Origin of the sequence: Streptomyces sp. NPDC087270, assembly GCF_044744625.1 — a bacterium.
GTDB lineage: Bacteria > Actinomycetota > Actinomycetes > Streptomycetales > Streptomycetaceae > Actinacidiphila.
The window spans coordinates 332,215-424,277 of sequence record NZ_JBIUYR010000004.1; the positions used below are offsets into that span (position 1 = coordinate 332,215).

The 92,063-nt window shown below is 72.6% G+C and carries 84 protein-coding genes and 1 pseudogene (1 of these 85 running past the window's edge); 39 read left to right on the plus strand and 46 right to left on the minus strand.

Going from position 1 to position 92,063, the window contains the following annotated elements; translation table 11 throughout:
- The 4 genes from ACIPAE_RS10560 to ACIPAE_RS10575 all read right to left on the minus strand — a co-directional run.
- A protein-coding gene (locus tag ACIPAE_RS10560) for a carbohydrate ABC transporter permease (protein ID WP_328466165.1) crosses the window boundary here: on the minus strand, window positions 1–541 show its 5' portion. The gene continues 296 nt to the left of window position 1, outside the view; only the first 541 of its 837 coding nucleotides appear in the window; its start codon is at window positions 539–541; the stop codon falls past the left edge of the window.
- Window positions 538–1,425 carry a carbohydrate ABC transporter permease gene (locus tag ACIPAE_RS10565; protein WP_402444500.1) on the minus strand — a complete coding sequence of 296 codons (888 nt, stop codon included), beginning with the start codon at window positions 1,423–1,425 and terminating at the stop codon, window positions 538–540. The genes ACIPAE_RS10560 and ACIPAE_RS10565 overlap by 4 nt, the downstream gene beginning before the upstream one ends.
- Before the next feature lie 141 nt (window positions 1,426–1,566).
- Window positions 1,567–2,952: an extracellular solute-binding protein gene (locus tag ACIPAE_RS10570; protein ID WP_329367409.1), complete on the minus strand. Its 1,386-nt coding sequence runs from the start codon at window positions 2,950–2,952 to the stop codon at window positions 1,567–1,569.
- A 418-nt stretch (window positions 2,953–3,370) separates the two neighbouring features.
- Window positions 3,371–4,585, minus strand: coding sequence for an ROK family transcriptional regulator (locus ACIPAE_RS10575; protein WP_329367410.1), 1,215 nt, complete (start codon window positions 4,583–4,585; stop codon window positions 3,371–3,373).
- 230 nt (window positions 4,586–4,815) lie between these two features.
- Here ACIPAE_RS10575 and ACIPAE_RS10580 point away from each other — a divergent pair, with 230 nt between their 5' ends.
- The 3 genes from ACIPAE_RS10580 to ACIPAE_RS10590 all read left to right on the plus strand — a co-directional run bounded on the left by ACIPAE_RS10580 (window position 4,816) and on the right by ACIPAE_RS10590 (window position 8,054).
- Window positions 4,816–5,916 carry a Gfo/Idh/MocA family oxidoreductase gene (locus ACIPAE_RS10580; RefSeq protein WP_329367412.1) on the plus strand — a complete coding sequence of 367 codons (1,101 nt, stop codon included), beginning with the start codon at window positions 4,816–4,818 and terminating at the stop codon, window positions 5,914–5,916.
- A gap of 179 nt (window positions 5,917–6,095) precedes the next feature.
- Complete coding sequence (locus ACIPAE_RS10585; protein WP_402444276.1) at window positions 6,096–7,094, plus strand: Gfo/Idh/MocA family protein; 999 nt, start codon at window positions 6,096–6,098, stop codon at window positions 7,092–7,094.
- Window positions 7,095–7,154: 60 nt separating this feature from the next.
- Window positions 7,155–8,054, plus strand: a complete 900-nt coding sequence (locus ACIPAE_RS10590; protein WP_329367416.1) for an ATPase — start codon at window positions 7,155–7,157, stop codon at window positions 8,052–8,054.
- A gap of 125 nt (window positions 8,055–8,179) precedes the next feature.
- On the opposite strand, the gene ACIPAE_RS10595 is transcribed toward ACIPAE_RS10590, so the two are convergent.
- Window positions 8,180–8,704 carry a flavoprotein gene (locus ACIPAE_RS10595; RefSeq protein WP_329367418.1) on the minus strand — a complete coding sequence of 175 codons (525 nt, stop codon included), beginning with the start codon at window positions 8,702–8,704 and terminating at the stop codon, window positions 8,180–8,182.
- Window positions 8,701–9,906 carry a helix-turn-helix domain-containing protein gene (locus tag ACIPAE_RS10600; protein WP_402444278.1) on the minus strand — a complete coding sequence of 402 codons (1,206 nt, stop codon included), beginning with the start codon at window positions 9,904–9,906 and terminating at the stop codon, window positions 8,701–8,703. The genes ACIPAE_RS10595 and ACIPAE_RS10600 overlap by 4 nt, the downstream gene beginning before the upstream one ends.
- A gap of 650 nt (window positions 9,907–10,556) precedes the next feature.
- Between ACIPAE_RS10600 and ACIPAE_RS10605 the strand changes: the two genes are divergently transcribed.
- From ACIPAE_RS10605 to ACIPAE_RS10615, 3 genes are read left to right on the plus strand one after another with little or no spacing between them, the layout of a single operon-like run.
- The gene (locus ACIPAE_RS10605; protein WP_328466147.1) at window positions 10,557–11,000 is read left to right on the plus strand and encodes a DUF6907 domain-containing protein; all 444 of its coding nucleotides are present in this window, start codon (window positions 10,557–10,559) and stop codon (window positions 10,998–11,000) included.
- The gene (locus ACIPAE_RS10610; protein ID WP_328466145.1) at window positions 10,997–11,908 is read left to right on the plus strand and encodes a helix-turn-helix transcriptional regulator; all 912 of its coding nucleotides are present in this window, start codon (window positions 10,997–10,999) and stop codon (window positions 11,906–11,908) included. The genes ACIPAE_RS10605 and ACIPAE_RS10610 overlap by 4 nt, the downstream gene beginning before the upstream one ends.
- Entirely contained in the window at window positions 11,905–12,030 is a 126-nt protein-coding gene (locus tag ACIPAE_RS10615) for a hypothetical protein (RefSeq protein WP_328474902.1), read from the plus strand. The genes ACIPAE_RS10610 and ACIPAE_RS10615 overlap by 4 nt, the downstream gene beginning before the upstream one ends.
- A 235-nt stretch (window positions 12,031–12,265) precedes the next feature.
- Here the strand turns inward: ACIPAE_RS10615 and ACIPAE_RS10620 are convergent, their stop codons facing one another.
- Window positions 12,266–12,997: a DUF4232 domain-containing protein gene (locus tag ACIPAE_RS10620; protein WP_402444281.1), complete on the minus strand. Its 732-nt coding sequence runs from the start codon at window positions 12,995–12,997 to the stop codon at window positions 12,266–12,268.
- Between the two features lie 189 nt (window positions 12,998–13,186).
- Complete coding sequence (locus tag ACIPAE_RS10625; RefSeq protein WP_402444283.1) at window positions 13,187–14,701, minus strand: hypothetical protein; 1,515 nt, start codon at window positions 14,699–14,701, stop codon at window positions 13,187–13,189.
- Between the two features lie 219 nt (window positions 14,702–14,920).
- Here ACIPAE_RS10625 and ACIPAE_RS10630 point away from each other — a divergent pair, with 219 nt between their 5' ends.
- The 3 genes from ACIPAE_RS10630 to ACIPAE_RS10640 all read left to right on the plus strand — a co-directional run bounded on the left by ACIPAE_RS10630 (window position 14,921) and on the right by ACIPAE_RS10640 (window position 17,087).
- Entirely contained in the window at window positions 14,921–15,511 is a 591-nt protein-coding gene (locus ACIPAE_RS10630; RefSeq protein WP_402444285.1) for a snapalysin family zinc-dependent metalloprotease, read from the plus strand.
- A gap of 581 nt (window positions 15,512–16,092) precedes the next feature.
- Window positions 16,093–16,368: a hypothetical protein gene (locus ACIPAE_RS10635; protein ID WP_402444287.1), complete on the plus strand. Its 276-nt coding sequence runs from the start codon at window positions 16,093–16,095 to the stop codon at window positions 16,366–16,368.
- Complete coding sequence (locus tag ACIPAE_RS10640) at window positions 16,365–17,087, plus strand: alpha/beta fold hydrolase (protein ID WP_402444289.1); 723 nt, start codon at window positions 16,365–16,367, stop codon at window positions 17,085–17,087. The genes ACIPAE_RS10635 and ACIPAE_RS10640 overlap by 4 nt, the downstream gene beginning before the upstream one ends.
- A gap of 29 nt (window positions 17,088–17,116) precedes the next feature.
- Here the strand turns inward: ACIPAE_RS10640 and ACIPAE_RS10645 are convergent, their stop codons facing one another.
- Window positions 17,117–17,629: an HAD domain-containing protein gene (locus tag ACIPAE_RS10645; RefSeq protein WP_402444291.1), complete on the minus strand. Its 513-nt coding sequence runs from the start codon at window positions 17,627–17,629 to the stop codon at window positions 17,117–17,119.
- Between the two features lie 126 nt (window positions 17,630–17,755).
- On the opposite strand from ACIPAE_RS10645, the pseudogene ACIPAE_RS10650 reads away from it, so the two are divergent.
- The 3 genes and pseudogenes from ACIPAE_RS10650 to ACIPAE_RS10660 all read left to right on the plus strand — a co-directional run.
- Window positions 17,756–18,298: pseudogene (locus ACIPAE_RS10650) on the plus strand (SigE family RNA polymerase sigma factor); the annotation flags it as partial.
- Between the two features lie 314 nt (window positions 18,299–18,612).
- A complete protein-coding gene (locus tag ACIPAE_RS10655) occupies window positions 18,613–19,869 on the plus strand; it encodes a hypothetical protein (RefSeq protein WP_402444292.1) in 1,257 nt (418 codons plus the stop codon).
- 83 nt (window positions 19,870–19,952) lie between these two features.
- Window positions 19,953–20,579, plus strand: coding sequence for a hypothetical protein (locus ACIPAE_RS10660; protein ID WP_402444294.1), 627 nt, complete (start codon window positions 19,953–19,955; stop codon window positions 20,577–20,579).
- Between the two features lie 36 nt (window positions 20,580–20,615).
- Here the strand turns inward: ACIPAE_RS10660 and ACIPAE_RS10665 are convergent, their stop codons facing one another.
- Together ACIPAE_RS10665 and ACIPAE_RS10670 are read right to left on the minus strand one after the other, a co-directional pair.
- Window positions 20,616–21,764, minus strand: coding sequence for a metallophosphoesterase (locus tag ACIPAE_RS10665; RefSeq protein ID WP_329374160.1), 1,149 nt, complete (start codon window positions 21,762–21,764; stop codon window positions 20,616–20,618).
- Between the two features lie 343 nt (window positions 21,765–22,107).
- Window positions 22,108–22,566, minus strand: coding sequence for an ACT domain-containing protein (locus tag ACIPAE_RS10670; RefSeq protein WP_366414495.1), 459 nt, complete (start codon window positions 22,564–22,566; stop codon window positions 22,108–22,110).
- Between the two features lie 728 nt (window positions 22,567–23,294).
- On the opposite strand from ACIPAE_RS10670, the gene ACIPAE_RS10675 reads away from it, so the two are divergent.
- From ACIPAE_RS10675 to ACIPAE_RS10690, 4 genes are all read left to right on the plus strand, one after another.
- Window positions 23,295–23,663 carry a hypothetical protein gene (locus ACIPAE_RS10675; RefSeq protein WP_366414494.1) on the plus strand — a complete coding sequence of 123 codons (369 nt, stop codon included), beginning with the start codon at window positions 23,295–23,297 and terminating at the stop codon, window positions 23,661–23,663.
- A 176-nt stretch (window positions 23,664–23,839) separates the two neighbouring features.
- Window positions 23,840–25,237, plus strand: a complete 1,398-nt coding sequence (locus tag ACIPAE_RS10680; protein ID WP_329367441.1) for a DUF4331 domain-containing protein — start codon at window positions 23,840–23,842, stop codon at window positions 25,235–25,237.
- A gap of 64 nt (window positions 25,238–25,301) precedes the next feature.
- Window positions 25,302–25,619 (plus strand): hypothetical protein, encoded by a 318-nt coding sequence (locus ACIPAE_RS10685; protein WP_329367442.1) that lies wholly within the window; start codon window positions 25,302–25,304, stop codon window positions 25,617–25,619.
- Between the two features lie 169 nt (window positions 25,620–25,788).
- Entirely contained in the window at window positions 25,789–27,063 is a 1,275-nt protein-coding gene (locus tag ACIPAE_RS10690) for a chitinase (protein WP_402444298.1), read from the plus strand.
- 133 nt (window positions 27,064–27,196) lie between these two features.
- Here ACIPAE_RS10690 and ACIPAE_RS10695 read toward each other — a convergent pair whose 3' ends face one another.
- The 10 genes from ACIPAE_RS10695 to ACIPAE_RS10740 all read right to left on the minus strand — a co-directional run bounded on the left by ACIPAE_RS10695 (window position 27,197) and on the right by ACIPAE_RS10740 (window position 34,415).
- Window positions 27,197–27,742, minus strand: a complete 546-nt coding sequence (locus ACIPAE_RS10695; RefSeq protein WP_402444300.1) for a hypothetical protein — start codon at window positions 27,740–27,742, stop codon at window positions 27,197–27,199.
- Window positions 27,726–28,217 carry an RNA polymerase sigma factor gene (locus ACIPAE_RS10700; protein ID WP_328466113.1) on the minus strand — a complete coding sequence of 164 codons (492 nt, stop codon included), beginning with the start codon at window positions 28,215–28,217 and terminating at the stop codon, window positions 27,726–27,728. Before ACIPAE_RS10700 ends, ACIPAE_RS10695 begins: the two co-directional genes overlap by 17 nt.
- 110 nt (window positions 28,218–28,327) lie before the next feature.
- Entirely contained in the window at window positions 28,328–28,957 is a 630-nt protein-coding gene (locus tag ACIPAE_RS10705) for a class F sortase (protein WP_329367447.1), read from the minus strand.
- On the minus strand, window positions 28,954–29,304 hold the full coding sequence (locus ACIPAE_RS10710; RefSeq protein WP_329367449.1) for a sortase-dependent protein: 351 nt from the start codon (window positions 29,302–29,304) through the stop codon (window positions 28,954–28,956). The genes ACIPAE_RS10705 and ACIPAE_RS10710 overlap by 4 nt, the downstream gene beginning before the upstream one ends.
- Window positions 29,305–29,487: 183 nt before the next feature.
- Entirely contained in the window at window positions 29,488–30,672 is a 1,185-nt protein-coding gene (locus ACIPAE_RS10715; RefSeq protein WP_402444303.1) for a PQQ-binding-like beta-propeller repeat protein, read from the minus strand.
- Window positions 30,673–30,908: 236 nt separating this feature from the next.
- Window positions 30,909–31,571, minus strand: a complete 663-nt coding sequence (locus ACIPAE_RS10720; protein WP_402444305.1) for a hypothetical protein — start codon at window positions 31,569–31,571, stop codon at window positions 30,909–30,911.
- On the minus strand, window positions 31,568–32,146 hold the full coding sequence (locus ACIPAE_RS10725) for an RNA polymerase sigma factor (RefSeq protein WP_329367454.1): 579 nt from the start codon (window positions 32,144–32,146) through the stop codon (window positions 31,568–31,570). The genes ACIPAE_RS10720 and ACIPAE_RS10725 overlap by 4 nt, the downstream gene beginning before the upstream one ends.
- A gap of 197 nt (window positions 32,147–32,343) precedes the next feature.
- Window positions 32,344–33,237 (minus strand): phosphorothioated DNA-binding restriction endonuclease, encoded by an 894-nt coding sequence (locus ACIPAE_RS10730; RefSeq protein ID WP_402444307.1) that lies wholly within the window; start codon window positions 33,235–33,237, stop codon window positions 32,344–32,346.
- Between the two features lie 85 nt (window positions 33,238–33,322).
- The gene (locus ACIPAE_RS10735; protein ID WP_402444309.1) at window positions 33,323–33,928 is read right to left on the minus strand and encodes a hypothetical protein; all 606 of its coding nucleotides are present in this window, start codon (window positions 33,926–33,928) and stop codon (window positions 33,323–33,325) included.
- Window positions 33,921–34,415, minus strand: coding sequence for a SigE family RNA polymerase sigma factor (locus ACIPAE_RS10740; RefSeq protein ID WP_366414353.1), 495 nt, complete (start codon window positions 34,413–34,415; stop codon window positions 33,921–33,923). The genes ACIPAE_RS10735 and ACIPAE_RS10740 overlap by 8 nt, the downstream gene beginning before the upstream one ends.
- A gap of 211 nt (window positions 34,416–34,626) precedes the next feature.
- Between ACIPAE_RS10740 and ACIPAE_RS10745 the strand changes: the two genes are divergently transcribed.
- Window positions 34,627–34,920 carry a hypothetical protein gene (locus ACIPAE_RS10745; protein WP_402444311.1) on the plus strand — a complete coding sequence of 98 codons (294 nt, stop codon included), beginning with the start codon at window positions 34,627–34,629 and terminating at the stop codon, window positions 34,918–34,920.
- A gap of 71 nt (window positions 34,921–34,991) precedes the next feature.
- Here ACIPAE_RS10745 and ACIPAE_RS10750 read toward each other — a convergent pair whose 3' ends face one another.
- Window positions 34,992–35,879: an MBL fold metallo-hydrolase gene (locus ACIPAE_RS10750; protein WP_402444313.1), complete on the minus strand. Its 888-nt coding sequence runs from the start codon at window positions 35,877–35,879 to the stop codon at window positions 34,992–34,994.
- 289 nt (window positions 35,880–36,168) lie between these two features.
- Here ACIPAE_RS10750 and ACIPAE_RS10755 point away from each other — a divergent pair, with 289 nt between their 5' ends.
- Together ACIPAE_RS10755 and ACIPAE_RS10760 are read left to right on the plus strand one after the other, a co-directional pair.
- Window positions 36,169–37,449, plus strand: a complete 1,281-nt coding sequence (locus tag ACIPAE_RS10755) for an AAA family ATPase (RefSeq protein WP_402444315.1) — start codon at window positions 36,169–36,171, stop codon at window positions 37,447–37,449.
- The gene (locus ACIPAE_RS10760) at window positions 37,449–39,320 is read left to right on the plus strand and encodes a tetratricopeptide repeat protein (protein ID WP_402444317.1); all 1,872 of its coding nucleotides are present in this window, start codon (window positions 37,449–37,451) and stop codon (window positions 39,318–39,320) included. Before ACIPAE_RS10755 ends, ACIPAE_RS10760 begins: the two co-directional genes overlap by 1 nt.
- 162 nt (window positions 39,321–39,482) lie before the next feature.
- Here the strand turns inward: ACIPAE_RS10760 and ACIPAE_RS10765 are convergent, their stop codons facing one another.
- From ACIPAE_RS10765 to ACIPAE_RS10795, 7 genes are all read right to left on the minus strand, one after another.
- Window positions 39,483–39,692 carry a hypothetical protein gene (locus tag ACIPAE_RS10765; protein ID WP_402444319.1) on the minus strand — a complete coding sequence of 70 codons (210 nt, stop codon included), beginning with the start codon at window positions 39,690–39,692 and terminating at the stop codon, window positions 39,483–39,485.
- Window positions 39,693–39,775: 83 nt separating this feature from the next.
- The gene (locus tag ACIPAE_RS10770; RefSeq protein WP_328466086.1) at window positions 39,776–39,997 is read right to left on the minus strand and encodes a hypothetical protein; all 222 of its coding nucleotides are present in this window, start codon (window positions 39,995–39,997) and stop codon (window positions 39,776–39,778) included.
- Window positions 39,998–40,118: 121 nt separating this feature from the next.
- Complete coding sequence (efeB, locus tag ACIPAE_RS10775) at window positions 40,119–41,366, minus strand: iron uptake transporter deferrochelatase/peroxidase subunit (protein ID WP_402444321.1); 1,248 nt, start codon at window positions 41,364–41,366, stop codon at window positions 40,119–40,121.
- On the minus strand, window positions 41,363–42,544 hold the full coding sequence (locus ACIPAE_RS10780) for an imelysin family protein (RefSeq protein ID WP_402444323.1): 1,182 nt from the start codon (window positions 42,542–42,544) through the stop codon (window positions 41,363–41,365). The genes efeB (ACIPAE_RS10775) and ACIPAE_RS10780 overlap by 4 nt, the downstream gene beginning before the upstream one ends.
- Window positions 42,545–42,684: 140 nt before the next feature.
- Entirely contained in the window at window positions 42,685–43,560 is an 876-nt protein-coding gene (locus ACIPAE_RS10785; RefSeq protein ID WP_366414360.1) for an alkaline phosphatase family protein, read from the minus strand.
- 237 nt (window positions 43,561–43,797) lie between these two features.
- Complete coding sequence (locus ACIPAE_RS10790; RefSeq protein ID WP_402444325.1) at window positions 43,798–44,730, minus strand: CU044_5270 family protein; 933 nt, start codon at window positions 44,728–44,730, stop codon at window positions 43,798–43,800.
- Window positions 44,727–45,332 (minus strand): RNA polymerase sigma factor, encoded by a 606-nt coding sequence (locus ACIPAE_RS10795; protein WP_329367478.1) that lies wholly within the window; start codon window positions 45,330–45,332, stop codon window positions 44,727–44,729. The genes ACIPAE_RS10790 and ACIPAE_RS10795 overlap by 4 nt, the downstream gene beginning before the upstream one ends.
- A 579-nt stretch (window positions 45,333–45,911) precedes the next feature.
- Here ACIPAE_RS10795 and ACIPAE_RS10800 point away from each other — a divergent pair.
- From ACIPAE_RS10800 to ACIPAE_RS10820, 5 genes are all read left to right on the plus strand, one after another.
- Entirely contained in the window at window positions 45,912–49,046 is a 3,135-nt protein-coding gene (locus ACIPAE_RS10800) for an AAA family ATPase (protein WP_402444328.1), read from the plus strand.
- A gap of 377 nt (window positions 49,047–49,423) precedes the next feature.
- Window positions 49,424–49,642: a type A2 lantipeptide gene (locus ACIPAE_RS10805; RefSeq protein ID WP_328466072.1), complete on the plus strand. Its 219-nt coding sequence runs from the start codon at window positions 49,424–49,426 to the stop codon at window positions 49,640–49,642.
- A gap of 148 nt (window positions 49,643–49,790) precedes the next feature.
- A complete protein-coding gene (locus tag ACIPAE_RS10810) occupies window positions 49,791–50,597 on the plus strand; it encodes an HlyD family efflux transporter periplasmic adaptor subunit (protein ID WP_402444330.1) in 807 nt (268 codons plus the stop codon).
- Between the two features lie 167 nt (window positions 50,598–50,764).
- Window positions 50,765–52,882, plus strand: a complete 2,118-nt coding sequence (locus ACIPAE_RS10815) for an NHLP family bacteriocin export ABC transporter peptidase/permease/ATPase subunit (protein ID WP_329374162.1) — start codon at window positions 50,765–50,767, stop codon at window positions 52,880–52,882.
- Window position 52,883: 1 nt separating this feature from the next.
- Window positions 52,884–56,000, plus strand: a complete 3,117-nt coding sequence (locus ACIPAE_RS10820; RefSeq protein ID WP_402444332.1) for an NHLP bacteriocin export ABC transporter permease/ATPase subunit — start codon at window positions 52,884–52,886, stop codon at window positions 55,998–56,000.
- Window positions 56,001–56,078: 78 nt separating this feature from the next.
- Here the strand turns inward: ACIPAE_RS10820 and ACIPAE_RS10825 are convergent, their stop codons facing one another.
- Window positions 56,079–56,378 (minus strand): putative quinol monooxygenase, encoded by a 300-nt coding sequence (locus ACIPAE_RS10825; RefSeq protein WP_402444334.1) that lies wholly within the window; start codon window positions 56,376–56,378, stop codon window positions 56,079–56,081.
- A gap of 113 nt (window positions 56,379–56,491) precedes the next feature.
- On the opposite strand from ACIPAE_RS10825, the gene ACIPAE_RS10830 reads away from it, so the two are divergent.
- Entirely contained in the window at window positions 56,492–57,451 is a 960-nt protein-coding gene (locus ACIPAE_RS10830; RefSeq protein WP_402444336.1) for a GlxA family transcriptional regulator, read from the plus strand.
- 275 nt (window positions 57,452–57,726) lie between these two features.
- Window positions 57,727–59,676: a YncE family protein gene (locus ACIPAE_RS10835; RefSeq protein ID WP_402444338.1), complete on the plus strand. Its 1,950-nt coding sequence runs from the start codon at window positions 57,727–57,729 to the stop codon at window positions 59,674–59,676.
- A 186-nt stretch (window positions 59,677–59,862) separates the two neighbouring features.
- On the opposite strand, the gene ACIPAE_RS10840 is transcribed toward ACIPAE_RS10835, so the two are convergent.
- Window positions 59,863–60,318: a DUF5990 family protein gene (locus tag ACIPAE_RS10840; protein WP_402444340.1), complete on the minus strand. Its 456-nt coding sequence runs from the start codon at window positions 60,316–60,318 to the stop codon at window positions 59,863–59,865.
- Between the two features lie 164 nt (window positions 60,319–60,482).
- Between ACIPAE_RS10840 and ACIPAE_RS10845 the strand changes: the two genes are divergently transcribed.
- Both ACIPAE_RS10845 and ACIPAE_RS10850 read left to right on the plus strand, forming a co-directional pair.
- On the plus strand, window positions 60,483–61,028 hold the full coding sequence (locus ACIPAE_RS10845) for an AAA family ATPase (protein WP_402444342.1): 546 nt from the start codon (window positions 60,483–60,485) through the stop codon (window positions 61,026–61,028).
- Window positions 61,029–61,245: 217 nt separating this feature from the next.
- The gene (locus ACIPAE_RS10850) at window positions 61,246–61,779 is read left to right on the plus strand and encodes a DUF2231 domain-containing protein (protein ID WP_328466053.1); all 534 of its coding nucleotides are present in this window, start codon (window positions 61,246–61,248) and stop codon (window positions 61,777–61,779) included.
- A gap of 96 nt (window positions 61,780–61,875) precedes the next feature.
- On the opposite strand, the gene ACIPAE_RS10855 is transcribed toward ACIPAE_RS10850, so the two are convergent.
- Together ACIPAE_RS10855 and ACIPAE_RS10860 are read right to left on the minus strand one after the other, a co-directional pair.
- Window positions 61,876–63,330 carry a sensor histidine kinase gene (locus ACIPAE_RS10855; protein WP_402444344.1) on the minus strand — a complete coding sequence of 485 codons (1,455 nt, stop codon included), beginning with the start codon at window positions 63,328–63,330 and terminating at the stop codon, window positions 61,876–61,878.
- On the minus strand, window positions 63,327–64,070 hold the full coding sequence (locus ACIPAE_RS10860; RefSeq protein WP_328466049.1) for a response regulator transcription factor: 744 nt from the start codon (window positions 64,068–64,070) through the stop codon (window positions 63,327–63,329). Before ACIPAE_RS10860 ends, ACIPAE_RS10855 begins: the two co-directional genes overlap by 4 nt.
- 171 nt (window positions 64,071–64,241) lie before the next feature.
- Here ACIPAE_RS10860 and ACIPAE_RS10865 point away from each other — a divergent pair, with 171 nt between their 5' ends.
- From ACIPAE_RS10865 to ACIPAE_RS10875, 3 genes are read left to right on the plus strand one after another with little or no spacing between them, the layout of a single operon-like run.
- The gene (locus ACIPAE_RS10865) at window positions 64,242–65,609 is read left to right on the plus strand and encodes a ferric reductase-like transmembrane domain-containing protein (RefSeq protein ID WP_402444346.1); all 1,368 of its coding nucleotides are present in this window, start codon (window positions 64,242–64,244) and stop codon (window positions 65,607–65,609) included.
- A gap of 7 nt (window positions 65,610–65,616) precedes the next feature.
- Window positions 65,617–66,123: an FMN-binding protein gene (locus ACIPAE_RS10870; RefSeq protein ID WP_402444348.1), complete on the plus strand. Its 507-nt coding sequence runs from the start codon at window positions 65,617–65,619 to the stop codon at window positions 66,121–66,123.
- Between the two features lie 2 nt (window positions 66,124–66,125).
- On the plus strand, window positions 66,126–66,869 hold the full coding sequence (locus tag ACIPAE_RS10875) for an FAD:protein FMN transferase (protein WP_329367497.1): 744 nt from the start codon (window positions 66,126–66,128) through the stop codon (window positions 66,867–66,869).
- Window positions 66,870–67,122: 253 nt separating this feature from the next.
- Here the strand turns inward: ACIPAE_RS10875 and ACIPAE_RS10880 are convergent, their stop codons facing one another.
- Window positions 67,123–67,548, minus strand: coding sequence for an arsenate reductase ArsC (locus tag ACIPAE_RS10880; protein ID WP_329367499.1), 426 nt, complete (start codon window positions 67,546–67,548; stop codon window positions 67,123–67,125).
- Window positions 67,549–67,653: 105 nt separating this feature from the next.
- Between ACIPAE_RS10880 and ACIPAE_RS10885 the strand changes: the two genes are divergently transcribed.
- Window positions 67,654–67,962, plus strand: coding sequence for a metalloregulator ArsR/SmtB family transcription factor (locus tag ACIPAE_RS10885; protein WP_329367501.1), 309 nt, complete (start codon window positions 67,654–67,656; stop codon window positions 67,960–67,962).
- Entirely contained in the window at window positions 67,959–69,083 is a 1,125-nt protein-coding gene (gene arsB / locus ACIPAE_RS10890) for an ACR3 family arsenite efflux transporter (RefSeq protein ID WP_402444351.1), read from the plus strand. The genes ACIPAE_RS10885 and arsB overlap by 4 nt, the downstream gene beginning before the upstream one ends.
- A 66-nt stretch (window positions 69,084–69,149) precedes the next feature.
- Here arsB and ACIPAE_RS10895 read toward each other — a convergent pair whose 3' ends face one another.
- Complete coding sequence (locus ACIPAE_RS10895) at window positions 69,150–69,515, minus strand: metalloregulator ArsR/SmtB family transcription factor (protein WP_329367503.1); 366 nt, start codon at window positions 69,513–69,515, stop codon at window positions 69,150–69,152.
- A 111-nt stretch (window positions 69,516–69,626) separates the two neighbouring features.
- On the opposite strand from ACIPAE_RS10895, the gene ACIPAE_RS10900 reads away from it, so the two are divergent.
- Window positions 69,627–71,048 (plus strand): NAD(P)-binding domain-containing protein, encoded by a 1,422-nt coding sequence (locus ACIPAE_RS10900; RefSeq protein WP_402444353.1) that lies wholly within the window; start codon window positions 69,627–69,629, stop codon window positions 71,046–71,048.
- Window positions 71,049–71,155: 107 nt separating this feature from the next.
- On the opposite strand, the gene ACIPAE_RS10905 is transcribed toward ACIPAE_RS10900, so the two are convergent.
- From ACIPAE_RS10905 to ACIPAE_RS10915, 3 genes are all read right to left on the minus strand, one after another.
- Window positions 71,156–73,042 carry a phospholipase C gene (locus tag ACIPAE_RS10905; RefSeq protein ID WP_402444355.1) on the minus strand — a complete coding sequence of 629 codons (1,887 nt, stop codon included), beginning with the start codon at window positions 73,040–73,042 and terminating at the stop codon, window positions 71,156–71,158.
- A gap of 148 nt (window positions 73,043–73,190) precedes the next feature.
- Window positions 73,191–74,483, minus strand: coding sequence for an iron uptake transporter deferrochelatase/peroxidase subunit (efeB, locus tag ACIPAE_RS10910; protein WP_402444356.1), 1,293 nt, complete (start codon window positions 74,481–74,483; stop codon window positions 73,191–73,193).
- On the minus strand, window positions 74,480–75,802 hold the full coding sequence (locus ACIPAE_RS10915) for an imelysin family protein (RefSeq protein WP_402444358.1): 1,323 nt from the start codon (window positions 75,800–75,802) through the stop codon (window positions 74,480–74,482). Before ACIPAE_RS10915 ends, efeB (ACIPAE_RS10910) begins: the two co-directional genes overlap by 4 nt.
- A gap of 568 nt (window positions 75,803–76,370) precedes the next feature.
- Here ACIPAE_RS10915 and ACIPAE_RS10920 point away from each other — a divergent pair.
- The gene (locus tag ACIPAE_RS10920) at window positions 76,371–76,949 is read left to right on the plus strand and encodes a restriction endonuclease (protein ID WP_402444502.1); all 579 of its coding nucleotides are present in this window, start codon (window positions 76,371–76,373) and stop codon (window positions 76,947–76,949) included.
- Window positions 76,950–77,039: 90 nt separating this feature from the next.
- Here ACIPAE_RS10920 and ACIPAE_RS10925 read toward each other — a convergent pair whose 3' ends face one another.
- From ACIPAE_RS10925 to ACIPAE_RS10940, 4 genes are all read right to left on the minus strand, one after another.
- Window positions 77,040–78,239, minus strand: a complete 1,200-nt coding sequence (locus tag ACIPAE_RS10925; protein WP_402444360.1) for an alpha/beta hydrolase family protein — start codon at window positions 78,237–78,239, stop codon at window positions 77,040–77,042.
- 90 nt (window positions 78,240–78,329) lie between these two features.
- Window positions 78,330–79,016 (minus strand): response regulator transcription factor, encoded by a 687-nt coding sequence (locus ACIPAE_RS10930; protein ID WP_329367515.1) that lies wholly within the window; start codon window positions 79,014–79,016, stop codon window positions 78,330–78,332.
- Window positions 79,007–80,479 (minus strand): sensor histidine kinase, encoded by a 1,473-nt coding sequence (locus ACIPAE_RS10935; protein ID WP_402444361.1) that lies wholly within the window; start codon window positions 80,477–80,479, stop codon window positions 79,007–79,009. The genes ACIPAE_RS10930 and ACIPAE_RS10935 overlap by 10 nt, the downstream gene beginning before the upstream one ends.
- A gap of 486 nt (window positions 80,480–80,965) precedes the next feature.
- Window positions 80,966–81,358 (minus strand): nuclear transport factor 2 family protein, encoded by a 393-nt coding sequence (locus tag ACIPAE_RS10940; protein ID WP_402444363.1) that lies wholly within the window; start codon window positions 81,356–81,358, stop codon window positions 80,966–80,968.
- Between the two features lie 353 nt (window positions 81,359–81,711).
- Between ACIPAE_RS10940 and ACIPAE_RS10945 the strand changes: the two genes are divergently transcribed.
- Window positions 81,712–83,535, plus strand: a complete 1,824-nt coding sequence (locus ACIPAE_RS10945; RefSeq protein ID WP_402444365.1) for a hypothetical protein — start codon at window positions 81,712–81,714, stop codon at window positions 83,533–83,535.
- A gap of 75 nt (window positions 83,536–83,610) precedes the next feature.
- Here ACIPAE_RS10945 and ACIPAE_RS10950 read toward each other — a convergent pair whose 3' ends face one another.
- The 3 genes from ACIPAE_RS10950 to ACIPAE_RS10960 form a co-directional block, all read right to left on the minus strand.
- The gene (locus tag ACIPAE_RS10950; protein ID WP_402444367.1) at window positions 83,611–84,294 is read right to left on the minus strand and encodes a response regulator; all 684 of its coding nucleotides are present in this window, start codon (window positions 84,292–84,294) and stop codon (window positions 83,611–83,613) included.
- A gap of 161 nt (window positions 84,295–84,455) precedes the next feature.
- Complete coding sequence (locus tag ACIPAE_RS10955) at window positions 84,456–85,682, minus strand: histidine kinase (protein ID WP_329367525.1); 1,227 nt, start codon at window positions 85,680–85,682, stop codon at window positions 84,456–84,458.
- Between the two features lie 118 nt (window positions 85,683–85,800).
- Window positions 85,801–86,325: a hypothetical protein gene (locus ACIPAE_RS10960; RefSeq protein WP_329367527.1), complete on the minus strand. Its 525-nt coding sequence runs from the start codon at window positions 86,323–86,325 to the stop codon at window positions 85,801–85,803.
- Window positions 86,326–87,291: 966 nt separating this feature from the next.
- On the opposite strand from ACIPAE_RS10960, the gene ACIPAE_RS10965 reads away from it, so the two are divergent.
- Together ACIPAE_RS10965 and ACIPAE_RS10970 are read left to right on the plus strand one after the other, a co-directional pair.
- A complete protein-coding gene (locus ACIPAE_RS10965) occupies window positions 87,292–87,720 on the plus strand; it encodes a hypothetical protein (protein ID WP_329367529.1) in 429 nt (142 codons plus the stop codon).
- A gap of 193 nt (window positions 87,721–87,913) precedes the next feature.
- Window positions 87,914–88,186: a hypothetical protein gene (locus tag ACIPAE_RS10970; protein WP_402444370.1), complete on the plus strand. Its 273-nt coding sequence runs from the start codon at window positions 87,914–87,916 to the stop codon at window positions 88,184–88,186.
- A 200-nt stretch (window positions 88,187–88,386) separates the two neighbouring features.
- Here ACIPAE_RS10970 and ACIPAE_RS10975 read toward each other — a convergent pair whose 3' ends face one another.
- Window positions 88,387–88,650 carry a hypothetical protein gene (locus ACIPAE_RS10975; protein WP_402444372.1) on the minus strand — a complete coding sequence of 88 codons (264 nt, stop codon included), beginning with the start codon at window positions 88,648–88,650 and terminating at the stop codon, window positions 88,387–88,389.
- Between the two features lie 182 nt (window positions 88,651–88,832).
- On the opposite strand from ACIPAE_RS10975, the gene ACIPAE_RS10980 reads away from it, so the two are divergent.
- Entirely contained in the window at window positions 88,833–91,607 is a 2,775-nt protein-coding gene (locus ACIPAE_RS10980; protein ID WP_402444374.1) for a PKD domain-containing protein, read from the plus strand.
- Window positions 91,608–92,063: the final 456 nt, after the last annotated feature.

Consider the following 92,063-nt stretch of genomic DNA (forward strand, 5'->3'; position numbering starts at 1 on the left):
ACTCGCCGTTGCCGTCCATCCGCGCCGCGTCGATGTACTCGGTCGGGATGGACAGGAAGAACTGGCGCAGCAGGAAGATGGAGAAGGCGTTGCCGAACAGGTGCGGCAGGATCAGCGGCCACATGGTGCCCACCACCCGGAACTGCGCCCACATCACGTAGATCGGCACCTGGGTGACCTGCGGCGGCAGCAGCATCGCGATGATCACCGCGAAGAAGATCGCCCCGGCGAAGCGGATGCGCACCTTGGCCAGCACGTAGGCCATCGGCACCGACGAGATCAGCATGAAGAGCGTCGAGGCGCCCGCGTAGAGCAGGGAGTTGCCGAACCAGCGCAGCAGGGGCGCGGTGTGGAACGCGGTGGAGTAGTTGGACCACTGCCAGGGGTGGGGCCACAGCGCGCCGGTCAGGGTCTGGTGTCCGCCCATGAAGGAGGTGAGGACCACGAAGGCGACCGGGACGAGGAAGATCAGGCCGAGCGCGATGAGCAGCGCGTGCTCGGCGACGTACGCGAGTGTTCTTCTGACGGGCACGGTGCTCATACCCCCTTCCGCCGGAAGAGTCCGGCCTTGCGCAGGAGGACCGCCATCACGGCCGCCGCCACGACGAACAGCACGACGGCCATGGCGGCCGCGTAGCCGAGTTGGAAGCTGCTGAAGCCCTGCACGTACATCCACTGGGTGTAGGTGAGCAGCGAGTCGTTCGGATAGCCGAGGAGCTGGTCGGCGCCCGCGTCGATGCCGGTCTTGCCGTTGGCGACGCTGGAGGCGACGGCGGCCTCGGTGAAGTACTGGAGCGCGGCGATCACGCCGGTGACGGCCGAGAACAGCAGCACCGGGGAGATGTTGGGCAGGGTGATGTACCAGAGCTTCTGCCGGCCGCCGGCGCCGTCCAGCTCCGCCGCCTCGTACTGGTCCTTCGGTACGTCGAGCAGCGCGGCGAGGAAGATCACCATGACGTCGCCCATCATCCAGACGCCGAGCAGCAGCAGTGACGGCTTGGACAGGGACGGGTCGTTGAACCAGAGCGGTCCCTTGATCCCGAAGGTCTTCAGCAGCGTGTTCACCGGCCCGGTACCGGGGTTGAAGAGGAACACGAAGCCGACGACGGACGCGACCGGCGGCACCAGCGCCGGCACGTAGAACAGGGTGCGCCAGAAGCCGGAGGCGCGCTTGCGCCGGGTCAGCAGCAGGGCGATGCCGAGCGAGCAGACCATCCGCACCGGCACGAGGATGACCACGAACCAGAGGGTGTTGCGGGCGGCGTGCCACACCCGCGGGTCCTGGGTGAACAGGTAGGTGTAGTTGCGCAGCCCGATCCACTTGGGGGAGCTGGCCAGGTCGTAGTTGGTGAAGGACAGGTAGACGTTGGCGCAGAGCGGATAGAGGAAGAAGACCAGCAGCCCGATGGTGGCCAGCGCCATCATCGACCAGATGGCCATCCTGCCGCGCAGCGCGCGGTACCGCCGGGCGCGCGCGGCGCCGGTTCCGTACCCGCTGTCGGGGGTGCCCGCACCGGCCGGCCGCGGGTGGGCGGCGGTGCCGAGGGCTTTCACATCACTCATGGGTCACTTCGCCCGTCGCAAGCTGAGCGCGTTGTTGATGTCGCGGTCGACCTTCTTGAGGCCGCCGGTGAGGTCGCCGCCGGAGCCCTCCTGGTAGGTGGTCCAGAAGTTGTCCATCGTGGCGGTGAGGGTGGAGCCGATCTCGGTGACCGGACTGGTGGCACTGGCCGGGCTGCCGGACGCGTCGATGAACGTCTGGTACTGGACCGGGGCCTGGAGCTTCGGAGAGGCGGCGGCGCTCTTCAGGGTCGGGATGTTCTTCACGCCGTTGGCGAGCTTCACGGCCGCGTCGGTGTCGGCGGCGATGTACTTCACCAGCGCCCACGCGGCCTCCTTGTGCCGCGAGCGCTTGTCGATGCCGATGTCGGCGGCCGAGACGAAGCCGCCGCCGTACTTCTGGCCGCTGCCGTCGAGGACCGGGAACGGCGCGGTGCCGTACCGCAGCTTCTTGGCCTGGTCCTGGATGAAGGCGACCCGCCACTCGCCGTCGAGTGCCATGGCGATCCGGCCGGTCTGGAAGGCGTTGTTCGCGGACCACTCGTCGCCGAGCCCCGCGGTGAACGTCTTGAGCTTCCCGTAGCCGATCTTCTTGACGAACGCGCGCTGCCAGGCGATGAGCCGGCGCCACTGCGGCGAGGAGGCGACGGCCGAGTCGCCGTCCTTCATCCAGGTCACCCCGGCGGTGCCGCCGAAGGTGGCGGAGGTGTTCTGCTGGAACCCCACCAGCGGGTTGAAGCCGAGGGTCCTGATCGAGCCGTCGCTGTTGTACGTGGTGAGCTTCAGCGCCATGTCCTCCAACTGCTCCAGAGTGCGCGGCGGCTGGGTGTAGCCGGCCTTGGCGAGCAGCGCGGTGTTGAAGTACAGCCCGTACACGTCGGAGGTGGTCGGCAGCGAGCAGCGGCGCCCGTCGAACGCGGTGGCCTGGGCGAAGATGCCCTGGAAGTCGGCGGTGCTGACGCCGTCGCGCCGCATGTACGGCGTGAGGTCCGCCATGGTCTTGCAGGCCGTGCCGAGCGTGGCGTTGACGTTGGTGATCATCGCGTCGACGTCGCCGCCGGACGAGACCACCTGGGTGATCTTGGTGTCCTGCTGCCCGCTGTGGACGTGCACCTTGACGTCCGGGTACTTCTTCTCGAAGTCGTCCACCACGGACTGGATCACCTCGGCCTCGCGGCCCGAGTAGTGGTGCCACAGCTGCACGGTGCCGGACAGATGGGCGGGCGGGGTGGACGCGACGGGGCCGTCCCCGCCGCCGACCGCGCAGCCGGTCAGGCTGAGGGCCGCGGTGGCCGACAGCGCGGCGAGCGCGGTGCCGAGGCGTCGTGGCCGCCCTGGCCGGTGCGGCCGCGGTGGCCGCCGTACGGGGCGGGGTGATATCGCCGATTTCATCGCAGAGCCTTCCTGCCGAAGTGCGCGACGTGTCGTCGAGTGCGCTCCTCCGATACGGGCGCGGGTCACGGGCGTGGGCGCCGGACGTTGACACGGGAACGGGTCGGGCACGGGATACGGGTTGCGGGCATGGGGACAGGGACAACGGGGGTACGGGGCGGGGCCGGGCGCGGGTCCGAGCGCGGGTCCGGTGCGTCGGGGACGACGCGGCCGGGGAGGTGGACACGGACGCGGGCACGGGTGGGAACGGGGCGGCGGGGCCGGCCCGGTGACGAGTCGCGGGGTGCGGATGCCGGCGGTGTCCGGCGGTGTGGAGAGGTGGTGAGGTGGAGACGCGGAGGAGGGGCGGTGGGGCGGTGGGTGCCTTACGGGTGGTGGTGGGGCGCGGGCCGCCGGCGGATGGTTCCCGGGCCGGCGGTCAGCTGATGTCGCGGAGCTTGGCCGCGATGATCCGCGACCTGTCCTGCTCGGAGGCGGCGCCGCCCGCGCGGGCGATGAGCGCCTCGCGCAACCGCTCGCCGAGTACGGCCCGCGCGCCGCCGAGCACGGCGTCGTCCTCGACCTGGGTCACCTGTACCGCCGGGTCCCAGCGGGTGTGGTTGCGGATGGCCGTACGGGTCAGTTCGGCCAGTCGCGCGCCGCCCGACCGCCCCACCGGGCCGCCGAGCACGACGAGTTCGGGATCGAGCACCCCGAGCACCGGGATGACGCCCAGCGCCAGCCGGGGCGCGTACACCTCCAGCACCGGTCCCGGCAGCGGCGCGCCGCCGAGCACCTGCTCGAAGACGTGGTCCGAGCAGCCGGTCTCGCGGCCGACCCGGTCCAGTCCGGCGGCCCCGAGCAGGGTTTCGAGGTCCACCGCGTCGGTGTCCGGGTCGAGCACGCCGCGCGGCACCGGCAGGTTGCCGATCTCGCCGGCGCCGCCGGACGCGCCGTGCAGGACCCGGCCCGCGACGTCGACCGCGAGGCCGATGCCGTAGCCGACCCACAACAGCGCGACGGTGGCGTCCGGTTCGAAGGCGGCGGCCCGGCGTTCGGCCACCGCCGCGAGGTTCACGTCGTTGTCGACCTGCACCTCGCAGCCGAGCGCCGCCTCCAGCTGGTGCCGGATGCTCTTGCGCGACCACCCCGGCAGCGCCTGCACGGAGCTGAGTTCGTCCGAGCGGGGATCGACGCTGCTGGGTACGCCGACGCAGACGTGCCGGATGGCGGCGAGGTCGACGCCGGCCGACTCGCAGGCGCTGAGCACCGCGCCCGCCACGTCGCGGGCCGCGCTGCGGTCGGCGGACATGCCGGCGGCGGCCTCGCTGGCGACCGGATGGTCCGAGCCCTTCAGGTCGACGAGCGTCGAACGCACGCCGTCCTGGTCGACGTTGACCGCGACACCGTAGGCGAGGTCGTTCTGCACGCCGTAGAGCGCGGCGCTCGGGCCCCGGCCGATCGACTCCTCGCCGACGACCTCGATGAGGCCCTTCTCCTCCAGCCGGGCGATCATCTGGGCCGCGGTCGGCTTGGACAGTCCACTGCGCTCCCCGATGCCGTTCCGGCTGAGGGGGCCGTGGTCGAGCAGCAGGCGCATGGCCGTCGCGGCGTTCTGGTCCCCGAGCCAGGACGGGGTTCCTCTGACGGCCATGAGTGCTCTCTCTCGCCCTGCGGTGTGGTTGCCAGGAACGTATCAGAAACCTTCTTTATAGAAAGGGGTCGCGCGGCCTGTGATCGTTTCGTTATGGGAGGCGCCGATCCTTGGGTGACCAATCGTGCATTGAGGGAAATTGGGGCAATCGACACCACCCCCTGGTGCGAGCGGGGATGGCATGCCTAGTATCCGAAAACAAAGTTGTCAGTAACGGAGATGAGGGTGAGATGACGGACGTCCTGCGCGTCGGTGTCCTCGGCAGCGGCGGCATAGCCACCGCGCCGTACGGAGTACTGCCGAACCTCCACCACTACGCGGGGCGCGTCGAGGTCACGGCGATCGCCGACACCGCCCACGACCAGGCCCGCGCGGTCGCCGACCGGTTCGCGATCCCGGCCGCCTACGACTCGCTCGACGCGATGCTCGACGGTGCCGAACTCGACGCGGTCGTGAACCTCACCCCGATCCCGGTGCACGCCGAGACCTCCCGCCGCATCCTGGAGAGCGGGAAGCACCTGGCGAGCGAGAAGCCGCTCGCCGCGACCCTCGCGGAGGCCGACGAGCTGATCGAGCTGGCCCGCGCGCGCGACCGCGTCATCGTGTGCGCACCGCCCGACCTGCTCTACGAGCCGTACGAGCGCGCGGCCCGGCTGGTCGGCGAGGGCGCCCTGGGCAAGGTCGCCTTCGCCCGGGTGCGCAGCTCGCACGCCGGCCCCGGCGGCGGGCCGGACGGGTGGCCGTCCGACCCCAGCTGGTTCTACCGGGCGGGTTCGGGCCCGCTGCTCGACATGGGCGTGTACGGCATCCACGAGATCACCGGCATCCTCGGCCCGGCCCGGCGGGTCGTCGCGTTCGCCGGGATCACCGAGCCGGTCCGCACCGTGCGCGGCGGCCCGTTCCGCGGCCTGGAGATGCCGGTGACCGCGCCGGACAACTGCCTGTTCATGCTGGACTTCGGCGAATCCACGTACGCCGTGGTCGACGGCACCTTCAACGTCCACGCCGCAAAGAGCCCCAAGGTGGAGATCTTCGGCCGCCGGGGAGTGCTCAACATCCTCCGCCCGGACGGCCCCGACCTGGAGTTCTACCGGACCGACATCGCGGACGGCGTGGACGGCTGGGTGGAGCCGACGGCGCCGCTCGCCCGCAACGACCGCCGCGCCACGTACGGCAGGGCGCTGCTGGTCGGCCACCTCGCCGACGTGGTGCTCGACGGCGCCACCCCCGTCCTGACCGCGGAGCACGCCCGGCACGCGCTGGAGATCATGATCGGCGTCGAGGTGTCCGCCCGCGAGCAGCGCTTCGTGGACCTGACGACGACGTTCTGACGGCAGCACGTCCGCGGTGTCCGTCCTGACGGGGACGTGCGCTGCGGCGTGTGACCGACCCGTCCAGACGGGGACGCCCGCTATGGCGTGTGCCCGATCCGTCCTGACCGCGACGCCCGTTGACGTCCGTACGACGCTCCGCCCCCCCAACTCCCTACCGAACCAGGGGAACCAGCAGCATGACCACGCCCATCCGCATCGGCATCATCGGCTTCGACCACTGGTACGCGGGCATCCCCTTCGCCCGCAAGGTCGCCGCAGAACCGACCGTCTCCCTGCACGCCCTCGTGGACCGTGACCCGGCCCGCGTGGCCCATGTGGCCGAACTCACCGGCTGCGCCCGCACGTCGACCGACCCGGCCTTCGTCCTCGACGACCCCGACGTGGACGCGATCGCCTGCTTCACCAGCGTCGACCAGAGCCCCGAGCTGTGCGTGGCGGCGGCCCGCGCGGGCAAGCACATCGTCTCGGTGAAGCCGCTGGCCATGACGCTGCCGGAGGCGGACCGGGTGGTCGAGGCGGTCGAGGCGGCGGGCGTCGTGTTCGTGCCGAGCGAGTCGCGCCACACCTCGCCGCTGGCCAGGCGGCTGTCCGAACTCGTCGGATCGGGGCGGCTCGGGGAACTGCGTGCCGGCACCTTCGCCATGGACAGCGGCCTGCCCACCGCGTGGCCCGGCTCCACCGCCGGCCCCGGCTGGTGGGCCGACCCCGCGAGGACCGCGGGCGGCGGATGGATCGACCACGCCGTCTACCAACTGGACCGTATGCAGGCGCTGTTCGGCTCACCCGTCGCCGAGGTCCGCGGGACCGTCGCGAACATCGCGCACCCGGACCTCCCCGTGGAGGACTACGGGCACGCCGTGTTCACCCTGGACAGCGGCGCGGTGGTGACCGTGGAGGACACCTGGATCGCGCCGGCCGGCGCGTCCAGCACGCGCGCGCACCTCGTCGGATCGCGGGGCGCCGTCTTCCACGACACGGCGACGGGCACCTTCGGCTTCGCCGAGCAGGGCGGCGAGTGGACGTTCGCCAAGCTGCCCGCGGACACCTTCGACACCCTGGAGGTGCTCCTCGCGGCGGTCCGCGACGGCGTGCCGCCCCAGTCCACGGTGCGCACCGCCCGCGCCACCCTCGCCACCTGCCTCGACTTCTACGAGGCGGCGCGGCGCGGCCGTTGACGGGCGCGGCGGCGAACAGGGTCGGCGGACAACGGACGTTACGGAAAGCTCCGGGCACACGTGGAAACCAAGTACATCGTCGGCGTGGACGCGGGCGGGTCGAAGACCCGGCTGCGCTTCGCGGCAACGGACGGCGGCACCGTCAAGGACGTCACGCACCCCGCGGGCGACTGGACCAACGAGGACGCGCGCGGCAAGGCGCTGCTGATCGCGGCGCGGATCAGGGAGGTGACGGGCCTGCCCCCGGCCGCCGTGGGCATCGGGGCGCACGGCTGCGACTCGGACGCGGAGTGCGCCGAGCTGCGGGCCGCCACCGAGGCCGAACTCGGCGTGCCGGTAAGGGTGGTGAACGACGCGTTCCTGCTCGCGGAGGCCGTTCCCGACGGCGGGCCGTGCGCGGCCCTCGTCGTCGGCACCGGGTCGATCGCGGTGGCCCGGCACGCGGCCGGCGGACACTCGCTGTACGCGGGCGGCTGGGGGTGGTTGATCGGTGACCCCGGCTCGGCCTGGGGCACCGTGCGCTGCGCCGTGCGGGCGCTGTCCGAGACGGAGAACCGTACCGGCTCGACGGGCGGGGACCCGCTGCTGCCCGCGCTGCTCGCCGCGTCCGGCGCCCGCTCGCTGCGCGAGGTGGTCGGGCTGATGCAGCGAACTCCCGGGCGGCACTGGGCCGGTTGGGCACCCACGGTCTTCGACGCCGCCGAGGCCGGGTCCCCGGCGGCGCTCGCGGCCCTCCGCCAGGGCGCGGCCGATCTCGTCTCCCTGGTGGGCGACCTGCTCGCGCGGGGCGCCGACGCGCGGCGCGTGGTGGCGGGCGGCAGCGTGATCGCGGGCCGGCCGTCACTCGCGACGCGGGTGGCCTCGGGACTGCTGGCCCGGCACGGCCTGCCCCTGACGGTGTTCGCCGGGGAACCGGTGGCGGGAGCGGTGCTGCTGGCCCGCAGAACCGCCGCGCCCTGACCGACCGATCCGCCGCCCACCGGTCCGCGCCCGCCGGAAGCCCCCCGGCCGGGCCGGCCCGGTACGGCCTGGCCGGGCCCCGGTGAGCGGGCGGTCGCGACCAGGACCGCGGCCGCCCGGCGACGTCATCCGAGCGCCGCTACCGCTCGCTCCCACGGGAACGCCTTCGGGTTTCCCTGCTTCGGCGGGTGCGACTCGTACCCTTCCGAGCCGTCCAGGTACACCACACCCTGCCCGCGGAGACGGGCGATGCTCTCCGCCACCGCCGGCTGCGCGCCCTGCGCCTGGTTGAAGTACGGCATCGCGAACACCGGTACGCCCATGTGAACGCCTTCCGACGGAAGGCCGATCGCCAGGGTGTCGCTGATGCCCTGCCCCCACTTGTTCAGCGTCGTGCACGAGATCGGTGCCACCAGCATGCTGTCTGCTTTCGGCAGAGCGTCCCGCTCCCACGGCAGCTTGTACCGGCTGCGCACCGGATGCCCGGTCAGCTCGACCAGCTCCGCCATCCGCGGCTCCCACCACCGCGCGGCCGACGGAGTCAGCACCAGGCACACATCCCACCCCGCGCCCCGCGCCACCCGGACCCCCTCGTCCACGTACTGGGCGGGGCCGGCGGCACACGCGATCAGGTAGAGCACACGGGTCATGCCCGGATTCCACACCGAGCCGCGAGCCCCCGCAACTCCCCGGACGGCACGGGGCTCGCACCCACCAGATCTTCAACCAGCGCCCGTGTCGACCGACGCCCCCGGACCTCCTCCGGCGCCAGACGCTCGGCCTCCAACAGCGCTTGCGCGGCAGGTTCCTTGTGGCGTGTCAGGAGCTGAGCGTGTGCCATCGTGATGAGGTGCTGGGCGCGCCGTTCACGTGCGATGTCGGCGAGCGCCCTCGCGTCCAGGTCTTCGGCGACCTCGATTGCCGACCACCCGTCCTCGAACCGGGCGAGGACGTCGATCCGATGCATCAGCACGTTCGTCGGGCCGAACGCGGTCCAGTCCTCGTTGAGGTCTGCGCCCTGCCGGTCCGCAACCTCGGCAGCTTCGTCCACGTGTCCCGTCGCAGCACGCACCGCATCCGTGGATCGCTCTTCCGCAGCCGCGGCAATGGCGGCGTTCAGATGCAACATCCCCAACGTGGAAAGACCCGCCGGCCCCGCAGCCACCAGCTCGTCGTGCAGCGTGCGTGCCGCGTCCACCGCGAAAGCAACAGCTGCGGCGGGACGCCCCTGGTACGCGAGGGATTTGGTGACCCGCCGCGAGGCAGCGCCGATTGCGACCGGGTCCCCGGAGCACTGCGCTGCAGCGAGCGACCGGTCAGCAACGACCGCAGCCTGCACGGCGGTCGCCGGTCCGTACTTGTGGAGGAATGACGCGGCCAGTTGGAGCACACGGGAGTTCAACACGTGCATCTCTGCACCGCTCGTGCTCGTAGCGGCCTGCTGCGCGGCGACCACCAGCCCGGGTAGATCCCGGCCGAGCGACGTGTAATGGCACGCTTGGAATGCCTCGCAGCAATACGTCAACCGGCGCCGCAGCTCTCCGATCGGTGGCGGCTCAGCATCGGCGGTACCGCGGTACAGCACATCGATCACGGTGAGCGCCTCGGTGGGAGGCGAGGTGGCAGGCGGCGATGCCGCGGGCCCGTCGGTCAACAGGGTCTCCAGGGGGATGCGCAGTACCTCGGCCGCGCGCACCAGCACCGACAGGCGCGGGTCCTGTTGCCGCTGTCCCCCCTCCAGCGACTGCACCCACCGCCTCGTCTGGCCCATGAGCCGCCCGAAGTCGTCCTGGGTGAAAGCCCTGCGCTCCCGCCAGTAGGCGATGCGTCGGCCGATGCGAGCAGTCTCCATGCAGACCCTCCGGAACAAGGCACACACACTGTGTGCCCCTTCTCGTTGTACCGCGCCCTACCGTGCATTTGCTGTCGAGCAGCGCAGGACAAACCTGGAGGAGTGGCAATGGACAGATCCGCATCCAGTCACCCGGCGCCACCCGCCTGGGACCTGACAGATGCACAGGCAGCATGCCTGCAGGTCAGGGACGCACTTCGGAGCCTCGGCGCGCAGCCTGATCTTGTGCGTGGCGTTGTCCCGCGCAGCGATCTCGGTGACCGCGGGTACGTCCACGTGCCTTCGTTGCCCGTCGAACTGGCTCTCCATGTCGCGGCCGTGCTGATGTCCGCTGTTCGCGGGCAATACGGTGCCCGGCGGTGAGCGCGTGGTGTACGCCTGGCCGGCACAGCGTGTCGGACCGTGACGCGCAGCAGATCCGCACGGACACGCTGCCGGACGGCACGGAATTACCGGTGTATGCCTGCCGGGCCGATGTGCAGCGACTCGGCCTGGTGCCGCGGTTGCCGTCGGGCGCCAGGTTCGTCGGCAGCCCGGATGCACCGCCGATTCCACCGACCCGTCACGAACAGGAACCCCACACCATGAAAGCGGTCCCCGAGCCCTCCGCCTTACCCGCCTCCACACACTTGCAGAAGGCACGGCGGTGGGTGATCACCACGACCACCGGTGAGACGGCCACCGGCCACCTCCCCTCTTGGGCTGAAGTCGACCCCAGCGAACAGGAGGTGCCCCCAGAGGAGTTGGCCGTACGCCTGGCCGACATCAACCACTCCCTCAAGCTCCCCGGGCAGGTCCTGCGCGCGTACTCGCCGGCCAACCCCACCGGGCGCCCGACGCCGGTGGAGGTTCTGCACGGCAGTATCGACTGCACCCCGTACGCGACGGCCCCCGAACTCACCACTCCGGTGGTCAACCTTCTCCTGGCCGGCGAGCACTGGCTCACCGACCTCGGCCCCACGGACCTGACCCAGCTCGCGGGCGGACTGCGCGCGCTGGCCGCCCGCCTCGAAGACGACGTCGTCCCCGCCCTGATCGAGGCCCGCACGGAGTGGACCACTTACCACCCCCACACCGCAGGCGTCCGCCAGTGAAGGCGCCCGCGACCAAGCCGAGCGAGCCCACGGCGCCGATGCAGACGTTCCTCAGCGGCGAGGTGACCGCTCGCGCCCTGTACGCCCACCACCTCGCCGAACTGCGCAGGAAGGCCGGACTCACCCTCGTCGAACTGTCCGACCGATGCCACTACGAGCAGTCGTACCTGCACCGGTTGGAGACTGGAGGCCGACTCGGCACCCTGGAGGTCGCCACCGCCCTGGACCGCATTTACGCCACCGACGGCCTCCTGGTCCAGCTATGGCATCTGGCCAAACGCGAAGGCAGTCAACTCACAGCCGGCGGCATCGCCGCACTGGAAACCACTGCGGCCGGCATCCAGGAATACGCCCTCAGCACCGTGCCCGACCTCCTCCAGACCCCCGCCTACGCCGAGGAGCGGCTCACCACCACCGGCCCCCGACCGCCCAATGCCCTGACCGCGCAGATCGAAGCACTCCGACGACGGCAAACCCGCCTGACCAACCACCACACACCCCCCACCCACTACCGCGCCATCCTCGATGAGGTCGTCCTCCACCGCGCCGCCCGCAGCCCCGCCACCTGGCTCGACCAGCTCGACCACCTGATCGACGCCGCCCACCACCCCGCCATCGCCGTACAGATCCTGCCCCTGCACACCGGTCCCCACCTCCTGCACGGCCCGCTCCAGGTCCTCACCTATCGCGACGGCCGCACCCTCGCCTACGCCCACAGCACCACCAGCGGCCACTTCATCGATGACCCAGACGACATCCAGCAACTCCGCCACACCTACGACGCCCTCCGCGACCTCGCCCTCACCCCCACCCAATCCCTCTCCCATCTCCAAGCCCTGCGCACCGCCTATGACCCGAACGACCGCGCGAGGAGCGACACCGATGTGAATGCGGGGGATGTCCCGTGATCCGCCGCTGGAAGATCGCCCTCATCGCCGGCTGGACCGGAATCGTGCTGATCGCACTCCTGGCCCTGGGCTGCGGCCTCGCGATCGGCCTGGTTATCGCCAGCGAGCCCCCTGTTCCGTAGCGCGATGGGCACCCCAAGGCACCCGAGCCGCACCGAAGCCGTTCGCTCCGCCTTCCACGACGCAGCGGGCAAGAAGCAGACGACCGGTCTCGGTCAGTGGTGCATTACGGTGTGGCGTGTGGGTCTTTCGGGCCGGTGGGACGTCGCAATCCACACCGAACCCGGCGGGCCCACACTTGTTCAAGATCCCCACACAGTGATCATGGCCACTGTCCACAACCCCCGGACAGAACACCTAGCCGATCGGGCCGACGTACGTGCCGGGGTGCGTGGCGCCGTCCTGGAGGAGGACCGGGCCCCACGGCCACGCGAGGGTCACGCTGGTGGTCTCGTTGGGGGGCGTGACGGTCACCGACTTCGGGGTCCACTTGCCCTTGAGCTCGGGGAGGAAGGTGATCTGGAAGTCGGTGTTGTCGCCGGGGGCGAGCGTGATCGCGCTGTAGTGCTTGCTCTGGCGGGACAGCGACCAGTGCGTGGAGCCGCCGTTGAGGTCCAGGCCAGGGAAGCCGCCGACCTGGCAGGCGTGGCTGCTGCGGTTGTGCACCGATATCCCGGCGGTCTGCTGGGCGTCCGAGGTCGTGTCGGGCGCCGCGTCCCCGCCCGTCTCGAACGAGAGCGTCAGGTCCGAGGTGTGGCACCGGGGTGTCCCCGACGACTTGCCGGCGGGCGCGCCCGCGGGCGCCGTGGTGGCCGTCCCCGGTGCCGTGGTGGCTGCCGCCGGGTCCTGGGTGGCACCGCTGCCGTCGTTGCCGGAAGGCGAGAGGGTGGTTCCGTCGTCGGGTGCGCCCTGCTGGCTCGCGGAGTTCGACGCCGAGGCGTTCGACGTTCCGTCGGACGACCCGCACGCGGAGAGCGTGAGGGCGCAGGCCGCGGCGAGGACGGCGGCGGCGACGGCGGAACGTCGGGGGCTGATCGGCATGGGGACCTCAAGTCGCTTGCGCTGCTGGGTGTATCGGGCAAGCACCATCCTTCCGGCGGAGTTTCACCGAACGGTGACAGGAACTTCCCGGCCAGGCGACAGGTTCCCCGGCGGTCGGGGCCGCCCTGCCCTGCGCCTGACCGGTGAGAACGTGGGCGGGGCACGGCGTGGACGGCCGTGCCCCGCCGGCGCGAACCGCATGCGCGCCGCGCCCGCGGCCGGTCGCCGCGGCGAACGTCAGCTCACCGTGTACGCGTTGACGACGGTGGTGGTCGTCGAATCGCCGTGGCTGTCGTCCACCGTCGAACGCAGCGAGACCGTACCGGACTTGGGGTCGTGGACGGTCGTGGTCCATGTGCCGCCCGGGTGCTTGACGGTCTGTGCGTGCCAGGTCCTGCCGCCGTCGAAGGAGGCCCAGACCCGTACCTTCTTCGCCGTATCGGAGAGTTGGCGCACCTCGGGGTCGGCCGACCTGTTCCGCAGCATCCCCAGGTCGACGGTGGTGGTGGCGCCCGGCCGGGCCCGGTCGGACGAGTCGAGGGCCACCGGCGTGAACCGGGTCAGATAGCCCCGCACCTGCTCGGTCGCCTTGGGGTCGGCGTAGAAGTGCATGCTCACCGTCGCCTTGCTGGACGAGGCGTCGGCCGCGAGCTTGTGGAGGGGGTGCCGGGTGGCCGACTCGGTCAGCGTGTACCAGCCGGCGCCCTTGATCACCGGCTGGTGCGACTTCGTGGACAGGGACTTGCCGGCCTTGGTGAGCTTGTAGGTCGTCGTGGCCGTGCCGGGGGTCCCGAGCACCGGGTCCGTGAACATCCCGATGTCCCCGAAGTACAGCCGGTGTCCGGAGCCCCACGTGTACGGCAGGCCGCCGCTCGGGCCCCACACCGCGCGGTTGAGCGTGATGCCGTAGCTCTTGCCGGCGCTGTACTGGTGCGTCGGGCCGTAGACGAAGTCGTCGGCGGTCTCGGAGACCTGCCAGGACCCGCCGGTCAGGTGCGCGGTGAAGCCGTACGGCAGCGTGGCGGTGGCGTCCACCCGCGCGGAGGACGCCTGGCAGGTGTCGCTGCTGTTCCGGGTGATCTCGACGTTCGAGCGGCCGGTCTCCGGGCCGCGGCGGGCGGTCACCTTGAGCGAGGCCAGCGAGGACTGGTGGAAGGTGGTGGAAAGCCCGCTCGGCAGGCCCTTCTTGTGCACACCCGCGCCCACGTAGACGGGACTGCGGCCGTCGCCGCTCTCGGGCGTCCAGGTCGAGCCGTAGGCCAACTCGACCGTGGACAGCGACGACGGGATCACGAACAGGGTGCCCGTGCCCGCCCAGGCACCGACGTCGCCGGAGCCTTCCGTGGTGCACAGGTCGACGGTGAACAGCTGGTCGTAGCCGCTGGGCGCGGCCGGGCTCAGCGCGGCCTTCACGGCGTGGCCCTGCCGGGCGTCGATGGTCGTCTTCGAACCGCCCGACACCGTCACCCGCTTGGCGCCGAGCGTGTCGGTGCCGTCCCGGGTGTTGAAGACGTCCACGATCACGTCGTAACTGCCCTTGGGCAGCTTCGCCGCCTTGCCGCTGGTCAGGTAGTACAGGTCGTGGGTCTTGACGTTGACCGCCTGCGGGCGGCTGGACACGGACCTGCCGTCCCGGCCGATGGTGCTGACGGTCAGTGAACTGCTCGCCGCGGCGGACGCGGAGCCGGCGTTCATCAGGAGGAGCGGCGTCAGCACGGCAGCGGTGCCGGCGAACGCGGTGATGCGTCGCATTTCAAGAACCCCCCAGTCATTGAAGAAAAGCAGGTGAATCTAGCACGGGCGCGGAGCCTGCCCCGGCGCCGGGGAGGCGCGGTGCCGTGGGCCGCCGACCCGCCCGGATCGGGCGGGGGTTCGGGAACTGCCGGGTGCCGGGTACTTGTGGAGGTTGTCGTGCTCATGATGCTCTGGTGACTTCTGGTGCAACTGATGCCAAGGAGGCGCACGAGTCTCATGATCAAGCGAACAGTCGCCATGGCGGCGCTCATCCCGGCCATGTTGGGCACGACGTGCGGGGTCGCCTCGGCGCACTCCGCGCCGAAGGCGACCACGGCGGTGGTCACGCTGACATACGACGCCAGCCAGGCGGGGCAGTGGGCGAGCGCGATCACGCAGGGCGTGCAGAACTGGAACGACGCGGTGCACAACGTGCGGCTGGTGCCGGCGAGTTCGCCCGGCTCGGCCGACTACGTCTACGTGGCGACGGACGGCTGGCCCGAGACCACGCTGGGGCCGATCTTCCCGGGCGGCAGCGGTGAGGTGGAGCTGGGCCAGGAAGCGGTGGACGAGGGCTACGACGTGACCCGGATCGCGGCGCACGAGACCGGCCACATCCTCGGACTGCTCGACGACTACAGCGGCCCCTGCTCGGAGCTCATGTCCGGTCACGGCCCCGGCACTTCGTGCACCGACGCCACGCCGGACGCGGCCGAGGCGGCACAGGTCGACCAGAACTACGCCGACGGCGCGGCGGCGGCGCGCCCGCACCACCGGCAGGTCGTGGTCGACGTCTGGTCGGCGCCCGCGCTCGCGGGCGCACGCTGACCGTTCGCCACACCGTCCTACGGTCGAAGGGTCCCGCCGCGGTGGGCGGGGCCCTTCGCACGTGCTGTCCTCAGGGGAGTTGGCCGGGGAGGGCGTGAACTCGACCGTTCTGCACGGCTCTTGTGGCCCGTGGCGCACCCTCGGAGGTCCGCTCCGCCCGGCTACGGTCGCCCGGCGCAGGTCCTCAAGTGGCCTGACACGGGGACGCGTTGGCACCCCGGCACGGTGCAGAATCGGCCATCCCGGCATCCCGCGCGGGAGGGGACCCGAAGCACCGGGCGAACCCCTCCGCGACCAGCGGACGTTGGCGAATCCGGCCCGGGAAACGTCCGCCCGAAGGACCCGCCGCCCGGGTGTCCGCGGCGCGCCCGCGTGCGCCGGAGCCGTCGCGGAGGGCGCGGCCCAAGGGCTGGGACGCATAGCTCCGTTCCCACGCCTTCCGTAGACTGCCCGTGTCCCGGGCCGCCTCGCCGAAGCGCCCGGCGCGGACCACGGTCACCAGGCTTGCTGCCAGGCGCCGTTGCGGAATCCCCGATCAGCCCGACGCGTTCGATGCGAGCCCGATGAGGAAAGGCCCCGCCATGAACGTGGAGCCCGGCGCGACCACCCGGCGAGCCGCCGCACCGGCGGAGGTGGCGGAGGGCGCCGATCGAGAGAGAGTGCCGGGGCGCGTGCCGGCCGGCGCGGTGGTCTTCTCGCCGGCCTTCCCGGTCACCGGCTGGGCCCTGGAGGGCGTGGGCCTGTGGACGGTGACCACCGTGCGCGCCGTAGTGGCCGTACCGGCCGCGGTGATCGCGGGTGTCGCGGCGGTCGTGGCGCTGGTGTGCGGCGCCGTCACCCAGCGGGCCGGCCGATGAGCGAAGAACCCGGGCTGCTCATGACCCTGGGCCGGCGCAGCGGTCCACTGGACACCGTGCTGATCCACCCCGCGGGCGGCGGGCTCGGCCAGTACGTCGGCCTCACGCTCCAACTGGCCCGGCACGGCACGGTCTACGGCATCCGCGCCGCGGGCCTGCTGCCCGGCGAGCGCCCGGAGCGGAGCGTCCCACGGATGGCGGCCGCCTACCGGGAACTCCTCGACGCGCTGCCCCGACCGCCCGCCCTGCTCGCCGGCTGGTCGCTGGGCGGCATCCTCGCCTGGGAGCTGGCCGCCCAGGCCGCTGCCGCGGGGAACGCCGGGGATACTCCGCCGCCCGCCGTGGTCATGATCGACAGCCACCCCGAACTGGAACCGGACAACGCGCTGCTTCGCTCCCATCCGCTCGACAGCATCGAACACTCCGCCGGCGGGCTGTCCTCGGGCTTCGAGCCGGCGCTGCTGCGCTCCACCGCCGCTGCCCATCTCACCGCCGCACGAGCCCATCGCGTCCGACAGCCCGGCGACACCCCCACACTCCTGCTCGCCTGCGCGAGCCCCGACCGCGAGGCGCAGATCGCCCGCTGGCGCTCGCTCGCCACCCGCCTCACCGTCCGGGACCTGGACTGCGGCCACTTCGACGTCTTCACCCCACCCCACCACAGACAACTGCTGGGCCACATCAAGGAGTTCGTCGACGGTCTCGCCGTGACGGCCTGAACGCCCCCCGGCGCCCCGCGGGCCTGACGTCAACGCGCCGCGCGCAGCCACGCGTCAACGGTGGCGAGGTCGGCGGCGGTGAGGCCGTGGCGGGGGTCGACCCGGTGCAGGAGGGCCGGGGCGGGGTGGTGCGCCCGCACCCAGGCGCGGTCGGCCTCGGTGATCTCGTCGTCGAGCCAGGCGAACGGCCGGCCGGCCGCCCAGTCCCGCAGGGGGCGGGTCTTCCAGTGCAGACCATGGAGTTCGCCCCGTTCGGAGGGCTCCGGCCAGGCGACCACGGGAAGTCGCGGCAGACCCAGGAGCGGCGCGAGGCACTCGTTGGCCTCGTCCTCCCACGTGGTGGCCCACACCAGGTCGCACGGCAGCGCCGACAGCCGGGGCCCGAGTCCGGGATCGACCCTGGCGAGCAGCGGATGCGAGCCGCTGTCCTGCGCGGTGTATGTGGGATAGCCGTTCGGGTACTCCTCCCGGGTCGCCCCGAAGGGAATGAGCGGTCCGTCGACGTCCAGGAAGAGCAGGGGCCGTGCCGATGAACCGATCACGGCCGCAGGATAACGGGCGTACCGCGTGCGGTTCGGCGGGTGCACAGGGGAGGCATAGCCGGAGGCACCCGCGCGCGTCAGTAGCGGCAGGAGGGGGCAATCGGCCGCCGGAGAGCGAAGGTGACCATGGATGCGGAAGACCAGGACAGTTTCCAGGAGTTCGTGGCGAACCGATCCACCGCGCTGCTGAGAACCGCCGTGCTGCTCAGCGGGGGCGACCGGCACGCGGCCGAGGACCTGCTGCAGAACGCGCTGGTCAAAGTGGCCAACCGGTGGCGCCGGATCGACGAGCCGGAGGCGTACGTCCGGCAGGTCCTGTACCGGCAGCAGATCAGCCGGTGGCGGCTCAAGGGGCGCCGCAAGGAGGTGTCCGTCGCCGAGCCGCCGGACGGCGCGGCCGGGGGCGACGGCACCGGCGCCGCCGACCTGCGCCTGCTGATGCGCGGCGCCCTTGCCCGGCTGACCACCCGTCAGCGCACCGTTCTCGTGCTGCGCTACTTCGAGGACCTGCCCGAGGCCGAGGTCGCCCGCGCGCTCGGCTGCTCGGTCGGCACGGTGCGCTCCACCACCCACCGCTCGCTCGCCCGGCTGCGCGCGCTGGCACCCGAACTCGGTGACCTCGACGGGTCCGCGGAACCGCGGCCGCCGCGGAGCGCCGCCCCGCGCGAGCCCGGCCACGGGCAGGCGCCGTACAGCGGCCCGGTCAGCGGCTCGGCCGGCGCTCCCGCGCCGTCCGACGGGTCCGACGAGTCCGAAGGGTCCACCGGCACGGAGGCCGCGCGGGCGACGGACGCGAAGGACACCGCAGGCCCGGCGAGCGCGGCGGACGCCGGGGACGCCGTGTCCCGCACCGCACCACCCGATCCGGCGCGGTCCCGGCGCCCCGCAGGTCGGGGCAGGCCCGCCGCTCCCACCCGCCTGCCCGACGATCCCCGGGGCGCCGCCCGCCCGGCGTCCCCCGGCACCCCTCTGGAGGTACGACCGTGACCTTCGACGAACTCGTCCGCGACACGCTCCGCGAGCAAGCGGAGTCCGTCCGGCCCGCGCCCGCCGACCTGGCCGGTCGGGTCCTCGCACGGCGCGCCCGGCACAGGACGCGCGGCCTCACGGCGGCGACCGTCGTGACCGTGGTCGCCGTCGCCGCCGCGGTGGCCACGCCCACCATGCTGGACTCGGGCCACGGGCCGGACCGGCACGCCCGGCACGACGGTTCGGCGGACATCCCCGCCGTCACCGGCGTCGAGAGCCATCCGTCGCAGTCCCCGCCCCGCGACCGTATCTCCGCGGGGGACCAGGTACTGGCCGCCTACTACTCCACCCGCGACGTCCGCCAGCCCGACCACGACGTGGTCCAGACCCGCACCTACAGCCTGCTCGACCCGGACACCGGCCGCTACGCGACGGACACGCGCTGGTCCGACGTGGTCGTCGCCCCCGGTCTGCGTACCGCGGCCGTGCTGGAACAGGCGCTCCCGGCCCGCCGGGTGGGCATCCTCGACCTCGGCACGGGCCGGGTGACCCACTGGATTCCCGTGCCGCAGGGCGCGGCCGCCCTGGACCTCTCGCCGGACGGCAGCAAGCTGGTGGTCACCACCTACGACCAGAACCCGAACCGCCTCTTCTGGGCCAAGCGGATGTCCGTCACCGACGCGAAGGGGACGTCGTACCAGCCGCAGCCGGAGTACTCCCGTACCGGTTTCTCCGTCATCGACCTGCCGTCCGGGGCGGCGCGGTGGCACGCGCTGGCGCCCGACACGTCGATGCCCCAGGGCCTCCCCGTCGGTTCCGGTGCCGCCTTGCAGTTCAACGACGACGGGACGCTCCTGACCGAGCTGCGGATGGCCGAGCCCCACCTCGTCTTCCTCAGCCTCGACGGGACCACGGTGCCCGCACCGGCGAAGGAGAAGCACGAGGACCCCGAACTCGCCCCGGCCGGGCTCTCACCCGACGGCAAACTGATGGCGGGGGACTTCGCCGGCGAGGGGTCGAAGACCGCCACCGAACTGCTCGACCCGGTCACGGGCAAGCGGGCCGCGCTGCTGCGCGGGCAGAAGCTGCTGGCCTGGGTCGACGACCGCCACCTCATCGCCTGGGACATCGCGCCCGGCGGCAACGAGTTCGGCACCCGCCTGGTGATGGTCACGGTCGGGAGCAGCAAAGAGGTCCCGCTCTCCGGAGCGCGGCACACGAAGCAGGAGGAGTCGCCGGCGCGCTGGGAAGCCGTCTTCGCCCATCGCTGACCCCGCGCGGTGCGGCTCCCGCTCTGGGAGGATGCGGTGCGGCGCACCGGGGGAACGGGGGAACGGGGCAACGGGGGAATCGCATGGGACTCGACTACAGCTACGAGATCTTCGTCCCCGCCCGGAACGTCGCCAGGACGCTGGCCGCGCTCGCGGAACTGGCGCCACGAACCGGCAGGGTGCCGCCACTTGAGGTCACCCTGCCGGGCGGCGTGCCGCTCGTCGTCCCGTTCACCTCGAACTTCGCGAGCGAGCCGGTCGACTGCTCGGCGGGCGGCACGCTGGACCTCGACACCACGATCATGTTCGGCGTCGACGACGCGGTGCGCGCGTACGTGGAGGGCGGTGGCCGCGCACCGGGACCCGGACCCGGACCCGGACCCGGACCCGACGGGCTCGGGAGGGCCGGGATCGGGTACATCTACCTCACGGTCCGGTTCGCGTCCGCGCCGCACCCTCGCTACGCGGCGCTGGAGTTCACCGCGGCCACGTCGCGGATGAGCGTGATGTTCGAGCGGTCCGCGAGCGTCAGAACGGTGTTCACCGGCCTGGCCGCCGCCGGCGGCGGCGCGTGCTGCGTACTCGACACCGAGAGCGACGCCCTCCAGGTCTGCTGGCTGAACGGCCGCACCCTCCGGGAGACGGTGCCCGGCCCCCGCTTCCCGAGCCTGGACGACCTCGCGGCGACCTGGCCCGACCAGGACCCGTGAGGCCGGCCGGCCCGGCTCGTCCGCCTGCCCGGCCGGTCAGCCGGCGTCGCCGGCCGGCCGCAGGGTGAGCAACGTGATCTCGCTCGGTGCGAAGACCCGGAAGGGCGGGCCCCAGAAGCCGCTGCCCCGGCTGGTGTAGAGCTGCGTCCGCTCGCCGTGCCGGCTCAGGCCGTGCACCACCGGCTGGTCGATCCGGACCAGGAAGTTGAACGGCCAGATCTGCCCGCCGTGGGTGTGTCCCGACACCTGCAGGTCGATGCCCGCGGCGGCGGCCTGCTCCACGTACTTGGGCTGGTGGGCGACGAGCAGGACCGGCCGGTCCGGGTCCGCTCCGGCCAGCGCGCCGGCCAGGTTCGCGCGGTGCCCGGCCAGGCCGGATGACTCCGCGGTCACGTCGTCCACGCCCGCGAGCACCAGGTGGTCCCCGCCGCGCTCCACCACGACATGGCGGTTGTGCAGCGGCTCCCAGCCGAGTTCCGCCATCCGGTCCAGCCAGCCCTGGGCCTCCCCGAAGTACTCGTGGTTCCCCGTGACGTAGACCTTCGCCAGCCGGGCGCGGATCGTGCCGAGCGGCGCGGACTGCTCCCGGCGCTGGACGGGGGTGCCGTCGGCGATGTCGCCGGCGTGGACCACGACGTCGGCGTCGAGCGCGTTGGCCGCCTCGGCGACCCGGGCCGACCAGCCGGCCCGGTCGATCGGCCCGTAGTGGGTGTCGGCCAGCACCACGACCCGGGTCCCGTCCAGGCCGTCGCCGAGCCGCGGGACCCGCACGTCCAGCCGCTTCACCCGGGGTACGCGCATGGCCTCGTAATGCCCCCAGGCCAGCAGGACGGCGGAGACCGCGGCGACGGCCACGGCGACGACCCTGGCCCGGTCGGCGCCGCCGGTGCCGAGCCCCATCAGCACGAGGTGCACCAGACCGCCCAGCACCGACCAGGTGAACAGCACCCAGACCACACCGAGGGTGCTGTCCGCGACCCGGGCCGCCCGGTCGGCCCGCCGGCGCCCGTGGCCCGCGACCATCAGGAAGGGGAACGCGACCAGCCCGCACGCGAAGACGACCGTGCCGGCCACGAAGACCGGGACCGGCCAGCCGGCGCCGGAGCCGAACAGCGTCCACCAGGGCAGGACGAACAGCAGCGCGAGGACGAGGAACACCACGCTCCCGCCCAGCCGCCGGCGCAGGGACCGCCGCGGACCCGCACCCCCGTCCCCGGCCTCGGCCTTGCTCCCGTTCTCGGCTCCGTCCCCGGCCTTGCTCCCGGCCTCGGCCCCGTCCTCGGTCCCGGCACCCGCCACGGGCGCGGGACCGGCCTCGTCCTCGGGCCGGGTGACGGCCACGACGCTCTCCGGCCGCTCACCGGCCGCCCGAACGTCCGCCCGAACGTCCGGCCCGGACCGGGTGGATTCACCGTCTGCCATTGCGCCGCCCTTCACACCCGCCGCCCCCACCGTCAGCCCCCATCATCCGGCACCCGGCGCCGAGTCCGAAGGCCCCCACCAGTGGCCGCACGCGACAGCGTGGGGATCAGCGCCGCCGCCACGCCCTGATGACCTCGCGGCACGCGGCGAGGTGCCGGTCCGCCACCAGGAGGACGAGATTGCCGGCGTGATCGCTGTACTGGGCCTCGACGTTGACCTCGGCGTCGCCGAGCAGGCGGGCGAGCGCGCCGAGTTGCCCCGGTGTCCCCTGGTCCAGGCGGGCCATGACGACGTCGCGGGCGAGGGCGGGGCCGAGCCCCGCGGCGGCGACGGCGGCCAGGGCGGCGGGACCGTCGTCGACGAGGTAGTGCGCGACGGCCTGTCCGTCGCGGGTGAAGACGCCCCCGCCCTCCAGGCTCACCCCGCGCTCACCCAGCGCCTGTCCGAGGTCGGCCAGCGCGCCGGGGCGGTCGGGCAGCCGGACCTCCAGGTCCTGCGGGTGGGCTGTCGCGACGTCATCGCCGGTGGTTCGCGCCCGCACCGGCCGTTCTGTGGGTGTGTCCATGGCCGAACCCTGCGCGCGCGACACTTCGGCACCGACCGAAGCGTCCCCGCCGTACCGTCGCTCCCTCGCGCACCGCCCTCTTGGCGCACCGCCCCTGCCCCTTCCCCTGGCGGGTGCGGGCGTTGACGTACGGAACGCCGGGGGCCGGTGTCGGGGATCAGAGGATTTCCGGAACTCCCGTGACGGCGCGGGGTATTTCGTGGCCAGGGAAAAGAGCGCACGGGAGAGAAGCGCCCACGGGGGAATCGAGAGCGCCTGAAGCACGCGGGTGCACGTTTTCCGTGACGGGACGAGTGGTCCGATCCACCTCCTGAAGACGGCCTGCCGTATTCCCTTCGGTGCCGCGGGTGGCGCGGATTGGGCTGACGGCGCCTTGCCCGCGAGATTCACTCCGAAGCATCAACGGCCCGGTCCCGGCCTGCGGGAACGTCCGGTTCGCGCTTCGCGGCGGTGGCGTCGGGCGGCGGACTGGATCTTGACGGGAGGGCACCTGGCCGCTTCACTCCGAAACGGTCGCGACTTTCCCTGCCGAGGATCGCGGTTCCCGATATCCGTCACCGTGCCACCGAGTCCTTCTCCCCGCCGCGGAATCCGGGAGATCCGGTTCCTGACGACCTCACGACCGGCCTTTTCCCGGGTCCCGCATTCGGTGGCGCCGAGCTGTTCCGGTGTCGCACGACCCGAACCGCGAAGGCCGTCGCGCTTTTCCACCGAGCCAAGGAGCGAGCATGTCCGCACAGCACCCGCAGCATCCGCAACCCCCGCAGCACCCGCGGGAAGAGAGCCCGTCCGGGCCGGGCGTCGACCGGCGGGGCCTGATGAGGAACGCCGGGATGATCGGCGCCGCCGGGCTCGCCGCCGGAGTGGTCCTCGGCGCCGGTACGGCCGGAGCGACCGCGGCCGCGGCCGCCGAGCCCGCCGCGGCGAAGGCCGCGCCCGAGCCGGCGGTCGCCGAGGAGCCCGAGCTGTCCCAGGAGCCGTTGATGGTCCGGGTCGGTGACGCGGCCCGCGGCGAGCTGGACTTCTTCCACGGCGAGCAGCACCACCGGGTCGTCGACCCGGACCTGACCCGCGCCCTGTTGCGGCACGCCCGCTGACGGCAGGGCCCCCGTGCGGTCCGACTCCCTTCTCCGCCAAGGGAGTCCGCACCCCGATCCGCCCGCCCGGGTTCCCGCCCGCCCGTGTCCCCCGCACCCGCGTCCCCCGCACCCGCGTCCCCCGCACCCGCCCCGCGTTCCCGTATCCGTACCCCCGAACCAGTGAGGCCCGCTGAATGTCCTCCCACCGCGAAGCCCCGGAGATCTCCAAGGACCCCGTGGCCGACAGCACGGACGTGTACGCGTTCGTCAGCCCGGACCGCCCCGACGCGGTCACCCTGATCGCCAACTACATCCCGCTGCAGAACCCGGCCGGCGGCCCGAACTTCTACGAGTTCGGCGACGACGTGCTCTACGAGATCCACGTCGACAACGACGGCGACGGCCGCGCCGACGTCACGTACCAGTTCCGCTTCACCACCAGGATGCGTACGCCGGGCAGCTTCCTGTACAACACCGGCCCGATCCTGACGCTGGACTCGCCGAACTGGAACCGCTTCCAGACCTACACGCTGACCCGCGTGGACGGTCAGGGCCGCAGCACCGTGCTGGGCCGCGACCTGACCTGCCCGCCGTGCAACATCGGCCCGCTGTCGACGCCGGACTACGCCAAGCTGGCGCAAGCCGCGGTGCACACCATCGGCAAGACCTGCAAGGTCTTCGCCGGGCAGCGCGCCGAGGGCTTCTACGTGGACCTCGGGTCGATCTTCGACCTGGGCAACCTGCGCCCGTTCCAGGAACTGCACAACCAGTACGGCATGAGCGTGTTCACCCAGCCCGCCCCGGGCGTGAACACCACCAAGGAGCTGAACGTCCACAGCCTCGCCGTGCAGGTGCCGATCGCGGACCTGACCCGGGACGGCTGGCACGGCAAGGACGCCTCCGACCCGCGCGCCACCATCGGCGTATGGACCTCGGCGAGCCGCCGCCAGGCGCGCGTGATCGAGGAGGGCCGCGGCCAGGAGCAGGAGTCCGGGCCGTTCGTGCAGGTCTCGCGACTGGGCAACCCGCTCTTCAACGAGGTGCTGGTGGCGCTCGGCGAGAAGGACGAGTGGAACGCGCTGCCGCCCAGCGACGACAAGCGCTTCGCCCACTACGTCGCCCACCCGGAGCTGGCGAAGCTGCTGCCCGGCCTCTACCCGGGGGTGTTCCCGAACCTCGACGCCTACAACAAGTCGGGCAAGTCCCGCGCCGACCTGCTGGCGATCCTGCTGACCGGCATCCCCGAGGGCGTGGTGCCCGGGTTCGAGAACTTCACCGGCACCACCCAGGCCGACATGCTCCGCCTGAACACCTCGGTCCCGCCCGCCGCCCACCCCGACATCCTCGGTCTGGTCGCGGGCGACGCCGCCGGATTCCCCAACGGCCGCCGGGTCTTCGACGACGTGGTCACCGTGGAACTGCGCGCCATCGCCGGCGCCACGCTCCCGCTGGTCGACAAGTCGTACACGCCTGACGCCGCGGCCGGCCAGATCACCGACGGGCTCACCCCGGCCGACGTGACCAACCCGTACCTGGACCACTTCCCCTACCTGGGCGTGCCGTACGACGGCTACCACCACCCGGCGTCCTGACCCCACCGCGTCATCCACCCGGCGGCGGGGCGACGCCCCGCCGCCGGACCCGAGGAGCCCCGCCATGCACGATCACCACCACACCGCCGCGCCCTCCTTGGCGGGCAGCGTCGTCCTGGACATCGGCGAGCGGACCGGTGCGGTCGTCATCCACACCGGCCCCGACGAGGAGGGCCTGGAGATCGAGGTCAGCCCGACCACCGATCCCACCCGCCGTACCCATGCCGCGGTCCGCCCGCGCCACCTGCCGGATCGCACTCTGCACTGCCTGGTCCTCTCGTCCCTGGAGGAGGGCGAGTACACCGTCTGGAGAAGCCCCGGCATCCCGCACGGCACCGTCACCGTCTCCGGCGGCGCGGTCAGCGAGTACCACTGGCGGTGAAAGAGGTGCGGGGGACAGGAGGGGGAACGGGAAAGGGCCGCGGAAAGTTGGTCTAGTCCTCTTGACGCGGCGGGCGTCCGCGCGGTTTGGTACGTACCAATCAGGCTTGAGACGCACGCTCCCCCCAACCCGCAGGCTCCCCCCACCACTTCACGCTTGAGGTGCTTCCATGCGCTTTGCGAAATGGGCGGCTTCCGCCGCCGCGCTCTCGCTCGCGACCGCCGGCGCGGTCATGGCCCTGGCCCCCGCGGGCAACGCCGCGGTGGCGCCGGCCGCCGACACCTACTCCGTGGCTCCCTACGTCGACATGTCGAACAGCCAGGAGGGCATGCTCGACACCGCCATCACCGGACACGGACTCAAGGCGTACACCGCGGCCTTCGTGCTCGGCAGCGGCTGCAACCAGATCTGGGGCGACACCCTTCCGATCGGTGCCGACTCCTTCACCGACCCGCTGATCGCCAAGGCGAAGTCCGAGGGCGCCTCCGTCATCATCTCGTCCGGCGGGGCCAGCGGCCTGCCGCTCGCCTGGACCTGCTCCACGCAGAGCTCCATCGACGCCGGCTACCAGGCCCTCATCAACGACTACGGCGTCACCCAGCTGGACTTCGACATCGAAGGCGCGGCGATCGCCGACACCGCCTCGGTGGCACGGCAGATGCAGGCGATGAAGGACCTCAAGGCGTCCAACCCCAGCCTCAAGTTCTCCGTCACGCTGCCGGTCCTGGCCAGCGGGCTGACCGGCGACGGCGTGAACATCATCAAGGCCGCCAAGAACGCGGGCGTCAAGATCGACGTGGTCAACATCATGACCATGGACTTCTACTCGGGCACCGGCACCGAGATGGGCCAGGGCTCGGTCTCCGCCGCCGAGGCCACGCTGGCCCAGATGCAGTCCGTCGACTCCAGCTACGGCTACGGCAATCTGGGCATCACCCCGATGATCGGCAAGAACGACGACGGGTCCACGTTCACCCTCGCGGACGCCCAGACCGTGGAGAGCTTCGCCGCGCAACACGGCGTCGCCCGGCTGGCGTTCTGGTCGATCAACCGCGACCAGCCGTGCAGCGGCAGCGCCAACTCCCTTCCCACCTGCACCGAGATCAGCCAGAGCAGCCTGGCGTTCACCGACGCGTTCCTGCCGTTCGCGGGCAACTCGGGCGGGACCACGACCGGTGGCACGACGACCGGCGGGACCACCACCGGCGGGACCACGACCGGCGGCAGCACCACGGGCGGGACGACGACCGGCGGGACCACCACCGGCGGGAGCACCGGAGGCGCGACCTGCACCGCGGCCTCCTGGAGCTCCTCGCAGGTCTACACCGGCGGTGAGACGGTCGCGTGGAACGGCCACACCTGGCAGGCGAAGTGGTGGACGCAGGGGGAAGAGCCCGGCACCACCGGCGAATGGGGTGTCTGGCAGGACCTCGGCGCCTGCTGAGCCGCTGAGTTGCTGAGCCGCTGAGCCGGTCGCTGAGCCACTGGTCCAGGAACTCTCCAATGCACCATCCAGGAACCCGCGACGGCCTGGCCCCGGTTCGGGGCCGGGCCGTCCGCCGTCCGACTCCCCCGGCTCAGCGGCGCAGTTCCGTCGGGAGGGGCGACGGCTGATCGCCGGACTGCCGGGGAGAGGTGCCGGTGGGGCCGGATGCCGGCGGCGCCGCGGACGTGCTCGGGGTGGCCGGTACGGCCTGGGTGGCGGAGGCGTTGGCGCCGGACGGGACCTGCTTCGTGGACGGGACCTGCTTCGTGGGCGGGGCCTTCGCGGTGGGCGGGCCGCTGGTGGGGACGTTCGTGGGCGGTCTGGTGGCGGGCGACGGCGCCGGTGGCGAGGTGGGCCCGGCCGAAGGACTGCTCGCGGGCGGCGGGCCGAGCGGGACTCTCGGGGCGGCGGGCTCGACGGGCCCCGTCATGCGCAGCGGCACCACGACGAGGGCGGCGACGGCGCCGGACAGGCCGACCCCGACGGCGATCCGCAGCATCCGGCGGCGGGCCGCACCGCGGCGGATCTTCTCGTACCGGCCCGGGGGCAGGCCGAGCGGGGCGGGGGTGGGGCGCAGGATGACGGTGAGCGGGTCGTCGGGGTCGAAGTCCTGACCGTCGTCAGACTGTGTGATCAAGGCTTCTCCTCAGATGGGCGCGGAGCAGTTCCCTGGCCGTGTGGAGGTCGGACATGACGGTCCCCTCCTTCCGGCCGGTGAGCAGGGATATCTCCCGGATCGGGAGGTCGGCGTAGTAGTGCAGCAGGATCGGCACCCGCAGCCGTTCCGGCAGCGACTGCACGAGCAGGCGCAACGACGGGTCGGCCGCTTCGGTCGGCGGCCGGACGGCGGCCTCCGCGGTGGCCCGGCGGACGGCCCGGCGTTCGCGCTCCAGTTTGCGCCAGTGGTCCCGGACGAGGTTGGTCGCGGTGACGTAGAGGAATCCGCGCGGCTCCGCCACGGCCGTCCAGCGGGCCCACAGCCGGGTGAACGCCTCCGAGGCGATCTCGTGGGCCGTCTCGTCGTCGTCGACCAGCCGGCGGCACCAGCCGGCGAGGCGCGGGTAGAAGGCGGCGAAAAGCTCGGACGCTGCCTTCTCGCGGGACCGTTTCAACGCTCTCCATGTCGTGGTGGCACTGGTCGGACACGTGGGGCCCTCTCGGGAGGACGGTCCCGGGCCGCCGGTGTACGGAACGGCGGCGGCCCGGGACCCGTTGCGGCGCGTCAGGAGCCCGTCGAGGTCAGCGCGGCGAAGACGATCACGTTGTCGAGGTAGCCGTCACCGCTGCGCGGGCCGCCGCACGTGATCAGCCGCAACTCGGGCCGGTCCACGTTCCCGTAGACCGCGCTCGTCGGAAAATCCGACTTGGCGACCGTACGGACGTCGGTGACGGTGAACCGCGGTGCCGTGCCGTCCTTCCGGCGCGTCACGATCCGGTCGCCCGGGCGCAGCCGCGCGAGGTGGCGGAAGACCCCGTCCCCGTAGGCGCCGACCGTGACATGGGCCAGGATCACCGACGGACCGGTCTGCCCGGGCGTCGGCGAGTTCCGGTACCAGCCGGCCCGGTCGTGCGCCGTGATCGGCGGGACCTGCACGCTGCCGTCCGCGGCCAACCCCAGCTGCATGAGCGGGGTGTCGACGCCGATGGCGGGGACCTCCAGCCGGACCGGGACCGAACGCCCCAGCGCACGTACCGACTTCGCGGCGGGCCGCGCGGACGGCGGCGTGCTCGGGGGACGGGTGCCCGGTGGGCGGGTGGTCGCGGCGGCGCCGCCCACCTGGTGGCCGCCGCAGCCCGTGAGCAGCGACGCCGTCACCGCGGTGGCGAACGCGCGCCTGGAGAGCGAGGTCACGCCCCGGTCGCCCGCCGGCGCCGCACGAGGAAGAAGGCCCCGCCGCCGAGGGCCAGCGCCGCGGCGGCGCCCCCGCCGATCAGCCCGCCGTCGGCTCCGGAGTGCGACGCCACCGGCGCCACACCGGTGTCCGGTGCTCCCTTCGGCACGGCGGCGACCTGGCTCGGCTGCGCCACCTTGGTCGGTGCGGGCGAGGCGGCCGGCGGCGCGGTCGAGGGCCTGGCCGACGGGGACTGCGCGGAGGTCGGGCTCGGGGACGGTGTGGCCCCATCGGCGAACGCGGGCACGGTGCTCGCCAGGACGGCGGTGCACGCGAGGGCCACGGCGCTCAGGACGGTTCGGCGCATGGAATCGCTCTCTTTCGTCGGTCCGCCCGCGCTGTCACGCGGCGGGCTGTGTTGCGGATCGACTGAAAAGACGAGGCGGCGCTGGAGCCGATTGTAAAGACCCGGCAAAGTCGCCGGGGCTGGTCGTACGAGGAGGGGCAGGGACCAGGGGTGGCCGCCGGAACCGGCGACCACCCCTGCCGCTCACTGCCCGTACGCCACCAGCAGGTTGGTGGCCGGAACCACCACGAGCCCGTCGCCCGCGCCGAGCCCGGTCAGCGGCTGGGACACGTTCTGCTCGTCGGGGCCGTTGATCGGCGCGCCGACGTCGGTGGACCAGACCGACTGGCCGGTCGCGCCGTTGACCGCCCACAACTGGCCGCTCAGGGAGCCGACGTAGACATAGCCGTTGACGACGATCGGCGCCGTGCTGATCCGGCCGTCGCCCTGGAACGTCCAGCGCGTGTCCAGGGTGGGGGTGTACCGCTCCTGGAGGACGCCGCCGTCCACGAAGTAGCCCTGGTGGCCGTCGATGGCCGGTGCCGGCGAGGTTCCGGCGGCGTCGTACGTGCTGCTGACCTCCCCGGTGCCGGCGTCGAGGACCGAGGTGGCCATCCCGTTGTCCCGGACCCAGACTCCGCCGTCGGCGAGGACCGGCGTGCGGCCGCCGCCACCGGAGCAGCCCGTCTGGTGGTGCCAGATCGGGCTGCCGGACTTGGGGTCGAAGGCGTACGCCTGCTCGCAGGCGTAGGAGACGTAGACCCCCGCGGCATCGACGGCGGGCGAGCTGTCGTCCCCGTTGGCGACCGGCTGGCTCCAGAGCAGCGAGCCGCTGGCGGCGTCCACCGCGTACAGGGTGCCGCCCGAGCCGGCCCCGCCCGTGTACACCACACCGTTGGCGAACGTGGGCGGCGAGGTGAACGAGTACTGCCCGGGCAGCGTGACGGTCCAGAGCTTCGCCCCGGTGGCCGGGTTGAACGCGGTCAGCACGCCGTCGTAGTTCTGGGCGTAGAGCCGGCCGCCCCCGTAGGCGAGCGCGGACCACCAGTAGGTGCCGCCGAGGTCGACCGGCGCCCAGGCGTTCTCGCCGGTGGCCGCGTCGATGGCGTAGAGCGTGGTGCCGTACCCCGTCGGCGAGGCGGCGGTGGCGAAGACCCGCCCGCCGGCCACGACGGGGTAGGAGACGCTCCCGCCCAGGTCGCGCGACCACTTCTGGCTGAGCGGCGGAGCGCCGACGCCGGAGTCGACGACGGTGCCGTTGTGCCGCGCGTTGACCTGGTAGGTGGTCGAGACTCCGGTCTGCGCCGGCTGCGCGCCGGCCGGTGTGACGAGCGCGACGATCGACAGTGCCGCGCCTAACAGGACGGCGACAGCTCTTCGGGTCTTCACTCAGGTACCCCCTCGTTCGGCATCGCCCTGGCGATGCGCGCGGAGCGGACCCGCCCCTGGTGCGGCGGCCCGCCTTCCACGTTCCATGGTCGTTGATGGCCGTCCCGACCGGCGGGTTTTTTCGAACGGTTGAACAACATTCACCGCCGCGTTCCGTCATGGCAACGGGCCGCACCAGCCGGTCGGCGGGTACGGCCTGTTGGGTTCCGTTCCTCAGGCGCGCGGGCCCCGCGGGGCTAGTTCGCCGGGACGCAGGTGGGGAGTTGACGCACCAGGGTGATGGCCAGCGAGGTCACCGGGCCGCTCTTCGAGGCCGGCACGAACAGCAGGTGGTCGCCCGGGACGATGGCACCGGGATTGATGTCGCGGACCCCGTTGCTGTGGAAGCCGGACGGCGGCGCCACCTTGAGGAGGCTGCCGTGCGGGCTGTCGTGGGTGTGGCCGGTGGCGGAGCAGGAGGCCGAGGGCGCCATCACCTTCGCGGGGATGCCGGCCTTGTCCAGGGTGGCCTGCAGGCCGGGGACGCCTTTCAGGTCGAACAGCTGGACGGAGACCATGCCGCCCGGCTTGGACCGCACGGAGTAGTTGGCGTTGACGATGTTCAGGCCGCTGGTGCCCGAGCTGACCGAGGCGCCCGAAGTGCCGGAGCTGCCGGAGCTGCCCGGGGCGCTCTGCCGGGCGGGCGCGGCCTGCTGGTCGCTGTGCGACGCGGACGTCGACGGCAGGGCGACCGCCACAGCGGCGGCGGCCGCCGCGGCCACGCCGACCACGAGGGCGACCCGGCGGCGCGGCGCGTGGAGCCGCAGCAGGGACCGGTGGCCGGCCGGGGCGGACAGGGCCGCCGCGTGGGCGTTCAACTCGTCGGCGAGCTGCTGCTTGAAGTGCGCGGGGACGTTCACTGGGCGGCCTCCAGAAGGGTTTCGTAACCGGCGATGTGGGTCTGGCCCGCGCTGCGCAGGGCCTTGCGGGCGCGGTGCAGCCGGACCCGGGCGGTGGGCGAGCTGACGCCCAGCGCCTGCGCCGCCTCGCGGACCGTGAGCCCGTCGAGGTCGACCAGGTCGAGCACCTGGCGCAGCGGGTCGGAGAGCGCGGCGTGGGCGGCGGCGAGTTGCCGGACGGCGCGGTCGGCGTCGATCCGCGCCTCGATGGCGCTGACGTCCTGGTCGTCCAGCAGCCGCCGCCCGCTGATCCGGGCGACCGCCATCCGCTCGCGGGCGGTGCCGTGGAAGTGGGCGTGGATGACGTTGCGGGATATGCCGTAGAGCCAGGCGACGGGTGCGCCGCGCCGCGCGTCGTAGGTGTGCGCGCCCTCCAGGGCGGCCACGAAGATGTCCGCGGTCAGGTCGGCGGCCAGGTGCGCGTCGTCGACGCGCCGGGTGACGAAACCGAGCACGGTGTCGAAGTGCTGCTCGTAGAACGCGGCGAACCCGGCCGGGTCCCGCGCGGGTGGTGCTTTCGGATGCTCCGCTGGCACGGACGGCTCCTCAGGGCAGGTCAAAGGTGCGATGCCTTACACCCGGTACTAGTCCGCGGCACCCGAAAGCGTTACATCCGCGGTCCCCGTCCCTGTCCGCGGGTGGGCGCGGCCCCCAACGACACCCCGCCCGCGCCGGCCCGTCACGCCGCTCGCCCGCTCAGCCCGCGGGTTGCCTGGGCGACGTGCCCCGGCGGTCACGCCGTGGCGGCCGGGCGCGGCTCACCGTGGAAGACCTGCCGGGCGTGCCACGCCCGGTGGGAAGCGGCGATCGCGGGCGTGCCGGGCTGCGGCCCGAGCAGCGCGCGGCCCGCGAGGGCGACCACATGCTCGCGGGCGGACGCGCTCCGCCCGACGAAATCCCGGGACACCAGGATCAGATGGCCGTCGCCGACACCGAGGACCCCCTTGTCGAAGAGCTTGTGATGGAGCGCGCACAGGCACACTCCGTTGTCGACCTCGTCCGGACCGTCGAACGCCCACCAGCGCACGTGCGCGGCCTCCAACCCGACCGGCACCGCGCCGATCATGCCGTCGTAGCCGCAGAAGGCGCACCGGTACTCGTACGCGGTGAGCACCGACTCCCGCATCCGCCGGTCCCGCCGGCGCCGCACCGCCGTGAGCGTCCCCGTCTCCGCCAGCTCCAGCTCCAGGCCGACCGCCTCGCACAGTTCGCCGTGCAGGGACGGCGGGAAGTGCAGATCGAGCAGCACCCGCGCCATCCGTCCGAGCAACGACGGCTCGCGCCGCAGCGCCGTCCTCAGCTCCGGCACGAGCCTGCCCGCCGCACCGGAGGCCCGCAGTTCGAGCACGCGGCTGCCGGGACTGCCGTCGCCGCGGTCGGTGCGCACCTCCCACACCCCGTCGCTGACCAGGTGATGGAACGGGTACGCGGGCGTGGTCCGATGGGCCGGGCCGTACTCGGCCAGCAGCCGCCCCAGATCCGCCTCCACCGCGCTGTACCGCAGCTCCGCCTCGGCGTCCTCCTGGAACCGGCCCAGGGCGTACAGGAACAGCAGCGGCTTGTGCGGAGCCCGCGTCCCGTTGCCGGTCCACTGCCTCAGCTTCGCGGCGCGCTCGAGCCAGTCCATGACCGGCGATCATAAAGCGGCGCGGCCCACCGCGGGCGGCGCGCTGCCCACGCCCCTGCCTGCCCACGCCCCTGCCTGACCCCGCTCAGCCGCAGGTCCAGCCACTGATGCGCCCCGAGTCCAGCTCGACGGTGATGACCGTGCGGTCCGAGGCGCCCGACACGACGGCGCCGGCCCGGTGGGCGCCGGTCCTGGTGAGTGGACCGACCCGCAGCGCGGCGGTCCGGGTCCCGCAGACGGCCGGGAGGGTGTCCGCGGGTCGGGCGAGGCCCACGGACAGGGACGCTGCCTCGGCCCGAGCGGTGGCGGTGAGGTGCTGCTCCGCGAGGGCCGCCACCTCGGCCTCGGCGGTGGTGCTCGTGGTGTCCGGCGGGAGCCGGCGGTAGTAGTCCGCCACCGCGGCTCGGGCGGCGTCGAGTTGGGCCCGGCCGGCCGTGGGCCAGGCGGTGCCCGAGGACGGGGCGGCGGACCGGCCGGCCTGCCGGTCCGCGCCGGTCCCCCAGCCGAGCCCCGCGACCAGCGTGAGACCGCCCGCCGCCAGCGCCAGGCCGCCCCCGGTGAGGGCCAGTTGCCGGCGCCGCCTGCGTGCCGTGCCGCGCAGCCTGACCTGGTGGGCGGTCAAAGGAGTGCGGGCCGGCTGGAGGGTGCCTTCGAGCAGCGCCGCACGGATTCGGTCGTCCAGGTCAGACATTGCTGGATTGCCTCTCTTCCGTGGCGAGCGACTGGGCGAGCGCCTTGCGGCCACGGGCCAGCCAGCTCTTGATCGTGCCCGCGGGAGTCCCGGTCTCGGCAGCTATCTGCTCGACGCTGAGATCGCACAGGTAGTGCAGGACGAGCGCCCGCCGCTGATTCACCGGCACGGTGGCGAGCGCCCGCTCCACCAGGAGCCGGTCGGGCGACGGCTCGGCGACGCTGGTCGGCCGGTGGTGGCGCAGCGTCAACTCCCAGCCGCGCCTCATGCGACGGAACCGGGAGGCGGCCAGCCGCCAGGCCGTGGTCCGTACCCACGCCTCCGGCACCTCCACCGCGCGCAGGGTGCCACGCCGGGACCAGGCACGGACGAACGCCTCCTGCACCGCGTCCTGAGCGGCCTCCGCGTCCCCGGTCACCAGCGTCAGCTGGCGCACCAGCCTCGGGAACGCCGCAGCGTAGAGGGCGTCGAACTCCCTGTCCTGCATCGGGCTGCACTCCTTCCCCAGGGGCCGGGGCGCGATCGGGAACGGTACTGGACCGCTGAGGAAGTACGCCTGCCGAGCGGGCGACGGTGGCAGTCGATCGCGGTGATGTGGCTCACAGCGCTCGGCTGCCACTTTCGGCCGCCCGGCAGGCGTATGTCCCGCATCGCTGTCCGGATGCCACCGGACGCCAGCCACGAGAGAGGACAGCCCCATGTCCCACCGCGCACCCCGAACCGGACGCCGGCTGCTGAGCCGCCCCGCCGTCGCCGGCGCCCTTCTCCTGACCGGACTGGTCGGCGCCGTCACCGCGCAGGCCGAGGCCGCGCCGCCCCCGGCGAACGCCCACACCGCCACCGACTCCGGCATGACGCGCGATCAGGCCCGTGCGGCGGCCGCGGCCAGTGCGAAGGCGGCGGGCTCGCACGAGCACGGGAGTATGACGCGCGATCAGGCCCGTGCGGCGGCCGCGGCCAGCGCGAAGGCGGCGGCCGCGCAGGGGCATTAGGTTCTGCCCTGCCGGGTGGCCCCGGCCCGGTGGTCTGCGCGGCGGCCGATCAGACCGTGCGGGTAAGGCCGTTACCAGCGCATCGCGCTGAAATCGATGGGGCGGGGCCGCAGTTCGCCGGTGCGCGCCGCCAGCTGCCGGAGCCGCTGGGCCATGGCGTCGGCGGGAAGGTGCCGGCGGTCGCCGTGGCCGGGCAGCAGCCACTCGAAGCGCAGCCGATCGGCGGCCCGGGCCAAGGACGCGGCGAGTTCCCTGATCGAGTACCAGGTGACGCTGTCGGCCACCTCGATGTCCGCTGTGCCGCGTGACCAGTAGAAGCTGTCGCCGCTGAAGCAGTACCGCTCGTCCGCGAGGAACAGCACGCTGCCGCGGGTGTGCCCGGGGAGGGGGAAGGCGACCACCCCCTCGGCGATCTGCGCCGGGTCGGTGCCGCGCAGCACCCGGTCGGCGTCCGGGGCGGCGTCGAGGTCGCCCTCGTGGACCCACAGCCGGGCGCCGAAGCGGCCGGCGTAGCGGCGGCCGTGCGCGGCGTGGTCGCGGTGGGTGAGCAGGACGTCCGTGACAGGGCCCAGCTCCTCGAAGCGCGTGGCCAGCGACGCGCTCCACCGTGGTGTGTCCACCATCATGACGGTGCCGCCGGGGCGGCGCAGCAGGTAGGAGTTGGCCCCCGCGGTGTGCGTGGAGTTGTGCCCGCACAGGTACACGGCGTCGTCCAAGGCCAGGGGGAAGGGGTCGAGTTCCGCCGCCAGCCGCCCGGACGGGGGACGGATCGACCGGGAGGGGCAGGCGTACGCCGCGGCGTTCAGCTGCCGTACCTCGGTTCGTTCGCGCGGCTGGCGCAGCACGACCGAGCGGCCGTCGACCTCGCCGATCAGGCCGGGGGCGAGCTGCCGGGCGACATCGCAGTTCACGCACCGCTCGTCCACCCGCCAGCCCGCCGCGAACCGTTCCTCACCCATGGCCCCGCTCCTTCCGCACCGCACCGCGCCGCACCGCGCCCGCCGACCGGCCGTTCGTAGCCCAAGGGATATCCCGGGCCCTACGGACAAAGGAAGGGGGATCGGACCTTGTACTTACGGCGTCGGGCCGCTCTCGCCCGGCCGGTTCGGCCCGGGAGGCACCCGGTTCGGCCCGGCGGTCGGGGGCAAGCCGGCAGCCGGGCGTACGGCGTTGCCCTCGTGGCCGGCGGGCCCGCCGCGGGGCGGCACGTACGGGCTATGCTCGCGGTGAATTCGCCCAGGGGGGACCATGGCTGACCCGGAAAGCCCGCTGCTCCACGCGCTGCGCCAGGCGGTGCGTTCCGCGCCGGAACAGGCCGAGTTCCGTGTCGCGCTCGCCGAAGCGCTCATCAACGCCGGTGATGCGGACGGCGCGATCGTCGAACTCGGCGAGGCGCTGCGCCTGGCGCCGGATTCCGTTCCGGCCAGGCAGCTGATGCTCAGGGCGCTGAGCGGTGGGACACCGGCGGAGAGCGTGCCCGCGGAGAAGCCCGACGCCGGCTTCGACTGGCCGACGGCGGAGGCCGAACTGCGGGACGTGGCCCCGCCGCCGCGCTTCACCCCCGCGCCCGCCCCGCCGCCGGCCGTGCCCGCCCCGCCGCCTGCCGCCGACGACGCGCGCGAGGACCCGCGGGGCGCCCCCGCCCACGAGGTCGAGCGGCCGGCCCTGACCCTCGCCGACGTCGGCGGGCTGTCCGACGTCAAGGACCGTTTGCAGGCCGCGTTCCTCGCGCCGTTGCGCAACCCGGAACTGCGCAGGCTCTACGGCAAGTCGCTGCGCGGCGGCCTGCTGCTGTACGGCCCGCCCGGCTGCGGCAAGACCTTCGTCGCGCGCGCCGTCGCCGGCGAACTCGGCGCGTCGTTCGTCTCCGTGGGCATCGCCGATGTGCTCGACATGTGGATCGGCTCCTCGGAGCGGAACCTGAGCGAGCTGTTCCAGCTGGCGCGGCGTCAGGCACCGTGCGTGCTGTTCTTCGACGAGGTGGACGCGCTCGGCCAGCGGCGCAGCCAGACCCGTAACTCCACGATGCGCACGACCGTCAACCAGTTCCTCGCGGAGCTGGACTCGGTGGGATCGGACAACGAGGGGGTGTTCGTCCTCGGCGCGACGAACGCACCGTGGGACGTCGACCCGGCGCTGCGCCGCCCCGGCCGCTTCGACCGGACCGTCCTGGTCCTGCCGCCGGACGCCGAGGCCCGCGCGGAGATCCTCCGCTACCACCTGCGGGACCGGCCGATCGCGGGAGTCGACCTGGCGTCCCTGGTCGAGCGCACCGACGGCTTCTCGGGCGCGGACGTGGCGCACCTGTGCGAGTCGGCCGCGGAGATCGCGCTGATGGACGCGGTGCGCAGCGGCGAGGCGCGGCTGATGGGCATGCCCGACTTCGATGCCGCGCTTGAGGACGCGCGCCCGTCGACCGGACCGTGGTTCGACGCCGCGCGCTCGGTCGCGCTGTTCGCCAACGAGGGCGGCGCCTACGACGACCTTGCCGCCTACTTCAAGTCCCACAAGGGCACGAAGGGCCGTTGATGGCGGACGAGGCAGACGAGGGACCGGCCGGCCGCGAACCGTCGCAGGCCGCCGTCGAGCGCGCCGTCGCCCTGGCCCGCCTCGACCGCTACGCCGAGGCCGAGCCGATCCTGCGCAGGGTGCTGGCGGCCGACCCCGAGCACTACGGCGCGCTGGCGAACCTGGCCTGGCTGCTCGATCTGGCCGACCGCCGGGAGGAGGCCGTGGCGACCGCCCGCCTGGTGATCGCGCGCTGGCCCCAGGACACCGAGGGCTTCTACCGGGCGGCGTCGTGCCTCATGAGGGACAAGAACGTCGCCGAGGCGCTGCCGCTGGTCCGGCGGGCCATGGAGATCGCGCCGGACGAGGGCCGCGTGCTGCGGCTGTACGCGCGGGTGCTCGCCGACATCCCCGAGCGGCTCCCGGAGGCGCTGCCGATGGCCGACCGGGCCGTCGAGGTCGACCCGTTGAACGGCGAGAGCTTCCAGACCCGGGCGGTCGTCCTGGTGAGCCTGCGCCGCTGGCGGGACGCGGACGCCGCCCTGGCGCAGGCCCTCCAGCGGGAACCGACCGACACCGCCTACCTCATCCAGGCCGGCATCGTGAAGCTCCGGCTGGGGATGATCGCCCCGGCTCGTGACGCGTTCACCGCGGCCCTGCGGTTGAAGCCCAGGCCGCACCGGGTCCGGGAGGTGCTCGACACCCTGGAGACGCAGGGGCTGCCCGCGCCGCTGCTCGACGTCTACACCCTCGGCTGCGAGGCCCTGGACATTCCCGACCTCGGCTCGCCCGGCACCGCGGGCACCGACCGGGAACTGCTGCGCGAGCAGGCGCGGATCGCCACGTCCATGTGGAAGGCCGCGACGTACAACCACGCCTGGTCCAAGGACTCCCGCGACCGCTGCCGCACCCTGGTGGCGGCGATGCTGGCGGCGGACGCGACGCTGGTCCCCGCGCGCCTGCTGGCCGCCGAGATCGCCGGCGACGACGCGAGGTACGAGGACCTGGTCGCCCTCGCGGAGCCGCTGATCGCCGAGGGCGAGGCGACCGGTCAGCTGTACCGGGACACCGTCCTCGGCCTCGAACACCTGGACCGCCTGGACGACGCCGTCGCACTCGCCGCCGACGCGCGCCGCCGCTTCCCGCGGTCGAGCCGGGCCGCGAGCCTGCACGGCCGGATGCTGGCCGAAGCGGGCCGCCGCGACGAGGCGGTGGCCGCCGCCGATGCCGCGGCCGAGCTGGCCGACGGCGATCCCCAGGCGCTGACCTCCGTGGCGGGCGTCCACCGGCGGCTGGGCCGGAAGGACGAGGCCAAGGCGGCGTACAAGGCGATCCTGCGGGAGGCCCCGAACGAGACGACGGCGCTGTTCGAACTCGGCTCGCTGTACATGCTCGGCTACCAGGACAACCGGGCGGCCGAGCGGCTGATCGAGCGCATCGAGCTTCCGGACGTCGGCGGCGACCGCACGGCCGTCCTCGGCCAGATCCGCTTCCAGCTCGGCAAGTGGGACCAGGCGGCGGCCGACTTCGAAGCCGCGATCGCCACGCCGATGCGCGCCCCGAGCACCGTCCCGGGCATCATCATCGGCTTGCAGCTGTTCGGCCCGCCCCGGCGTTTCCAGCCGCTGCTCGACCGGTGCGTGGAGATCCGCGGCGACGGCGTGCCGGCCGAACCGGTGACGATCGAGAAGCTGCGGCTGGCCGCGTTCACGACGCTCAAGTACGGCGCCCTGCCGCAGGCACAGGAGGTGCTGCGGCAGATCCTGGAGATGGACCCGGACCACCACGAGGCCACGGTGATGGCCACGGTCGTGGCCGATCCCGACGTGCCCGAGCACGCCGAGGCGCTCGCCGTGGTGTTCGCGCCGGACACCCACGACGACGAGCTCTGACGACGGGCTCTGACGACGGGCTCTGACGACGGGCTCTGACGACGAGCTCTGACGTCGGCTTCGCGCGGTCCGCCGAGGGGAGGGCCCGGCACGCGGGTGCGGCCGGGCGACGGCGGACGGGGACGAACCCGACACCGACCGGGGCCGGGGCGGTCGCGCCCCTCACCGGAGCGCCGGCGCCGGCCCTGGCTCCTGGCGGACGCCCGAGGCGGACTCCGGCGCGTCCTCGCCTTCGTCCCCGTCCTCGTCGTCGTACCGGCAGGACCCGTCGTCCTCGAAGTCCGGAGCGTGGAAGGGGTCCGTCTTCGGGGGCGGCGAGGACAGCGCGGAGCGGCGGGGTTGCTCTTCCGGTGCGGAGAACAGCGAGGTCACGTCAATGAGAGGTCCGTCTTTCGTCGCGGGCCCCTGAAGGGGCCGGGTGTGCCGGGTCCGGAGCGGGATCTGCCGGACCGGGACTAGAGCTTGATCATCTTGGTGTAGGGGCTCAGAATCCGCATCCGCGCGGACCCGAAGTCCACGAGCGCGGCGACTCCCTCCTCGGTATCGGTCACCCGACCGAGGCCGTACATGTCGTGGGCGACCTGGTCGCCGACGGCGAAGTGCTTGGGAGCAGGGGTGACCGGAGCCGTGAAGGGGCTCGTGGGCAGATGGCGCTTAGGTGCATGAGGCTTTGTCATTGCCCCTAGTGTGCGCCCGCCGGCGTCCTCTTCGCTCCGGTTGTCCACGTCGGATGCGCGGACATCGGCGTATCGCGGGTCGAAATCCCCGCTGTTCCGGTCGTGCCGCCGCTCGCGGGCCTCAGGCGAGCAGGCCGGAGCCCAGCCGGTCGGAGGCGTCCCGTACCCCCGGCAGCGCGAAGAAGTACCCGCCGCCGGTCGGTTGCACGTAGTCCACCAGCGGCTCCCCGGCCAGCCGCTCCTGGACCGTCTGGAACTGCCGCCGCACGTCCTGCTGGTAGCAGCAGAAGACGAGCCCGACGTCCAGGTCCCCGACCGGGTCCAGGCCGCGGTCGTAGTTGTAGCCGCGCCGCAGGAACCGCTGGTCCGCGGTGGCCCGGTCGCGGGGGTTGGCGAGCCGGATGTGCGCGTCGAGCGGGATCACGTGGCCCTGCGGGTCGGAGCCGTAGTCGGGGGTGTCCGATTCGCGGCTCCCGTCGAGCGGGGCGCCCGAGTCGCGCCGCCGCCCGATCATCGTCTCCTGCTCCCGCAGCGAGACCCGGTCCCAGAACTCGACCAGCATGCGGATGATCCTGATCACCTGGTACGAGCCGCCTGCCGTCCAGGCCGGCTCGCCGTCCGCGGCGCCGCGGGTCCACACCAGCGCGTCGGCGACGGCCGCGTCGGCGACCGCCGGGTTGCCGGTGCCGTCCATGAAGCCGAGCTGGTTGCGGGCGGTGCCGGCCGGCCGCGGGTCGGCGTGGAAGCCGTCCGCCTTCCACAGCGGGCGCAGCCCGGCGCGGGTGTGCCGGGTGAGGTCGCGCAGCGCGTGCATCACGGTGTCCCGCGAGTCCGCGCAGATCTGCACCGACAGGTCGCCGTGCAACTCCGTGGAGCCCGCCACGTGGTCGTCGGGGAAGACCGGCATCCGGGTGAGCCGGGCGGGGCGGCGGGCGGCTAGGCCGTAGCGGTCGTCGAAGAGCGACGCGCCCACGCCCACGGTGATCGTGAGCCCGTCGGAGGGCAGCGCCGGGCCCAGCGTCCCGCTGTCGGACGGTACGGAGGCGACGTCGGCGGCCGGGACCGGGCCGCCTGAGGTCAGCAGCCGTATCCGATCGGTCAGCGTGCCGAACAGCTCCCGCAGGGCCGCCCGGTCCGGCGCGACGATCTCGAACGACACGAACGTCGCGGCGGCCTGCTGCGGGGTGACGATCCCGGCCTGGTGGACGCCCTCGAAGGGGATGTCGCGGCCCGACGCGGAACCGTGCCGGTCGTCCGCGTCCGCCAGCGTGACGCCGCCGAGCGTCGCTCCGCCCAGCGCGGCGGTGGCCGCCACCCCGACCGTCGTGCCGCGCAGGAACGCGCGGCGCCCGAGCGGTCCGGCGCTCACGCCGACGTCCGCGGCGCGAGCAGGCCGGGCAGCGAGGAGAGCGACTCCAGCAGGGCGCCGAGGTCGCCCTCGACCCGCAGCGTCCGGAGGGAGCCGGAGCCGGGTTCGGAGCCGGAGCCGGTGTCGGCGGGGCCGTTGCGGTCGGTGGTGCGGCCGGCCGGAGTGGCGCCCGGGTGCGGCTGGCGCAGGTCCGCGGTCACCTGGGCCAGCCCGCTCCGGATCGCGCGCAGCAGCGCCGGGTCGCGCGGCGCGATCAGCGGCGCGAGGACGGAGACCACCTCGGAGGTCCCCTCGACGTTGGCGCCGAGCGTGGCCAGGGTGGTGCCGCTGCCGTAGTCCGCGGCGCCGGTCAGCTGGAACTGCAACGCGTTCTCCAGGATCTCGTGGGCCCGCAGCGGAAGGTCGCCCGGGTCGACCTCCTCGCTGGGGAAGTCCGCGGTCAGCCGGCGGACCTCGGCGACCAGCCCGCGCGTCAGCGGCCGGAGCGCGGACGCCGGACGGCCGTGCCACAGCCCGTACTCGACGGCGTGGAACCCGGTCCAGCCCGGGTCGCGCACCCCGCCGGGCAGGCCGTCCGCGGTGCCGTCGATGGCGGCGTCGAAGTCGCCGAAGGAGTTGTAGGCCGCGCCGAGGCGCTCGTAGTCCAGGTGCGCGGGCAGCCAGTCGCGGCGGGCGGCGGTCAGGTCGCCGCGGGCGACGTCGGCGTCGAGGGTGCGGGAAGCCGCCAGCAGCGGGGGCAGCGCGGCCTTCAGCCAGGCCCGGTAGGCGGTGACCGGCGCGGTCATCGCGAGGTCGGGCAGCGGACGGTACCCGGCGACGGCGCCCGCCGCGCGTCCCGACAGCGCCATGGGACGCGAGTCGCGCACCGTGCCGTCGGAGAAGACGCAGCGCAGCGTGTAGCGGCCGGCCGCGAGCGTGGTGGACAGCCGCTGGGTCGCCGCCGGCACGAGCCAGGGGATCTCGGCGTAGACCTTCGCGCCGCCCGGGTCGGTCAGGTAGACGGCGACGAACAGCTGGGAACGGTCGGTCACGTCGAAGGTCACCGGTCCGGCGGCGCGGTGCGCGGGCAGGTCGCCACAGCCGGCGGCACCGACGGTGACCGGCCTGGCGGAGGCGCTGTCCCCGGCCGCGGCCGGCCCGCTGCCGGCCGCCGCGGCCGCCAGCACCAGCGCGAGCACCGCCGTACGCGCACGGTGTCGCGTACGGGGCTGCGCCCGCGGTCGGAGCCGGGGGCGGCGGGGGCCGGGGCGGCGAGGGGCGGGCGGGTCCGCCGCCGCGGCGGACGGCGGACTCGGCTCGGCTTCGCCCATGGTGCGCGTCAGTTCCAGATGTCCGTGACCGGGGCCGCGCTCGCGCTGGAGCCGACCTTCCCCAGCCCGTAGAACTGCTCCAGCGTGGCGAGCACGTTGTAGTGGTTGACGTTCTCGCTGTAGTGGCCGGCCGCCACGTTCGCGCCCACGAACAGGGTGGGGATCTGGTTGTTCTCGGTGTAGTCGTCCTCGTCCCACGTCACGATCAGCAGGCTGTTGTTGGCCTTCGCCCAGGTCGCGTACGCGGACATCTTGTTCTTCAGCCAGGTGTCGGCCTGCGTGATGGTCCCGTCGTGCATGTCGTCGTCGAGGTTCGGGATGACGAACGAGACGGTCGGCAGGGAGCTGTAGTCCGACGGGAAGGAGCTGAACGGCAGTGAGTCGGAGGTGGGGACGTTGCTGAAGTTGATCCACGGCGAGTGCTTGCGGGCGTAGGCGCCGGAGCTGCACGTGGTCGAGCCGGTGCTCGGCAGTCCCTCCGAGTAGCCCTTGAACGTCTTGCCCGCGGCGAGGAGTTCGGAGCCGAGGTTGGCGGCCGTCCCCTCGTTGACCGGGCAGGTGTCGGCGCTGAGCCCGTAGGTGCTGCCGGCGAACAGCGCCATGTAGTTCGGCTCGCTGGGGTGGGTCACCCCGAACGAACCCGTCAACACGGCACCCTGGGAGGCGAGTTGGTTCATGTACGGCGCGCTGGAGGTGTTGCCGATGATGTCGGCGTAGGAGTGGTTCTCCTCCATCACGATCACGACGTGCGAGGGAGCCGGCACCGAACTGGCGACCGGTTGGAGCGACTTGTCGGCGCTGTGCGGGTACAGCGTGGCAGCGGCCACGCCGGCGGCGGCGAGGGCGATGGCGGACGGCAGGGCGAAACGCGGCCTGAGGCGCATCGGTTCTCCATGGGCGCGAGGGGGGATGAGAGGCGCTCTCCCATGGAATCCAAGTTTGATGCTGTACGGTCAAAGTTGCAATGGCGCTCCGGTGAACAGGTTTCCACCGGTGGGCGGGCGCCGGGGCGCCGAGGGCCTGAGGCCACGGCGGCCACGGCGCAGCGCCCTGGTCCGGGCGGTGCGCCGTGGTCCGGGCGGTGCGCCGTGGCCGCGTCGTCGGCCGGCAGATCCGTTCGGTCAGCCGATCGTGTCGGTCAGGCCGGTGGACAGGTAGGTCGCCTGGCGCTGGTCCTTCTCGCTGCGCCAGGGCTCGTTGAGTTCCAGCAGCTTGCTGGTCCTCGGGTCGATGATCACCTCGGTGGTGCCGACGCCCCCGCGGAAGGACAGCTCCGTTCCGCTGCGCCCGGCGCTGTCCTTGACGGTGCCGGCCACGCGCACGCCCTTCAGCTGGGCCAGCGCCCTGAAGAGCGCGCTGCGCAGTTCGGGACTGGCCGGGGCGTTGGCGAGCAGGGTGCTCGCCTGCACGAACCCGAGCGTGGCCGCGTCCTCGTCCTCGTCGGCGGAGTCCTTCGTGGTGTGCTCGATCTGCCGGAGCAGCAGCGCGGGGTCGGTGGTCAGGCGGTCGAGGGCGTTCCAGTCGAAGCGCCTCGAGCCGAGCCTCCAGCCGGGGTCGTGCGACGTGCGGACGGCCTTGCCGTCGACGACGTAGGTGAATTCCATCGACCGGGAGGTGTACGTGTCCCCGGTCTTGAAGTGGGTCTTCCAGTACGTGCCCGAACCGGTCGACTGGGTGGCGGCGACCTCGGCGACGTCGTTCAGGAAGGCCGACGCGGACTGCGCCCGCGGCCCCTGCCGCGTACCCGCGGGCCCTGCCGCCATGTTCGCGGACGCCACCGCGACGCCGGCCGCGACCGCGGCGACCGCGAGGAGGGCGACGGCGCGGCGGCGCTTCCAGAACGGCCGCACCACGGCGCCCTTCCCCGCGTCCTCCCGCGGAGCCTGGACCGAGGCCTCCCGCACGGCTTCCTCGACCGCCGCCAGCGCCTGGGCCAGCGCCTTCGCCGGCGCGGGCTCGACCCGACCCGCCGCCCGCAGAGCCTCGGCGCCCGGGAAGTCCATCACTGCCTGCCGCTCGGTCATGCCCGTCTCCTCCATGTCGTACGTACTCATGCCAGGTCTCCCGTCGCGGCCAGGCTCTGTCCCGCGGGGCGGTTCCCCGCGGGACGGTCCGGCGCGATCCGCTCGCGCAATCTGCCCCGGGCCCGGTACAGCCGCGAACGGGCCGTTCCGAACGGGATGCCCATGGCGGTGGCCGCCTCGGCCGGGGTCAGTTGCTCCCAGCAGACGAGGAGCATCACCTCCCGCTCCTCGGACGGCAGTTCGGCCAGCGCGCTGCGCAGTGCGGGCGCCAGCGCCGCGGCGTCCAGCCGCTGGTCCACGGCCTGCCACGGGTCGCTGACCTCCACCTGCGCGGGGGCCTCCGCCCGCGCGGCCCGCCGCACATGACCCGCCAGGACGTTGCGGGCCACTCCGAACAGCCAGCCCCGGGCGGTTCCGCGCGAGGCGTCGAACGTTCGCCGCGCGGCGAACGCCTGCAGCCACGCCTCGGCCAGCAGGTCGTCCGCCGCGCCCGGCATCCGCCGCGCGAAGTAGCCGTGCAGGGCCGCCGAGTACTTCTCGACCAGCGGCGTGAACGCCGCCGGATCGTCGGCGGCCCTGGACAGTTGGGCGTCACCGTCGCGGTCGCCGCGTTCGTCGTGTTCCGATGTCACGGAATCTCCGTCTCCGACCGTCGGGTGACAGTCTCACCCTGTACTTGTCTCGCCGCGCCCCTTGCGTTCGCCCCCTTGCGTGGACGGCGGCCGGCGCGCGCAGGTGCCGTCGTCGTGCCGGGTGTCACGACCCAGGCCGGCAGTGACGAGCAGAGCATCCCGCGCGCGTTCCGCCGGCCGACCGGGACCGGGCTCCCTCCCGACCAGCCGGGTCAGCGCGGAAACGCTATGGTTGCGGCTGGCTCAGCCCCGCCCCACCGGCCCACTGATCTGCGGTGCAAGTGAACCTGGCACGACCCGGCAGCTCACGCCCGCCCGCCCGCGGAACGCAGGCGGTGCGGCGGGAGCGTGCCGCCACCGCGGTCGCCGGCCGTGCCGCCGCACCGCCCGCCCATGGTTTCCGAAGACCGGGCAAGGAACTCCGCACCAGCTCGTCCCTCGATCAATCGGGGCCGGAGCGACGGTGCGCGTGCCGGGATACGTCCGGGGCGGGTGTGTGATCACGGCCCGCCGCTCCCCTTGACCGCTGCCCGGCCGGCACGCGCCGTCATGCCGTCCGGCCACGGGAATGGGTAACACATGCAGACGGCGCAGTCAGAACTGGTCGGCCGCGACCGGGAGATCGGCGAGGTCGAGGCGATGCTCGCCGCCGCGGCGGAGGGCGCCGGACGGGTGGTGGTGGTCAGCGCGGGCGCGGGCACGGGCAAGTCGGCGCTGCTCGACGCGGCACTCGACCGGGCTCGGCGCGAGGGCTTCATGGTGCTGTCGGCCCGAGGGATATCGTCCGAGCGCGACCTGCCGTTCGGGCTGGTGAGCAGGCTGTTCGAGCCGGTGGCCGGCGAACTGGCGCACGTCGGGGGACCGTTCGCGGATCTGGGTTCGGACGGCTCCAACTCCCCTTCCGGAACGACCGGTTCGGCCGGGGCGCCGGTGCCCACCGCGTCAACGACCACGCCCGGGCCGGTCCTCTCCGCCGAACTCCACTCCTTCCACCGGGCGTTGGCCCGGCTGTCCACCCGAGCCCCCGTGCTCGTCGCCGTGGACGACCTCCAGTACCTCGACCGCGAGTCGCTGCGCTGGCTGAGCGCCCTGCCACAACGGGTCGACCGGGCGCGGATCGCCGTGATGCTCACCGTGTGTCCGGGTGAGCCGTGTGCCGACCCGGCGGTCCTCGACGAGTTGCTGGCCGTGAGCGCGGTGGAACTGCACCCCGCGGACCTGAGCGCTCCGGCGACGTCGGCGGTGATCGAACGCGCGCTGGCCGCCGCACCGGACGGGCAGTTCGTCGCCGCCGTGATGCGGGAGGCGGGCGGAAACCCCTTGTCCGTCACCGAGTTGACCTCGGCGCTGCGGGACCAGGCGGTCAGCCCCACCTCGGATTCGGCGGACGTGCTGGGCGGCATCGCCGTTCCCCGGCTCGCCGCCCGGCTGCGCGCCCGGCTGCGACGGATATCGCCGTACGCCCTCGACATCGCCCGGGCCGCCGCCGTCCTGGGAGCCGAGGCGGATCTCGCCCGGGTGGCCCGCCTCTGCGGCGCCGAACCCGCGGTGGTCATGGAGGTCATGACCGCCCTCGACCGGGCCGGCCTGATGGGGGTGGCGGGCGAGTCGATGACGTTCGCGCAGCCCCTCATGCGCAACACGGTGCTCCAGGACGTCCCGCTCGCGGACCTCCACGCGCTGCACACCAAGGCCGCCGGGATACTCCGGGCGACCGGTGCGCCCGGCGACCGGGCGGCGGAACAGCTCATGTCCTCCTCCGCGCCCGCCGAACCCTGGGCCGCCGGCCTGCTGCGCGACGCCGCCGCGACCGCGCTCCGCCGCGGCGAACCCGAACGGGCCTGCGCCTACCTGGCCAGGGCCCTGCGCGAGCCGCTTCCCGACCCCACCCGTATCGCGCTGCTCGCGGAACTCGGCCACGCCGAGGGGTACACGGACCTCGACGCGGCGATCGACCGCCTGACGGAGGTCTCCCGCGCTGCGGCCGAGCCGGGCCGGACGACGACTCCGGTCGAACAGGCCGTAGAGGACCCGGGCGTACGCGATCAGGCGGGCGGCGACCCGGAGCGGGACCCGGGCGAAGGGGAGGCAGGGGAACGGGGCCAGCGCGAACCGGCCCACCGTGAACGGGCCCTGCGCGAAGGGGACCTGCGCGAAGGGGACCTGCGTGAACGGGCCCTTCGCGAGCTGGCCGAGCACCTCATCATGACCGGCCGCTCCCGCGAGGCGGACCGACTCCTCGACGCGTTCCCGGAGCCCATCCCCGGTGATCCCACCCCCGGTGAGCCCACTCCCGGTGCGCCCACTCCGGGTGAGCGCACCCTGTGGTCCGCGGACGTTCGGTGCGACGGTGAAGCGGAAGCCGAGGCGGCAGGCGGGTCGCTGTCCCGCCTGCGCCGGCCGGCCCGGTCCGGCGCGGTGGACGAGGGACGCTACCTGAGCCTTGTCGCCACGCGCACCGCACGGGCCGGCAGGTTCCGGTCCCGGTCCGCCGCACGCGCCGAACAGGCGCTGGCGGTCCTCCCGGTCACCCCGGAGGCCCTGCGGCCGAGCCTGCGCGCCGTGCTCGTGCTCGCGCAGGCGGGCCGGGCCGAGGACGCGTTCGAGCGCTGCGACGCGCTCGCCGGGCAGGCGGCGCGGTGGGGGCACCGGCCGGGCCTGGCCGGCGCCCGGTCGCTGCGCGGGGTGATCGCGCAGCAGTTGGGCCGGCTGCCGGCCGCGGCCGAGGACGCCGGGGCCGCGCTGGAACTCCTCGTCGGGTGCGGTGCCCCGCGGCACAGCGGCGCGGCGGTGGAACTGCTCGCCCGGCTGGTGCGGATACACCTCGACCTGGGCGAGTCCGACGAGGCGGCGGCACTGGTCGAGCAGGCGGAACCGCGCGCCGACGCATGGCGGACCTGGGGCGGTACGGCGCTGCTGCTCGCCCGGGGCCGGCTGCGGGTGGCCACAGGGCGCCCTGCCGACGGGCTGCGGGACCTGCTGGCGGCCGGCGGCCGGCTGCCGGCCTGGAAGGTGGAGAACCCGGCGGTCGCGCCGTGGCGTTCGGACGCGGCCCGGGCGCTGCTCGCGCTCGGCGAGCCGGCCGAGGCCCGCCGGTACGCCGCGGACGAGGTGGAGCAGGCGCGCCGCTGGGGCACGCCCGGCCCGCTCGCCGCCGCCCTGCGCACGATGGGCGCGGTCCTCGGCGGGGCCGAGGGGCTGGCGGTGCTGGAGAAGTCGGTCTCGGTGGCCGAGCGTTCGGACGGCCGGCTCGACCTGGCCCGGTCGCTGGCCGACCACGGTTCCGCGCTCAGCCGGGCCAACCGCCGGATACCGGCCAGGCGGGCGCTGCGTACGGCGCTGGCCCTCGCGGAGGAGTGCGGCTGCGCGGACCTGGCCGGGCGGGCGCGGATCGAGCTGTCCGCCTGCGGCGGCCGCCCGCCGAAGTCCTCCGAGACGGCGGGGGTCGCGTCCCTCACCGCGGCCGAGCTGCGGACCGCCACGCTCGCCGCGGAGGGCCGGACGAACCGGGAACTCGCGGAGATCCTCCTGGTGGGACTGCGGACGGTCGAGGTGCACCTCACCCACGCCTACCGCAAGCTCGGCATCGACGGCCGCGAGCAGCTTCCCGCGGTGCTGCTCGGGCGGGTGGACACCCACGCGGACTCCCGTACGGACTCCCGCGGGGACTCCCGATCGGACATCCGTACGGACTTCCGCGCCGGCTCCCGCTGAGCGCGCGGCAATCCTGCACACGGTGACCGCATGAGGCGCACAGCACCCTGACGCGATCTCCCGCGCCCGGTGCCCGGAAATCGTAAGTCGCAGGTATGTCCGCATCGTGATCAACGGCGGTTCCGGCGGAGAGGAATAGCCGTTCGAAAATGTGTGAAGAAAACGTCGCCATCCGGTGGCCGGCCGGGCACGAACTCTGCTTGCGGTACCGAAATGCTGACCGAAACATCGAGGTGTACGGGGTGGCCGGGCGGCCGGAACGCGTACTAGCGTCCTGCGTCGAACGGGAGTTGCGAATTGTGTTCGGTATTGGCTCGAACATCCGCCCCCCGTCTCACTCATCGGAATTCCGCAGAGTCATGAAGGGAACGCAATTCATGCGTAACACCGCTTCTCAGGTCGAGACCCGCGAGCTTGCCGACGGCGACCTGGACAACATCTCCGGTGGCGTCGGCGTCGCCCTGGGCATCGACGGCCTGGGCCTCGGCGACCTCGTCGCGCCGGTCACCGACGCGCTGCCGGTCGGCCAGGTCACCGGCCTGGTGGGTGGCGCCACCAACACGCTGTCCGGCATCACCGGTCTCGCGGGTCTCTGACCGCGAGACGTCCGACCATGGCCCCGGAACCGCCTGTTCCGGGGCCTGGCCGTGCCCGGCCGCACCCCGCGGCGCCCTGCGGCACCCCGCGCGACTCGCCCTGTCCGGACCGCCCGGCCGAGACCAACGCCGTTGAAGGAGTGGCCCCGTGCAGTTCCGGCAGAAGGCGCTCGCCAAGCTCGAAGCACCCGAAGAACTCGACATGCCGGTCCGCTTCGCCCGGCCGCAGGGCCGGCTGGCGCTCGCCGTCACGGCCGTCGTCATGGCCGCCGCCGCCTTCTGGGCGGTGACCGGCACGGTCTCCGCCAAGCTGACCGCCCCCGGCATCCTGACCCGGGCGCAGGGCAGTTACGTCCTACAGAGCCCGGTCGCCGGCCAGGTCACCGCGGTGTACGCCAAGGAAGGCGACACCGTCCCCAGCGGCGCGCGGCTGCTGAGCGTGCGCACGGACCGGGCGGTCGAGACGGTCCGCGCGGTGGCCGCGGGGCGGGTGACGGCGCTGGCCGCCAAGATCGGCGCGGTGGTCGCCACCGGAGCGGACCTCGCGACGCTGGAACACGCCGACGGCCCCGCCGACCCGCTGGTGGCGGTGTTGTACGCGCAGGGCGGCAGCGCGTCGTCGATCCTCCCGGGAGCCGCGGTCGACCTGACCCTCCAGACCGTGCCGACGCGGGACTACGGCGTGCTGCGCGGCCGGGTGCTCGCGGTGGGACGGGTACCGGAGACGCGGGAGCAGATCACCAGCTTCCTCGGCGACGCCCAGTTGGGCGACCAGTTCTCCGCGAAGGGCCAACCCGTCGCGGTGGTGGTCCAGTTGGACCGAGCCGCAGGCACGAAGTCCGGTTACCGGTGGTCGTCGACGGGCGGTCCGCCGTACGCGATCGACTCACGGACGCTGCTCAGCGGCGCCGTCCACCTGGCCGCGCAGCATCCGATCGACTGGGTGAAGCCGTGACCGCGCAGCACTCCCCGGCGGGCACCGGCCGCCGCACCGACCGCGCCGACCGCGCCGACCGCGCCGCCGGGCGCCGTGCCCCCGAACGCCGCGCCGCCGACCGGCGGAAGCCCAAGGAGCGCCGGCCGAAGCGGCAGAAGACCGTCCGCACCCCCAGCGTGTTGCAGATGGAGGCCGTGGAGTGCGGCGCCGCCGCGCTCGCCATGGTGCTCGGCCACTACGGCCGCCATGTCCCCCTGGAGGAACTGCGGATCGCCTGCGGCGTCTCACGCGACGGCTCGCGGGCGAGCAACGTGCTGAAGGCCGCCCGCGGTTACCGCCTGGAAGCCAAGGGCATGCAGATGGAGTCGGCGGCGCTGGCGCAGGTCCGGACACCGGCCGTGCTGTTCTGGGAGTTCAACCACTTCGTCGTGTACGAGGGGACGGTGCGGCGCTTCGGCCGCCGTGGCGTGCGCCTCAACGACCCGGCCCGGGGACGCAGGTTCGTCCCCGACGAGGAGTTCGACGCGGGCTTCACCGGCGTCGTGCTGACCTTCGAGCCCGGCGTCAGGTTCCGTCCCGGCGGCCGCAGACCGGGAATCGCCGGCGCGCTGCCGGCCCGGCTGCGCGGCACCCGGGGCACCACGCTCGCCGCGCTGGCCGCCAGCTTCCTGCTGGTCGCCGTGGGGGTGGCGGTTCCCGCGCTGAGCCGCGCGTACATCGACACGTTCCTGTTCGGCGGCCGGACGTCGCTGCTCCCGGTGGTCTTCTCGTCGATGGCCGCGCTGGTCGTGCTGACCGCCGTGCTCACCGGCGTGCAGCAGGCCAACCTGCTGCGCGGGCGCGTCATCTCCTCCACGCTCGGCAGCGCCCGGTTCCTGCGCCACCTGCTCAGGCTGCCCGTCACGTTCTTCGCCCAGCGCAGCCCCGCCGACCTCGTGCAGCGCCTGCAGTCCAACGACTCGGTGGCCGAGACCCTGGCCCGGGACCTCGCCTCGGCCGGCGTGGACGCGGTGGTGGTGCTCCTCTACGCGGTCCTGCTGTGGACGTACGACCCCCAACTGACCCTGATCGGGGTGACACTGGCCCTTCTGAACATCGTCGCGCTGCGCCTGGTGGCACGGATCAGAAGCACCCGGGTGCACAAACTCCGCGCCGACCAGGCCCGGTTGACCAACACCGCATACAGCGGACTGCAGTTGATCGAGACGATGAAGGCCACCGGCGGCGAGAACGGGTTCTTCCGCCGCTGGGCCGGCCAGCACGCCACGACGCTCGACGGCCAGCAGCGGCTGGGCGTGCCGAGCGCGGCGCTCGCCGTTGTCGCGCCCACCCTCGCCGCGCTCAACAGCGCGCTGATCCTGCTGGTCGGCGGGGTCCGGGCGGTGGAGGGCCAGATCTCCATCGGGCTGCTCGTCGCCTTCCAGACCCTGGTCACCAGCTTCACCGCGCCGGTCAGCCGGCTCAGCGCGGTGGCCGGCCGGGTGCAGGACTTCACCGCCGACGTGACCCGGCTCAAGGACGTCGAGCGCTTCCCGGCCGACCCGCTCTTCGCCCGCGACCGGCCGGCCGCGAGCACCCGCAGGCTCAGCGGCCACGTGACCCTTGAGGGAATCACCTTCGGCTACAGCCCGCTCGACGAGCCGTTGCTCACCGACTTCTCGCTGTCGGTCGGCCCCGGCCGGCAGGTCGCGCTCGTCGGCGGGTCGGGCAGCGGCAAGTCCACGGTGTCCCGGCTGATCTCGGGCCTGTACCAGCCGTGGGAGGGCGAGATCCGGATCGACGGGCAGCTGCTCTCCGACCTCTCGCGCGGCTCGCTGTCCGCGTCGGTGTCCTTCGTCGACCAGGACGTCTTCCTCTTCGAGGGCACCGTCCGCGACAACGTCGCGCTGTGGGACCCGTCGATCCCCGACGAGGCCGTCGTCTCCGCGCTCCAGGACGCGGCCGTGTACGACGCGGTCGCCCGGCGCCCCGGCGGCATCCACGCCCGGGTGGAGCAGGACGGCCGCAACTTCTCCGGCGGCCAGCGGCAGCGCCTGGAGATCGCCCGGGCGCTGGTCCGCGGACCCAGCGTGCTGGTCCTCGACGAGGTGACCAGCGCCCTGGACGCGGAGACCGAGCAGGTGATCATCGACAACCTGCGGCGGCGCGGCTGCGCCTGCGTCGTGATCGCGCACCGGCTCAGCACGGTCCGCGACAGCGACGAGATCGTCGTCCTGGACCGTGGCCGGGTCGTGGAGCGGGGCCGCCACGAGGACCTGGTCGCCGCCGGCGGGCCGTACGCCGACCTGGTCAGGGAGCGCTGAGGTGACCTCCGTGCACCCGCCGCTGACCGGCGGCGCGGGTCCCGGTGACCCGGTACTGGACGCCATGGGCGGGCTGGGCCGGCCGGTCCCCCCGGCCGGCCGGCGCAGCCTGTCGCTGGAGGGCCCGCACGTGCTGTGGCTGGTCGCGCGCGGGGCGATGGACCTGTTCGCGGTCGACGCGGCGCGGCAGGGCCGCTGGCACTTCCTCGGCCGGCTCCGCACCGGGACCCTGCTGCTCGGCCCGGCCGACGGCCCGCAACACACCCTCGTGGCAAGGCCGTTGGAGGACTGCGTTCTGCACCGCATCTCGCTGCGCGAACTGTTCGGCACCGGCTACGGCGATCAGCCCGCGCAGGGCGGCGGTTACGGCGACGGCTCGGCATACGGTTCGGCGTACGGTTCGGCGTACGGCGACGGCTCGGCGTACGGCGACGGCTCGGCGTACGGCGACGGGTGGGCCGAGAGCAGCCAGGCGTGGGGCGGCGGCCCGCTGGAGAACGCGTTCGCCCGCGGCATCGGGCGCGGCCTGAGCGTCCTGTTCGACGCACCCGTGGAAGGCCGCCCGGCCCCGGGCAGCGCACCTGGCGCGGGCCGGCCCGGTGACCGGGCCGAGGAGAGCGGCTCGCCCGACGACGGCATCCTGTGGATGCCGGTGGCCCCGGGCAGCGTCCAGTACGCCTACGGGGACGGGTACGGGCAGGGGCACGCCGACGCCTACGGGACCGCGAACGGCGGACCGTACGCGACCGCGAACGGCGCACCGTACCAAGGCGGTTACGGCGGGGAGCCGGGCGGGGACCTGCTCGTCGACGGCGGGATGTGGCGGCGGATGGTCGAGCAGCAGACCCGGTTGCTGTTCGCCCTCGACCGCTGGATCGAGCAGTCGGAGCAGGCGCACGAGGACCGGGCGGCGGCCGGGATCAAGGCCGGCGAGGAGGTGCGCGAGCAGGCGGACCACACCCTGCTCGCGTCGATCGGCAAGCCCGGTGCCGGCAGGTCGGGTCCCGGCCGGGCGGCCGGAAGCCGCGGACCCGCGGGCGACGACGGCACCCTCGCCGCCTGCCGCCTGGTCGCCGACGCGGCCGGGATCGACCTCGGGCCGGCCGTGGACGGCGGCCCGGGACCGGAGGGCGCGGACGCCGCCGACCGGATGAGCGCGGTCGAGCGGATCGCGGTGCGCGCCCGGCTGCGCACCCGTCCCGTACAGCTCAACGGCCGCTGGTGGCGGGAGAACTCCGGTCCCCTGGTGGGACATCGGGCCGCCAGCGGCGCCCCGGTCGCCCTGCTTTGGCGGCGCGGCGGCTACGAGGCGGTGACCCCGGCCACCGGGCGCCGCGCGAGGATCGGCAGCGCCAACGCGGCCGAATTCGCCCCCCGGGCCGTCATGTTCTACCGGCCGTTGCCCGAAGAGCCGCTGTCCGCACGCCGGTTGCTCGGCTTCTGCCTGCGCGGCACCGGCGCGGACCTGCGCGCCCTGCTGCTGGGCGGGCTGGTCGCGGTCGGCCTCGGCGCGCTGGTGCCGATCGCGACCGGCCGGGTGCTCGGCGAGTACGTCCCGAACGCCGAGAACAGCCTGATCGTCCAGACCGCGCTGGCGATCGTGGCCACCACCGTGGTCTCCACCGCGTTCATGCTGATGCAGAACACCGCCATCCTGCGGGTCGAGGGCCGGGTCGAGGCCACCCTGCAACCCGCGGTCTGGGACCGGTTGCTGAGGCTGCCGACCCGGTTCTTCGCCGAACGCTCCACCGGGGAACTGGCGAGCGCGGCCATGGGCATCAGCGCGATCCGCCGGGTGCTGTCGGGCATCAGCTCCGTGATCGTGCAGGCCGGCACGGTCGGTGCGGTCAACCTCGTCCTGCTGCTGTGGTACAGCGTGCCGCTGACGCTGGTGGCCGTCGCCCTGCTGCTCGTGGTCGGCGCGGTGTTCCTCGGCCTGGGGCTGGCCCAACTGCGCTGGCAGCGCAAGCTGGTCGTGCTCACCAACAAGCTCAACAACCTGGCCTTCCAGACGCTGCGCGGCCTGCCGAAACTGCGGGTCTCGGCGGCGGAGAGCTTCGCCTACGGCGCCTGGGCAGGGGAGTTCGCCCACAGCCGGGAGCTGCAACAGCGGGTCGGCCGGACGAAGAACCTCATCACCGTCTTCAACTCGGTGTGCCTGCCGTTCTGCACGCTCACCATGTTCATGCTGCTCGCGGGCCCGGCCCGCGGTGCCCTGTCGGCCGGCGCCTTCCTCACCTTCAACACCGCGGTGACGATGATGCTGACCTCCGTGACGCAGCTGACCGGCGCACTGCTGTCCGCCGCCGCCGTGCTGCCGCTCTTCGAGCAGGTCAAGCCGATCCTCGAAGCGGCTCCCGAAGTACGCGGCGGCAGCACGCAGCCCGGCGCGCTGTCCGGCGCGATCGAGGCGCGGAACCTCACCTTCCGGTACGCCGACGACGCGCCGCTGGTCCTGGACGATGTGTCCTTCCGGGTCAGGCCGGGCGAGTTCACCGCGATCGTGGGGGCCAGCGGCTGCGGCAAGTCGACGCTGCTGCGGCTGCTCATCGGCTTCGACCGGCCGGTCTCCGGCGGCGTGCACTACGACGGGCAGGACCTCGCCGCCCTCGACCAGTCGGCGCTGCGCCGGCAGTGCGGGGTGGTCCTGCAGAACGCGCAGCCGTTCACCGGCTCGATCCTCGACTGCATCCGCGGCGCCGGGGCGTACACCCTCGAAGAGGCGTGGCAGGCTGCCCGACTCGCCGGGCTGGCCGAGGACATCAAGCGGATGCCGATGGGGATGCACACCGTGCTCTCGGACGGCGGCGGCGCCGTCTCGGGCGGGCAGCGGCAGCGGCTGATGATCGCCCAGGCGCTGATCCGCCGGCCCCGCATCCTCTTCTTCGACGAGGCCACCAGCGCGCTCGACAACGAGACCCAGGGCGTCGTGATGGAGAGCACCCGCGCGCTGCGGGCCACCCGGGTCGTGATCGCCCACCGGCTGTCCACGATCATGGACGCCGACCGGGTGATCGTGATGGCCGACGGCCGCGTGGCCCAGCAGGGACCGCCGGCCGAACTGCTCGCCGACACCGGCGGCCTGTTCCACCGGCTGGTCCGCCGCCAGCTGCACTGAGCGCGCGACCGCGTCCCGAGATCCGGGCGGCGCCGTGCCAGGCGAACCGTCGGCACGTTGCGCGCCCCCGGCGGCGGTTCAGGGGAGCTTGACCGCCAGCAGGTCCGTCCGGTGGACCTCCGGGGCGGCCGCGAACATCCTCGGGCCGATCTCCTTCAGGACGTCGGCGATCTTTCCGTCGAAGTGCGCGGCGCGGCCCTCCTCGTCGTCGAAGGTGTCGAAGATCCCGAACACGGTCGGGCCCTCCTTGAAGGCGAACCAGGTGACCGTGCCCTGCTCGGCGCGGGCCAGCTCCAGGGCGTCCCGGAGCGCGGCCTCCACCTCGGCGGCGCGGTCGGGCCTGGCCTCGATCCGGAGCCGGAATCCCACCTGCGACATGTGCTGCTCCCACCTCGTCGAATCCGGTCGGCGACCGCCGGCCACCACGACGCTAGGCGCCGCGCCCACGGGCCGGCAGTGGCGGACGCGGCACATTCGCTACCGTTTCCGTCATGCGCGTCGCCGTGCTCGTCCTCGACGGGGTCTTCGACTCGGGCCTGGCCGCCCTCCTCGACATCGTGCACTGCGCCAATACGCTGCGGACCCGGCTGCCCCAGCCGCCGCCCACCTGGCAGCTGACCACGGTCGGCTTCACCCGCACCGTACGCACGGGCGCGGGACACCGCGTCACCGCGGCGCCCGTCGCGCAGGCCGAGGAGTGCGACCTGCTGCTGATCCCCGGCGTGGCCGAGCGGCGCCCCGACGAGCTGGTGGCCCACCTGTCCGGCCCGCGTACGGCCCCCGCGCGGGAGCTGATCGTCCGGGCCCGCGCCCGGCGCACCCCGATCGCCACCGCCTGCGCCGGAAGCTTCCTCCTCGCCGAGGCGGGCGTCCTGGACGGCCTGCGCGCCACCACCACCTGGTGGCTCGCGCCGCTGTTCCGCCGCCGATACCCGCGGGTGACGCTCGACCAGCGGCAGATGGTGACCAGTTGCGACGGCATCACGACCGCCGGCGCGGCCTTCGGCCACATCGACCTGGGGCTGACCCTGATCCGCCGGCGCAGTCCCGCGCTCAGCGACCTGGTCGCCAACTACCTCGTCATCGACGAACGGCCCTCCCAGGCCGCCCACACCATGCCGGGCACCCTCGCCGCGTGCGACCCCACCGTCGCCGCGTTCGAGCACTGGGCCCGCGCCCACCTCGACCAGCCGCTCAGCGTCAAGGACGCCGCCGCCGCGATCGGGGTCAGCGAACGCACCCTGCAACGCACCACCCGGGCCGTCCTCGGCCTCTCACCCGTCCGCTTCGTCCAGGACCTTCGCGTCGAACAGGCCACCCACCTCCTCCGCACCACCGACCAGACGATCGAGACCATCGCCCGCCGCGTCGGCTACGAGAGCGCCAACACCCTCCGCGTGCTGCTCCGCGACCGCACCGGCAAATCCGCCACCCAGCACCGCCCCAGCTGACCCCACCTCCCCCCTGCCACCCGCGAACAACCCGGAACACCCACCAAGCGGTAGGGCCGTCGCAGGTGAGCGGGCGGCGTCGTACCTGATCGGTGGCGGCCGCTCCGCGTGGAGAGGGGAAATCCGGAGCTGGCTGTCGTCACCGTGACGTAGTATCCGGGCCTCAGCCCGAGCTGCGCGGTGGCTGCCGAGGGGGCGGGAGCATCCGCGCCCCACCGCCCTACCGCGCCGGGCTCCACCTGCTTTTTTGCTGTCCACCCTGGGGGGCCACACCTGTGCGTACGCGCAGTTCATCCATAGCGACTGCCACCGCGGTCCTGCTCGGTTCGGTGGTGCTCGGCTTCGGTGCCGCGGCACCCGTGTCGGCGACGTCGGCTCCCGCCGTCACCGTCACCTCGGACGGCGGCATCGCAGCCGACGGCCCGCTGAACCGGGTCTTCGTCGCAGACCACACCGCCGGCACCGTCTACGCCGCCGACCCGAACGGGACGAAACTCGGTTCGCTCACCGGCATCCCCGGCGTCTCCGGCCTGGCCGTCTCCACCGACGGCTCGACCCTGTACGCCGCAGCGTCCGCCTCACACGAGATCGTGGCCATCGACGCGGCCACGCTCGCCGTCGAGGCCCGCTATCCGGTCGACACCAACAAGGGGCCGACGTACGTGGCCTTCGCCGGGGACAAGCTCTGGTTCAGCTACGGCGACCAGTGGGCCGCCGGCCTGGGCTCCGTCGACCCTTCCGGCACCGTGACGGTGGGGCAGACCCCGCAGAACCTGCTGTGGAATCCGGAGGCGCTGAGCGCAAGCCCGACTGATCCGAACCTGCTGACTGCCCTCACCGAGGGCTTGTCGCCGTGCACGGTGACCGTGTTCGACGTCTCCAGCGGGACGCCGCAGACTGTGGCTGATGTGACCCCCCACGGCGGGCCCGTGGAGATCGCCGAGGACGTCGATCTCATCCCCGGCGGCGGGCTGTTGCTCAACGGCACCTACCGCATGAGCTATACCCAGAGCAACTGGACCCAGACCGGCGCGTACCCCAACACCGCCGCGGAGAGCGGCGACATCTCTCCCCACGGCATGGTCGCCCAGGTCGAGGGCGGCACGGTGCGGATCTACCGGCCCGAGGGCACCCAGCCGATCCACACCTATGCCACCAACGCCCAGACGGTCGACGCGGTCTGGGCACCGGACGAGTCGCGCGTCTACGCCCTGGAGGGCGCCTACAGCAGCAACAGCGGCTCGCCGACCAGCTACACCCTCAAGATTCTCACCGACCCGACACGCAACGTGCCGACCGTGTCGGTGAAGGCCCCCACCAGTGCGCCACGTGCCAAAAAGCTCACCGTCACCGGCAAGATCAGCGCGACGGTGCCGCTCACGGCCGGCGTCAAACTGCGGGTGACCCGCACCGACCTGGACAGCCCGAAGGGCAAGGCGCTGCCCTCGGTCACCACCGGCTCCGGCGGCACGTTCAGCTTCACCGACACCCCGCCGGCCGGCGGCACGGTGACCTACACGGTCGCGTACGCGGGTGACGTCACGCACACCGCCGTCAGCACCTCGGCCAAGGTCGCGGTCTCCCGCACCACGCCCAAGCTGACCGTCAGCAACAACGGCAAGCACTACAACTATGGCAAGAAGGTCAGTTACACGGTCCACCTCGGCTCGGAGTACAAGAACCGCACGGTGGCGGTCTACGGCGACCCGTACGGCGCCGACGAGGGCAAGCGGCTACTGAAGAGCGGCAAGGTCAGCTCCGCCGGCAACCTTTCGGTATCGGTGACCATGAACCGCAACTGGACCCTCAGTGCCGTCTACGCGGGCGACGACCGCACCGCCTCGAAGACGGTCACCACCCACGTGTACGCCTATGCTCGCGTCTCGACGGCGCTCTCGAAGCAGTACCAGACCGCGAAGATCGGGTCCACCACCTACGCGTACTACCACAAGAAGACCGCGCCGGTGCTCACCACCAGCATGAACTACCACAAGGGCCGCAAGGTGCGGCTCGACCTGCAGCTCTACTACGGCGGCGCCTGGTACACCTCCGACTCCGAGTACTTCGCGCTCGCCTCCAACGGCAAGGTGGCGGTGAACCTGGGTGCCCCGGGCAAGTCCGGTCTCCGAGCCCGAATCCGGGCGGTCTACGTGGAGAACGGCTCCGGCGACAACGTGAACGCCACCACGTACGGCAGCTGGAAGTACATGGACTTCACCAGCTGACCTCCCACCAGAGGGGAGCGGCCCCCGCGCGGCACGTCACCACCACGCCCGGGGGCCGCTCCAAGTACGTGACGGACCATCAAGCGCGGTGTCGAGGAAGCCGGCGGCTCCAGGGGGCGCGTTCCTCCTCGACGAGCGCGCTCAACTCATCGTGCGCGGAGCCGATTTCGTCTCCGATCGGCGCGGTCAGGGAGCCGACCACTCGATCAAGGGCGGCCCGACAGCGGCGCACAACGGGTTGCCCCGTACGTCGGTGAGCCCCAGCCTCCCGACCAGCGCGCCCCGCGCGACGGCCGATTCGAGGACCTCGCGATCCACGCCGTTGAACAGCAGCTTCGCCCGCCGGAACATCGCGAAGCCGCGGGCCGGCTCGACCGTCCCCCAGGACAGGTAGACGAATCGGCCCCCGGGCCGGCCCTGCACATACGGCCCGCGCAGGTCCCATCCACCCGCGACCGCCGTGGCCGTGACCTCCAACTCCCACACCACCGACGGCGCGTCCCCCGACACCAGGCCGAGCAGCTCACCCGGGTGCCCCCGGCGCTGCACACCGACATGAACGTTCTGGTACCCCGACGGAGCATCCGGCGACGGCCCGCACTCCCGCCCCGGCAGTTCCCGCCCCTCGATCCGCACCAGCATCACCCCATCATCCGCCTCCCGACACCTCGCCGGCCGGGAAGACCGTCACGCGTCGTCCGTGCCGGGCTGTCCGTCGGCGTGCGACCCCCGCCGGTGAACTCGCGCACCTGGTGATGCTCGGGGGCTTCGCCCGGCCACGGGCGGTGTCGGTGCAGGCCGTTAGCGTGGCGGGGGTGAGGACGGGGAGCGTGGATACGGTTCTGGTCGTGGTGCGGGGCAACAGCGCGTCGGGGAAGTCGTCGGTCGCGGCGGGGCTGCGAGCGGGGTTCGGGCGGGGGCTGGCGATCGTCGGGCAGGACAACCTGCGGCGTACGGTGCTGCGGGAGTGGGACCGGCCGGGTGCGTCGAACGTCGGCCTGATCGGCGTGGTGGCGCGTTACGCGCTGGACCACGGCTTTCACGTGGTCGTGGAGGGCATCCTGTACGCCGAGCACTACGGCGCGATGCTGGCCGAGTTGATGTCCGACCACCGCGGCGCGACCCACGCGTACTACCTGGACGTGCCGTTCGAGGAGACGCTGCGCCGGCACGCGACGAAGCCGCAGGAGGGGGAGTACGGCGAGGCGGAGATGCGCGGCTGGTACCGCGCGGCCGACCTGCTGCCCGGCGGCGTCGAAACGGTCATCGGCGCGGACAGCGCTCTGACGGCGAGCGTCGAACGGATTCTGCGCGAGACGGGCCTGGGCAGGTGGGCGGCCGGGGAACGGTGAGGGCGGCCGCCCCGACAGCGGCTGCCGGATGTACGAGTCCGCCAACCGCCCCGTCCTCGACGGGTCGCGTCACGCGTCGCGCTCGGTATCGCCTCTCGGTCCGTGGTTCAGAAGGAGCTGAGAAGTTGGCGTGGAAGGCTGCGATCTCCTTCCGAGCGACGTGGGCCGGCGACTGCCGCTGCTCGCCGCGCTCGTCACCTTCCGTGGAGAAACGCCCATGAGCCTGACGCACATAGACGGACTGCCGGCGCACATCCTGTTCGTGCACTTCGTGGTGGTGCTGGTGCCGTTGACGGCGCTGGCCGCGGTGGTGTGCGCGGTGCAGCCCAGGTACGCCCGGCGCTTGGGGCTGGTGCTTCCGCTGCTGGGGCTGGTGACGTTGGGGCTCGTGCCGGTCACCACGCACGCGGGTGAGTGGTTGCAGTCCCGGGTGGGCAACGACCCGCTCATCCGCAAGCACACGGAGTTGGGCGACGGTCTGCTGCCCTGGGCGATCGGTCTGTTCCTGGTGACGCTCGGGGTGTGGTGGCTGGGGCGGCGCCTTGCGCGGCCCGTGGAGGCGGCGGCGGACGGCCCCGCGGCCGGTGGCGCGCGGTGGAGGTCGCCGGCGTCGCTGCGTACGGTGGCCGCGGTGCTGGCCGTCGTCGTGTCCGCCGGTGCCGTCGTGGACGTCTACCGGATCGGGGAGTCCGGCGCGAAGGCGGCCTGGCACGACAACTACGACAAGTCCGCCGGTGGCCAGCACGGCTGACGGTATGTCAGAGCGGGCGTTGGTGCCGGACGACGGTGCCGCGCCACCGGACTTCCCGGTATCACCCGGCACCCCGGCGTCCCAGGCACCCCGCCGTCACCCGGCACCCGCGCGGCGCCCGGGCAGAGAGACGGTGAACGAGGTTCGGCCCGGCCGGCTGCGTACCTCCGCGGTGCCCCCATGCGCGGTGGCGACCGCCTGCACGATCGCCAGGCCGAGACCGGCTCCGTGGCCCTGGGCCCCGGGGCGGGTGTGGTCGGCGCGGGCGAAGCGCTCGAAGACCGTGTCGAGGATGTCCGCGGGGATGCCGGGACCGTCGTCCTCGACCACGAGGCGGGTGCTCGCCCGGTCCTGGCGGAGCCGGACGGTGACGCGGGTGCCGGCGGGCGTGTGCTGGTGGGCGTTGGCCAGCAGGTTTCCGGTGATCTGCTGGAGCCGCAGCGGGTCCCCGGTGGTCGTGATCGGGGCCTCCGGCAGGTCGAGGACCCAGCGGTGGTCGGGCCCCGTGGCGCGCGCGTCGTCGACGGCGTCCAGGACGAGCCGGGTGAGGTCGACCGGGTCGCGGGCCAGTGGCCGGCCGGCGTCGAGGCGGGCGAGCAGCAGCAGGTCGTCGACCATGCCACCCATCCGGACCGACTCGGCGGTGATCCGTTCCAGCGCGCGCGCCACCCCGGGCGGGACGGGTTCCGGGTGGAGGCGGGCCAGTTCGGCGTGGCCGCGGATGGCGGCGACGGGAGTGCGCAGCTCGTGGCTGGCGTCGGCGGCGAACCGGCGCAGCCGCTCCTCGCTGGCGTGCCGCCTGCCCAGCGCGTTCTCGACATGGCCGAGCATCCGGTTGAGCGCGATGCCGACCTGCCCGACCTCGGTACGCGGGTCGGTGTCCGGTACCCGGTCGGGCAGGGCCACCTCGCCGCTGGCCAGCGGCAGCGCGGTCACCGAGGCCGCGGTGGCGGCGACCCGGCGCAGCGGCCGCAGGGACCAGCGCACCCAGAACGCCCCGGCCGCGCCCGCGACCAGCAGCGCGCCGCCGAAGACGGCGCCCTCCACCGCCACCAGGCGCGTCACCGCGTCCTCCACCCCGCTGAGCGGCAGCCCGGTCACCAGGACGTCCCCGTCGTCGCCGTCGACGGCCTTCACCAGGTAGTCGTCCAGGGCCGACAGCTCCAGCCGGTGGCTGCGGCCGTCGACCGGGACCGCGGCGATGGCCGCCTTGTCGCCGGCCGTCAGGGTCACGGACGTGTCGGCCCCCGACCGTACGATGCCGGCCGCGGTGACCTTTCCGTGCAGGAGCCGGGCGCCGAACGTACCGGGTGCCTGGCGGCGGGTGTCCACGTGCGCGTTGTCGGCGTCCGGCTCGCCCGGCCCGCGGTGTTCGAGGCTGGCCGGGAACGTCCCGCCGGCCTGGGTGAGCTGCTGGTCCAGCCGGTCGGTGAGGAAGGAGCGCAGCGTGAGGACGGCCGCGATCCCCACCGCGGCGCAGCTCACCGCGAGGAGCACCACCAGGCCGCAGATGAGCCGGGCCCGCAGCGTGCGCGGCAGCAGCCGCCTCACTGCGGCGCGGCTTTCAGCACGTAGCCCGCTCCCCGCACGGTGTGGATCATCGGCTCCCGGCCGGCATCGATCTTCCGGCGCAGGTAGCTGATGTAGAGCTCCACCACGTGGGCCTGGCCGCCGAAGTCGTACGACCACACCTGGTCGAGGATCTGCGGCTTGCTCAGCACCCGGCGCGGGTTGCGCATGAGGTACCGCAGGAGCTCGAACTCCGTCGGCGACAGGTCGATCGCCTCCCCGCCGCGGGTGACCTCCCGCGCGTCCTCGTCGATCGTGAGGTCGCCGACCACCAGCAGCGCCGCGTCGTCGCGCTCCCGGGTCATCCCGGCGCGGCGCAGCAGGCCGCGCAGCCGGGCGAGGACCTCCTCCAGGCTGAACGGCTTGGTGACGTAGTCGTCGCCGCCGGCGGTGATGCCCGCGATCCGGTCCTCGACGGAGTCCCGCGCGGTGAGGAAGAGCACGCACACGTCGGGACGGGCCGCCCGCAGGCCACGCAGCGCGGTCAGCCCGTTGCCGTCGGGCAGCATGATGTCGAGGACGACCGCGTCGGGCTGGAAGTCCCTGCCCTCGGCGAGGGCGGTCGCGAGGTCGCCCGCGGTACGCACCTGCCAGCCCTCGTAGCGCAGCACACCGGCCAGCACCTCGGTGAGGTCGGGCTCGTCGTCGACCACGAGCACCCGGACCGGTGAGCCGTCGGGCCTGGTGAGGGGCGCGGGCTGAACGCGCGGGGCGAATTCCATGGTCCGTCCAGCATCCCCCGGCGCGGCGGTGGCGTGGCGCACCACTTCCTCTGAATCGGCTCTGAACCTTCTCAATCCGCTGTGACTCCCGCCCCGGAACGCGGTCTCAGAGCTGGTTGAGAGGTTTCCCCCGCACAGTGGCCGTGCAGGGCGAAGGAAAGGACATTCCGTATGACCACCACCTACGGTCCGCGCCAGGCGCGGCACGCGGTGGCACCGCCAGGGCGGCGGCGCTCCCCGGCGGGACCGGTGCTCGCCCTCGGCTGGGCGGGCGCGGCCGCGGTCCTGGCGCTGTGGTGGCAGGACACCGGCGCCGTCGTCGGCACCGCGGACTGGCTGATCGGCGCGGGCCGGATCGCCGGACTGCTCTGCGGCTACACCTGCGTGCTGCTGGTCGGCCTGATGGCGCGGGTCCCCGTACTGGAACAGGGCGTGGGCAGCGACCGGGTGGCCCGCTGGCATGCCGCGCTGGGCCGCTACACGGTGTGCCTGCTGCTCGCGCACGTCACCTTGATCCTGTGGGGCTACGCGGTGCAGGCCCACACCGGCGTGGTCGGCGAGACCACGACGGTCGTCCTGACCTATCCCGACATGCTCAAGGGCACCATCGGCGGGGCGCTGCTGATCGCCGTCGGCGTGGTCTCCGCCCGGGCGGTACGCCGCAGGGTCCGCTACGAGACCTGGTACTACCTGCACCTGCTGACCTACCTGGCGGTCTTCCTCGCCTTCTGGCACCAGCTCGCCCTCGGCGCGGACTTCTCCTCCCACCCCCTGGCCCGCGGCTTCTGGTACGCGCTGTACGGGGCGGCCGGCGCGGCCGTGCTCTGGTACCGGGTCGCGGCGCCGCTGCGGCTGAACCTGCGGCACCGGCTCCGGGTGGCACAGGTGGTCCAGGAGACGCCGGAGGTGGTGTCGGTGATCGTGCGCGGCGAGCGGCTGCCGCAACTGGCCGCCCGGCCGGGGCAGTTCCTGCGCTGGCGCTTCCTGGCCCCCGGGCTGTGGTGGACCGCCAGCCCCTACTCGCTGTCCACGGCGCCGCGGCCGGACCTGCTGCGTATCACCGTCAAGGCGGTGGGCGACCACAGCGCGGCACTCGCCCGGCTGCGGCCCGGTACCCGGATCTGGGCCGAAGGGCCGTACGGCGCGCTGACCGCGGACCGCAGGACCCGGCAGAAGGTGCTGCTGCTCGCCGGCGGGGTCGGGGTGACGCCGCTGCGGGCCCTGTTCGAGTCGCTGCCCGCGCGGCCCGGCGACCTGACCCTGATCTACCGGGCCCGCACGGCCGGGGACCTGGCGCTGCGCGGCGAGCTGGAGGCGATAGCCCGTTCCCGCGGTGCCCGCCTGCACTACCTGCTCAACGAAGCCGACGGCCGCAGCCCGCGGCTGACCGCCGACTTCCTGGGCGCCGCCGTCCCCGACGTCGCCGAGCACGACGTCTACCTGTGCGGACCGCCCGGCATGGCCCGCGCGTCGTACGAGGCGCTGCGCACCGCCGGGGTACCGGCCCGCCACATCCACCACGAGTCGTTCGAACTGTGAGGCGCCCGTGAACAGCCTCGCCGGCCGCCCGTCGCGGCGGGTCCTGCTCAGCACGCTGGTGACCGTCAGCGGTGTGCTGCTCCTGCTCGGTCTCAAGCCGCACACGACAGCGGGGGCGGCCGCTGCGGCCGGAGCACCCGGTGCGGCCGGTGCGGGCGGGGCGGCCACCCCACCCGCCGTCCCCGCCCCGTCCGCCTCCGCGACCGCGCCCTCCGCGGGCTCGGGCGGCACGACGGGGACCCGCACCGTGCAGGGCGACACGATCCAGACCCGTTACGGGCCCGTACAGCTCCGGGTCACCCTGAACGCCGGCAGGATCACCGCCGTGTCCGCCGTCCAGGTGCCGGACAGCGGGCCCCGGGACCAGGAGATCACCGGCTTCGCCGTACCCCAGCTCACGCGGGAGGCGATCGCCGCGCAGAGCGCGCACATCGACACCGTCTCGGGGGCGACCTACACCAGCGAGGGCTACATCCAGTCCCTGCAAAGCGCCCTGGACAAGGCGGGGAGCTGACGATGGCGGACGACGGCGCCCGGCTGCGCAGGGTCGAGCACACCATGGGCACGGTCTTCTCCTTCGACGTCCGCGGCGCGGGACCGCGCGCCGCCGCGGCCCTCGAAGCCGCGGTGGCGTGGCTGCACCACGTGGACGAGACGTTCTCGACGTACCGGCCCGCGAGCCAGATCAGCCGGCTGGCGGCCGGGACGCTGGCGCTGTCGGCCTGTTCGCCCGAGGTGTGGGAAGTGCTCCGGCTCTGCGAGGCCGCCGAACGCCGCAGCGACGGCTGGTTCAGCGCGCGGTACGCGGGCGACTTCGACCCCACCGGACTGGTCAAGGGATGGGCGGTGGAACGGGCCGCCGCGATGGTCTCCTCCGCCGGCGCCGACGCGGTGTGCGTCAACGGCGGCGGCGACGTGCAGGTGCACGGCGGCCCCTGGCGGATCGGGGTGAGCGACCCGCTGCGCAGGGGCGCACTGGCCACCGTCGTGCACGCCGACGGCGAACTCGCCGTCGCCACCTCCGGCCCCGCCGAACGCGGCTGCCACATCGTCGACCCGGCGACCGGCCGCCCGCCGGCCGCCGCGCTCGCCTCGCTGACCGTGGTCTGCCGCGGCCTGACCGACGCCGACACGTACGCCACGGCCGGCTACGCCATGGGCGAGAGCGCCCGCGCCTGGCTGGGGTCCCTGCCCGACACCCGGTCCTTCGCGGTCACCGCGGACGGCAGCACGTGGAGCACCGGCGGGTCCGGCGACTGATCCCCCACCCGCGCGTCCCGTTCCCCCACCCGCGCATTCCGCCGGCAGCCCGCCGCACCGCGGACGGCAGCACGTGGAGCACCGTCGGGTCCGGCGACTGATCCTGCACCCGCGCTTCCCGTTCCCCCACCCGCGCTTCACCGCTCCCCACCCGCGCATTCCGCCGGCAGCCCGCCGCACCGCCGCCGGCAGCCCGCCGCACCGTCGACGGGAAGGCGCCGCAGGCCGTCCCGCTTCGGCGGTCAGCCGGTGATCATGCGGCCGCTTCCGGGGCGATCTCCTCGATCAACCCCTCGACCAGGGTCCTGATCTCGTCGCGGATCGGACGGACGGCCTCGACGCCCTGCCCGGCCGGGTCCGCCAACTTCCAGTCGAGGTAGCGCTTGCCGGGGAAGACCGGGCAGGTGTCGCCGCAGCCCATGGTGACGCACACGTCCGACTCCCGTACCGCGTCGCTGGTGAGGATCTTGGGGGTCGCGCCGGAGATGTCGATGCCGACTTCCTTCATGGCCTCGACGGCGGCGGGGTTGACCGCGTCGCCGGGCGCGGAGCCGGCGGAGCGGACCTCGACGCGGTCGCCGGCCAGGTGGGCCAGCCAGGCGGCGGCCATCTGGGAGCGGCCGGCGTTGTGGACGCAGACGAACAGCACGGACGGCTTGGGGCCGGGCGTCTCGGTCATGGAAGGCTCCTTCGTCTCGTGGGCGGCACCGCGGCACCGCTGCACCGCCGCACCGACATCAGCGACCGCTGGTATCAGCAAGCAATGATGTGAAAGTATCAGTGCATGCTGACTTCAGTCGATGCTGATGTGATCCGGGTGCTGGGCGATCCGCTCCGCCTGCGGATCGTGACCCTCCTGGCGCGCGAGACGCTGTGCACGACGCACCTGGTCGAGGAGACCGGGGCCAAACAGACCAACCTGTCCAACCACATGAAGGTGCTGCGCGAGGCCGGTCTGGTGGAGACCGAGCCCTGCGGCCGGTTCACCTACTACAAGCTCAAGCCCGAGGTCCTGGCCGGACTGTCGGAGCAGTTCGCGCGGCTCGCCGCGTCCGCCGTCGCCGCCGGGCAGAACAAGAGGTCCTGCCCGTGACCACCGCGGAACCCGCCACGCCCGCCGCCGACGGCGGTGCTCCGGTGGCCGCCGGGACCGGCTCCGTGGTGAGGAGGCTCTCCGCCCTGGACCGCTACCTGGCGGTGTGGATCGTGATCGCCATGGCCGTCGGCATCGGCTTGGGCCGGGCGATCCCCGGCCTGAACAGCGCCCTGGCCAAGGTGGAGATCGGCGGGGTGTCCCTGCCGATCGCGATCGGGCTGCTGGTCATGATGTACCCGGTGCTGGCGAAGGTCCGCTACGACCGCCTCGACCGGGTCACCGGCGACCGCAAGCTCATGGCGTCCTCCCTGGTCGTCAACTGGATCGTCGGACCCGCGGTGATGTTCGCCCTCGCGTGGTCGTGCCTGCCGGACCTGCCCGCCTACCGCACCGGCCTGATCATCGTCGGCCTGGCCCGCTGCATCGCCATGGTCGTCATCTGGAACGACCTCGCCTGCGGCGACCGCGAAGCCGCCGCCGTGCTGGTCGCGCTCAACTCCGTCTTCCAGGTCGTCGCCTTCAGTCTGCTGGGCTGGCTCTACCTCGACGCGCTGCCCCGGTGGCTCGGCCTGGGCGACGGCCAGGGCCTGGACGTACCGGTGTGGAAGATCGCGGTCAACGTCGCGGTCTTCCTCGGGGTGCCGCTGCTGGCCGGGTTCCTCACCCGCCGCGTCGGCGAGCGGAGGATGGGCCGCGACGCCTACGAGGCCGGGTTCCTGCCGAGGATCGGGCCGTGGGCGCTGTACGGGCTGCTGTTCACGATCGTCATCCTCTTCGCCCTCCAGGGCAGGACGATCACCCGCGAGCCCGGCGACGTGGCCCGCATCGCGCTGCCGCTGCTCGCCTACTTCGCCGTCATGTTCTTCGGCACGTTCGCGCTCGGCAAGAGCCTCGGGCTGCCCTACGACCGCACCGCCACGCTGGCGTTCACCGCGGCCGGCAACAACTTCGAACTGGCCATCGCGGTCGCCATCGCGACCTTCGGCGTCACCTCCGGCCAGGCCCTGTCCGGCGTCGTCGGCCCGCTTATCGAGGTCCCGGTCCTCATCGGACTGGTCCATGTCGCTCTCGCCCGGCGGGAGAAGTTCGGAGCCGGGGAGACGGCGACCGCGCCGTGACCCGCGGGCCTCTTGACCGGGCCTCTTGACCCGCGGGCCCCTCGGCCCCCACGGGGCGGCTCCGCGTCAGGAACGCAGATCGAGCAACGCGGACATGCCCGCCACCACCGACGGCTCGACGGTGTAGTACACCCACGTGCCGCGTCGCTCCGAAGTGAGAAGTCCGGCCTCGCGGAGCTTCTTCAGGTGGTGGGAGACGGTCGGCTGGGAGACCCCGACGTCCTGGATGTCGCACACGCACGCCTCGCCACCCGGGTGCGACGCGATCTTCGAGAACAGCCGCAGCCGTACGGGGTCGGACAGCGCCTTGAACATCGCGGCCATCTTCTCCGCATCGGCGGCCGACAGCTCGCCCGCGGTGATCGGCGGGCAGCACGGCACCGCCGGGGCGTCCTGGAGGACCGGCAGCTCGACCATCCCAGAGTTCGACATGTGTCTATGTTGACACCCATCAATAAGAGAGGCAACCTTCGGTATATCGACGGACATCGAAACAGCGGCTCCGGTCTCCGCACCGGGTCGCGCTGGAAGAAGGGCACAGTCATGCCAGCACCCGCCACCACCGAGCTGCCGGTCGTCGTCATCGGCGCCGGCCCCATCGGGCTCGCCGCGGCCGCCCACCTGGTCGACCGCGGCCTGACCCCGCTGGTCCTGGAGCGCGGCCCGGCCGCCGCGGACGCGGTACGCGGCTGGTCCCACGTGCGGCTGTTCTCCACCTGGGCCGAGCTGACCGACCCCGCGGCCGAGAAGCTGCTCACCCCCGCCGGCTGGGCGAAGCCGGACCCGGGCACGTATCCGACCGGCGGAGACTGGACCGGGCGCTACCTGCAACCGCTCGCCGATCTCCTCGGCGACGCGGTGCGCTACGGCGCGACCGTCACCGGCGTCTCCCGCCTCGGCCGGGACCGGATCGTGGACGCCGACCGTGACAGCCGGCCCTTCACCGTCCACTACGCCCTCGCCGACGGAACGGAGGAGCGGGTGCTCGCCCGCGCGGTGATCGACGCCTCCGGCACCTGGTCCCTCCCCTCGCCCGCGGGTGCCAACGGCCTGCCGGCCCTCGGCGAGCACGCGGCGGCCGACCGCATCTCCTACCGCGTCCCCGACCTCGGCGACCCGGCCGTCCGGGCCCGGTACGCGGGCAGGCGCACCGCGGTCATCGGCTCCGGCGCCTCCGCCTTCACCGCCCTGGCCTCGCTCGCCGATCTGGCGAAGGCCGGCGACGGGCCGGGCACGCACGCGGTGTGGGTGCTCCGCCGCGGCATCTCCGGCTCGACCTTCGGCGGCGGCAGCGCCGACCAGCTCCCCGCCCGCGGCGCTCTCGGCCTCGCCGCCAAGGCCGCGGTCGACCACGGCCACGCGGACGCCGTCACCGGATTCCGCACCGAAGCGATCGAACGCGACGCCGACGGCAGGCTGGTCGTGATCGGCGACGACGGGCAGCGCCTGGAGCCGGTGGACGAGGCGATCGTCCTGACCGGCCTGCGGCCGGACCTGGGCTTCCTGTCCGAACTGCGCCTCGGCCTGGACGAACGCCTCCAGGCCCCGCTCGCGCTCGCGCCCCTCATCGACCCCAACCAGCACTCCTGCGGGACCGTCTACCCCCACGGCCACCGCGAACTGTCCCACCCCGAGACCGGCGTCTACCTGGTCGGCATGAAGTCCTACGGCCGCGCCCCGACGTTCCTGGCGATGACCGGCTACGAGCAGGTCCGCTCGGTCGTCGCCGCCCTCGCCGGCGACCTCGAATCCGCCGATCGGGTCGAACTCACCCTCCCCGAAACCGGGGTGTGCGGCGGCGCCGGCCTCTTCGACGACCCCGCCGCCGAGCAGGGCGGCGGATGCTGCGTGCCCGCGCCCGTCGCACAGTTGGTGCAGATCGGCGCCTCCGCCCCGGCGTCCGCCGAGGGCGAGGAGGGGCCGGCGGCCGGCTGCTGCGGCTCACGGCTCACGGTTGGCGGCTGACGGCTGACGGCTGACGGCTGACGGTTGAGCACCGACGCCTCGCTGACGACGCGGAAGGGCCGCCCCGGCGGTGCGCCGGGGCGGCCCTTGGGTGACGGTGCCTCGGATCAGGACGTGGTGCGCGCGTGACGGTGGCGCAGGGCGAGGTACAGCCCGCCGCCGCCGACCAGCAGCACACCGGCGGTGATCCCGAGCGGCAGGGCAGCCGAGCCGCTCCCGGGCCCCGCGAAGTCCTGGGTGGCGGCCGAGCCGCCGCCGGTTCCGGCCGACGCGGAGTTCGCGGCAGCCTCCACCGCGGCCGAGCGGTGCAGGTGCCGGACGGACTTCACCGAGCCGTCGCTGTTGAGCAGCACCTGGCGGTCGTTCGGGTGCTTGAAGTCGAATGCGCCGGTGAGGTTGCCCGCGCGGGTGTCGAAGGACGCGTCGCCGATCCGGCCCGCGTGCCAGTTGTCCTCGATGAAGCGGGTGATCGAGGCCTGCTCGGTGCGGGTGTGGTCGACCGCGTCGACCTTGCTGTAGGGGGAGACGACCAGCAGCGGCTGGCGGGTGCCGGGGCCGCAGCGGTCGGCGTAGCCGCCCATGGCGGCCGGACCCCCCTGGCATGCCGGGCTGTCCAGGGACTTGCCGTTGGAGCCGGCCGTGGTGTCCTTCGAGCCGTTGGCCACCTTGGCGTAGGCGTGGTCGTACCAGCCGTCGGAGTCGTCGTAGGCGATGACGACCGCGGTGTCCTGCCACTGCGGGGAGGACTGGATGGCGTTGATCTCACTGACCAGGAAGTGCTGCTCGTCGATCGGGTCGGAGTAGCCCGCGTGGCCGTCCTGGTAGGAGGCGGCCTTCAGGAAGCTCACGGCCGGCAGCCTGCCCGCCGAGAGGGCGGCGGAGAAGTCGGTGAGGTCGTAGTTGTGGTTCGCCTGGCCGTTGTGGCCGATCTCGGCCACGTTCTTCGGCGGCAGGTGGTGCGGGTTCGCCGTCGACTTGTAGTACTGGAACGGGTCGTGGTGCGCGCTGTAGTCGACCGAGGCCGCGCCGCCGACGTTGGGGTGCGTGGTGCCCTGGCAGTCGGCGTAGTCGCTCTGCTTGCCGTCCCACGCGGTGGAGGGGCGGAAGCCGCCCTGGAACCAGCCCCAGGACACGTCCTTGGCGTTGAGCAGGTCGCCGATGTTCTTGCCGGTCAGCGCCGCCAGCGCGTTGGTGCTGGTGTGGCTGTTGTCGGCGCAGTCGTCGTAGGCCGGGTCCGGGTCGTTGATCATGGTGCCGACGCCCTTGGCGTCCGGCGAGACGACTGCATACGGGTCGGGGGTGGCGGTCTGCTTCGGGTTCTCGGTGCCGGTCGACGGGTCCATGGAGATCACGCCGTGCGTCTGGCCGGAGACGAGTTCGATCGCGCCGGGGGTGGACGGGCCGTACGCCGAGCTGTAGGAGTTGTCGCCGAGCGTGTAGTGCTGGGCGTAGTTCCACAGCGCGGTGACGGTGTTGCCGTCGTAGTAGTCCATCACCAGTCCGGGTTCGCCGAAGAGATTGCCCGAGCACTTGCTGGTCTCGGTGTTCTCCACGTACGCGTCGGACTTGCCGTTGTCGGCCGCGTACTGCTCCGGGCCGTAGGAGTGGTTCTGGTCGCAGGTGACGGCCTGGGACGGGCTCAGCCGGGTCGGCGGGTACTGGTTCGGGTTCTTCGTCAGCAGCCCCGCGTGGCGGGCGGTGTCGATGTCCTTGGGCGTGTGCCGGTCGGCCGTGAACGGGGTGCCGTCGGTGTTCGCCGCCACTGGATACGCGCCGAAGTAGTGGTCGAACGACTCGTTCTCGTCGTAGATGACGACCACGTGCTTGATCGGAGTGGCGGTCGCGCCGCCGCCCCCGTGGTGAGCCGTGTCGGCCCCGGCCGGCGCGGCTCCGCCCAGCAGTACGAGCGCTGCCGATCCCGCCAATGCCCCCCAGCGCGCCGCTCGTAGCCGCGAGCTCCCTGGTCTTCTGGTCGTACCGCTCGTCCCACGCATACCTGGTCAGCCTCCGCAGTGTGGTGCTCTTCGGCGTGCCGTCGATGAATGTTCACCTGCTGTACATGATCGTCCCATTGGGAGGAGCATGACAATCCCCCGGCGCGCCGCGTGTCCCCGCCGGAGGCGACCCGCCGAGGGTGCTCGTTCAGGTGAGCAGGGCGCGGCCGAGCCAGTCGGTGCGGTCGTGGACGCCGGGTAGTGCGAAGAAGTAGCCGCCGCCGTAGGGGGTGATGTAGTCGACGAGTGGTTCGCCGGCCAGTCGTTTCTGTACGGCGGTGAACTGTCGTTCGAGGTCTTGCTGGTAGCAGACGAAGATGAGGCCCATGTCGAGGTTGCCGTCGTTGTCCATGCCGTGGTCGTAGTTGTAGGCGCGGCGCAGGAGGCGGGAGTTGTCGGTTTTCGTGGTGCGGGGGTTGGCCAGGCGGATGTGGCTGTCCAGGGGGATGACGTCTCCCATGGGGTCCTGGGCGAATTTCGGGGTGTCGAATTCGTGGGTGCCGTCGAGTGGGGCGCCGGTGTCGCGGGCTCGGCCGAACATGCGTTCTTGTTCGGTGAGGGAGACGCGGTCCCAGAACTCGACCAGCATGCGGATGAGTCGTATGACCTGGTAGGAGCCGCCGGTGGTCCAGGGGGGTTCGCCGTTGCCGTGGGTCCACAGGAGTTGTCGGGCGGTGGTGGGGTCGGTGATGTCGGGGTTGGCGGTGCCGTCTTTGAAGCCGAGGTGGTTGCGGGGGGTGCCGGTGGGTCTTGGTGGGCTGGTGAAGCCGTCCATGCGCCAGCGCACTTGCATGCCGCCGCGGGTGTGGCGGGTGATGTCGCGCAGTGCGTGCAGCACGGTGTCCGGGTGTGGTGCGGCGAGTTGGAGGCTGAGGTCGCCGTGGCACCAGTCGGGTTGGAGGTCGTCGTCGGGGAAGGCGGGCATGGTGGTCAGGCGTAGTGGTTTGCGGGCTGCCAGTCCGAACCGGGTGTCGAAGAGGGACGCGCCGACCCCGGTGGTGATCGTGAGGCCGTCGTGCGGGACCTGGGGGCCGAGCGTGCCGCTGTCCGAGGGGGAGTCGGTGATGCCCAGCGGGGCGGGGGTGCCGCCCGTGGTCAGGAACCGGGCCCGCTCGGTCAACACCCGCAGGAGATCGGTGAGTTCGCGGCGGTCGGCGGCTGTCACGTCGAAGGACAGGAAGACGCTTGAGGGCTGCACGGCCTGCGTGATGCCGGCCTGATGGACGCCGTGGAAGTCGACCCGCTCCGCCTGCGGGCGACTCGGCGCGGCGGCGGAGGCGGAGTCGGCCGCGCCGCCCGCCACCGTGCCCCCCGCCAACGCGCCGACGCTCAGCGCCGCGCCGCGCAGGAACCCCCGCCGTCGCAGATCGCTTTCGCCCCGCGGGTCGCCTTCACGTCGCGGGTCGCCTTCACCTCGCGGGGCGTGCGTGCCGGTCGTCATGCCGTCCTCCGAACGTCGAAGATCGCCGCCACCGGGGCAAGGCGTTCCAGCAGGTCGCCGAAGTCGGCGTCGATCCGCTCGCGTTGGGCCCGGGTCAGGTCCCCCAGCGGAGTCCACCGGCCGTCGTGGTGCTGGGCGTCGAGGTCGGCCGCCGCGCGGTCGAGCGCCGCGTTCAGCGCGGCCAGGCCCGTGTCGCGCGGCACCAGAAGGGAGTTGAGCTTGCCCAGGATCTCCCGCGTGCCGTCGATGTTGGCGCGGGCGGTGGCCAGGTTGGTGCCGCTGCCGTAGTCCGTGCGGCCGGTCAGCTCGAACTGCTCGGCGTTCTCGATGATCTCGTGCGCCCGCAGGCCCATGGCCATCGGGTCCATCCGCTGCGTGGACCACGTGGCCCGCAGCGCGCGGACGGCCTTGTCCAGCGTCGCGGCCTGGCCGCGCAGGGACTTCGCCGACTCGCCGTGCCACAGGCCGTACTCGATCCGGTGGAAGCCGGTGAAGTCCGGGTCCTTGAGCGGGTCCCGGCCGATCGCGGTGGTGCCGTTGATCACGCCGTCCGCGTCGCCGAAGGTGTCGTAGGCCGCGCCCATCCGCTCGTACACCAGATGGCCGGCGAGCCAGTCGCGGCGGGCGGCGGCCAGGTCGCCGCGGTCGACGTCCTCCTTCAACGCGCCCGTGTCGCCGACGAGTTCGGCCATCCGCGTGCCGATCCAGGTCTGGTAGGCCAGGGTCGGCGGGATCAGGTCGTGCTCGGTGACCGGGAGGCCGGCCGGTCCCCGCGGCGCGGTGCCCGGGACCGTGACGGTCGGGCCGGTGACCGCGTCGGTGTCCTCCTGGAGGCACTTGAAGGCGTACGTGCCGCTGCCCAGGTCCACCACCATCGGGCGGCTGCCGGCCGGGGCGAGGCCCTCGACCTCGCCGTAGACCTTCCCGGTGTGCGGGTCGATCAGGTCCACGTCGGTGGCGGAGGCCGAGGAGTTGTGCAGGTCGAAGACCTGGGTGCCCGAGCGCGGCGTGACCTTCCCGGGACCGCCCCAGCCCCGCCCGCAGCTGCCCGGCGAGGCGTCCACCGGGGTGTGCCGCAGCCCGTCGGCCGCCAAGGGGTGCCGGTTGCCGGTGCTCGCGTCGTGGTGGCCGGCCGACACCAGCACGCCCGTGGTGATCGCGGCGGCCACGAGGGCGGCGACGGCCGCCGCGACGATCCGCCGGCGCCCTCCGCCCCAGCGGGGCGCCGCCCCTTTGGCGGCGCGGTCGGGCCGCGAGCCGTACGCGGGTCCGCCGTCCGCGGACGCGGGTTCGGATTCGGGTTCTGGTTCGGCGGGCACCGGACCTCCGGAATCGTGCTCGGCGTTTCGTGGTCGCCGACATGCTAGGACGCCCCGGCGCGCTTGCTCATCGGTGCAAACGCCGCGAACCCGCGAATCCGGCGGTGCGCTCCTGGTCAAGGGCCGCGGCAGGCCGCGCAGTTCCTCGGAGTCCACCCCGCCGGCAACGCCTCCAGCGGCGGGTCCAGCCCCAACGGCGCCTCGCACACCCGCCTCAGCGGCGAAACCATGCGCAGCGTCCCGCCGTCGTCCGGCCGGACCAGCGCATGATCGGCCGGCACCTTCAGCGCCGCGTCCGTACTCCCGCTTCAACTGACCTACTGACTGCGCTCGGAGGCACGGCGAGGCGTTGGCCAGCAGGCGCCCTTCCTTGACGGGCCTTCACCGGTCACACTCGCGTCGGTCGCGGGGTGACAGGGTGACAGGGGATGGGGGATGCGTGGCGAGGAAGCGCAAGCGCCGTTCGGCCGCGCGGCGGAGGTACGAGTTCCGGCGGAACACGGTCCTGGCGGGGTGCGCCGTGCTGGTGCTCCTGGTGGCGAACTCCTGGGCGGACGCGTGGCCTTACGTGGCAGGGGTCGCGGGGTTCGGCGTCGTCGGAGGGGTGCTGTGGTGGCTGTGGCGGACGGACCGTCTGCTGCGTGGCGGGGATCGCCGGTGGCGGGAACAGGACGCGATACGGGTGAGGCACCTTTCGCTTGCCGAGGTGGACGCCATGCACTGGCGGGACTTCGAGCGGTACGTGGCGGAGCTGTGCCGGCGCGACGGCTGCACGGACGTGGTGGTCACCGGTAAGTCCGGCGACCTGGGTGCGGACGTGACGGGGACGCTCCCTGACGGACGGCGGCTGGTCGTGCAGTGCAAGCACTACGCCCCGCATCGGTACGTGCCCAGCGGTGACATGCAGAAGTTCGTCGGCACGGCATGGCTGCACCACCAGGCGGATGTCGCGGTGTTCGTGGCCACGTGTCCTTTCGGCAAGGCGGCGCTTGCTCTCGCCGTCCGGCACCGGATTCTGGCCGTCCACCGTGACCTGCTGGGCCAATGGAACACCGGCACCCCGCTCCCGGCCCTCCTCGCCCTCAACGGCACCGGTCAGGGCGACCGAGCCCACCGCAGACGGTGGAAGGACACGTACGGCGCCTGACGGGTTGCCGCCATGAGGAAGCGGAGAACGCGCGGGCCGGTCGGGGCGGGTCCGTCGCGGCACGGGAGGTGTGCGCCGAGGTCCGTCGTCTCAGGGGAGGAACCTCACCTCCGGGAAGGCCGGGCTCGGGCGATCGAGCAGCCGCTGCCCGCGATGCCGCAGGTGCTGGTCGAAGAACGCGAGGGGGTACGCCTGCTGGATGCGCACGGCCCGGGCCGGGTCGAGGGTGCCGATCCAGCCCTGGAGGTCCGCATCGCTCATCCCGACGGCTCGTGCGAGTTGCGGGATCAGGACCTGGACGTCGCAGTAGGACGAGTGGATCGCGCCCTCCGCTTGGACGTTGAGCCGCCATCCCCGCAGACGCGACCACAGTTCGGCGACGCTCGGCTGCGCGGCTCGGGTGAACTCGGCGGTCATCAGCATGAACGGCCGGTCCAGGTCGGTGGTGACCGCCGGCTGCATCGGTCCGTCGAAGCTGAGCCCGGCCCGGACGCGCCGGTCCTGGCTCATCACGAGGGTGGTCGCCGTCGCGCCCTTCGACCAGCCGAACATGCCGATGCGCGACGGGTCGAGGGCACCGAGCAGGCCGGCCGGCAGCGGCCGCTGCCCGGCGTCGGGGTTGCGCCCGGCGGCGAGGTTCTCGACGCAGTCGAGCACGAACACGATGTCCGTGGCGAAGTCGGGTGCTCCCAGACCCGGGGTGTCGAGCGGAACGGTGAGCCGGCCGTCGGGGAACTCGCTGAACGCGTCGTACGTGTGGTCCACCGTGACCACCGCGTAGCCGTGGCCGGCCAGTTCCTGCACCACGTTGGTGGTGTCCGCACGGTGATCGTGCGCGCCGTGCGAGAACACGACGACCGGCAGCCGTCCGTCCGGCCGCAGCACGGGGGCGCCCTCGTGGCCGGCTGTGAGCGGAGCCACCGCGATGTCGGCCGGGAAGCCCGCGTTCGCGAGGAGCGCCCGTGTCACGGCAGGGGAGGCGTAAGGGGCCAGGGGATACCGCCCGGCGTTCCTGGCGGGGTACCAGACGCTGGCCATCAACTCGCGGTGGCGCCCGGGGCCCGCCACGGGGTCAGGACGCGAGGGGTCGACGAGATGCAGTTGTACGGTGCCCACCGGGTACGGTCCGGTGGGTGCGGGCAGGGTGAGCCGCACCGGGTTCTCGGTGACCGGAGCGGCCGACGCCTGGCGTGCGACGCCGATCGGCAGGGCGGCCCCGGCTGCCAGGGCGGCACCTACCAGACGGCGGCGCGTCAAATGGTTCTGGCTGGTGATCGGTGTGTTCGTCACGGACCCTCCCGGGTTTTCGGGGCGGCACCGGGCCACGCCCCGCGTTCGAGGTCGGCTGTCGGCCCGGCGGATTCCTGTTTCCTGACCGGCTCAGAGGCTCGGCGGGGTGCGGCGGCCCTGGTGCGGGGCGGACATGAGGTAGGCGAGAACGGCCAGCACCCGGCGGTTGTCGTCGTCGGAGGGGACGAGCTCCAGCTTGGTGAAGATGCTGGTGCTGTGTTTGGACACGGCCTTCTCGCTGATGAACAGCCGGTTCGCGATGGCGCTGTTGGAGCGCCCCTCGGCCATCAGCTCGAGCACCTGGCGTTCCCGCTCCGAGAGCGTGGAGAGGGGTTCGCGTGCGCCGCGGCCACGGCGGCCGAGCAGCTTGACGACCACCTGGGGGTCCATGACGGTGCCGCCCGCGGCGACCGTGCGGATCGCGTCGACGAACTGGTCGTCGCTGAACACCCGGTCCTTGAGCAGGTAGCCGACCCCTCCGGCCTGGTCGGCGACCAGCTCCTGGGCGTAGATCTGCTCGACGTACTGCGAGAGCAGCAGGATCGGCAGCCCTGGGATCTGTTCGCGGGCGGACAAGGCCGCACGCAGCCCGTCGTCGGTGTGGGTGGGCGGCAGCCTGATGTCAACGATCGCGAGGTCCGGCCGGTGCTCCAGCAGCGCGCCCAGCAGGCCCGGCGCGCTGTCGGTGGCCGCCGCGATCTCGAACCCGCGCGCTTTGAGCAGCCTGACCAGCCCCTCCCGGAGGAGGAAGAGGTCCTCCGCGACGACTACGCGCACGGCACCTCCATGACCACGATCGTCGGTCCGCCGGACGGGCTGCTGACCGCCAGGATGCCGTCGAACGCGGCCAGCCGTCGCTCCACCCCGGCCAGCCCGCTGCCCCGGGTGGGATCGGCCCCGCCGACCCCGTCGTCGACCACCTCGATGCGCAGCAGCCCGTGCGTGCGGGCCAACCGGATCTGCACGGCACGCGCCGAGGCGTGCCGGACGGCGTTGGTCACCACCTCGGCGATGGCGAAGTAGCAGGCCGCCTCCAGCGGGGCGTCGAGCCGTTCGGGTACATCGATCTCGGTCCCACAGGGCAGCGGCAGCTCCAGCGCCAGCGCCCGGACGGCCTCCGCCAGGCCCCGGTCGGCGAGCATCGGCGGGTACATCCCCCTGACCAGGCTGCGCAGTTCCTCCAGCGCCGCCGCTGAGGCGACGCGAGCCTCCACGACCAGCGCGGTGGCCTCGTCCGGACTGCTGAGGATCATCTCCTCGGCGACCCTGAGGTTCATCCCGATGGCGACCAGCCGCCCCTGCGCGCCGTCGTGCAGGTCGCGCTCGATCCTGCGCAACTCGGCGGCCGCGGAGCTGACCGCCTCGGCCCGCGTCTCGGCCAGCTCCCGCACCCGCCGGGTCAGCGCCGGATCGGGACCCCGCCCGAGCAGCCGCAGGAAGTCCGGCAGCACGGTCAGCGGCAGCAGCCAGAGCCCGAGGGCCAGCAGCACGGCCCCCTGGATACCGCCGAGGACCGACGCGTGGTGAGCCATCTCCAGGGGGAGCGGCGGCGTCGGCCCGCTCGGGGAGCCGAACTTCTCCACCACCACCGAGGACGGCCCGAACCCGCCCTGGGCGACGTCGTACGCCCCGATCCCCACCAGGCCGAGGGCGGCCAGATCCGCCGCCGCCCTCGGCCACCGCACCAGCCCCAGCACGACGGCCGCCAGCACCGCCAGCCCCACCAGCCAGCCCGTCACCGCCGGCCCGATCCCGGTGCCCGGCGGCGCGCCCTGCCACAGATCGAGGCCGAGGAGGTCACCGGCCATCACCACGATGGCGGGCAGGAGCGGCGCCCAGCGCGCGGACCTCACCGCGTCGGCTCCGCCCGGCCGCGCGGGCCCTCCGTTCGCCGGCCGGACCAGACCCGCCCCGGCGAAGGCGGCGAGCACCAGGATGCTCACGCTGCTCGCCGTGATGTTCAGCGCTGTCCGGCCGGAGGACGCGGAATGCGTCAGCCAGTACGTCCCCAGCAGCAGTTCGCCCGTCCCCACGGCGACCACGGGCAGTACCCACCGCCTGGGCGCGCGCGCCGACGGGAGCAGCACGGTGGTCAGCAGACCGGCCATCAGCAGCGCCGCCGGGAACAGCCCGACGGGTTCCAGATCCGGCACGGTGATCATGTAGCCGGCCCCACCGCGGCCGGGATTGTGCAGGGCGAGCAGCAGCACCGGCACGGCGCCGTACGCTGCCGCACCCACCAGCCCTGCGACGACCGGCCAGCCGATCCTCCCAACCGGTAACGCGGTACCCGTCGTTCGGCCCCGCGCCTGCTCCGCCCTGAATGCCAGCACAGCGCAGACCGCGGTCAACGCCACGATCACGCTTTGCGGCCAGGGCGTCCCGCCCACCGGAAACGGCCACATGTCCACCCCGCCCACCCCCTCGTCCCGTTGTCCAGGTCACGCGCCGTGGCCTCGTGACCATGCTGCTGGGAAGGGAACGGCAGGCGCCATGGACCGGAACCTACTTCCGAGGTGGGCAAACACCTACCTCTCCGCCGTCCTCGACGTATACGGTCCCGGACGCAGATCGTCCGGCCACCGCGTCCCTGGCCCGCGGCATCCGTCGCCGGGAACCCTCCACCGACCTCGAACCGGTCGCCCCCAACACGCTTTCCCACGGGCCACGCGGCCGAGCAGACGTACCTGCTGGGGGACCCGCGTGCCCGGCTGGTCCGTGAGTCCTCACCCGAGATCGGGGACGGCGCTGGCGTGGGCGGCGAGGACGCGCCAGGTGCCGTCAGCGTGAATCCAGGTGCGGGTGTAGCGAAGGCGCGCCTTGAACGGATGTCCTCCGGCGGTGCCCTCGAGCCCGGCCAGCACACGGGTGATCCCGGTGGAGTCCACCACGGTCACGTGCAGGTCCTGCTGGTCGAAGACCTCGACGGCCAGGGTCCGGGACCTGTGCGCTCCCAGGTCCTCCTCCTTCGTCATGGTGCTGCCGTCAGGTCCCGTGTAGATGACACGGTCGTCCAGGAGCAGGTCCAGCGCCTGCGCATCACCTGATCGAACAGCGGCCTGCAGCCTCTGCTCGGCATCGTGGAGAGCGGCTTCAAGAGCCATCTGGTCCATCCCCATCCCGATCCTCCTTGCCTCGCCGGCCCTGCGGAGAATACGGGATGCGAACTCGTGAGGGATTGCCCCAACACGCTTTCCAACGGGCCACGGCGCGGTTCGCGGGAAGGCGAGGACGCTCCGACCTGAGACGGAAGCATCGGCGAAGCACCCTGCGGACGGGACCGGACGGCGGCGAACGAGACCAGAGCTGGGACCGGGACAGCGTCATACCTTCCTGACTCGACCAGCTCGTACTCGAACCCGCTGGAGAGCGCTCCGCGGTCGCCCGTACGCTGGTGCGGTTCCGATCCTGTCGCCGGCGCCAACGCGCCTGGCCGGTCGAGCAGTTCACGCATCCCAGGGGGGACCACCACGTGAGACTTCGTATTGCCCTACCAGGCGTGACGGCCGGCGCGATGCTGGCCGTCGCGCTGAGCTTGCCGGCCGCCGTAGCCGACCCGGGCACGTCAACGCCTGGCACTCCGTCGTCCGGCGTCACCACGTCCGCGCCGGACCCGACGGATACCCCGTCCGCGCCGGACCCGACGGATACCCCGTCCGCGCCGGACCCGACGGATACCCCGTCCGCGCCGGACCCGACGGATACCCCGTCCGCGCCGGCAGACCAGTTCGAGGTCTACGGCGTGGGCAACGCCCACTCGGACCACTGGAAACTGGCCCTGTCGGTCTTGAGCCTCAGCGGCGACCAGATCGCCGGTATGACCGCGCACTACCGCCCTCACGGCGCACCCACGGATTCACCGGACTCGGGCACCACGACCACGTTCGGGTACGACCCCGTTTTCGGCGGACAGATATCCGCCGACCGGCCCGCGCTGCCGGCCCTGGGGGTGTACGACGTTTCGCTCGACGTCACCGACACCGAAGGCGCCACCGAACACTTCGCGGACGTCGGTGAGTTCACCTACGCGGCGAAGGTGAAGACCGGTCGGCTGACGGCCGACCGCAGCTCCGTCGACTACGAGCACCGCTCGTACACCGTCAGCGCTCCGGTGACCGTCACCGACCCGTCCACCGGAGCCGCACTCGACCCGTCGGGCGTCACGGTCTCGTTGGACAACCCGGATCTGGCCCCCGGCACGGTGGCCACCGGTACGGTCGGCGCCGACGGCCGGATGACGGCGCCCGTCACGGTCAAGGGTTCCGCCAGCTACCGCACCTTCGACGCGCAGGGCACCGCCACCGCCGGCTACCCGTACGCGCTCGACAGCAGCGATTCCACCATCCTCAGCGTGCCGGCAAAGGCCGAGACCACTCGCATACGGATACTCAGCAGCACCGACGTGAAGCTCCCCAAGGGCGGGCACACCACCCTCCGCGGCGTGTTGGAGCGGAAGGTCGGCACCGTGTGGACGCCGACACCGGGGCAGACGGTCAACGCCGACGGGCCGCCGTACTACCAGGCCAGCGCAACGACCGACCCCAGCGGCATCTTCACGATCACCACCGGCACCGCCGGGGCCTACTACTTCGACAACTACCGCAACTACGACCCCTACCTCGACGAGAGCCAGACCACGACCCCGGTCTACGTGCACGTGCCCTCGCCCAGCCGGGTCACCCCGTTCCACGTCAGCGAGGACGAGTACGGCGAGGCGAAGATCGACGGCCGGCTCAACCTGAACGGGGTGGAGTTCGCCTCGGGGACCCAGTCGGTGACGATCCAGTTCTCGTACGACAACAAGACCTGGCACACCGTGGGCACCACGAAGATCGGCCGCTCCGGGCTGGCCGGGGACGAGTTCAGCTGCTACGCGACCTACGCCGGCCAGGCCAACGGCTACTGGCGGGCGTACTTCCGTGGCACGCCGGACTACTCCCCGTCCTACAGCTCCGCCGTGAAGATCTACCGGACCCCGTCCCGGATCACCGGCGGCACGCCCAGCCACACCACGGTCCGCAAGAACACCTACCTGACCTTCGGCGGGCACGTGCAGCAGCGCAGCACCTCCGGTAAGTGGTCCGGCATCTCCCACACCTACGCCTACCTGGAGTTCCGCCCCTCGGGCAGTTCCACCTGGCACTACGTCACCCGGGTGAGGACCGACTCCAAGGGCGCCTACCACCTGCGCGGCAAAGCCACCCGCACCGGCAGTTGGGCCGTTGTCTGGTTCACCTCCGACAGCCACCACATCGACTCCAACGGGCCGCAGCGCACCGTCCACGTCAAGAAGTGACCACCATCAGGCGGGCTGCAAGTGACGCGCACCCGCGCAACACGCACCCGGGTGGCCCGTGCAGTACGTCCCGCCTTACGTACTCCGCTCGGTGGTCAGGTCGTTGCGGTAGGCGTAGCGGACGGCCTGGGCGCGGTCGGTGGCGCCGATCTTGGTGAAGATGCGGTTGATGTGTGTCTTGACGGTGGCCTGACTGACCACGAGGCGGGCGCAGATCTGGGCGTTGGACAGGCCATCGGCGATGAGGGTGAGCACTTCGGCCTCGCGCGGGGTCAGGCCGTCGGGCAGCTGGGCCGCGGTGTCTCGCGAACGTCCCTGCTGGGAAGGGGAGTTCGCGGGCACGCGGGCGTCGGGCTGTATCGCGGCGACCAGGCGGGCCTGGACCACGGGGTCGAGCCAGGTGCGGCCGCCGTGCACGTTGTGGATCGCGGCCTCGACCTGGTCGTCGTCCGCGTCCTTGGTCAGGTAGCCGCGAGCGCCGGCCCGCAGGGCGGGGAAGACCGAGTCGTCGTCCGCGTAGGTGGTGAGCACGAGAACTGCGGTGTCCGGCAGCCGTTCGCGCAGCAGCTCGGTCGCGGCGACACCGCCGAGGACCGGCATGTCAAGGTCCATCAGCACCACGTCGGGGCGCAGCCGCTCGGCGAGTTCGACCGCGTCGGTGCCGTTGCGGGCCGCGCCGACCACCTCGATGCCGTCCAGCATGCCGACCAGCAGGACCAGTCCGTCGCGCACCACGCGCTGGTCGTCCGCGACCAGCACTCTCACCTTCGAGCCGGGTCCGGGTTCGGGTCCAGATCCGGTACCGGGTTCGGGTCCGGTGCCGGGTTCGGGTCCGGCTCCAGATCCAGATCCGGGTCCGGGTTCGGTCCGGGTTCCGTTTCCGGGCCCGTTTCCGGGTTCGCGTCCGGCAGCGGGCAGCGTCACGCGGGTATCTCCATCCGTACGGTCCATCCGTGGCCGGTCGGGCCCGCGCTCGCGTTGCCGCCGGCCAGGGCGAGCCGCTCGCGCATGCCGGTCAGGCCCAGGCCGGAGCCGCCTGGTACCGGGGCCGGTACGGGGGCACCGCTGTCGCGCCGGTCCTCGATGGTCAGTGTCGTGGCCCCGGCCTCGTAGCGGAGGCTCACCGTGGTGCGGGCACCGCGTGCGTATCGCGCCGCGTTGGTCAACGCCTCCTGCGCGCCCCGGTACAGCGCCACCCCCGCGTTGTCGGGCACCGGCCGCCGGGTCCCGCTGACGGTCATCGTCACGTCGAGCTCCAGGTCGGTGCGGTAGCGCTCGACCAGTTCGGCCAGCCGGTCCAGGGAGGGCGGCCGGTCCCCGCGCAGCGCGCCGACGGCCCGGCGGGCGTCGCCCAGGCCGTCCTTGACCAGCGTCGCGGTACGGTCGAGCAAGCCGCGCAACTCCTCGTCGGCCCGGTCGCGCCGGGCCATCCTGCGTGCGGCCTGTACCTGGATGGCCAGTCCGGACAGGGTCTGGGCCAGGACGTCGTGCAGGTCCTGCGCGATCCGGGTGCGCTCGGCCAGTGCCGCCGCCTCGGTCTCCGCCTCCCGGGCGTCCTCCAGTTGGGCCAGCAGCAGTTCGGCGCGCGTCTCGTTGCCGCCCGCCTGCCGGATGTAGAACGCCATGACGGCCAGGACCGCGCAGAACTGCAACTGGCCGACCAGATTGGTGGCGCTGCCGTCCATCCCGGCGAGGTTGGTGCCGAGCAACTCGGCCGCCAGGACGCCGCTCAGGGCCGTGGCCGGGACCGGCGACAGCACCAGGAAGGCGGTCAGCACGCTCGTCGACATCGGGAGCACGGACATGGCGTGGGGCTGCAACATGCCCAGCGCCAGCCCGAACTCGCCGATCAGCAGGCAGTACGCGACGCACGGACGCGGCGCCGTCACCTGCCACCGGCCGGAGGCGACGGCCACGATCGGCAGCAGGCACCCGGCGAGCAGCAGGGTCACGGCGAGGTGCACCCCGTGGGTGCCGGGCGAGGGACGGGCGGACAGCGACTGGACGCCGATGGTGATGATGACGACCCACAGCAAGGACAGCAGGCGCCTGATCCTGCGTTCTCGCCGGTCCTGGACGCGGGCCAGCGCCACCGCCAGTCGCGGGCTGACCGCGTCGGCGGGCGGGCCGTCCGGGAAATCCGTCATGCGCTGAAGGATAGGGCGGCGCTCGGGAGGCGCCGCAACGTACCGCGACCCGGCCCGCGGGGTGCGGGTCCGGGTCACGGGGCGGGCCGGGCGCGGGCCCGATCCCGTGTCCACGCAGTCAGCCCCGGGTCGGTGCGGTCGCGGTCGCGGCACTCGCGGTGACCCGGCGCGCCCTGGCCCGTATCACGACGAGGCGGGCCAGGACCTGGGCGAAGGCCATCAGCAGGAGCGCGACGGTCCACGCGTCGGAACTGGTGATCATGTGGTCGCGGCTGAACCGCGCGATGTGTACCGCACCGCTGTGCGCGGACCAGAACTCGAACCCGGAGCGCAGCAGCATCCCCGCGATCCAGAACGCCGCCGCTGCGACCCCCGCCTTGGCGAACGCGACACCGTCGGAGCCGCGACTCATCAGAGTGGTCGCGCCGCAAGCGAGCCCCAGTACCGCGCCGACGGCCGCGCCGACGACGTACAGCCGCACGTCGTGGCCCCCGGTCGGGAAGGACTTGAGGTAGTACGCGGCCGCCGCCGCGACGCACACCACCGGCAGCATCGCGGTGCGCAGGGTGACCCGGGTGCCGTGGATCTGCGGGAGCACCAGAAGGATCAGGACCGCGGAGATGAGGTAATCAGTCGTCGTCATGCCCTTGAGACTGCCGTCCGCGCAGCGCCGCGACGTCAGCCGTCGGGTTGACCCCGGGTTGGTCCACCGCGTCAACCCACGGGTTGACGGCCCCGTCCGCCGAAGCCACGGGGCCGCGGCGGCCAGCGAAGGGGTGGAGGGCCATCTCTCTCCACGGCCGGAGGCGGCCGGACATGCTCGCACGCGTTCGCCCGATCCTCTCCGGCGGCGGCGCCGGCTCCCGAGTGTGGTCCAGGGGTCGCAGGCCCGGAACTGCCGACTGCAACCCGAACTGCAACCCCGTCTGGGGTCGGCGCGAGCTGCCGGGAGCGTGGGTCTACGGAGGGACGCTCTCGGACGGAGGGGGTGGTGGCGATGGTTCGAGCAAGGGGTGCCCTGGCGCGCCGAATCGCCTCACCAGTGCAATCGCCGGGGCGGCCGGCGCCGGAACGATGATCGCGGAGACGGCGTCAGGACGTAGAAGCCCAGGCCTGGAGCCAGGCCAGCCAGCAGCCAGAACAGCACGAACACAGGCATCGGGACAGGCCCAAGCGGTAGGAACAAGGGAACGCATGCGGCCATGGCCATGAGCCCTGGCAACAGCCACGAGGCCACGATGACGGTCGTTGCCGCCTCACGCTCCTTGACCAAATCGGCGAGCCTTGCCCACTCTGCTGATGAGATGCCGTACGTGTCCGTCGGCGTGCCCGCTCCAGGCGAGACGGCGCCGGCGACTCCGTCCAGGCCCGGATGAACGGCAGCCACGACAGGAACGTCATGGGTTTACGTCTACGCATCGGACCATCGCGTTCAAGCTGAATCCGGGATTCCTTTTGCGCAACGGCTGGTGATGGACCAATTCCCGTGCGTGCGTGCCCCGTTGTGGCGTGCGACGTATTCCTGCCCAGCGGTCATTTCGGGCTTGACGCGGCAATCACGTACGAGTTCACTTCTCTCGATCGTCAGATCACCAGGGAGGGGAATCTCATGAAAAGGATCACCAAGGCATCGGTGTTCGGCGCCGTCGCCGTCATGGCGTCCGTCGTGCTCGGCGCCACCCCGGCGTCCGCGTCCGCCATGGAGGTGGGCTGCGGCACGACCGGAGCCGACGGCTTTGTCTACGCGTCCAACTGGGCACCCGGCGTCACCAAGCTCAACGTCGAAATCGAGCTCAAGGACACGCTGGCCGACGGCCACCATGTGCAGATCCGCTTCATGAGCAAGGGCCCGGGCCTGGCCACCACCACCCTGTACCAGTGGCATTCCGTCACGTCCGGCAACGGCACGGCCGGGGACTGGGTGAGCAGCGCCACCGACCCCAACGGCATGTACGACATGGGTGTCACGGTCGCCCGCTTCGAGGGCGCTGACCAGCTGAATGCCTGCAGCGTCTGGCTGCTTGAGGGCGCCGCCTGATTTCCCTCCCGGAGTCTGCGGAAATCCGCCCGCCGTGCCCTCGGGCACGGCGGGGTTCCATGCCCCGATCTGGAGATCATCCGTCAATTCAGAGGGCGGAATGAGAGTTAATAGGAGTTTTGTCGTCACCTGAACGTGTGGCGGTGTGGAATCCCGGCCGGTCGGCGGACATGGGCGTGTTGGGCTGGACGTCGTGAGCGAGCGCAAGCCCTACAGGAGCGATGTGAGCGACGAGCGGTGGGCGCTGGTCGAGCCGGTGATCGCCGCGTGGAAGGCTGCGCATCCCTCGGTCAGGGCCATCAGGGCCGGTACGCGCCTGGCCGACCTCGGAATCCTGACGGAGACCGAGCCAGGCTTATTCACCCAGCCCCGGCCGCAGCCGACCGACGTCGTCACGACCTGCCCGCTCGTCCCACACGAAACGAATAATCGGGCACAAAGTCTCATACTGCCCTCTCGGAGTTGAGCTTCCGGCTTGCGACGGTGAAGAAGGTGGTGCGTCGTGCCTACTCGTGGCGTAGCACGGTCCCCTTCGCTTCTCACCGGGAAAGGGGGCCCTCCGGAAGCACGCCGGATTGATCGTCTCTGCCTTGCGAGTCACCGAGGCACGGCTTGATCTTGATCCGCCAACCGCTCGCGCCGAGATCGCTCGGCTTCTGCACACCATCAGCGAACGCTTCGCAGCCGGTCGTAGGTACCCGCAGCGATGTGCACCGTCTTCTGCCCCGGCACGACGACGTCGGCCGCCTCCTGGACCGTGCAGAACGGCACCGCTTGCGTGCCGGGCCCGCTCTCACCGCACGATAGGCCCTGACCGACGTAGAGGTCGGCCGGGGGCGCATCCGCCGACACCTCCGACAATGGCACCAGACCGGCCGCGACACCCGCCAGCGCCGCCGCCCACACGAAAACCCTCCGCCGGAAATCCATCGTCCCCACCCCAAGACCCCGCCCGCGTCCTCGACAACTCCCCTTGTCCTTGGGCCTGCTGATAGGTTCTACCGCGCTCTCCTCACGCTCGATCGGTACCCAGGGCGACCCCGCCCGCGTCGAGCGGTGGAGCGCGGTCCCTGGGGGGAACTGTGCACAGATCACGTGTGGTTGGCGTTGCCGTGCTGTCGCTTCTTGTCGGCGGAGGGTTCCTGCCGGGTGCGGCGGTGACGGCGTCCGCCGACACGGGCACGCGGTACGTCGACATCCAGAACGCGTCCTGCTCCGACACTGCTGCCGGTACCGGCACGCAGGCGCAGCCATACTGCACGCTCCAGGCCGCGGTCGACGCCGCGCAGCCCGGCGACACGGTGCTCGTGTCGGGCTTCGGGGACTATCCGGCCACCACGGTGACGTCGTCGGGCACGTCTGACGCTCCCCTCACCATCGAGGGCGACTTCACGGTCGCCGGGCTCGCCTTCGCCGGCGTCCACGACGTGGCCCTGCGGGACGGGACGGTGACGCTGTCCACCGGTTCCATACGCGTGCAGGACTCCGACGACGTCACGATCGACGGGTTCAACCTCAACGGCGCCAAGGACGCGTCCGTGATCGCGGTGTCGGGCAGCAGCAGCGACGTGACGATCAGTCGCAACAACATCCTCCCCGTGGACGAGGACAGTCCCGTGATCAGCGTGGGCGTGGGCGTACGGCGCACCGTCGTCACCACGAACGACATCGACGAAGGCGAATACGCCGACCGCGACATCGCACTCGACGGAGCTGTGGACACCGCCGTCACCAGTAACAACCTGGGCGGTCTCGCCGACCTCGTCGCGGTCGACGGCGGCTCCACCGGCACCACCGTGGAGAACAACGGGTTCGACCGTGGCCGGATCGAGGTGGGCGCGGACTCCACGGCCACTACCAAGATCGGCTACAACCTCTACTATCCCCGGGCCGGAGGCGCCGTCTACCGCTGGGCGGGCACCGACTACACCGAGGTCGCCGCGTTCCAGGTCGCCACCGGGCAGGGCGGCCACGACATGGTCGGCGGAACGGCGGGTACCAGGGGCTTCCAGTGGTACGGCGAGGGCAACCCCGGTATCGACTCGGCCGACGCGAACGCGCCCGGCGAACTCGCCACCGACATCCTCGGCTACCCCCGGGTGGACGACCCGCTCACCGCCAACACCGGCACGGGGGCGGGCTACTTCGACCGTGGCGCGAACGAGCAGCGCAACCCGTTCGCGGTCGGCTACCCCACCGCATCTCCGAACCGCATCGCGGTCGGAGCCACCGTGACGGTCACCCCGCACGACGACAACCCGTGGGGGACCACGGTCAGTCGCACGTACGACTTCGGTGACGGTACTCCGAAGGTCACCTCCACCGCCGGCTCCGTCCGGCACACGTACACCAAGCTGCCCGGCAGCGGGGGCAGCTTCGTGATCACGGTGGACACCGACGCACCCCCAGGGGCCCTTGCCGGGGAACGCCAACTGGTCGAGTCCGTCAGCCCGCAGGCACCCTTCACCGCCGGTATCAGTGTGCTCGCCCTTGACGCGAGCAAGCCGCTCGCCGTGAACGTCACCGACCGGGCCCTGCAGACGGACCCGTTCGAACTCGGCTCCTGCCGGATCGACTTCGGCGACGGAACGCCCGTGACGACCGGGACCTCCTCCTGCCAGGACATGCAGCACACCTACGCCAAGGCGGGCACCTATACCGTCCACGCCGACGAGAACGACCTGGGCGGGCGAACGTCGAGCACCACGGCCAAGGTCACCGTCGGTCCGGTGTTCGTCTCGACCAGCCCGACCCGCATCCTCGACACCCGCACCGGGCTCGGCGCGCCGAAGGCGCAGGTCGCCGCGGGGAAAGTCGTCCATCTGAAGGTCAACGGCGCCGGTCCCATCGCGAACGCCGGCTCCGTGCTCCTCAACGTCACGGTCACGCGCCCGACCGTCGGCGGGCACATCACCGCCTACCCTGGCGGGGCTTCCCAGCCCACCTCCTCGATCCTCAACTACGCCAAGGGCCAGACGGTGGCGAACCTGGTGACGGTCCCGATCGGCCCGGACGGAACAGTCACCCTCTCCGTCTCTGCCGGCTCCGCCGACCTGGTCGCCGACGTCGAGGGCTACACCACCCTCACCCCCGGCGCGGACGACGGAGGAGTCCTGCTCGACGAGGGCCCTTTGCGCAAGGTGTTGGACACCAGGGGCGACAAATCGGACGGCCTGCCCGCGCTCGGCAAGGTCGGCCCGAACTCCTCCCTCACCTTCACCGCACTGCCCGGCATCGCGGAGAGGAACTCTCCTGAGTACGGGGCGACTGCGGTGGTCCTGGACGTCGTCGCGACCGGTGCGACCTCGCACAGTTACGTCACCGCCTACCGCCCGGGCGACGCGGTGCCGACGGCGTCGAACCTCAACTTCGCCACCGGGGAGTCGCGTGCGGCCATGGTGGTCGTTCCGGTCGACGCGAAGGGCCGTGTGTCCCTCTACAACAACGCCGGCTCGGCCCATCTCATCGCCTCGGTCGAGGGCTTCTACGTCCCGTTCGGACCCCATACCGAGCCGTTCAACAAACCTCTGCACCCGATCACGCCGGTCCGCGTGCTGGACACGCGTTCCGGCACCGGCGGGCACAAGGGCGCCATCACGAGCGGCTCCAGCGTGCAACTCGACGTAGCCGGAGTCGCCGGTCTCCCGTCCAATGTCACCGGCGTCCTGATCAACCTGACCGCCGTCGGCTCCAGCGCCAACGGCTACCTCACCGCCAACGACAACGACGACAACGCCGGTCCGGACGCCTCCACCCTCAACTTCATGGCCGGCCGCACCACCGCCGTCCTCGCATACGTGCCCCTCTCGGGGACCCACCTCAGCCTCCACAACGCCCACGAGTCCGTGAACGCCGTGGTGGACGTCGAGGGCTACTTCACCAACTGACTCCCGAGAGCAGCGGCCTCCTAGCGGCTGCCGAGGTCCCCTGCTCACTGGCATGGGCAGGTCGCCGGCTCGCCGGAACTCTGAGACCGCGCGTCCAACGGGTCGACGCGTGGGGGCGAGGTGTCTCCGAAGGCCCTCCGCGACTGCCCACAGAAGTGGATACGACCGGGGCTGAGCGGCGGGCTGTAGGCAGCGCAGCCAGGTTCCGAGCCCGGGCCCGGACCTGGCGTCGGACCGCCGGAAGCGGGCCGCCCGGGCAGGCGGCGAGAACGCGTTCTGCGTCATCGTAGGCAAGAGTCAACCGCCGGATTACGTGCGGCGGCAGTGACCGGTGCCACGAACACGTCGTGGGGCCCCCCGGCGCGCCCCCGGGGGCCACCACCCTTTTGGCGGGGTGGGCCAGGGGGGGGTTAAAAGATTATAACAAGGGTGGGGGTGGCCCCCCCGTAAAACAGT

Coding starts and splice junctions, on each gene's coding strand:
- ACIPAE_RS10860 (WP_328466049.1), bottom strand. CDS start 64,070: ATGGAATTCGCCCCGCGCGTTCAGCCCGCGCCCCTCACCAGGCCCGAC.
- ACIPAE_RS10960 (WP_329367527.1), bottom strand. CDS start 86,325: ATGACGACGACTGATTACCTCATCTCCGCGGTCCTGATCCTTCTGGTG.
- ACIPAE_RS10875 (WP_329367497.1), top strand. CDS start 66,126: ATGGCGGACGACGGCGCCCGGCTGCGCAGGGTCGAGCACACCATGGGC.
- ACIPAE_RS10740 (WP_366414353.1), bottom strand. CDS start 34,415: ATGCAGGACAGGGAGTTCGACGCCCTCTACGCTGCGGCGTTCCCGAGG.
- ACIPAE_RS10710 (WP_329367449.1), bottom strand. CDS start 29,304: ATGCGCCGAACCGTCCTGAGCGCCGTGGCCCTCGCGTGCACCGCCGTC.
- ACIPAE_RS10800 (WP_402444328.1), top strand. CDS start 45,912: ATGCAGACGGCGCAGTCAGAACTGGTCGGCCGCGACCGGGAGATCGGC.
- ACIPAE_RS10660 (WP_402444294.1), top strand. CDS start 19,953: ATGGGACTCGACTACAGCTACGAGATCTTCGTCCCCGCCCGGAACGTC.
- ACIPAE_RS10670 (WP_366414495.1), bottom strand. CDS start 22,566: ATGGACACACCCACAGAACGGCCGGTGCGGGCGCGAACCACCGGCGAT.
- ACIPAE_RS10770 (WP_328466086.1), bottom strand. CDS start 39,997: ATGACAAAGCCTCATGCACCTAAGCGCCATCTGCCCACGAGCCCCTTC.
- ACIPAE_RS10975 (WP_402444372.1), bottom strand. CDS start 88,650: ATGGATTTCCGGCGGAGGGTTTTCGTGTGGGCGGCGGCGCTGGCGGGT.
- ACIPAE_RS10895 (WP_329367503.1), bottom strand. CDS start 69,515: ATGTCGAACTCTGGGATGGTCGAGCTGCCGGTCCTCCAGGACGCCCCG.
- ACIPAE_RS10850 (WP_328466053.1), top strand. CDS start 61,246: ATGAGCCTGACGCACATAGACGGACTGCCGGCGCACATCCTGTTCGTG.
- ACIPAE_RS10965 (WP_329367529.1), top strand. CDS start 87,292: ATGAAAAGGATCACCAAGGCATCGGTGTTCGGCGCCGTCGCCGTCATG.
- ACIPAE_RS10745 (WP_402444311.1), top strand. CDS start 34,627: ATGTCCCACCGCGCACCCCGAACCGGACGCCGGCTGCTGAGCCGCCCC.
- ACIPAE_RS10805 (WP_328466072.1), top strand. CDS start 49,424: ATGCGTAACACCGCTTCTCAGGTCGAGACCCGCGAGCTTGCCGACGGC.
- ACIPAE_RS10600 (WP_402444278.1), bottom strand. CDS start 9,906: ATGGAGACTGCTCGCATCGGCCGACGCATCGCCTACTGGCGGGAGCGC.
- ACIPAE_RS10840 (WP_402444340.1), bottom strand. CDS start 60,318: ATGCTGGTGCGGATCGAGGGGCGGGAACTGCCGGGGCGGGAGTGCGGG.
- ACIPAE_RS10825 (WP_402444334.1), bottom strand. CDS start 56,378: ATGTCGCAGGTGGGATTCCGGCTCCGGATCGAGGCCAGGCCCGACCGC.
- ACIPAE_RS10900 (WP_402444353.1), top strand. CDS start 69,627: ATGCCAGCACCCGCCACCACCGAGCTGCCGGTCGTCGTCATCGGCGCC.
- ACIPAE_RS10565 (WP_402444500.1), bottom strand. CDS start 1,425: ATGATGGCGCTGGCCACCATCGGGCTGCTGGTCTTCTTCCTCTATCCG.
- ACIPAE_RS10595 (WP_329367418.1), bottom strand. CDS start 8,704: ATGACCCGTGTGCTCTACCTGATCGCGTGTGCCGCCGGCCCCGCCCAG.
- ACIPAE_RS10570 (WP_329367409.1), bottom strand. CDS start 2,952: ATGAAATCGGCGATATCACCCCGCCCCGTACGGCGGCCACCGCGGCCG.
- ACIPAE_RS10620 (WP_402444281.1), bottom strand. CDS start 12,997: ATGGTGCTTGCCCGATACACCCAGCAGCGCAAGCGACTTGAGGTCCCC.
- ACIPAE_RS10575 (WP_329367410.1), bottom strand. CDS start 4,585: ATGGCCGTCAGAGGAACCCCGTCCTGGCTCGGGGACCAGAACGCCGCG.
- ACIPAE_RS10625 (WP_402444283.1), bottom strand. CDS start 14,701: ATGCGACGCATCACCGCGTTCGCCGGCACCGCTGCCGTGCTGACGCCG.
- ACIPAE_RS10735 (WP_402444309.1), bottom strand. CDS start 33,928: ATGTCTGACCTGGACGACCGAATCCGTGCGGCGCTGCTCGAAGGCACC.
- ACIPAE_RS10675 (WP_366414494.1), top strand. CDS start 23,295: ATGTCCGCACAGCACCCGCAGCATCCGCAACCCCCGCAGCACCCGCGG.
- ACIPAE_RS10585 (WP_402444276.1), top strand. CDS start 6,096: ATGACCACGCCCATCCGCATCGGCATCATCGGCTTCGACCACTGGTAC.
- ACIPAE_RS10630 (WP_402444285.1), top strand. CDS start 14,921: ATGATCAAGCGAACAGTCGCCATGGCGGCGCTCATCCCGGCCATGTTG.
- ACIPAE_RS10680 (WP_329367441.1), top strand. CDS start 23,840: ATGTCCTCCCACCGCGAAGCCCCGGAGATCTCCAAGGACCCCGTGGCC.
- ACIPAE_RS10760 (WP_402444317.1), top strand. CDS start 37,449: ATGGCGGACGAGGCAGACGAGGGACCGGCCGGCCGCGAACCGTCGCAG.
- ACIPAE_RS10865 (WP_402444346.1), top strand. CDS start 64,242: ATGACCACCACCTACGGTCCGCGCCAGGCGCGGCACGCGGTGGCACCG.
- ACIPAE_RS10580 (WP_329367412.1), top strand. CDS start 4,816: ATGACGGACGTCCTGCGCGTCGGTGTCCTCGGCAGCGGCGGCATAGCC.
- ACIPAE_RS10640 (WP_402444289.1), top strand. CDS start 16,365: ATGAGCGAAGAACCCGGGCTGCTCATGACCCTGGGCCGGCGCAGCGGT.
- ACIPAE_RS10730 (WP_402444307.1), bottom strand. CDS start 33,237: ATGGACTGGCTCGAGCGCGCCGCGAAGCTGAGGCAGTGGACCGGCAAC.
- ACIPAE_RS10905 (WP_402444355.1), bottom strand. CDS start 73,042: ATGCGTGGGACGAGCGGTACGACCAGAAGACCAGGGAGCTCGCGGCTA.
- ACIPAE_RS10755 (WP_402444315.1), top strand. CDS start 36,169: ATGGCTGACCCGGAAAGCCCGCTGCTCCACGCGCTGCGCCAGGCGGTG.
- ACIPAE_RS10815 (WP_329374162.1), top strand. CDS start 50,765: ATGGAGGCCGTGGAGTGCGGCGCCGCCGCGCTCGCCATGGTGCTCGGC.
- ACIPAE_RS10880 (WP_329367499.1), bottom strand. CDS start 67,548: ATGACCGAGACGCCCGGCCCCAAGCCGTCCGTGCTGTTCGTCTGCGTC.
- ACIPAE_RS10830 (WP_402444336.1), top strand. CDS start 56,492: ATGCGCGTCGCCGTGCTCGTCCTCGACGGGGTCTTCGACTCGGGCCTG.
- efeB (WP_402444356.1), bottom strand. CDS start 74,483: ATGACGACCGGCACGCACGCCCCGCGAGGTGAAGGCGACCCGCGACGT.
- ACIPAE_RS10940 (WP_402444363.1), bottom strand. CDS start 81,358: ATGGGGATGGACCAGATGGCTCTTGAAGCCGCTCTCCACGATGCCGAG.
- ACIPAE_RS10955 (WP_329367525.1), bottom strand. CDS start 85,682: ATGACGGATTTCCCGGACGGCCCGCCCGCCGACGCGGTCAGCCCGCGA.
- ACIPAE_RS10690 (WP_402444298.1), top strand. CDS start 25,789: ATGCGCTTTGCGAAATGGGCGGCTTCCGCCGCCGCGCTCTCGCTCGCG.
- ACIPAE_RS10750 (WP_402444313.1), bottom strand. CDS start 35,879: ATGGGTGAGGAACGGTTCGCGGCGGGCTGGCGGGTGGACGAGCGGTGC.
- ACIPAE_RS10685 (WP_329367442.1), top strand. CDS start 25,302: ATGCACGATCACCACCACACCGCCGCGCCCTCCTTGGCGGGCAGCGTC.
- ACIPAE_RS10790 (WP_402444325.1), bottom strand. CDS start 44,730: ATGAGTACGTACGACATGGAGGAGACGGGCATGACCGAGCGGCAGGCA.
- ACIPAE_RS10885 (WP_329367501.1), top strand. CDS start 67,654: ATGCTGACTTCAGTCGATGCTGATGTGATCCGGGTGCTGGGCGATCCG.
- ACIPAE_RS10635 (WP_402444287.1), top strand. CDS start 16,093: ATGAACGTGGAGCCCGGCGCGACCACCCGGCGAGCCGCCGCACCGGCG.
- ACIPAE_RS10785 (WP_366414360.1), bottom strand. CDS start 43,560: ATGCGCCTCAGGCCGCGTTTCGCCCTGCCGTCCGCCATCGCCCTCGCC.